Source organism: Acidovorax sp. AC410 (assembly GCF_979253235.1).
The window spans coordinates 459987-573045 of the sequence record NZ_CEEDCG010000001.1 but is presented as its reverse complement, the minus strand read 5'-3'; the positions used below and the strand labels follow the sequence as shown (position 1 = coordinate 573045).

General features: G+C 67.8%; 98 protein-coding genes, 2 pseudogenes and 1 riboswitch (2 of these 101 only partly in view). Of the genes and pseudogenes, 53 read left to right on the top strand and 47 right to left on the bottom strand.

What is annotated here, in order from left to right; all coding sequences use genetic code 11:
- The 3 genes from AC0IZS_RS02525 to AC0IZS_RS02515 form a co-directional block, all read left to right on the top strand.
- Positions 1-246, top strand: partial view of a branched-chain amino acid ABC transporter ATP-binding protein/permease gene (locus AC0IZS_RS02525; RefSeq protein ID WP_471634204.1) — the 3' portion only. The gene continues 1563 nt to the left of window position 1, outside the view; only the last 246 of its 1809 coding nucleotides appear in the window; the start codon falls outside the window, past its left edge; it ends in the stop codon at positions 244-246.
- 10 nt (positions 247-256) lie between these two features.
- Entirely contained in the window at positions 257-967 is a 711-nt protein-coding gene (locus AC0IZS_RS02520) for an ABC transporter ATP-binding protein (protein WP_471634203.1), read from the top strand.
- A gap of 129 nt (positions 968-1096) precedes the next feature.
- Positions 1097-1408 carry a hypothetical protein gene (locus AC0IZS_RS02515; RefSeq protein WP_471634202.1) on the top strand — a complete coding sequence of 104 codons (312 nt, stop codon included), beginning with the start codon at positions 1097-1099 and terminating at the stop codon, positions 1406-1408.
- 16 nt (positions 1409-1424) lie between these two features.
- On the opposite strand, the gene AC0IZS_RS02510 is transcribed toward AC0IZS_RS02515, so the two are convergent.
- The 5 genes from AC0IZS_RS02510 to AC0IZS_RS02490 all read right to left on the bottom strand — a co-directional run bounded on the left by AC0IZS_RS02510 (position 1425) and on the right by AC0IZS_RS02490 (position 7716).
- Positions 1425-3776 carry a CHASE2 domain-containing protein gene (locus tag AC0IZS_RS02510; RefSeq protein WP_471634201.1) on the bottom strand — a complete coding sequence of 784 codons (2352 nt, stop codon included), beginning with the start codon at positions 3774-3776 and terminating at the stop codon, positions 1425-1427.
- A 14-nt stretch (positions 3777-3790) separates the two neighbouring features.
- Entirely contained in the window at positions 3791-5497 is a 1707-nt protein-coding gene (locus AC0IZS_RS02505) for a FecR family protein (protein ID WP_471634200.1), read from the bottom strand.
- Positions 5498-5574: 77 nt separating this feature from the next.
- Complete coding sequence (locus AC0IZS_RS02500) at positions 5575-6273, bottom strand: response regulator transcription factor (RefSeq protein WP_471634199.1); 699 nt, start codon at positions 6271-6273, stop codon at positions 5575-5577.
- 94 nt (positions 6274-6367) lie between these two features.
- Positions 6368-7453 (bottom strand): formylglycine-generating enzyme family protein, encoded by a 1086-nt coding sequence (locus tag AC0IZS_RS02495; RefSeq protein ID WP_471634198.1) that lies wholly within the window; start codon positions 7451-7453, stop codon positions 6368-6370.
- 5 nt (positions 7454-7458) lie between these two features.
- Positions 7459-7716: a hypothetical protein gene (locus tag AC0IZS_RS02490; RefSeq protein WP_471634197.1), complete on the bottom strand. Its 258-nt coding sequence runs from the start codon at positions 7714-7716 to the stop codon at positions 7459-7461.
- Positions 7717-7855: 139 nt separating this feature from the next.
- On the opposite strand from AC0IZS_RS02490, the gene AC0IZS_RS02485 reads away from it, so the two are divergent.
- Together AC0IZS_RS02485 and AC0IZS_RS02480 are read left to right on the top strand one after the other, a co-directional pair.
- On the top strand, positions 7856-9835 hold the full coding sequence (locus tag AC0IZS_RS02485; protein ID WP_471634196.1) for a CHASE2 domain-containing protein: 1980 nt from the start codon (positions 7856-7858) through the stop codon (positions 9833-9835).
- A gap of 17 nt (positions 9836-9852) precedes the next feature.
- Positions 9853-13260, top strand: a complete 3408-nt coding sequence (locus AC0IZS_RS02480) for a tetratricopeptide repeat protein (RefSeq protein WP_471634195.1) — start codon at positions 9853-9855, stop codon at positions 13258-13260.
- 2 nt (positions 13261-13262) lie between these two features.
- Here AC0IZS_RS02480 and AC0IZS_RS02475 read toward each other — a convergent pair whose 3' ends face one another.
- Together AC0IZS_RS02475 and AC0IZS_RS02470 are read right to left on the bottom strand one after the other, a co-directional pair.
- On the bottom strand, positions 13263-14564 hold the full coding sequence (locus AC0IZS_RS02475) for a tryptophan--tRNA ligase (RefSeq protein WP_471634194.1): 1302 nt from the start codon (positions 14562-14564) through the stop codon (positions 13263-13265).
- A gap of 43 nt (positions 14565-14607) precedes the next feature.
- Positions 14608-15276, bottom strand: coding sequence for a site-2 protease family protein (locus AC0IZS_RS02470; RefSeq protein WP_035204385.1), 669 nt, complete (start codon positions 15274-15276; stop codon positions 14608-14610).
- A 183-nt stretch (positions 15277-15459) separates the two neighbouring features.
- On the opposite strand from AC0IZS_RS02470, the gene AC0IZS_RS02465 reads away from it, so the two are divergent.
- Positions 15460-16659, top strand: a complete 1200-nt coding sequence (locus AC0IZS_RS02465) for a methyl-accepting chemotaxis protein (protein WP_471634193.1) — start codon at positions 15460-15462, stop codon at positions 16657-16659.
- A 7-nt stretch (positions 16660-16666) separates the two neighbouring features.
- On the opposite strand, the gene AC0IZS_RS02460 is transcribed toward AC0IZS_RS02465, so the two are convergent.
- On the bottom strand, positions 16667-17302 hold the full coding sequence (locus tag AC0IZS_RS02460) for an L-threonylcarbamoyladenylate synthase (RefSeq protein WP_057201942.1): 636 nt from the start codon (positions 17300-17302) through the stop codon (positions 16667-16669).
- Between the two features lie 18 nt (positions 17303-17320).
- Positions 17321-18190 carry a 3',5'-nucleoside bisphosphate phosphatase gene (locus AC0IZS_RS02455; RefSeq protein ID WP_471634192.1) on the bottom strand — a complete coding sequence of 290 codons (870 nt, stop codon included), beginning with the start codon at positions 18188-18190 and terminating at the stop codon, positions 17321-17323.
- A 203-nt stretch (positions 18191-18393) separates the two neighbouring features.
- Here AC0IZS_RS02455 and AC0IZS_RS02450 point away from each other — a divergent pair, with 203 nt between their 5' ends.
- The 5 genes from AC0IZS_RS02450 (at position 18394) to AC0IZS_RS02430 (ending at position 25134) form a co-directional block, all read left to right on the top strand.
- Entirely contained in the window at positions 18394-20178 is a 1785-nt protein-coding gene (locus tag AC0IZS_RS02450) for a methyl-accepting chemotaxis protein (protein WP_471634191.1), read from the top strand.
- A 268-nt stretch (positions 20179-20446) separates the two neighbouring features.
- Positions 20447-22231, top strand: coding sequence for a methyl-accepting chemotaxis protein (locus AC0IZS_RS02445; protein WP_471634190.1), 1785 nt, complete (start codon positions 20447-20449; stop codon positions 22229-22231).
- 100 nt (positions 22232-22331) lie between these two features.
- Positions 22332-22556, top strand: coding sequence for a tautomerase family protein (locus AC0IZS_RS02440; protein WP_471634189.1), 225 nt, complete (start codon positions 22332-22334; stop codon positions 22554-22556).
- 73 nt (positions 22557-22629) lie between these two features.
- Positions 22630-22723, top strand: a riboswitch (cyclic di-GMP riboswitch).
- 183 nt (positions 22724-22906) lie between these two features.
- Positions 22907-24634: a methyl-accepting chemotaxis protein gene (locus AC0IZS_RS02435; RefSeq protein ID WP_471634188.1), complete on the top strand. Its 1728-nt coding sequence runs from the start codon at positions 22907-22909 to the stop codon at positions 24632-24634.
- Positions 24634-25134 carry a chemotaxis protein CheW gene (locus tag AC0IZS_RS02430; RefSeq protein ID WP_471634187.1) on the top strand — a complete coding sequence of 167 codons (501 nt, stop codon included), beginning with the start codon at positions 24634-24636 and terminating at the stop codon, positions 25132-25134. Before AC0IZS_RS02435 ends, AC0IZS_RS02430 begins: the two co-directional genes overlap by 1 nt.
- 30 nt (positions 25135-25164) lie before the next feature.
- On the opposite strand, the gene recJ is transcribed toward AC0IZS_RS02430, so the two are convergent.
- A complete protein-coding gene (recJ, locus tag AC0IZS_RS02425; protein ID WP_471634186.1) occupies positions 25165-26880 on the bottom strand; it encodes a single-stranded-DNA-specific exonuclease RecJ in 1716 nt (571 codons plus the stop codon).
- On the bottom strand, positions 26877-27833 hold the full coding sequence (locus tag AC0IZS_RS02420; RefSeq protein ID WP_471634185.1) for a phosphoglycerate mutase: 957 nt from the start codon (positions 27831-27833) through the stop codon (positions 26877-26879). Before AC0IZS_RS02420 ends, recJ begins: the two co-directional genes overlap by 4 nt.
- A 75-nt stretch (positions 27834-27908) precedes the next feature.
- On the opposite strand from AC0IZS_RS02420, the gene AC0IZS_RS02415 reads away from it, so the two are divergent.
- The 4 genes from AC0IZS_RS02415 to AC0IZS_RS02400 all read left to right on the top strand — a co-directional run bounded on the left by AC0IZS_RS02415 (position 27909) and on the right by AC0IZS_RS02400 (position 34204).
- On the top strand, positions 27909-29165 hold the full coding sequence (locus AC0IZS_RS02415) for a lipoprotein-releasing ABC transporter permease subunit (RefSeq protein ID WP_471634184.1): 1257 nt from the start codon (positions 27909-27911) through the stop codon (positions 29163-29165).
- 18 nt (positions 29166-29183) lie between these two features.
- Entirely contained in the window at positions 29184-30437 is a 1254-nt protein-coding gene (locus tag AC0IZS_RS02410; protein WP_471634183.1) for a lipoprotein-releasing ABC transporter permease subunit, read from the top strand.
- Complete coding sequence (gene lolD, locus AC0IZS_RS02405; protein ID WP_179681755.1) at positions 30430-31158, top strand: lipoprotein-releasing ABC transporter ATP-binding protein LolD; 729 nt, start codon at positions 30430-30432, stop codon at positions 31156-31158. Before AC0IZS_RS02410 ends, lolD begins: the two co-directional genes overlap by 8 nt.
- A gap of 142 nt (positions 31159-31300) precedes the next feature.
- Positions 31301-34204, top strand: coding sequence for a sensor domain-containing diguanylate cyclase (locus AC0IZS_RS02400; RefSeq protein WP_471634182.1), 2904 nt, complete (start codon positions 31301-31303; stop codon positions 34202-34204).
- 9 nt (positions 34205-34213) lie between these two features.
- On the opposite strand, the gene AC0IZS_RS02395 is transcribed toward AC0IZS_RS02400, so the two are convergent.
- From AC0IZS_RS02395 to AC0IZS_RS02380, 4 genes are read right to left on the bottom strand one after another with little or no spacing between them, the layout of a single operon-like run.
- Positions 34214-35257 carry a VWA domain-containing protein gene (locus AC0IZS_RS02395; protein WP_471634181.1) on the bottom strand — a complete coding sequence of 348 codons (1044 nt, stop codon included), beginning with the start codon at positions 35255-35257 and terminating at the stop codon, positions 34214-34216.
- Between the two features lie 20 nt (positions 35258-35277).
- Complete coding sequence (locus AC0IZS_RS02390) at positions 35278-36282, bottom strand: DUF58 domain-containing protein (RefSeq protein ID WP_471634180.1); 1005 nt, start codon at positions 36280-36282, stop codon at positions 35278-35280.
- Entirely contained in the window at positions 36263-37279 is a 1017-nt protein-coding gene (locus AC0IZS_RS02385; RefSeq protein ID WP_471634179.1) for an AAA family ATPase, read from the bottom strand. Before AC0IZS_RS02385 ends, AC0IZS_RS02390 begins: the two co-directional genes overlap by 20 nt.
- 34 nt (positions 37280-37313) lie before the next feature.
- Entirely contained in the window at positions 37314-38249 is a 936-nt protein-coding gene (locus AC0IZS_RS02380) for a S1C family serine protease (RefSeq protein ID WP_471634178.1), read from the bottom strand.
- Between the two features lie 105 nt (positions 38250-38354).
- Here AC0IZS_RS02380 and AC0IZS_RS02375 point away from each other — a divergent pair, with 105 nt between their 5' ends.
- The 11 genes and pseudogenes from AC0IZS_RS02375 to AC0IZS_RS02325 all read left to right on the top strand — a co-directional run bounded on the left by AC0IZS_RS02375 (position 38355) and on the right by AC0IZS_RS02325 (position 52065).
- The gene (locus AC0IZS_RS02375) at positions 38355-39215 is read left to right on the top strand and encodes a TatD family hydrolase (protein ID WP_471634177.1); all 861 of its coding nucleotides are present in this window, start codon (positions 38355-38357) and stop codon (positions 39213-39215) included.
- A gap of 69 nt (positions 39216-39284) precedes the next feature.
- Positions 39285-39824 (top strand): DNA-deoxyinosine glycosylase, encoded by a 540-nt coding sequence (locus tag AC0IZS_RS02370; protein ID WP_471634176.1) that lies wholly within the window; start codon positions 39285-39287, stop codon positions 39822-39824.
- Positions 39825-40586 (top strand): class I SAM-dependent methyltransferase, encoded by a 762-nt coding sequence (locus AC0IZS_RS02365; protein ID WP_471634175.1) that lies wholly within the window; start codon positions 39825-39827, stop codon positions 40584-40586. It abuts the gene before it with no gap.
- 56 nt (positions 40587-40642) lie between these two features.
- Positions 40643-42450: pseudogene (gene tfpB / locus AC0IZS_RS02360) on the top strand (type IV pilus assembly ATPase TfpB).
- A 130-nt stretch (positions 42451-42580) separates the two neighbouring features.
- Entirely contained in the window at positions 42581-43069 is a 489-nt protein-coding gene (locus AC0IZS_RS02355; RefSeq protein ID WP_471634174.1) for a tripartite tricarboxylate transporter TctB family protein, read from the top strand.
- Positions 43070-43087: 18 nt separating this feature from the next.
- Positions 43088-44599: a tripartite tricarboxylate transporter permease gene (locus tag AC0IZS_RS02350; RefSeq protein WP_471634173.1), complete on the top strand. Its 1512-nt coding sequence runs from the start codon at positions 43088-43090 to the stop codon at positions 44597-44599.
- A gap of 127 nt (positions 44600-44726) precedes the next feature.
- Complete coding sequence (locus AC0IZS_RS02345; protein ID WP_471634172.1) at positions 44727-46022, top strand: DUF3422 family protein; 1296 nt, start codon at positions 44727-44729, stop codon at positions 46020-46022.
- Positions 46023-46174: 152 nt separating this feature from the next.
- Entirely contained in the window at positions 46175-47107 is a 933-nt protein-coding gene (locus tag AC0IZS_RS02340; RefSeq protein WP_471634171.1) for a DMT family transporter, read from the top strand.
- A 104-nt stretch (positions 47108-47211) separates the two neighbouring features.
- Positions 47212-48015 carry an SDR family oxidoreductase gene (locus AC0IZS_RS02335; RefSeq protein ID WP_471634170.1) on the top strand — a complete coding sequence of 268 codons (804 nt, stop codon included), beginning with the start codon at positions 47212-47214 and terminating at the stop codon, positions 48013-48015.
- 283 nt (positions 48016-48298) lie between these two features.
- Positions 48299-49405: a TRAP transporter substrate-binding protein gene (locus AC0IZS_RS02330; protein WP_471634169.1), complete on the top strand. Its 1107-nt coding sequence runs from the start codon at positions 48299-48301 to the stop codon at positions 49403-49405.
- Positions 49402-52065, top strand: coding sequence for a bifunctional diguanylate cyclase/phosphodiesterase (locus AC0IZS_RS02325; RefSeq protein ID WP_471634168.1), 2664 nt, complete (start codon positions 49402-49404; stop codon positions 52063-52065). Before AC0IZS_RS02330 ends, AC0IZS_RS02325 begins: the two co-directional genes overlap by 4 nt.
- 21 nt (positions 52066-52086) lie before the next feature.
- On the opposite strand, the gene AC0IZS_RS02320 is transcribed toward AC0IZS_RS02325, so the two are convergent.
- Positions 52087-52986 carry a DMT family transporter gene (locus AC0IZS_RS02320; protein WP_471634167.1) on the bottom strand — a complete coding sequence of 300 codons (900 nt, stop codon included), beginning with the start codon at positions 52984-52986 and terminating at the stop codon, positions 52087-52089.
- A gap of 101 nt (positions 52987-53087) precedes the next feature.
- On the opposite strand from AC0IZS_RS02320, the gene AC0IZS_RS02315 reads away from it, so the two are divergent.
- Together AC0IZS_RS02315 and AC0IZS_RS02310 are read left to right on the top strand one after the other, a co-directional pair.
- Entirely contained in the window at positions 53088-54071 is a 984-nt protein-coding gene (locus AC0IZS_RS02315; protein ID WP_471634166.1) for a quinone oxidoreductase family protein, read from the top strand.
- Complete coding sequence (locus AC0IZS_RS02310) at positions 54068-54892, top strand: NUDIX hydrolase (RefSeq protein WP_471634165.1); 825 nt, start codon at positions 54068-54070, stop codon at positions 54890-54892. The genes AC0IZS_RS02315 and AC0IZS_RS02310 overlap by 4 nt, the downstream gene beginning before the upstream one ends.
- A gap of 7 nt (positions 54893-54899) precedes the next feature.
- Here the strand turns inward: AC0IZS_RS02310 and AC0IZS_RS02305 are convergent, their stop codons facing one another.
- From AC0IZS_RS02305 to AC0IZS_RS02260, 10 genes are all read right to left on the bottom strand, one after another.
- Positions 54900-56558: a Na/Pi cotransporter family protein gene (locus AC0IZS_RS02305; RefSeq protein WP_471634164.1), complete on the bottom strand. Its 1659-nt coding sequence runs from the start codon at positions 56556-56558 to the stop codon at positions 54900-54902.
- Between the two features lie 318 nt (positions 56559-56876).
- Positions 56877-57704: a phosphodiesterase gene (locus AC0IZS_RS02300; RefSeq protein ID WP_471634163.1), complete on the bottom strand. Its 828-nt coding sequence runs from the start codon at positions 57702-57704 to the stop codon at positions 56877-56879.
- Between the two features lie 18 nt (positions 57705-57722).
- The gene (locus AC0IZS_RS02295) at positions 57723-58790 is read right to left on the bottom strand and encodes an ABC transporter ATP-binding protein (RefSeq protein ID WP_471634162.1); all 1068 of its coding nucleotides are present in this window, start codon (positions 58788-58790) and stop codon (positions 57723-57725) included.
- Positions 58780-59580 carry an ABC transporter permease gene (locus AC0IZS_RS02290; RefSeq protein ID WP_471634161.1) on the bottom strand — a complete coding sequence of 267 codons (801 nt, stop codon included), beginning with the start codon at positions 59578-59580 and terminating at the stop codon, positions 58780-58782. The genes AC0IZS_RS02295 and AC0IZS_RS02290 overlap by 11 nt, the downstream gene beginning before the upstream one ends.
- 7 nt (positions 59581-59587) lie before the next feature.
- Positions 59588-60403, bottom strand: coding sequence for an ABC transporter permease (locus AC0IZS_RS02285; RefSeq protein WP_471634160.1), 816 nt, complete (start codon positions 60401-60403; stop codon positions 59588-59590).
- A gap of 5 nt (positions 60404-60408) precedes the next feature.
- Positions 60409-61425 carry an ABC transporter substrate-binding protein gene (locus AC0IZS_RS02280; RefSeq protein ID WP_471634159.1) on the bottom strand — a complete coding sequence of 339 codons (1017 nt, stop codon included), beginning with the start codon at positions 61423-61425 and terminating at the stop codon, positions 60409-60411.
- Positions 61426-61472: 47 nt separating this feature from the next.
- Positions 61473-62465 (bottom strand): LacI family DNA-binding transcriptional regulator, encoded by a 993-nt coding sequence (locus tag AC0IZS_RS02275; RefSeq protein ID WP_471634158.1) that lies wholly within the window; start codon positions 62463-62465, stop codon positions 61473-61475.
- A gap of 116 nt (positions 62466-62581) precedes the next feature.
- Positions 62582-63091, bottom strand: coding sequence for a signal peptidase II (lspA, locus tag AC0IZS_RS02270; RefSeq protein ID WP_471634157.1), 510 nt, complete (start codon positions 63089-63091; stop codon positions 62582-62584).
- Positions 63091-65949 (bottom strand): isoleucine--tRNA ligase, encoded by a 2859-nt coding sequence (gene ileS, locus AC0IZS_RS02265; RefSeq protein WP_471634156.1) that lies wholly within the window; start codon positions 65947-65949, stop codon positions 63091-63093. The genes lspA and ileS overlap by 1 nt, the downstream gene beginning before the upstream one ends.
- 115 nt (positions 65950-66064) lie before the next feature.
- Positions 66065-67117 carry a bifunctional riboflavin kinase/FAD synthetase gene (locus AC0IZS_RS02260; RefSeq protein ID WP_471634155.1) on the bottom strand — a complete coding sequence of 351 codons (1053 nt, stop codon included), beginning with the start codon at positions 67115-67117 and terminating at the stop codon, positions 66065-66067.
- Between the two features lie 169 nt (positions 67118-67286).
- Between AC0IZS_RS02260 and AC0IZS_RS02255 the strand changes: the two genes are divergently transcribed.
- Positions 67287-67844, top strand: a complete 558-nt coding sequence (locus tag AC0IZS_RS02255; protein WP_007852885.1) for an HNH endonuclease — start codon at positions 67287-67289, stop codon at positions 67842-67844.
- 154 nt (positions 67845-67998) lie between these two features.
- Here the strand turns inward: AC0IZS_RS02255 and AC0IZS_RS02250 are convergent, their stop codons facing one another.
- From AC0IZS_RS02250 to AC0IZS_RS02235, 4 genes are all read right to left on the bottom strand, one after another.
- Positions 67999-69381 (bottom strand): alpha/beta fold hydrolase, encoded by a 1383-nt coding sequence (locus tag AC0IZS_RS02250; RefSeq protein WP_471639453.1) that lies wholly within the window; start codon positions 69379-69381, stop codon positions 67999-68001.
- A 96-nt stretch (positions 69382-69477) separates the two neighbouring features.
- Positions 69478-70593, bottom strand: a complete 1116-nt coding sequence (locus AC0IZS_RS02245; RefSeq protein ID WP_471634154.1) for an acyl-CoA dehydrogenase family protein — start codon at positions 70591-70593, stop codon at positions 69478-69480.
- 12 nt (positions 70594-70605) lie between these two features.
- Positions 70606-71787: an acyl-CoA dehydrogenase family protein gene (locus AC0IZS_RS02240; protein WP_471634153.1), complete on the bottom strand. Its 1182-nt coding sequence runs from the start codon at positions 71785-71787 to the stop codon at positions 70606-70608.
- A gap of 46 nt (positions 71788-71833) precedes the next feature.
- Positions 71834-72529, bottom strand: a complete 696-nt coding sequence (locus AC0IZS_RS02235) for a YceH family protein (protein WP_436179467.1) — start codon at positions 72527-72529, stop codon at positions 71834-71836.
- A gap of 39 nt (positions 72530-72568) precedes the next feature.
- Between AC0IZS_RS02235 and purN the strand changes: the two genes are divergently transcribed.
- Positions 72569-73153 carry a phosphoribosylglycinamide formyltransferase gene (gene purN, locus AC0IZS_RS02230; protein WP_471634152.1) on the top strand — a complete coding sequence of 195 codons (585 nt, stop codon included), beginning with the start codon at positions 72569-72571 and terminating at the stop codon, positions 73151-73153.
- Between the two features lie 7 nt (positions 73154-73160).
- Here purN and AC0IZS_RS02225 read toward each other — a convergent pair whose 3' ends face one another.
- The 3 genes from AC0IZS_RS02225 to AC0IZS_RS02215 form a co-directional block, all read right to left on the bottom strand.
- Entirely contained in the window at positions 73161-73715 is a 555-nt protein-coding gene (locus tag AC0IZS_RS02225; protein WP_471634151.1) for a hypothetical protein, read from the bottom strand.
- Between the two features lie 212 nt (positions 73716-73927).
- Positions 73928-74917, bottom strand: coding sequence for a XopAW family type III secretion system calcium-binding effector (xopAW, locus tag AC0IZS_RS02220; RefSeq protein WP_471634150.1), 990 nt, complete (start codon positions 74915-74917; stop codon positions 73928-73930).
- A 216-nt stretch (positions 74918-75133) separates the two neighbouring features.
- On the bottom strand, positions 75134-75403 hold the full coding sequence (locus AC0IZS_RS02215) for a DUF1653 domain-containing protein (RefSeq protein WP_471634149.1): 270 nt from the start codon (positions 75401-75403) through the stop codon (positions 75134-75136).
- A 45-nt stretch (positions 75404-75448) separates the two neighbouring features.
- Here AC0IZS_RS02215 and AC0IZS_RS02210 point away from each other — a divergent pair, with 45 nt between their 5' ends.
- From AC0IZS_RS02210 to AC0IZS_RS02200, 3 genes are all read left to right on the top strand, one after another.
- Positions 75449-77305 carry a M48 family metallopeptidase gene (locus tag AC0IZS_RS02210; RefSeq protein ID WP_471634148.1) on the top strand — a complete coding sequence of 619 codons (1857 nt, stop codon included), beginning with the start codon at positions 75449-75451 and terminating at the stop codon, positions 77303-77305.
- 57 nt (positions 77306-77362) lie between these two features.
- Positions 77363-78634, top strand: a complete 1272-nt coding sequence (locus AC0IZS_RS02205) for an RsmB/NOP family class I SAM-dependent RNA methyltransferase (protein ID WP_471634147.1) — start codon at positions 77363-77365, stop codon at positions 78632-78634.
- A 310-nt stretch (positions 78635-78944) separates the two neighbouring features.
- Complete coding sequence (locus AC0IZS_RS02200) at positions 78945-80159, top strand: DesA family fatty acid desaturase (protein ID WP_471634146.1); 1215 nt, start codon at positions 78945-78947, stop codon at positions 80157-80159.
- Here AC0IZS_RS02200 and AC0IZS_RS02195 read toward each other — a convergent pair.
- Positions 80134-80559 (bottom strand): hypothetical protein, encoded by a 426-nt coding sequence (locus AC0IZS_RS02195; RefSeq protein WP_471634145.1) that lies wholly within the window; start codon positions 80557-80559, stop codon positions 80134-80136. The two genes, AC0IZS_RS02200 and AC0IZS_RS02195, sit on opposite strands and share 26 nt — an antisense overlap.
- Before the next feature lie 153 nt (positions 80560-80712).
- Between AC0IZS_RS02195 and AC0IZS_RS02190 the strand changes: the two genes are divergently transcribed.
- A complete protein-coding gene (locus tag AC0IZS_RS02190; protein ID WP_471634144.1) occupies positions 80713-82197 on the top strand; it encodes an aminotransferase-like domain-containing protein in 1485 nt (494 codons plus the stop codon).
- A 75-nt stretch (positions 82198-82272) separates the two neighbouring features.
- Here the strand turns inward: AC0IZS_RS02190 and rpmG are convergent, their stop codons facing one another.
- The 3 genes from rpmG to trxB form a co-directional block, all read right to left on the bottom strand.
- Positions 82273-82443, bottom strand: a complete 171-nt coding sequence (gene rpmG, locus AC0IZS_RS02185; protein WP_007859760.1) for a 50S ribosomal protein L33 — start codon at positions 82441-82443, stop codon at positions 82273-82275.
- An 11-nt stretch (positions 82444-82454) separates the two neighbouring features.
- On the bottom strand, positions 82455-82688 hold the full coding sequence (rpmB, locus tag AC0IZS_RS02180; protein ID WP_007859763.1) for a 50S ribosomal protein L28: 234 nt from the start codon (positions 82686-82688) through the stop codon (positions 82455-82457).
- Positions 82689-82936: 248 nt separating this feature from the next.
- Complete coding sequence (trxB, locus tag AC0IZS_RS02175; RefSeq protein WP_057201988.1) at positions 82937-83890, bottom strand: thioredoxin-disulfide reductase; 954 nt, start codon at positions 83888-83890, stop codon at positions 82937-82939.
- A gap of 214 nt (positions 83891-84104) precedes the next feature.
- Between trxB and AC0IZS_RS02170 the strand changes: the two genes are divergently transcribed.
- Genes AC0IZS_RS02170 through lolA form a run of 3 tightly spaced genes read left to right on the top strand, consistent with a single transcriptional unit; the run spans position 84105 to position 87843 of the window.
- The gene (locus AC0IZS_RS02170) at positions 84105-84782 is read left to right on the top strand and encodes a Crp/Fnr family transcriptional regulator (protein ID WP_057268371.1); all 678 of its coding nucleotides are present in this window, start codon (positions 84105-84107) and stop codon (positions 84780-84782) included.
- A gap of 51 nt (positions 84783-84833) precedes the next feature.
- Positions 84834-87170 (top strand): DNA translocase FtsK, encoded by a 2337-nt coding sequence (locus AC0IZS_RS02165; RefSeq protein WP_471634143.1) that lies wholly within the window; start codon positions 84834-84836, stop codon positions 87168-87170.
- A 40-nt stretch (positions 87171-87210) separates the two neighbouring features.
- Positions 87211-87843, top strand: a complete 633-nt coding sequence (lolA, locus tag AC0IZS_RS02160) for an outer membrane lipoprotein periplasmic chaperone LolA (protein WP_471634142.1) — start codon at positions 87211-87213, stop codon at positions 87841-87843.
- A gap of 20 nt (positions 87844-87863) precedes the next feature.
- On the opposite strand, the gene AC0IZS_RS02155 is transcribed toward lolA, so the two are convergent.
- Entirely contained in the window at positions 87864-88229 is a 366-nt protein-coding gene (locus AC0IZS_RS02155; protein WP_471634141.1) for a hypothetical protein, read from the bottom strand.
- A gap of 46 nt (positions 88230-88275) precedes the next feature.
- Entirely contained in the window at positions 88276-88710 is a 435-nt protein-coding gene (locus tag AC0IZS_RS02150) for a hypothetical protein (RefSeq protein WP_471634140.1), read from the bottom strand.
- A 204-nt stretch (positions 88711-88914) separates the two neighbouring features.
- Here AC0IZS_RS02150 and AC0IZS_RS02145 point away from each other — a divergent pair, with 204 nt between their 5' ends.
- The 5 genes from AC0IZS_RS02145 (at position 88915) to AC0IZS_RS02125 (ending at position 94130) form a co-directional block, all read left to right on the top strand.
- Positions 88915-90258, top strand: coding sequence for a replication-associated recombination protein A (locus AC0IZS_RS02145; protein WP_471634139.1), 1344 nt, complete (start codon positions 88915-88917; stop codon positions 90256-90258).
- 318 nt (positions 90259-90576) lie between these two features.
- Positions 90577-91506 (top strand): branched-chain amino acid ABC transporter permease, encoded by a 930-nt coding sequence (locus AC0IZS_RS02140; protein ID WP_471634138.1) that lies wholly within the window; start codon positions 90577-90579, stop codon positions 91504-91506.
- Positions 91507-91516: 10 nt separating this feature from the next.
- Positions 91517-92596 (top strand): ABC transporter permease subunit, encoded by a 1080-nt coding sequence (locus tag AC0IZS_RS02135; RefSeq protein WP_471634137.1) that lies wholly within the window; start codon positions 91517-91519, stop codon positions 92594-92596.
- A gap of 20 nt (positions 92597-92616) precedes the next feature.
- Positions 92617-93399: an ABC transporter ATP-binding protein gene (locus AC0IZS_RS02130; protein WP_057201996.1), complete on the top strand. Its 783-nt coding sequence runs from the start codon at positions 92617-92619 to the stop codon at positions 93397-93399.
- Positions 93400-93401: 2 nt separating this feature from the next.
- Positions 93402-94130: an ABC transporter ATP-binding protein gene (locus AC0IZS_RS02125; protein WP_305742143.1), complete on the top strand. Its 729-nt coding sequence runs from the start codon at positions 93402-93404 to the stop codon at positions 94128-94130.
- A 66-nt stretch (positions 94131-94196) separates the two neighbouring features.
- On the opposite strand, the gene AC0IZS_RS02120 is transcribed toward AC0IZS_RS02125, so the two are convergent.
- Positions 94197-94805, bottom strand: coding sequence for an outer membrane beta-barrel protein (locus AC0IZS_RS02120; RefSeq protein ID WP_471634136.1), 609 nt, complete (start codon positions 94803-94805; stop codon positions 94197-94199).
- A gap of 281 nt (positions 94806-95086) precedes the next feature.
- On the opposite strand from AC0IZS_RS02120, the gene AC0IZS_RS02115 reads away from it, so the two are divergent.
- Both AC0IZS_RS02115 and AC0IZS_RS02110 read left to right on the top strand, forming a co-directional pair.
- The gene (locus AC0IZS_RS02115; RefSeq protein ID WP_007859787.1) at positions 95087-95734 is read left to right on the top strand and encodes a DUF47 domain-containing protein; all 648 of its coding nucleotides are present in this window, start codon (positions 95087-95089) and stop codon (positions 95732-95734) included.
- An 18-nt stretch (positions 95735-95752) separates the two neighbouring features.
- Complete coding sequence (locus tag AC0IZS_RS02110) at positions 95753-96763, top strand: inorganic phosphate transporter (protein WP_471634135.1); 1011 nt, start codon at positions 95753-95755, stop codon at positions 96761-96763.
- Between the two features lie 73 nt (positions 96764-96836).
- Here AC0IZS_RS02110 and AC0IZS_RS02105 read toward each other — a convergent pair whose 3' ends face one another.
- A complete protein-coding gene (locus tag AC0IZS_RS02105; protein WP_471634134.1) occupies positions 96837-97283 on the bottom strand; it encodes a TM2 domain-containing protein in 447 nt (148 codons plus the stop codon).
- A gap of 7 nt (positions 97284-97290) precedes the next feature.
- Positions 97291-97812 carry a GNAT family N-acetyltransferase gene (locus AC0IZS_RS02100; RefSeq protein WP_471634133.1) on the bottom strand — a complete coding sequence of 174 codons (522 nt, stop codon included), beginning with the start codon at positions 97810-97812 and terminating at the stop codon, positions 97291-97293.
- A gap of 203 nt (positions 97813-98015) precedes the next feature.
- Here AC0IZS_RS02100 and rpsP point away from each other — a divergent pair, with 203 nt between their 5' ends.
- From rpsP to AC0IZS_RS02070, 6 genes are all read left to right on the top strand, one after another.
- The gene (gene rpsP / locus AC0IZS_RS02095; RefSeq protein ID WP_007859791.1) at positions 98016-98267 is read left to right on the top strand and encodes a 30S ribosomal protein S16; all 252 of its coding nucleotides are present in this window, start codon (positions 98016-98018) and stop codon (positions 98265-98267) included.
- Between the two features lie 75 nt (positions 98268-98342).
- Positions 98343-98912 (top strand): ribosome maturation factor RimM, encoded by a 570-nt coding sequence (gene rimM, locus AC0IZS_RS02090; RefSeq protein WP_471634132.1) that lies wholly within the window; start codon positions 98343-98345, stop codon positions 98910-98912.
- Positions 98913-98939: 27 nt separating this feature from the next.
- Positions 98940-99698: a tRNA (guanosine(37)-N1)-methyltransferase TrmD gene (trmD, locus tag AC0IZS_RS02085; protein WP_471634131.1), complete on the top strand. Its 759-nt coding sequence runs from the start codon at positions 98940-98942 to the stop codon at positions 99696-99698.
- A 152-nt stretch (positions 99699-99850) separates the two neighbouring features.
- A complete protein-coding gene (gene rplS, locus AC0IZS_RS02080; protein ID WP_057202005.1) occupies positions 99851-100258 on the top strand; it encodes a 50S ribosomal protein L19 in 408 nt (135 codons plus the stop codon).
- 122 nt (positions 100259-100380) lie between these two features.
- Entirely contained in the window at positions 100381-101076 is a 696-nt protein-coding gene (locus AC0IZS_RS02075) for a CoA pyrophosphatase (RefSeq protein WP_471634130.1), read from the top strand.
- Between the two features lie 69 nt (positions 101077-101145).
- A complete protein-coding gene (locus AC0IZS_RS02070) occupies positions 101146-102132 on the top strand; it encodes a CobD/CbiB family protein (protein ID WP_471634129.1) in 987 nt (328 codons plus the stop codon).
- A gap of 882 nt (positions 102133-103014) precedes the next feature.
- Here the strand turns inward: AC0IZS_RS02070 and rsgA are convergent.
- From rsgA to AC0IZS_RS02055, 3 genes and pseudogenes are all read right to left on the bottom strand, one after another.
- A complete protein-coding gene (rsgA, locus tag AC0IZS_RS02065; protein WP_471634128.1) occupies positions 103015-103959 on the bottom strand; it encodes a ribosome small subunit-dependent GTPase A in 945 nt (314 codons plus the stop codon).
- 12 nt (positions 103960-103971) lie between these two features.
- A complete protein-coding gene (locus AC0IZS_RS02060; protein ID WP_471634127.1) occupies positions 103972-104325 on the bottom strand; it encodes a 4a-hydroxytetrahydrobiopterin dehydratase in 354 nt (117 codons plus the stop codon).
- Positions 104322-105636: pseudogene (locus tag AC0IZS_RS02055) on the bottom strand (M48 family metallopeptidase). The gene AC0IZS_RS02060 and the pseudogene AC0IZS_RS02055 overlap by 4 nt, the downstream one beginning before the upstream one ends.
- 37 nt (positions 105637-105673) lie before the next feature.
- Here AC0IZS_RS02055 and orn point away from each other — a divergent pair.
- From orn to AC0IZS_RS02040, 3 genes are all read left to right on the top strand, one after another.
- Complete coding sequence (gene orn / locus AC0IZS_RS02050; RefSeq protein WP_471634126.1) at positions 105674-106261, top strand: oligoribonuclease; 588 nt, start codon at positions 105674-105676, stop codon at positions 106259-106261.
- Between the two features lie 324 nt (positions 106262-106585).
- A complete protein-coding gene (locus AC0IZS_RS02045) occupies positions 106586-108520 on the top strand; it encodes a DEAD/DEAH box helicase (RefSeq protein WP_471634125.1) in 1935 nt (644 codons plus the stop codon).
- A 137-nt stretch (positions 108521-108657) separates the two neighbouring features.
- Positions 108658-110127 (top strand): sensor domain-containing diguanylate cyclase, encoded by a 1470-nt coding sequence (locus tag AC0IZS_RS02040; protein WP_471634124.1) that lies wholly within the window; start codon positions 108658-108660, stop codon positions 110125-110127.
- A gap of 126 nt (positions 110128-110253) precedes the next feature.
- Here AC0IZS_RS02040 and AC0IZS_RS02035 read toward each other — a convergent pair whose 3' ends face one another.
- Positions 110254-111486 carry a multidrug effflux MFS transporter gene (locus AC0IZS_RS02035; RefSeq protein WP_471634123.1) on the bottom strand — a complete coding sequence of 411 codons (1233 nt, stop codon included), beginning with the start codon at positions 111484-111486 and terminating at the stop codon, positions 110254-110256.
- A 169-nt stretch (positions 111487-111655) separates the two neighbouring features.
- A protein-coding gene (gene bcsG / locus AC0IZS_RS02030; RefSeq protein ID WP_471634122.1) for a cellulose biosynthesis protein BcsG crosses the window boundary here: on the bottom strand, positions 111656-113059 show its 3' portion. 171 nt of this gene lie beyond the right edge of the window; 1404 of the gene's 1575 nt are visible here — the last part of the coding sequence; its start codon lies beyond the right edge, outside the window; its stop codon occupies positions 111656-111658.

Sequence of the window (113059 nt, the reverse complement as noted above, 5' to 3'; positions counted from 1 at the left end):
ACGCAGGCGCTGACCGAGCTGATCCGGCGCATCGGCGCCAAGGGCATCACCGTGCTGCTGATCGAGCACCACATGGACCTGGTGATGGCCGTGTCCGACCATGTGGTGGTGCTCGACTACGGCGCCAAGATCGCGGAGGGTGCGCCCGCCGCCATGCAGGTGGACCCCAGGGTCATCGCCGCCTACCTGGGCGTGGATGATGAGGAGGAGAGCGCCGCCGCTACACCACCCCATGCCCTTGCCTGAGACGTCGCCCATGCTCCAAATCGAACAACTCGCGGTGAACTACGGCGCCATCCATGCCTTGAAGGGCGTGAGTCTGGAGGTGGCCGCCGGGGAAGTGGTCACCCTCATCGGCGGCAACGGGGCGGGCAAGAGCACGCTCATGAAGGCCATCTCGGGCCTGGAGCCGTGCGCGGACGGGCGCATCGTGTTCGAGGGCCAGGACCTGGCGCGCACGCCGGCCCACCGGCGCGTGGCCCTGGGCATTGCCCAGTCGCCCGAGGGGCGCCAGGTGTTCCCGGACCAGAGCGTGCGCGACAACCTGCTGCTGGGCGCCTACCTGCGGCCCGCGGGCGATCCCTCGGTCGAAGCCGACCTCGAAGAGCAGTTCACGACCTTTTCGCGCCTGCGCGAGCGCCAGCATCAGATGGCCGGCACCCTGAGCGGTGGCGAGCAGCAGATGCTGGCCATCGGCCGTGCGCTGATGGCGCGCCCGCGCCTGCTGCTGCTCGACGAGCCCTCGCTGGGCCTGGCGCCGCTGATCGTCAAGGAGATCTTTGCGGTGATCCGCACGCTCAAGCAGCGCGGCATGACCATCCTGCTGGTGGAGCAGATGGCCAACCAGGCCCTCAAGGTGGCCGACCGCGCCTACGTGCTCAAGACCGGCGAGATCGCGTCGTCGGGCCCGGCCCGGGCCCTGCTGGAAGACCCCACCGTGCGCGAGGCGTATCTGGGGAAGCACTGATCGCGCTCCTTCGCGCCCGGTGGCCGCAGTCCTACAGGCCTATGCGCCTTTGAAGAGGTGGGAAAACCCGCAGTCGAAAATACCATGGAGCCAGACACAACAGACCTCGCGGTCGAAAGGAAGGCTTCCATGAAAAATTGGTACAAGCTATCGCTGGGCAACGATGCCCAGGCCTTCGAGCCCACCCAGCGCATCCAGCAGATGTTCATGTCGCAGTTCCTGATTTCGCCGGCAGGTTCCAAGCGGGCGCTGTTCTCGTGCTACGACAAGCAGGCGGACAAGCTGTGGCTGTTCTTCTCGCCCGCCGCGCAGGACATTGCCCTGCGCGTGTATGCCGAGCCTTGCGATCCGCCCACGGCGCTCGACTGCATCGGCCTGTTGGCCGGGGAAGGCGATGCCCTGGCCGATCCGGTGCATCTGGAAGCCGAAGCCACGGCCTGATCGGCCTCGCTGCGCTTCAATCGGGCGGTGCCTCGCCCTGCGGCAGCACCAGTCTGAACTCCGCGCCCTTGCCCTCGTCGCTCTCGACCTCGATGCTGCCGCCATGGCGCTGCACCACGGTGCGCACCAGGGCCAGCCCGAGGCCTACGCCGGCAATGCCGGGGTGGCTGCGGTCATGCAGGCGCTGGAACGGGGCGAACAGCTTGTCCTGCAGTGCGGGCGCAATGCCCGGGCCTTCGTCGCGCACGGCAATGGCCCAGTGCCTTGGCCGTGCCACCAGGGTGCAGCGCACGGTACTGCCCCGCGGGCTGTACTTGATGGCATTGTTGACCACGTTGGCCAGCGCGCGGCACAGCAGCGAGCGGTCGCCCATGAGCGGGGCGGCGTCCGGCGCATCGGCCACCAGCACCTGCACGTCGGCATCGCGCGCCAGCACCCAGGCCTCGTCCACGGTCTGGTGCAGCACGTCCGCCAGGTCCAGGGGTTCGCGCCGCATCGCCTGGGACTCGGCGCTGGCCAACTGGATGAAATTCTCGGCCATGCCCAACGAAGTCTTTGCGTAGCGCGCGATGAGCTGCATGAGTTCCGCATCCGACATGCGGCCCGGATAGGCCTGGTGCATCTCCAGCAGGGTGAGGATGGAGGCGTTGGGCGCGCGGATGTCATGCGAGATGAAGTGCATGGCCTCGTCGCGCTGCTGCAGGGCGCTGCGTATCTCGGTCAGGTCCACCAGGGTCACGAGCCAGCCCGATTGCGCCAGGTCGGTGAACTGGCGGCTTTGCACCAGCACGCTGCGGCCCTTGGCATCGCGCCCCTCCCGGCGGGCCGGCAGGCTGCGGCTTGCCAGCCGCTCGGGCGTCACCAGCGGCTGTTCGGTGGCGATGTCGATCAGGTCGCCCAGCACGTCGGTGATCTGGCGGCCCTGCAGGGGCCAGACCATGGGGTCGCCTTCGACCTCGGCCATGCCCAGCACATGGCGCCGTGCGGCCGTGTTGGCCAGCAGGATGCGGCCGTCGGTGTCGCAGACCATGGTGGGGGAAGGCAGTTGCTGCAGGCTCTCGCTCACAAAGTGGTGCATGTCGCGCAGCTGGCGCGAGGCGTATTCCACCGCGTTGATGCGCCGCTCCAGGAAGTCGCCGGTGCTGGCCGCCGGGCCGCGCAGCGGGATCACCAGGCCCTGGCGCTGCAGGTTTTCCATCTGCAGTCGAAGGAACTGGGCTGCGGCGCTCAGGCGCCGCCAGCTCCACAGCGGGTAGGCCAGCACCAGCCCGATGAGGGCTGCTGCGGGCGCGAACTGCAGGCCGCTCCAGACCGGCAGCACCACGGCCATGGCCAGGGTCAGCGCGCCCAGGGCAATGCTGGTGAGCAGGGCGGTGAAGGGACCGAGCAGCAGCAGCGCCACCAGCGCCAGCACCACCGGCAGCAGGTTGAAGGCCATGTTCAGCGCGGGCGGCGCGCTGTGGATGTGTACTCCCGCCAGGTCGGCGTCGAGCACCTGGGCGATCACTTCGACACCCGGCATCAGGCGCGATTCCTGGCCCACCGGGGTGGCGAACATGTCGCCCAGCCCGGCGGCGATCGAGCCCACGAGCACGTACTTGCCGCGAAAGGCATCGGCCGGTACGTCGCCGCGCAGCACGTCGATGTAGGAGTAGGTGGTGAAATGCCCCGGGCCGCCCGCATAGGGGATGAGGCGACGGCCTGCACGTTCCCAGCGGGCGCCATCGGCGGGCGGATCGCTCCAGCGTGCCGGCGGGCAGCCACCGAGCGATGGCGTGGCCACGCATCGCATGGCGATGCTGAAGTGCTGCCAGGGCGCACTGGCAGGTCCTTCGCGTGCGTACAGGCTGCGCACCACGCCGTCCTCGTCCGCGGCCACGTGCACATGCCCGAGCCGGGCGGCCGCCTGCTCCAGCGCGGCAATCGGCCGGTCCGCACCGTCACCGGGTTCGGAGGGGCCCTGGCGCTGCATCACCGGCAGCACCACCCGGCCGCTTCGGGCCACGGCATCGGCCAGCAGCAGGTCGTCCTCGGGGTAGTCGAGGTCGTCCTCGTTGAACAGCACATCCATGCCGATCACCAGCGGTGCCTGGCGTGACACGTTCTGGATCAGCTGCGCGTGCAGGGCACGCCGCCAGGGCCAGCGGCCGATCACGCCGATGCTGCGGTCGTCCACCGCGATCACGGCAATACCGGCTTGCGCCGGGCGCGACACCAGGCGCAGCCCGGTGTCCTGCACCAGGTGGTTGGTGCGCGGCAGCATGCTGGGCGTGCTCAGCCAGGCGACCAGGGCCAGCAGCGTCAGCGCGATGGCAACCCATTCGACCCGCCGCTGCTGGTTGCGCGTGCGGGAGTGCGGCGTGGGCATCGACCGCAAGGGGTTCAGGGGCGGCGCACGGGCTCACCGCCCATGGTGGACAGGGGCAGGCCGGAGCTGGTGTTCAGCCCCGTGCCCACGCGGATGCTGCGCGGCGGCGAGAACTCGCTTTGCAGTCCCGAAGGATCCAGTACCTGGATGCGCACGAAGTAGGTGCCCGCGGCCAGGCCGTCCGCAGAGGTCCAGCGGGGCTCGTCGAGCTGGATGTCCTGGGTGATGGTCTTGAACTCCAGGTCCGGTGCCAACTGAACGCGAAAGCGCTGGCCGGCCTGGGCGGGCCAGTGCAGGCGCACGATGGTGTCGCCATCCGTCGCCTGCATGGCCGATGGGTCCAGCGCAGCGGGCTGCTGGGCCACGGTAAAGGGCTGCGCGGGCGCGAACGGCCCCTGGTCCAGTGCGCCACCGGCGGGCTCTGCGATGGTGGCCGCACGCCAGAAGTAGTTGCCCAGGGGCAGTGTGGCCAGCGTCAGCTGGCAGGTGCTGAGGCGGCCCTCGTCCAGCAACGGCGTAGCGAAGTCGGCGCTGGCCGCCACCTGGATGCGGTACCAGCGGGCACCCGGGACCTCGGTGCAGCGCAGGGTGCCGGTGGTGCGGGGCAGCACGGCGCCGGGGGCTGGCTGCTGGTACAGCGGCGGCACCGGCCGGGTCTTGATGGTGATGGGGCGCGTGGCGGGCTGCCCGGCAATGCCGGCCTCGTCCACGGCGCGCACGGCCAGGTGGTAGCTGCCGTCGTCGAGTGCGGCCCAGCGCAACTGGCCATCGGCAAAGCGACCGCTGCGCAGCACCTGCGTCATGGCCGCATCGCGTGCCACCTGGGCTATGTAGGCGCTGGCCCCGGGCGTGGCCGGCAGGGTGATGGCCAGCAGGCCCAGGTCGTGCAGCTGTGCCGGCACGCTGGACAGGTCCGGCGGCGCCAGCAGGGGGCGCGGCGCACCCAGCGTGCCGTCGGGTGCCACCGACAGGCCTTGCCCGCGGGCCAGCAAGGTGGCGTCGACACCGGGCTGCGGGGCGTTCTCGGCGCGGGACTGCACGGCCACTGAGCCTTCGAGCACCGAGGCCGTCGCCTGGCCCGAGGCTGCCAGCGCCACGCCGAACTCGGTGCCGCGCACGCTGGTCACGGCACGCGGCGTGCGGATCTCGAAACGGCGCAGCGCATCGGTGCTGGGCGTGACACTCGATTCCACGCTGCCGGTGCGCATCTCCATCACCGACTGGATGCTGCCCGCGCGCCCGCGGCGGCGCAACTGGCGCAGCTGCAGGTCGGACTGGGCCTGCACGCGCACCACGGTGCCGTCGGCCAGCCGCACGGCGACAAAGCTGTCCGGCCCCACCTGCAGGCGCGTGCCTTCGTCCAGGCGCGCGCCTTGCGCGACCGGTTGGGCCACCCCCTGCTGGGCCTGTGCCGTGGCGTTGCCCTGCACGAACTCCACCTGCGCCGAGGCCTGCGGCTGCAGGCGCACGGGGATCCACACGGTGGAGCCCGGCTGCAGGCGCCTGGGATTGGCCACCTTGTTGCGCTGCTGCAGCAGCGGCCACTGGCGCGGGTTGTCCAGGTAGGCGTTGGCCAGGCCTTCGAGGGTGTCGCCAGCCCGCACCGTGTGCGCAATTTCGTCGGTCTGCGTGTCAGGGGTGGCTTGCGCATGCGCGCAACCGAGTCCTGCCGTGACCATGGCAATGGCGGACAGGGGCAATGCAAGGCGGTGGATGACCACGTCAACTCTCCTACGGCCGCGGCGTGCGGGGGGCGTCATTCTCGGGGGCGGGCTCCATCGCGGGAGCCCAGGGGGCATCAAGGCTTGCGGTCGGGTTCTACGGCTTCGAACCGGTAGCCCACACCATACACCGCAGTGATGAAGTAGCCGTTGGCGGGGCGCAGGTCCAGCTGCGTGCGCAGGCGCGAGACATGGGTGTCGAGGGATCGCGACAGCACGTCCGAGCCCTGGCCCCAGATCACCTCCTTGAGGTGGTCGCGCGAGAGCAGGCGCCCCATGTTCTGGAACAGGAACAGCGCCAGATCGTACTCGCGGTTCTTGAGTTCGGCAGGCGTGCCGTTGATCTCCAGCGAGCGCGATTCGGGGTAGAACTTGTAGCGCCCGAAATCCAGCGCGCCGCTGGTGCTCTGCGGGTAGGCGCGGCGCAGCAGCGCCCCCACGCGGGCGTTGAGCTCACCAATGCGCACGGGCTTGACCATGAAGTCGTCGGCCCCGCTGCCCAGGCCCTCGACGATGTCGCGCTCTTCCTGCCGGTTGGTCACGAACAGGATGGGCAACTGCTTGCCCACGTTCTCGCGCACCCAGCGCACCACCTCGGGGCCCGTGGTGTCGGGCAGGTGCCAGTCCACGATCAGCAGGTCGAAGGTTTCGCGGCGCATCTCGCGCATCAGCGCGGCACCGGTCAGGTGGGTATGGCACACATGCCCCATCGCTTCGGTGGCCTGTTTGATCAGATCCAGCTGAAGCGCATCGTCGTCTAACGCCGCTATGCGCATGGTTCGTTCCATTCAAGATTAACGGTGCATTATTCGCGATGTGCGGCGGTCCATTCCATGCCCCATCCTGGGGATCGCCAAGTTTGACAGTTGTTCACCGTGCCACGGGAGACGACAGGCGGCGCGGGGCCGCCGGGCGTGCGCCAGGCCGGGCGGCCGCGGAGGGGGCGATCTCACGCAGCAGCCGCATGCCCACCAGGGTGTAGCGTGTCTGCGGGCTGTTCCAGTTGCGGTAGCCGCAGCGCGCATAGAAGGACCAGGTGTGCCATGACCCGCCGCGGCGCACGCGCACGCTGCCCTCGGCCGGGCCCCCGGGGTCCACGGCGGGCGATTCGGCGTAGTAGCTGTCCCCATGCCAGTCGGCCACCCACTCCCAGGCATTGCCCAGCATATCCTGCAGGCCGAAGGCGTTGGGCGCATAGCTGCCCACGGGGGCGGTGAAGGCGTGGCCATCGCTGCCGCGCAACGCGTGCTGCTGCCAGCGCAGCCATTGGGGTGCGGCGTCCTGGTCGAAGGTGTTGGCGTTCTTCAGCAGCCCCTCCGGGTCGTCGCCGTGCGGGTAGCGGGTGCGCGTGCCGGCCCGGCAGGCGTATTCCCACTCGGCCTCGGTCGGCAGGCGGTAGCGGTGGCCTTCGGTGCGGGTGAGCCACTGCGCCAGGGCCTGGGCATCGTTCCAGGTGACGTTGACCACGGGGTGGTCGTCACCCTGCGCAAACCCCGGGTTGCGCCAGGAGTAGCGCGGGTCGCGCCCCTCGAAGGCATCGCCGCGCCGCGTGGTGGCCGGGTCGTACCGGGGGTTGTAGCCATAGCCGCCGGTGCCGTCGGCCTCCGACTCGGGCTGGTAGCCCGAGGCCTGCAGGAAGCGCCGGAACTGGCCCACCGTGACCTCGTGCTGCCCCAGGTAGAAGGCCTGGCCGATGAGCACCCGGTGGGCCGGGCCCTCATCGGTCAGTTCGGCAAAACGCTTGGGCTCCAGCTGCGGGTAGGCCTGCGCCAGCACTTCGGGCGCCTCGGGCCCACCCATCACAAAACTGCCCGCGGGCACCTTCACGAACGGCATGCCCAGGCTGTTGGTCCACACCGGCTGCTGCCGCGCGTGGCGCACCTGGGCCAGCGCCGGCAGGCCCGCGGCCAGCGCGAGGACGGCAGCAACGACGGCCGCAGTTCGGCACCCGGCCATCGGGCTCAGCGATTGGGGTTGTCGCTCACGCACTCGAAGACGAGGCGCGAGCCCTCGTTGCGCAGCAGCTTGGGGAACAGCGCCAGCTTCTGGCATTCGCGGGTGGCGGCGTTGTAGGCCGGCGAGGCGTCGTTGCCATAGACCGGCACGCTGAAGGTGCGGTCCCGGCCGGAGGCCATGGCAGCCGACGGCGGGCGTGTGGTGGCCGATTCGCAGCCCGCCAGCAAGGCGAGCAGGGTGGCAGAGGCGATCAGTGCTTTCATGGGATGCTCCTCCGTGTTGAAGGGCAGTCTAAGGGACTGTGGGGGCAAAAGCTGCGCGCCATTTGTAACCCTGGGGTCTGGAGCCTTTGCGTGGCCCTCCCCCCTGCGATACAGTGCGTTACAACTGACGGAAGAACGTATGGCCTGGATCCGGTCGGCAGTGGCAAGGGACGCGGGGCGCCAGTGGGCGCTGCGCCTGCTCGTGCCGCTGGTGTTGCTGGCCGTGTTGCAGGTGTTGCCGGTCTGGCAGCCGTTGCAGCGCCTGGAATACGATCTTTTCAGCAGCCTGACCGCGCCCGTGCGGCCCGATGCCGGCGTGGTGGTCATCGGTATCGACGAGCCCAGCCTCGCGGCCCTGCAGGCCACGCCGCCCCTGCCGCGGCGGCTGCATGCGCAATTGATCGACGCGCTTTCCGCGTCCGGTGCGGCGGGGCTCGGCATCGACCTGCTGCTGTCCACCGCCCAGTCCCCCGAGGACGACGCGGCCCTGGGCCGAGCCCTGCAGGGGCGCATGCCCGTGGTGCTGGCCAGCGCCCAGGTGTCCGTGCAAAGCGGGCAGGTGGCGCAGTACCAGCAGACGCTGCGCTCCATCTTCGACAAGGCCCCGCATGGCGATGTGGGCATGCGCCCCGATGACGATGGCGTGCAGCGCATCGCCCCGCAGCGGGCCGATGCGATGTGGCGTGTGCTCGCGCAGTCTGCAGGCCGCAGCGTGCTGCCACCGCCGCCCGGTGCGCTGCTGCGCTACTACGCCCCCGAGGTGGCGCTGCCGTATGTGCACTACACCCAGGCGCTGGACCCGGCGCGGATGCTGGCGCCCGGCGCGCTGCAGGGGCGCTTGCTGCTGCTCGGCCAGAACACGCCGGTGGGCGGCGTGGACCAGTTCACCACACCGCTGCGGGCGCTGGGCCAGGGCACGCAGTCGGGCGTGATGCTGCACGCCACGGCACTCATCAACGGCCTGACCGGAGACTGGATCGTGCCCGCGCACCCGGCGCTCCCGCTGCTGCAGGCGGCAGCGGCCATTGCCCTGGTGGCGGCGCTCACGCGGCGCTGGCGTGGCTGGCTGGCCGTGTGGCTGAGCGTGGCGCTGGCGCTGCTGGCGCTGATCGGCGGGCTGTGCGCCTACCTGCAGGGCGTGTGGTGGCCCACACTGCCCACGCTGGTGGCGCTGGTGCTGCACTTCAACGTGGGCGCGACCGACAGCTACTGGCGTGAGCGGCGCCAGCGCGAGCGCCTGCGGCTGGACTTTGGGCGCTACGTGCCGCCGGCCGTGGTCAGCGCGCTGATCGCCAGCGGTGCTGCGCCGGCCATCAGCGGCGAGCGGCGCGAGCTCACCCTGCTGTTCTCGGACCTCGCGGGCTTCACCTCGGCCAGCGAACGCCTGCCACCCGAAGCGGTGGCCCGTGCGCTCAACGCCTATTTCACGCGCATGACCTATGCCGTACACCGCCATGGCGGCACGCTCGACAAATTCATCGGCGATGCCGTGATGGCCTTCTGGAACGCCCCTGTGGCCGAGCCGCAGCATGCGGCACGCGCCCTGGCCTGCGCGCAGGACATGCAGCTGGAAATGAATGCCTTGCGCAGCCAGTGGGCGGGAACCCCCTTTGCCGATCTGCAGCTGCGCGTCGGCCTGCACACGGGCGAGGCCGCCGTGGGGCACCTGGGCTCCGAAGGCCGCTTCACCTACACCGCCGTGGGCGATGCGGTGAACACAGCGGCCCGGCTGGAAGGCGCCAACAAGGCCTTCGGCACCGGCATCCTGCTGTCCGAAGCCACGCGCAGCGCGCTGCCGCAGGAGGGGGAGCAACCACTGCCCTTGCTCTGGCTCGACGCCGTGGTGCTGGCCGGCCGCAGCAGCGGCATCGATGTCTACACCCCTTGCGGCGATGCGCCGCTGGTGGCCACCAGCCTGGCGTTGCGGGCCCACGTGCATGCGGCCCGCTGGGACGAGGCCCTGGCGTGTTGCGCCGGGTGGCGGGCCCGGGCCATGCATCTGGCACCGGTCTGGGCCGCCCAGGCCGACCGCCTGCAGGCGCAGGTGCAAGCACTCGCTGACACCCAGGCACCCGCGGTAGGCGGTGCCGACGCATTTGCGCACGCGCTGGAAAAATAACCTGGAAAGTCCCAACCATGCCGTCGACACGCTTGTGGATCACGACCCCCGTTGCCCTGGCTGCGGCCACGCTGTGCCTGCCCGGCGCCTGGGCCCAGTGCGCGGGGGTGTCTGCTGCGCCAGACACCGTGGCTGCGCAGATCGTGGCCCTGGCCGGGCAGGGCCAGGCCCGGCCCTCGGGGGAAGGGCCCTGGTCACCGGCCGCGCTGGCCCAGCAGCTGGGTGCGGGTGCCGGCGTGCGCACCCTCGCGCTGTCGTCGGCCGCGCTGCTGCTGGCCGACCGCACGCAGATCCGCATGTCGGCCAATGCGCAGCTGCGCCTGTGCGAATCGCAGCCCGAGCGCACGCTGCTGGAGCTGGCCGCCGGCCGGCTGTGGGCGCGCACCAAGAAGACACCGGCCTCGCTGCAACTGCAGACCCCGGCCGCCCTGGCCGTGGTGCGCGGCACCGACTGGGATGTGGAGGTCGATGGCGCCGGCCGCACCACGCTCACCGTGCTGTCGGGCCGGGTCGATCTGTCCAACGATTTCGGCCGGGTGGAACTGGGTCCTGCCGAGCAGGGCACTGCGGAGCCTGGCAAGGCGCCGGTCAAGCGCCTGCTGGTGCGACCGCGCGAGCGCGTGCAATGGGTCATGGCCAACCCGGTGGATGCTGCACGCTGGGCCGAGCTGCAGGGCTCCGAAGTGGCGCCCCCGCTGGCCGCCATACGCGACGACCTGCGCACGGGCCAGTGGCCGCGCGCACGCGAGCGGCTGCTGGCGCTGTCTGCCAGCGGGCAGGGCGGGGCGGTGGTGGAGTTGCTGCTGGCCGACCTCGAAGTCTTCGACGACCGCATGGACGCCGCCCAGCAGCGTCTGGCCACTGCCTGGCAGCGCACGCGAGACCCGCGCACCGCCGCGCGCCGGGCCGAGCTGCTGCTGGCGCTGGACCAGGGCACCGAGGCACGGGCCTGGCTCGATGCCGCGCGTGCCCAGGCGCCCGAGGCCACGGCGCTGCTGCTGGCCGATGCCGACGGGCACCGCCTGGAAGGCCGGGGGGAGGAGGCCATCGCCCTGTACCGGCGCGCCGTGGCCGGCGCCCAGGCGCGCCAGGAGCCCGCCAGCGACCAGGCCGCTGCCCAGTGGGGCCTGGGGCGCGCCCTGCGCGAGCGCGGCGACCTGCGCGGCGCGCGCCAGGCATTGGAGCGCGCCGTGGCACTGGCGCCCGGGAACCCCACTTACCAGGGCGAGCAGGCCACCGCGGCGGCCGAGGCGCTGCGCCTGGGCGATGCCAGAACGGGCTTTGGCGCCGCGCTGGCCCAAGCTGGCGACGACTATGTGAGCCTGGCCGGTAGCGGGTTGCTTGCGCTGCAGCAGGGTGACCCGGGCGCCGCGCGCAGCCAGTTGCTCAAGGCCTTGGTGATCGAACCGCGCTACGCCCGCGCCCAGGTGTGGCTGGCCGTGGCCGAATACCAGATGGGCGAGCACGCGGCCGCGCTCGACTCGCTGGCGCGCGCCCGCCTGGCCGACCCGAACGACCCGCTGCCCTGGCAGATCGAGTCGGTGCTGCGCAATGACCAGGGTGAGCCGGTGCAGGCCATTGCCGCCGCGCGCGAGGCGCTCACCCGCTTGCCTTACCTCAAGTCGCTCGACCCGCTCACCAGTGACAGCCAGGGCTCGGCCAACCTGGGCAAGGCGCTCGGTGACTTCGGCATGGAGCACTGGGCGCGGGCCTATGCCAGCGCCTCGTACTACCCGCTGTGGGCGGGCAGCCACTTCTTTCTGGCCAACCGCTACGAGAGCGATTTCAGCCGCAATTCCGAGCGCTACCAGGGCTACCTGAGCGACCCGACGGCCTTCGGCGCCAGCGAGAAGCAGGCCCCGCTGATGCTCACGCAGGGGGGCGAGTGGCTCTGGATCGCCAGCGCCGAGCGCGGCCCGGTGCAGGACAAACTGGCCGCCGATGTCGGCCACCACGGCTTTGCCGCCGCACCGGTGCCCCTGGCCTGGCAGGTGCGCACCAACGGCGTGCAGATGTGGCCGAACAACGGCGGCGCGCCCAGCTACCGCCTGTCCTCGCCAGGTTTCGACCTGGCACTGGGCATGCGCCCCACAGAAAGCCTGGGCCTGTTCCTGCTGCACACCGAGGACCGGCTGCGCTACAGCTTTCCCGAGGGGCGCGACTTCGGCAACGGCATCACCTTCAATGGCCTGGCGCGCCAGCGCTCGGAGCGCACGGACCTGGGTGGCTCCTGGCGCTGGTCACCCGATGCGCAGACCTGGCTCAAGCTGCACCGCGCACGCTTTGGCCAGGGCCTGGTGCTCGACGATGCCACCTACGGCCCGCAGGATTCACGCATCACCGATTCGGACGACGGCGTGCTGCTGCGCCACACCGTGCAGTGGGGGCCCCGGCGCCTGAGCCTGGGCTGGGAGGGCACGCGTGCGCTGTCGGATTCAGGCCTGTCCGACCCGGTGGTTACCTCCACCCAGCGCACGCAGGCGCGCTTTCAGATGCCCTGGCTGGCGGGTGAATGGCGCGATGGTCCCTGGACATGGCATGCCGAAGCCTACTGGCCGCGCCTGGCTGTGCGCTACGGCGAGCGCTTCTACGATTCGCTGACCGACGAGGACCTGGCGGACCCCGCGGCCGAGCGTGGCGGCCATGCGCGCCACCCCTTGCCCCGGTTGGGCATGTCCTACCGCATGGGGCCGGGCCGGGCGCTGCACCTGGCCTACATCGAGAACGTGCGCTCGCCGAGCGCGCACACGCTCTCGCCCGTCGCGCTGGGCGCCATCGCCATCGACCACCACTACCAGTTGCCCGGCAGCTTTGGGCGCAAGCGCGCGGCGCAACTGGACTGGGAGTTCGACGAACGCAGCTTCGGCTTCGCCACCCTGTCCAGCCAGGACATCGTCAACCCCACGTTCGCCAACGGCAGCCTGGTGCTGCCGCCCCGCGGGCTGGTCAACCTGGACCGTGTGGGCAGCCTGGGCGCGCAGATCCAGACCGGGCAGACGGTGGTCGATCCCTACAACGAGAACCCGGTGTTCAGCCAGGGCCGGCTGCACCAGGCGGGCGTGGCGCTCAATCGCGTGCTGGCGCCGCGCTGGAGCGTGCTGGGCAGCTACACCTGGGCGCAGTCACGCAACCTGGGGCGCCAGTTCGGCGGCAACGCGCTGCCGGGGTTTGCCAGGCACACACTGGCACTGGCCAGCGTCTGGAAGCATGGCGGGCGCGACCTGTCGGCCGGCTCGCTGGTCTACAGGGGCTCGCGTTTTGCCGACGAGGCCAACGGCATTGCGCGCAGGCCCGGCTGGGACCTGGTGCTGGTGCATTCCATGGATTCGGCGGACCGGCGTTGGTCCTTCATTGCCACGGCGCAGGCGCCGCTCAACGGCGACACCCGGCCCACCCTGTGGATGCGGGTGCGCTACCGGGACTGAGCTCAGACGGCCGCGGCGTCCGCCAGGGCCTGCAGGGCGGCGGCGACTTCTTCAGGCCGCACACCTTCCACCGCGGCCAGGCGCGGTGCCAGCGCCTGCAGGGCATCGCCACCCTTTTGCAGTTGGCCGATGGCCTGGCCGGCCTCCTTGGGGGCGTCAAAACCCGTGCTCTGCAGCAGCAGGCGGCCGTCGGCCGCCACGAGCTTGAAGTAGAACTTGCCATCCGCCTCGCGGTACTGCTTGAACGAGGGCAGGGCCACCTTGGCTGTCTTGGCCGCCTTGGTGGCCGTGCCTGCCTGCACCAGGCTGCGCAGGCCCACGGCCGAGCGCAGCTCGCGGATGAAGGGCGTGGCCAGCGCGCGGGCGCGCTCGGCACCGGCCAGCAGTGTGGTCTCGATGCGGGCCGGGTTGTGGATCAGCTCTTCGTACTGCGCGCGCATGGGAGCGATCACCTGGTCCACGCGCTCGAGCAGTACCTGCTTGGCGTCGCCCCAGGCAATGCCGTCGGCGTACTGCTGGCGCAGAGCGGCGGTCTCGGCCTCGGTGGCGAAGGCCTGGTAGATCTGGAACAGGGCCGAGCCCTCCACCTCCTTGGGCTCGCCGGGTGCGCGCGAATCGGTCAGGATGCCGCCGATGAGCTTCTTGAGCTGCTCACGCGAGCTGAACAGCGGGATGGTGTTGTCGTAGCTCTTGCTCATCTTGCGACCGTCCAGCCCGGGCAAGGTGGCCACGTGGTCGTCGATGGCGGCCTCGGGCAGCACGAAGTGCTCGCCATAGAGGTGGTTGAAGCTCGCCGCCATGTCGCGCGCCATCTCGATGTGCTGGATCTGGTCGCGGCCCACGGGCACCTTGTGCGCCTTGAACATCAGGATGTCGGCGCCCATGAGCACCGGGTACATGAACAGGCCGGCGGTCACGCCGTCGTCGGCATCGCGCTCGGCCGCCGTGTTCTTGTCCACGCTGGCCTTGTAGGCGTGGGCGCGGTTGAGCACGCCCTTGCCGGTCACACAGGTCAAAAGCCAGGTGAGTTCAGGAATCTCGGGGATGTCGGATTGGCGGTAAAAGGTGACCTTCTCGGGGTCCAGCCCCGCGGCCAGCCAACTGGCAGCGATCTCCAGCGTGGAGCGCTGGATGCGTGCCGGGTCCTCGCACTTGATGAGCGCGTGGTAGTCGGCCAGAAAGTAGAAACTCTGCACGCCGGGCGTGAGGCTGGCCGCCACCGACGGACGGATGGAGCCCACGAAGTTGCCCAGGTGGGGCGTGCCCGTGGTGGTGATGCCGGTGAGAAAGCGCGTGGTGCTCATGGGAAACGGATTCTGCGAAAAGGGAGAGAGAAGGTGAAGCCGCTCAGCGCAGCAAGGCCATCAGCGGCGTGAGCAGCAGGTTGATGGCGCCATAGCCCAGCGACATCAGCGGGCGCAGCCAGATGGTGCCCACCACGCCTGCCACCACCAGGCCCATCACGATGAAGAAGCCGAAGGGCTCGATGCGCGAGACCATGTGGGCCGCCTTCCAGGGCAGCAGGCCGACGAGGATGCGGCCGCCATCGAGCGGGGGCAGCGGGAACAGGTTGAAGGCCCACATCACCAGGTTGACCAGTATGCCGGCACGTGCCATCTCGATGAAGAAGCGCTCGGTCACGCCCATGCCGAGCAGCAGCACCAGCAAAACGGCCCAGAAGATGGCCTGGAAGAAATTCGAGGCCGGCCCCGCCAGCGCGACCCAGATCATGTGCCGCTTGGGGTTGCGCAGGTTGCCGAAATTCACAGGCACCGGCTTGGCATAGCCGAACAGGAAGGCCCCCGAGGTGGCGAAGTACAGCACCAGCGGCATCAGGATGGTGCCGATGGGGTCGATGTGCTTGAGGGGGTTCAGGGTGATCCGGCCCATCATGAACGCGGTGTTGTCGCCGAAGTGGCGGGCCGCGTAGCCATGGGCTGCCTCGTGTACGGTGATCGCGAAGAGCACCGGCAGGGCGTAGATCAGAACGGTTTGGATGAGATTGGAGATGTCCACCGTGCCAATTGTCTCAGACGCACGACAACAACCCTTTGGCACGGTCACTTTCCGGGATTGTTACGATGGCGCCGCTGTTTCAAATGGATACAGGCGTGGCAGACTCGGGTGAGGCCCTGCCAGCGCTACATTGAATGCAACGGTCGCCGTATACATACAACACTTATATCGGAGATGAATCCCATGGGCCTGGATCGTTTGAAGATTGGAACGCGCCTCATTCTGGCGTTTGGTGCCATTGCCTTGCTGGTGGCGGTACTGATGGCGGTGGCCAGTTCGGGCATCGGCCAGGCCGATGACGCCTACCGCGCTGCGGTGGGGGCCGCCACGGGGCTCACCGCCGAGCAGCGCGCGCCGCTGGAGCAAGCCATCCGGGCCGGCCATGACCACCTGGAGAGCGCGCGCCTGTGGGTGCTGCTGCTAGGGGCCGGCGTGTTCGTGGTCTCCCTGGTGTCCTTCGTGCTGCTGCGCAGCGGCATCGTGCATCCGCTGAACCAGGCCATCCTGATCGCCGAGACGGTGGCGGCGGGCGACCTGAGCCAGGAGTTCTCGTCGGAACTCGAGGGTGACTTCGGCCGCCTGCTCACGGCCCTGGGCACCATGGAAGACACGCTGACGGAACTGGTCTCGGGCATCAAGCAGTCCACGGACTCGATCACCGAGGCCGCGGCGGACATCGACTCGGGCAACTCCGACCTGGCGCGTCGCACGGAAGACCAGGTGAGCTCCCTGGCCGACACCGCCGGCAGCATGGCCGAACTGACCTCCACCGTGCGCCAGAACGCCGAGCGCGCCCGCTCGGCCAGCAGCCTGGCCGTCAACGCCTCGCAGATCGCCGAGCGCGGGGGTGCCGTGGTGGGTGACGTGGTGCAGACCATGCAGGCCATCAGCGGCAGCTCGCGCAAGATCGTGGACATCATCCAGGTCATCGAAGGCATTGCCTTCCAGACCAACATCCTGGCGCTGAACGCTGCGGTGGAAGCCGCCCGTGCCGGCGAGCAGGGCCGGGGCTTTGCCGTGGTGGCCAGCGAAGTGCGCAGCCTGGCCCAGCGCAGTGCCGTGGCGGCCCGAGAGATCAAGACCCTGATCAGCCAGTCGGTGGACCAGGTCGAAAGCGGCGCCGGCCATGTGGGCCGTGCCGGCAAGACCATGGAAGAGATCGTCGGCGCCGTCGGCCAGGTTTCCACGCTGCTGGGCGAGATCTCGGGTGCGCTGCATGCCCAGAGCTCGGGCATCGAGCACGTGAACGGCGCCGTGGCCCAGATGGACAGCGCCACGCAGCAAAACGCGGCCCTGGTTCAGCAGGCGGCCAGCGCCGCCTCGGCCCTGTCGTCGCGCGCACAAGACCTGCAGCGCGCCGTGGGCGCGTTCAAGCTGGATTGATTGAGGGTTACAGGCCCAGTGCCTGCAGGCTGCCGCGGCCTTCGCGCACCACCTCGGGGTCACCGCCGGTGCCCATGGGCGTCAGGTCCACCACCGTGGTGGGCTCGCGGGGGCAGGCCCCGGCATCCACGATGGCATCCACCAGCTTTTCGTAGCGCTCGCGGATTTCTTCCGGGTCGTTCAGGGGCTCGGTCTCGCCGGCGGGGATCAGCGTGGTGGCCAGCAGCGGGGCACCATGCTGCTCCAGCAGCAACTGCAATACCTTGCTTTCAGGCACGCGCAGGCCGATGGTCTTGCGCGAAGGGTGGCTCACGCGGCGCGGCACTTCCTTGGTGGCTTCGAGGATGAAGGTGTAGGGCCCGGGCGTGCCCAGCTTGAGCAAACGGTACTGGCGGTTGTCCACGCGCGCATAGTTGGCCAGCTCCGAAAGGTCGCGGCACAGCAGGGTCAGGTGGTGCTTGTCGTCCACCTGGCGGATGCGGCGCAGCCGGTCCACCGCGTCCTTGTCGTCCAGGTGGCAGACCAGCGCATAGCTCGAATCGGTGGGCACGGCGACGATGCCGCCCTTTTGCAGCAGCGTGGCGGCCTGCTTGAGCAGCCGGGGCTGGGGGTTGTCGGGGTGGACTTCGAAATACTGGGCCATGGAAACGAAGAATTCAGGTCAGGCGGCGGACGCCGGGCGTATGCGGTCGGCCAGCAGTTCCCACACCGGAGTCAGCGTACCGGGCAGCGGCGGCAGGGTGCCCAGGTCGGTGTGCGACTCGTCGGGGCTGTGGAAATCGCTGCCGCGCGAGGCAGCCAGGCCGAACTCCTGGGCCATGGCGGCATAGGTCAGGTACTCGGGCGGGCTGTGGCTGCCGGTCACCACCTCGACGCCACGCCCGCCATGGGCCTTGAACTCGGAGAACAGCGCAAACTCCTCGTTGGCGCTGAATTTGTAGCGTGCCGGATGGGCGATCACGGCCAACCCCCCGGCCTCGGTGATCCAGCGCACGGCATCGCCCAGGCGGGCCCAGCGGTGGGGCACGTAGCCGGGCTTGCCTTCGGTAAGAAAGCGGCGGAACACCTCGGAGGTGTCCCTGCAGACCCCTGACTCCACCAGAAAGCGCGCGAAGTGCGTGCGCGAGATCAGTGCCGGGTTGCCCACGAACTTCAGTGCGCCCTCGTAGGCGCCCGGTATGCCTGCCTGGGCCAGTTGCTGCGCCATGTCCCGGGCCCGCTCGCCGCGCCCACCGCGCGTGGCGACGAGGCCCTCGGCCAGGCGGGCGTCGTCCGGATCGAAGCCCAGGCCCACGATGTGTACGGTGGTGTCGGCAAAGGTCACCGAGATTTCGACGCCCGTGAGGTAGGCCATGCCCTGTGCATGGGCGGCGGCAGCGGCCCGGCGCTGGCCGCCGATCTCGTCATGGTCGGTCAGCGCCCACAGCTCGACCCCGTTGGCCTTGGCGCGGGCTGCCAGGTCCTCAGGGGTCATGGTTCCGTCGGATACCACGGAATGGCAGTGCAGGTCGGCGTTGAGCAGGGTGGTCACCGGGCCATTTTAGGGCTTGTACCGATAACGCGGGGTGCCGATTCCAGCAACACTGGTTACAAGGGCATGGGCTCTGCTGCTGCCCGTCCCGTGAGGCGCGGCAGCGTTTGGTGGTTTGATGACGGTTTCCTGAGGCAAAAACCCACAAAGCAGGTGCAGATGCTGACCCTGCAGAGCACAAGAACCTGTTCCAAGGATCGACCATGAAATTCGACAACCTGCGCGTGGCCCACAAGATGTGGAGCGTGATCCTGGGTCTGCTGGCGCTGATGCTGGTGACCGCCATCTGGACCCAGTGGTACGGGCGGCAGGTGACTGCCGAAACCGAGAGGACCGTCGAGAAATACGAGAGCGCCATCACCACCGCGGTGAGCTGGCGCGGGCTGGCCGAGGTGGCCGTCACCATGTCCATGGCCAGCTTCGTGACCACCGACCAGGCGCTCAAGGCCGACTTCGACACGCGCGTTGCAGCCCTCACGGCGCGCATCACGCCCGTGCAGGAAAAGATCGGCAAAACCTCGGTATCGGCCGACGACAAGGCGGCCCTGGCCAACGTTGCCGCCACGCGCGCCGATATCCGCGGGCAGACCGACAAGCTCAAGGAGCTGACCGAGGCCGGCGACGCGGCGGCCAAGCAGGACTATCTGGCCAAGGTCTACCGCCCGAAAGCGGTGGCCTACCTGGAGTCCATCGACAAGTTCGTGGCCGTGCAGGAGCGCCAGCGCGACGCGGCGGTACAGGCGGCCCGCGATTCGCGCGCCAGCCTGGTGGTGATCGGCGCTGCCGCAGCCATTGCGGTGGTGGTGCTGGGCATGCTGCTGGCGGCCCTGCTGGTGCGCTCCATCACGCGCCCGCTCGACCGCGCCGTGTCGCTGGCCGAAGCCATCTCCGCCGGCGACCTCACGCAGAACATCCATGACGACCGCAAGGACGAGCTCGGCCTGCTGACCCGGGCCCTGTCGGGCATGTCCACCCGCCTGCGCTCCGTGGTGAGCGAGGTGCGCATCGGCGTGGACTCGGTGTCCTCGGCCTCGGTGGAAATTGCCAACGGCAACCACGACCTGTCGGCACGCACCGAGCAGACGGCCTCCAACCTCGAAGAGACGGCAGCCAGCATGGAACAGCTGACGGCCACGGTGTCCCAGTCGGCGGACACGGCGCGCCAGGCCAACCAACTGGCCGGCACGGCGGCCCAGGCCGCAGCGCGCGGCGGCGAAGTGGTGGGCCAGGTGGTCAGCAGCATGCAGCAGATCACCGACAGCTCGCGCAAGATCGCCGACATCATCGGCACCATCGACGGCATCGCCTTCCAGACCAACATCCTGGCGCTGAACGCGGCGGTGGAGGCGGCACGTGCCGGCGAGCAGGGCCGGGGCTTTGCCGTGGTGGCCAGCGAAGTGCGCAGCCTGGCAGGCCGCAGCGCCGAGGCGGCCAAGGAGATCAAGGCCCTGATCAGCGCCAGCGTGGAGAACGTCGAATCGGGCTCGGCCCAGGTGGCGCAGGCCGGGCAGAGCATGGAAGAGATTGTCTCGAGCGTGCGCCGCGTGAGCGACCTGATCGGAGAGATCACGGCCTCGTCCACGGAGCAGCGCGACGGCATTGCCCAGGTCAACCAGGCGGTGACGCACCTCGATCAGATGACGCAGCAGAACGCGGCGCTGGTCGAAGAGTCCACCGCGGCAGCCGCGTCCATGCGCGACCAGGCGCAAAAGCTGGCCGAGGTGGTGTCGATGTTCAACGTGGGGGCCATGCCGGCACGGGCGCCGGTGGCGGCACCACCACGGCCTGCACCGGCTGCCAGCCGGCCGGTGGCCGCGCCCGCCCGCAAAGGCGTTGCCGGCAAATCGCCCGCGCCAGCCACGGCACGGCTCACGGCGTCGGCGCCCAGGCCGGCAGCGGCCCCCAAGCCTGCAGCAGCCGGGCCAGCTCCGGCGGCGGCCCCCCGGGCCACGGCCAAAGGCGGTGATGACGACTGGGAGAGCTTCTGAGGTCACCTCCTTGAGCCTGGGGGCCGGATCCGGGCAGCCAGGCTGAGCTTGCCATCGCCCTGACTGCACAGGGCCTGGGCGTTGCAACGCCTGCTTGAACGCCTTTGGAGTGCTCCCTCCAGATTGGGGTTTTTCCCGGTGAGCGGAGGCGCTTGCCGGCGCCCGGCTGGCGTAGGCTATGGGCTGTTGGATGTAATCGAATGTTTCCGTGGCCATGTGCTTGCGGTCCATCGCGCATCCCGGCCAGATCCACAAGGGAAAGAGATCCATGCAATTCGACAATATCCGCGTCTCCCGCAAGCTCTGGGGTGCATTTCTGGGGCTGATGATCGCGATGTTGCTGCTCTCCAGCTTCGCCCAGAACCGCGGCAACAACGCCATGTCGGCGGCGATGGACGACATCATCGAAATCGAGGGGCGCATCTCCTCCGCCGTGCGCTGGCGCGGCGCCACCGAGACGGCCGTCAACATGGTCATGGGCGGCGCAGTGACCACCGATGCCGTGCTCGCCGAGCAGTACGGCGCCAAGGTCAAGGAGATCATCGGCGCCATCAACAAGGTGCAGGAGAAGATCGTCGCGTCTGCCACCGCGCCCGAGGAAAAGGCGGCGCTCGACAAGGTGCTGGACGCACGCAAGGCGGTGCTGGCCGCCACCGCCAAGACCTGGGAGCTCAAGGGCGCGGGCGATGCGGTGGCCACCCAGCAGTTTGCGGACAGGGAGTTCGCACCCCTGGTCACGGTCTACCTCAAGGCCCAGGACGATTTTGTGGCGGTGCTGGAAAAGCGCCGTGACGCCATCCGCGCCGACGCCACGGGCCGCCGCATCCAGAACGCCATCTCGGGCATCATCCTGTCCATGGTGCTGCTGGCGGTGGGCATCTTCCTGGCCTGGCGGCTGGTCCACTCCATCAGCGACCCGCTCGACCAGGCGGTCAAGACCATCGATGCCATCGCCGCAGGCGATCTCACGCGCGAGCTGCACGCCACCCGCAAGGACGAATTCGGCCACATGCTGCGCTCGCTCTCGGCCATGTCGGCGCGCCTGCGCGGCGTGGTGACGGAAGTGCGCCATGGCGTGGACTCGGTGTCCTCGGCCTCGGTGGAAATCGCCAACGGCAACCACGACCTGTCGGCACGCACCGAGCAGACGGCCTCCAACCTCGAAGAGACGGCAGCCAGCATGGAACAGCTGACGGCCACGGTGTCCCAGTCGGCGGACACGGCGCGCCAGGCCAACCAACTGGCCGGCACGGCGGCCCAGGCCGCAGCGCGCGGCGGCGAAGTGGTGGGCCAGGTGGTCAGCAGCATGCAGCAGATCACCGACAGCTCGCGCAAGATCGCCGACATCATCGGCACCATCGACGGCATCGCCTTCCAGACCAACATCCTGGCGCTGAACGCGGCGGTGGAGGCGGCACGTGCCGGCGAGCAGGGCCGGGGCTTTGCCGTGGTGGCCAGCGAAGTGCGCAGCCTGGCAGGCCGCAGCGCCGAGGCGGCCAAGGAGATCAAGGCCCTGATCAGCGCCAGCGTGGAGAACGTCGAATCGGGCTCGGCCCAGGTGGCGCAGGCCGGGCAGAGCATGGAAGAGATTGTCTCGAGCGTGCGCCGCGTGAGCGACCTGATCGGAGAGATCACGGCCTCGTCCACGGAGCAGCGCGACGGCATTGCCCAGGTCAACCAGGCGGTGACGCACCTCGATCAGATGACGCAGCAGAACGCGGCGCTGGTCGAAGAGTCCACCGCGGCAGCCGCGTCCATGCGCGACCAGGCGCAAAAGCTGGCCGAGGTGGTGTCGATGTTCAACGTGGGGGCCATGCCGGCACGGGCGCCGGTGGCGGCACCACCACGGCCTGCACCGGCTGCCAGCCGGCCGGTGGCCGCGCCCGCCCGCAAAGGCGTTGCCGGCAAATCGCCCGCGCCAGCCACGGCACGGCTCACGGCGTCGGCGCCCAGGCCGGCAGCGGCCCCCAAGCCTGCAGCAGCCGGGCCAGCTCCGGCGGCGGCCCCCCGGGCCACGGCCAAGGGCGGCGACGACGACTGGGAAAGCTTCTGATGGCGCTCTCTGCGCAGCAGTGAAAAAAGGGCGGCCCGGGCTGCCCTTTCTTCTTCATGCAAGATCAGGGGGCTTCATCACCATCGAAGAAAGGTCTGCCATGCCTCTGGTCAACATCCGCCTTGCCAACCGTGACGTCCCCACCACCTCGGCCCAGAAGGCCGCGCTGATTGCCGGCGTCACCCGGCTCATGGTGGAGGTGCTCGACAAGAAGCCCGAGACCGTGACCGTCATCATCGACGAGGTCGATCCCGACAACTGGGGCGTGGGCGGCGAGCAGGTGACCGTGGTGCGCCAGCGCGGCAAGGGACCGATCCAGGCTTGAGGAGGAGGGGCTGTGCAGCCCCTTCGCCTATACCCGACCATATTCCTGACATATTTGCTTACAGGTAGGATCGGCCCCACAAAGGCACACCCGTACGAAAGTCGGGGTCGCAAAGCTTCCGGTCTGAGACCTCGTGCGCGAGGGGGTATGGCAGCGGGGCCGCTGATTTCCGGATGACCTGCGTTCACGGGTGACCTGCCGCCAAGGCCAGGGCGCACCCGCATGGCGCGCCGCCGATCGCGCGCCCGCTTCTTCTCTCGTTCGTCGACTGCCTTTTTGGCGCCCCTCCTGGGATGGACGGGGTCGGGCGCCCCTGTGTCAGTCCACACGATGAATCTCGGGAAAAAGCAATGAAGTTGAACGATATCCGGGTGGCCACCAAGATGTGGGGCACGATCCTGGGCCTGTTGGTACTGATGCTGGGGGTGTTTGTCTTCACCCAGTACCGCTCCAGCCTGGCCATGGACAATGCGCTGGCCGACGTGCAGCGCTACGAGGCCAACATCACCGCAGCGGTGCGCTGGCAGGGCCTGACCGAGACCAATACCGAGCGTTCGCTGGCCAGCATGGCGAGCTCCGACGAGGTGATCGAGAAGTTCTTCGCCAGCCGCCAGGACGCCGGCTCGGCCCTCATCAGCGAAGTCCAGGCGGGCGTGCGTGCCACGGCCGTGTCGGAGGCCGACAAGGCCGCGCTGGCCAAGGTGGGCGAAGCCCGCGGCACCCTGCTCGACACCCTCAAGAAGCTCCCCGCCGTCAAGGCATCGGCCGAGCCTGGGGCGCGCAAGGAGTTTGCGCTCAAGGAATTCCTGCCGACCTCGGTGGCCTACGTCGATGCGCTCAAGGGCTTCGTCAAGGTGCAGGAGGCCCAGCGCGACGCGGCCAAGATCGAGGCCCGGCATGCGCAGCGCAACGCCACGCTGCTCGGCCTGTCCAGCGCCGCCGTGGTGTTCGTGATCGGCATCGTGCTGGCCTCCCTGCTGGTGCGCTCGATCACGCGCCCGCTGGACCGCGCCGTGGCCGTGGCCGGCGCGATTGCGGGCGGGGACCTGACCCAGCAGGTCCATTCCAGGCGCAAGGACGAGTTCGGCCAGCTGCTGCAGGCCCTGTCGCTGATGGTGGGCAAGCTGCATGGCGTGGTGACGGAGGTGCGCCGCAGCGTGGATTCGGTGTCCACGGCATCGAGCGAGATCGCCAACGGCAACCACGACCTGAGCAGCCGCACCGAACAGACGGCCAGCAACCTGGAGGAGACGGCCGCCAGCATGGAACAGCTGACCGCCACGGTGTCCCAGTCCTCGGAAACGGCGCAGCAGGCCAACCAGCTGGCGCTGGGCGCCGCCCAGGCGGCCACCCACGGCGGCGAGGTGGTGGCCCAGGTGGTGGTCAGCATGCAGCAGATCAGCGATTCGTCCAGGAGGATCGCGGACATCATCGGCGTGATCGACGGCATCGCCTTCCAGACCAACATCCTGGCGCTGAACGCGGCGGTCGAGGCAGCCCGGGCGGGCGAGCAGGGCCGTGGCTTCGCGGTGGTGGCCGGCGAGGTGCGCAACCTCGCCCAGCGCAGCGCCCAGGCGGCCAAGGAGATCAAGACCCTGATCGGCGCCTCGGTGGAAACCGTGGAAAAGGGCTCGGCCCAGGTGAGCCAGGCGGGCCAGGCCATGGGCGAGATCGTGGGCGGCGTGCGCCGCATGACCGACCTGATCGCGGAGATCGCCGCCTCGGCCAGCGAGCAGCGCGATGGCATCGGGCAGGTGAATCAGGCGGTGACCAACCTGGACCAGATGACGCAGCAGAACGCCGCGCTGGTGGAGGAATCGGCAGCGGCGGCGGCGGCGCTGCGCGACCAGGCCCAGCACCTGGCCGAGGTGGTGTCGGTGTTCAACGTCGGCGCGGCGGCCGTGGGCTACGCCAGCACGCCTGCCGCAGCCCCGGTGCGCAAGTCCCCCGCAACTGCGCTGCAGCCCCCGAAGGCGGCGCAGGCCAAGGCGGCACTGCCGACCCGAATGGGCGTTGCGCCGCGGCTCGCGGAAAAGGCCGCCAGTACCCGGGACGATGACCAGTGGGCGAGCTTCTGATGAGCGCATTGAACCCGAGCGCCGGCGCGCCGCTGGCCGCTGCAGGCCAGTACCTGAGCTTTCGCCTCGGCGAGGAGAGCTACGGCATCGACATCATGAAGGTGCAGGAGATCCGCTCCTACGAGCAGCCCACGCGCATGCCCAGCGCGGCGGGCTTCCTGCTGGGCGTGGTGAACCTGCGCGGCGTGGTGGTTCCCATCCTCGATCTGCGCGTGCGCCTGCACTGCGCCAGCGCCGGGTTCACGCCCTCCACCGTGGTGATCGTGATCGACCTGGGCACGCGCGTCGTGGGCGTGGTGGTGGATGCCGTCAGCGATGTGGTCACGCTGGAACCCGGCATGGTGCATGCGGCCCCGGGCCTGTCGGGCGCGCCGGACGCGGGCTGCATCCATGGCCTGGCCCAGGTCGGCGGGCGCATGCTGGTCCTGCTCGACATCGATGCCCTGCTCGGCGATACCCCGCCGGTGCCGGCCGGCGAAGGGCTGGCGAGCGCAGTCTGAACGCGGCACCGTTGGCGGGCGCGGGGGGCATCAGAGCTCGGCGCCCTCCACCAGGAACTGCACCTTGCGCTCGCCGCGCCATTCGTTGACATCCAGGCGAAAGGCCAGCAGCACGCGGGCCGGCAGCTGCCCGGTGTGGCCGAACCAGATCGCGTCGACCGGGTTGCCCTGGTGCATGAGCTTGATGGACAGGTGGTTCTTGCCCTCGCCCACCAGGCGCTGGCTCACCACCTGCACCTCTTCGCTGAAGGTCGGCGGCGCAAAACCCTGGCCCCAGACCTCGCGGTGCAGGGTGTCCACCAGGTCGGCGTGGCAGTACTCGGGGGCCAGCGGTCCATCGGTTTCGATGCGGCGCGTGAGCGTCGAGGCGTCGAGCCATTCCTGCGCCACCTGGGACAGGGCCTGCTCGAAGGTGTCGAAGGCCTCTGCGGCCACGGTGCAGCCGGCCGCCATGGCATGGCCGCCGAACTTGAGCAGCACGCCGGGGTGGCGCTTGGCCACCAGGTCGAGCGCATCGCGCAGGTGAAACCCGGGGATGGAGCGGCCCGAGCCCTTGAGCTCGTGCTCCTTGCCCGGTGCGCTGCTGGCCGCGAAGACGAAGGTCGGGCGGTGCAGCTTGTCCTTGATGCGCGAGGCGACGATGCCGACCACGCCTTCGTGGAATTCGGGGTCGAAGACGCTGATGGCCGGCGGCGGGTCTTCGCTCTCGTCGAACAGGTTCTCGGCCATCAGCATGGCCTGTTCGCGCATGCCGCCCTCGATCTCGCGGCGCTCGCGGTTGATGGTGTCCAGCTGGCCGGCCAGGTGGCTGGCGCGGCCCGCGTCGTCGGTGAGCAGGCATTCGATGCCCAGCGTCATGTCCGCCAGGCGGCCGGCAGCGTTGATGCGTGGGCCCAGTGCAAAACCGAAGTCGAAGGTCGTGGCCACCGGGGCTTTGCGGCCCGCCGCCGTGAACAGCGCGGCCACGCCGGCCGGCATGGTGCCCGCGCGGATGCGCCGCAGGCCCTGGGCCACCAGGCGGCGGTTGTTCGCGTCCAGGCGCACCACGTCGGCCACGGTGCCCAGGGCCACCAGCGTGAGCAGCGGGTCGAGCTTGGGCTGGCTGGCAATGTCGAACACGCCCCGCTTGCGCAGCTCCGAGCGCAGTTCCATGAGCACGTAGAACATCACGCCCACGCCGGCCAGGGACTTGCTCTCGAAGCTGCAGCCGGGCTGGTTGGGGTTGACCATGGCATCGGCCGCGGGCAGCTCGGGGCCGGGCAGGTGGTGGTCGGTCACCAGCACCTGCAGGCCCAGGGCCTTGGCCTCGGCCACGCCCTCGACGCTGGCGATGCCGTTGTCCACGGTGATCAACACGTCGGCGCCGCGCTCCTTCACGCGGCGGGCGATCGGCGGCGTCAGGCCGTAGCCGTCGGTCACGCGGTCGGGCACCAGGTAGTCCACGTGCTTTGCGCCCAGCAGGCGCAGGCCGCGCACGGCCACGGCGCAGGCGGTGGCGCCATCGCAGTCGTAGTCGGCGACCACGCACAGGCGCAGGTCGCGGGCCATGGCATCGGCCAGCAGCGTGGCCGCCTGCTGGATGCCCATGAGCCCGGCAGGCGGGAGCAGCCGGTTCAGGTCTTCGTTCAGCTCTTCCTTGTCGCGCACCCCGCGCGCGGCGTACAGGCGCGCGAGCAGCGGGTGTACGCCGGCCTGCTCCAGCGCCCAGGCGGCACGCGGGGGAATGTCTCTGGCCGTGATTTTCATAATTGGGGTGCCACCTGGGCAAAACGGGTGGGCTGGAAGCAGGCCTTGATGCGCTGCACCAGGCCGCGTGGGGCGGTGTGGAAAGCCAGCGCGGCGCGTTCGCCGCACAGGGTCAGGCGCACGGCGGCGCCCTGCTCGGCCTGGCGCAGCAGATCGGCCAGCGGGCCTGCATCCAGCGCGGTCCACGCGGCCGCCCAGGCGCGCCAGTCCTCACGCAGCGCGGCATCGCGCAGGGCCAGGGGCATCTGCGGCCCGGGTGAGGGTGCGGCCACCGAGGCCGGCAGGGCGCCTGCGCCATGCATCCAGAAGGAGTTGACCATGGGCAGGCCGCGCTCGGCCCGCTCGTCGTTGAAGGCATGGGTGTACAGCAGCATCTGCATCTCGCTGTTCAGGCGGTGCAGGGTGCGGGCTTTCGCGGCATCGGGCATCCAGGCGCGCACGTCGCGCAGCAGCACGCGGTCGAGCGAGGCGGTGGCCAGGTCGGCGAACAGCGGGCCTTCGGCCAGCCAGCGGGTGGGTTGGTCGTAGTGCAGGTGGATGCCGTCCTCGGCGAACCAGGGTGAGACGATGGCCAGCAGCGCGCGCGAGGATGCTTCGGTGAGGCCCAGGGTTTCGGGGTCGCGCAGCGTGATGTGGTCGGTGGTCACCTGCCACAGGCAGGGGGCGAAGAAGGCCCAGGCCCGGCCGTCCGTGGGCTGGCCCTGTTGCAGGCGGTACCAGGCGGCCCAGGGCGTGCGCCCGTCCTCGGCCGGCAGACCCAGGGCCTGGGCCAGGGCGCGCTCATGGGGGGCGGAGAAGCTGGTCTCCTCGGCCGTGCTGGAATGCGCCGGGTCGGCCGCGAGCCGTGCCAGCAGGCGGTCCAGGTGCGGCAGGGGCAGGCTGGCCAGCGTTTGCCGGCACCCCTCGGAGGCGCTGGCGGCGTAGGGGATGAGCAAATGGGGGATGTCCGACATCCCCCTATTGTCCGGGATGCCACAATCGCTTCCGCCGGGCTCCGCTATCCCACGCGGGCAGGCACTTTTTTTACAATGCAACTTCCCTACGAACTGGCCCTGGGCCTGCGCTACACCCGCTCCGGCCGGGCCACGCGGCGCAACGGCTTCATTTCCTTCATCTCCGGTGCGTCCATGCTGGGCATCGCCCTGGGCGTGGCGGCGCTGATTGTGGTGCTCAGCGTCATGAACGGCTTCCAGAAGGAGGTGCGCGAGCGCATGCTGGGCGTGGTCGCCCACATCGAGGTCTTCGCGCCCCAGGGCGCCGCCATGCAGGATGCAGCCCGCACCATCGCCGAAGTGCGCCTGAACCCGGCCGTCACCGGTGCCGCCCCCTACGTGGCCGCCCAGGCCCTGATCGCCCATGGCGACGACATGAAGGGGGCCCTGGTGCGCGGCATCGATCCGGCGCTGGAGGGCTCGGTGACCTCGCTGGCGGCATCGAATGCCGAGGTGCTGGCCACCCTGGTGCCCGGGCAGTTCCGCGTGGTGCTGGGCAGCGAGCTGGCCAAATCGCTCGGGGTCAAGGCGGGCGATGCGGCGACCCTGGTGGTACCCGCCGGCCAGGGCGGCGGTGGCAGCCAGGGCGGCCCGCGCTACCAGCCGCTCACCGTAGCCGGCACGGTGGATTCGGGCCATTTCCAGTACGACTCCACCCTGGTCTGGATGCACCAGGCAGACGCCATGGCCACCTTCGGCCTGCGCGGGCCGACGGGCGTCGGCCTCAAGCTGCAGGACCTGGACCAGGCCAACGCCGTCGCCTACCAGCTGGCACGCAGCGTGAGCGGCGACCTGCTGCTGCGCGACTGGACCCAGCAGAACCGCACCTGGTTCGAGGCCGTGCGCCTGCAAAAGCGCATGATGTTCATCATCCTGGCGCTGATCGTCGCCGTGGCAGCCTTCAACCTCGTCTCCACGCTGGTGATGACGGTCAATGACAAGCGCGCCGACATCGCCATCCTGCGCACGCTGGGCGCCAGCCCGAAAAGCATCATGACCGTCTTCGTGGTGCAGGGCGCCATGGTAGGCGTGATCGGCACCCTGGCCGGCCTGGCCCTGGGCCTCTCCATCGCCTACAACATCGACGTGATCGTGCCGGCCATCGAGAAGGCGCTGGGTGCCGCCTTCCTGCCCAAGGACATCTACCTGATCGACCGCATGCCCAGCGAACCGCAGGGCACCGATATCGTGCCCATCGCCCTGATCTCGCTGGCGCTGGCCTTCGTGGCCACCCTGTACCCGAGCTGGCGCGCCAGCCGCGTGAACCCCGCAGAAGCACTGCGCTATGAATGAGCGCGGCCTGAACTAGCTATGCAAATCCCCTACGAACTGGCCCTGGGCTGGCGCTACACCCGCGCAGGCCGTGCCACGCGGCGCGATGGCTTCATCTCGTTCATCTCGGGTGTGTCCATGCTGGGCATCGCCCTCGGTGTGGCGGCGCTGATCATCGTGCTGTCGGTGATGAACGGCTTTCAGCGCGAGGTGCGCGACCGCATGCTCAGCGTGGTCTCGCACATCGAGATCCTGGCACCCCAGGGTGCGCCGCTGCCGGACGTGGCCACCACCCTGGCCGAGGTCAGGCGCAATCCGAACGTGACCGGGGCCGCGCCCTTTGTCTCGGCCCAGGCGCTGCTCTCGCGCGGCCAGGACATGCGTGGCGCGCTGGTGCGCGGCATCGACCCGGCGCTCGAAAGCTCGGTGACGGACCTGGCTTCGGGCAACGAGAAGACGCTCAAGCTCCTGGTGCCCGGTGAGTTCCGCGTGGTACTGGGGGGCGAACTGGCACGGTCCCTGGGCGTGCGCGCGGGTGATGTGGTGACGCTGATCGCGCCCGCTGGCCAGGTCACCCCGGCCGGTGTGGTGCCGCGCCTCAAGCAGATGACGGTGGCTGGCACCTTCGATTCAGGCCACTACGAATACGACTCGGCCCTGGTGCTGTTGCACCACGAGGACGCACAGCGCATCTTCCGCCTCGAATCCCCCACGGGCATCCGCCTGAAGCTCAAGGACGTGCACCAGGCGCGCGTCGTGGCCGCCGAGCTGGCGGGCACCGTGAGCGGTGGGCTGGTGGTCCGCGACTGGACGCAGCAGAACCGCACATGGTTCGCCGCCGTGCAGCTCGAAAAACGCATGATGTTCATCATCCTCACCCTCATCGTGGCGGTGGCGGCCTTCAACCTCGTCTCCACCCTGGTGATGACGGTGACCGACAAGCGTGCCGACATTGCCATCCTGCGCACGCTGGGCGCCAGCCCGAAAAGCATCATGGGCGTTTTCGTCGTGCAGGGGGCCATGGTAGGCGTGATCGGCACCCTGGCCGGCCTGGCGCTGGGTCTGGTCATCGCCTTCAACATCGACGTCATCGTGCCGGCCATCGAGCATGCGCTCAACGCGAGCTTCCTGCCCAAGGACATCTACCTCATCAGCAAGATGCCCAGCGAGCCGCAAAGCTCGGACATCGTGCCCATCGCCGTCATTTCCCTGGTGCTGGCCTTCGTGGCCACCCTGTACCCCAGCTGGCGCGCCAGCCGTGTGAACCCCGCCGAGGCGCTTCGCTATGAATAAGAACAACGCTCCATCCGCCGCATCCCTCCCCGCTGCGCCGCCCGCCCGTGGCGAGGTCGTGCTGCAGGCCCAGGGCCTGACCAAGCGCTTCACCGAAGGCCGGCTGGACGTGACCGTGCTGCACGGCGTGGACCTGCAGGTGCATGCGGGCGAAACCCTGGCCATCGTCGGCGCGTCGGGCTCGGGAAAGAGCACCATGCTGCACCTGCTGGGCGGCCTGGATGCGCCCACGGCCGGCAGCGTGCGCCTCAAGGGGCAGCAGCTGTCGGCGCTGTCGCCCGAGCAGCAGGGCCGCATGCGCAACCAGCACCTGGGCTTCATCTACCAGTTCCACCACCTGCTGCCCGAGTTCACCGCGCTGGACAACGTGGCCATGCCGCTGCGCATCCGCCGCATGCCGCAGGAGCAATGCCGCGAGGAGGCAGCGCGCGTGCTGGCGTCGGTGGGTCTCAAGGAGCGCCTGCACCACCGCCCCGCCGAACTGTCGGGCGGCGAGCGCCAGCGCGTGGCCATTGCGCGCGCCCTGGTCACGCGCCCAGCCTGCGTGCTGGCCGACGAGCCGACGGGCAACCTGGACCGCAATACGGCGGATGGTGTCTTCGCGCTCATGCTGCAGCTGGCGCGCGAGCAGGGCACGGCCTTCGTGATGGTCACGCACGACGAATCGCTGGCCGCGCGCTGCGACCGCGTGGTGCACCTGGTGCTGGGCAAGCTCGGCTGAGGCACTGGCCCGCCCGCCCGGTGGCCGGCAGGGTGCAGGAACTGCTGGTTACCATCGAATCACACCGCAGTGGCATGGAATGGCTCGCATGGGCGTGAACCCGCCTTAAGATGCTCGCTGTTGGCCCCAGGAGATTCGCCCGATGACGGTTCCGGCATCCATACCCTCCGATGAAGTGCGCAGGCTGGAGGCTCTGCGCGCCCTCATGGTGCTGGACTCCCCCGCCGAGCCGCTGTTCGACTCCATCGCCCGCATGGCTGCCGAGGTCTGCGGCGTGCCGATCGCGCTCATCAGCCTGGTCGATGCCGAACGCCAGTGGTTCAAGGCGAGTTTCGGTCTGCCCGGTGTCAACGAGACGCCGCGCGACGTGGCGTTCTGCGCGCATGCCATTGCCTCGGACGAGCTCATGGAAGTGCATGACGCCACGCTGGACGCGCGCTTTGCGCGCAATCCCCTGGTCACTGGTGCGCCCGACATCCGCTTTTACGCTGGCGCCCCCTTGCATGCCAGCGAGGATGGCGACCGCGTGGGCACCCTGTGCGTCATCGACCGCCAGGCGCGCGAACTCAACGAGCAGCAGCGGGCCACATTGCGCTCGCTGTCGACCATGGTGTCGCAGGCGCTGGACATGCGCCGCGACCTGATCGCGCGCGCGTTCTCGGTGCGCCAGGAGTACGAAAAAGCCCTGTCCGAAAGCGAGTTGCGCTACCGCACCATGGTCGAGGCGCAGACCGAGATGGTGTCGCTGGCCTGGCCGCACGGCGAGGTGTTCTACGTCAACCCGGCCTACGCGCGCCATTTCGGTCTGGAGCCCGGCGATATGGTGGGCAAGGACCTGTTCTCGTACGTCGATGCGGCCGACCGCGATGCGGTGCGCTCGCGCATTGCCGAGGTCTTTCGCACCGAGGGCACCACCCAGGGGGAGAACCGCATGCTCAGCGCCGATGGCGCGGAGCGCTGGATGGCCTGGACCAACAGCTTCCTGCGCGACAGCGAGCACCGGCCCTACCTGCATTCGGTGGGGCGCGACATCACGGCCCAGAAGGCGGCCGAACGCGCGCTGCTGGCCAGCCAGCAGTTGCTGGAGCGCACGGGCCACGTGGCACGCGTGGGTGGCTGGGAGCTCGATCTGCGCAGCCGCCGTGTCTCCTGGTCCGCCGAGACGCGGCGCATCCACGAGGTGCCCGCGGACTTCACGCCCACCGTGGACAATGCCCTCGACTTCTACACGCCCGACGCGCAGCGCACCATGTCGGCGGCCGTGCGCCAGGCCACCGCGACGGGGGCCTCGTGGGACCTGGAGGTGCCCCTGGTGACGGCCACCGGGCGCCGCATCTGGGTGCGCTCGGTGGGCGAGGCGGAACACGAGGGCAGCGCCGTGGTGCGCCTGTTCGGGGCCTTCCAGGACGTGACCGAGCGCCGGCGCATGGCGCAGCAACTGGCCGACAGCGAGCGTTTCGTGCGGCTGGTCACGGACGGCCTGCCGATCCGCATCGCCTACGTGGACCGGGAGCTGCGCTTTCGCTTTGTCAACCAGGCGCAATGCCAGCGCTTTGGCCTGGGCCGCGAGGAGGTCATCGGTCGCACGCGCGAAGAGTTGCTCGGGGAACCCGCATCGCCCGAGTCGGTGCAGCGGGTTCAGCGGGTGCTGGCGGGCACCGCCCAAAGCTACGAGCGCGATGAAGTGCGCGACGGTGTTGTGTACCGCATCGAGAGCCAGCTGGTGCCCGACGTCTCCGACGATGGCCGGGTGCGGGGCTTCTTTTCCACGGGCGTGGACATCACCCAGCGCGCGGCGGCCGAGCGCGGCCTGCGCGTGCTCACGGCCATCCTCGAGCACACCTCCGACTTCGTGGTGCAGACCGACCTCAAGGGCCGGGTCAGCTACATGAACCCTGCAGCGCGGCGGGCCCTCGGCTTTGCACCCGACGAAGACGTCGGCGCCCACATGTTCACGGAGTTCAACACACCCGAGACCAATGTGCTGTACGTGCAGGCCATTTTGCCGGTGGTCAGGGCCCATGGCATGTGGGTCGGTGAGACCACGGTGTACGCCGCCCAGCAGCGCGTGGTGCCGGTGAGCCACATGGTGATTGCCCACCGCGATGGGGAGGGGCGCATCCAGCATTTCTCGGCCATCATGCGCGACATCTCCGAGGCGGCGCAGGCGCGCGCGGCCCTGCTCAAGCAGACCGCCACGCTGCGCTCCATCACCGAGGCGCTGCCTTCGCTGGTGGCGGTGGTGGGGCCGGACGAGCGCTACCAGTTCGTCAACAGCGCCTTCGAGCGCTGGCACCGTGTGCCGCGCGAGCAGATACTGGGCCGCACCATGGAAGAATTCCTCGGGGCCGCAGAGTACGCGCGCAGCAAGCCCATGGTGGAGAAGGTGCTTGGCGGCGAGACGCTCACCTTCGACAAGGATTTTCCACAGCGCGTGCCGGCGGGCCACGTCACCATCCACCTCATTCCGCTGTGGTCCGAACCGGGTGCGGTCGATGGCTTTGTGTCCATGGCCCAGGACGTCACCAGCTACCGCCAGGAGGCCGGTCGGCTGCTGGCGCTGGCGCAGCACGATCCGTTGACCGGCTTGCTCAACCGCGCAGGTCTGCAGGCCTATGTAGGGCAGAAAGACCTGGCGGTGGAGGGCTCCCTGCTGGCCTTGCTGTACATCGACCTGGACCATTTCAAGCCGGTGAACGACCAGCATGGCCATCCCGTGGGCGACCAGTTGCTGCAGGCTTTCGGGCAGCGCCTGCTGGCGCTGGTGCGGCCCACCGATGCGGTGGCCCGGCTGGGCGGCGACGAATTCGCCGTGGTGCTGGCCGGCGTGCGGGAGCCGGCCCATGCCGAAGCCGTGGCCGGCAAGATCCTGGAGGCGGCGCACACGCCATTCGAAGTCGGCGATCTGCGCCTTGCGGTGGGTGCCAGCGCGGGGCTGGCCCTGGGCACGGACGCGGCCAGGGGCTGGGCCGACCTCATGGCCCGTGCGGACGACCAGCTCTACTTGGCCAAGCGCTCCGGCCGGGGCCAGTTCAAGGGGGGCTGACGTCCGCCCCTACATCACCCGCCCGTACCACCAGACCGACAGGCCCGCCGCCATGATGGCCAGGGCCGCGCCGATCAGCGCCAGCAATGCCGAGATCTCGGTTTCCTTCTTCTCCACCGTGAGGCGCGAGCTCAGCGTCTCGTAGACCTTCTTCAGGTCGGCCGCCGTGGCCGCGTGGAAGTATTCGGCCGCGGTGCGGGTGGCCACGGCCTTCAGGGTCTCTTCGTCCAGCCGCACGCGCATCGACCAGCCCTCGAAACCGATGGTCTCGCCCTGCAGCGTGCCCACGCCCACGGTGTACACGCGCACGCCCCGGTCGGCGGCCCACTTGGCGGCTTCGAGCGGGTCGACACCGGTGGTGCGCTGGCCATCGGTCAACATGATGATGGCGGCCGAGTTGTAGGAGCCCGGGGCCACGGGGGTAAAGGGCTTGGCGGGGTCCTGCTTGTTGAGTTCTTCCAGGGGGCGTGGCTTCATCGCCTGGCGCCCGCCCAGTGCCGAGATGTCGATGCCGGCATCGGGAAAGATGGTGGCCAGCGAGAGCATGATGCCGTTGCCCGTGGCCGTGCCACGCTGCAGCTGGAAGCTGTCGATGGCCTTGACCAGGTCGTCACGGCTTTGCGTGGGCAACTGCGCCAGCTGGGCGCTGCCCGCAAACGCCACAATGCCCACGCGCACGTGGCGTGGCAGCTCGGCGATGAAGGCCTTGGCTGCGTCCTGTGCCGCGGTGATGCGGTCGGGCTGCACGTCGGTGGCGCGCATGCTGCCCGAGACGTCCATGGCCAGCATGATGGTCTGGTCCTGTGAGGGCAGGGTGATCACCGCCAGCGGCCTGGCGGCTGCCAGCAGCAGGGCAACCAGTGCGAGCAGGAAGAGGAAGGGCGGAATGTGCCGGCGCAGGTGCTGCGCCGGGCCCATGGCTTCGCGCACCAGCGACAGGCTGGAGTAGCTCAGCGCCGTTTTCTTGCGCCGGTGCAGCAGCCACCAGTACAGCAGGACCAGCAGCGGCACGGCCAGCAGCAGCCAGAGCAGGGAGGGCCAGAGAAAGACCATGGTGGCGTGTCCTGTGTTTGTCAGGCGGCGGCCTGCGGGGCCGTCCATTGGAACGAGGGGTGGCCTGCAGGCCGCACGCGGCGCTGGCGCAGGTCCATGAAGCGCAGCAGCGCATCCACGAGGTCGTCGTCGGTGCGCAGCTCCAGCGTGTCCGCACCGGCCTTGGCCAGGCCCTCGCGCAGCACGGCTTCGCGCTGCGCCGCCAGGCGTGCGAAGCGGTGGCGAAAGCCGCTGTCGTGCGTGTCCACCTGCAGCTGCTCGCCGCTTTCGGCATCGCGCAGCGTGACCAGGCCCACGTCGGGCAGTTCCAGCTCCAGTGGATCGAGCAGGCGCACGCTCACCACGTCGTGCCGGCGGGCCAACTGGGCCAGCGGCTTTTCCCAGCCCGGGGCGCTGATGAAGTCGGACACCACGAACACCGTGGAACGGCGGCGCAAGGTGCCTAAAGCGCCCTGCAGCAGCAGGTGCAGTTCGGTACCACCCGATTGCAGCTGGGGTGCGGGCTTGAGCAACTGGTGTACCAGGTGCAGCACGTGGGCGCGGCCGCTGCGCGGGGGCAGCACGGTGTCCACGGCGCGCGTGTCGGCACCGCCTGCGCCATAGAGCATGGCGCCCACGCGGTTGCCGTGGCGCGTGAGCAGGCGCGAGAGCACGGCCACGAAGCCGGTCAGGATGTCGCGCTTGGCGTTGCCCTGGGGGCCGAAGTTGACCGAAGGGCTCAGGTCCAGCAGGAACCACGCGGACATTTCGCGGTCTTCGGTGAACACCCGCACGTGCGGGGTGTTCAGGCGCGCCGTCACGTTCCAGTCGATGTGGCGCACGTCGTCGTGCGGCTGGTATTCGCGCAGGTCCGCCAGATCGAGGCCGGCACCGCGCATCAGCGTGCGGTAGTCGCCCTGCAGCAGCCCGTCGAGCCGGCGGATGACGCTCCACTCCAACTGCCGCAGCAGGCGGTCGGCCTGGCCGGGCAGGGTGGGCAGCGCGCGCGCGGCGTTGGCTGCAGTGTCAGGCGGCTTTTTGCTCATGGTGCAAGGGTTTGGCAGGGGCGGGCACCTTGGCCATGATGCGCGCGATCAGTGCATCGGCGTCCAGGCCCTCGGACAGCGCTTCGTACGACAGCGACAGCCGGTGGCGCAGCACGTCGGCCGCCAGGTCGGTCATGTCCTCGGGCAGCACGTAGCTGCGCCCGCGCAGCATGGCCAGGGCCTGGGCGCCTTCGGCCAGGCAGATGGTGGCGCGTGGGCTGGCGCCGCAGGCAATGAAGGGGGCCAGGTCCTTGAGGTCATGACGGGCCGGCGCGCGCGTGGCGGCCACCAGCTTCACGGCGTACTGCAGCATCGACGGGTCCACATACACCGTGCGGCATTCTGCCTGCAGCGCCGCCAACTGGGCCGTGGTGGCCACGGGCAGCACCTGCACCGGCTTGTCGAGTGCGCGCTGGGCGATCACGAACTCTTCCTCCTCGGTGGGGTAGTCGATCAGCACCTTCATCATGAAGCGGTCCACCTGGGCCTCGGGCAGGGCGTAGGTGCCTTCGGTCTCGATCGGGTTCTGCGTGGCCATGACCAGGAAGGGCGAGGGCACCTTGTGCGTTTCGCCGGCAATCGTCACCTGGCGCTCCTGCATCACTTCGAGCAGCGCGCTCTGCACCTTGGCGGGGGCGCGGTTGATTTCGTCAGCCAGCAGCAGGTGCGTGAACACCGGGCCCAGCGAGGTGCTGAACTCGCCCGTCTTCTGGTTGTACATGCGCGTGCCCACCAGGTCGGCAGGCACCAGGTCGGGTGTGAACTGGATGCGCTTGAAGCTGCCCTGGATGGTGCTGGCCAGGGTCTTCACGGTGAGCGTCTTGGCCAGGCCCGGAACGCCTTCGACCAGCAGGTGGCCCTGGGCCAGCGTGGCCACCATCACGCGCTCCAGAAAGCGGTCCTGCCCCACCACGACGCGCTTGACTTCGTAGAGCACCTGCTCCATCAGCGTGGCGGTGGCGGCGTTCGATGCAGAAGGCAGCGGGGTCGGTTCCATGGGACTCCTTGCGAGGGTAGGGGGTGAAATGGCGTCAGAACGGTGACATGCCCACGGCCGAAGCCGCGTTCTCGATGGGCACGGCAAAGCCGATGCCGATGAAGGTGCGTGCCGGTGTCGGGTTCAGGATGGCGGTGACGATGCCCACCACCTCGCCGTCCATGGTGACCAGCGGGCCGCCCGAGTTGCCGGGGTTGGCCGCTGCGTCGAACTGGATCAGGTTGCCGAGCTCGCGCTTGCCCTCGGGCGAGGTGAACTGGCGCCCCAGGCCCGAGATCACGCCGGCCGAGGCCGACGGCCCAATGCCGAAGGGAAATCCCACGACGGCGACCTGGTCACCGGGGCGCAGGTCGTTGGTGGAGCGCAGGGAGGCGGCCTCCAGGTCGTCGGGTACCTTGTGGGCCTGGAGCACGGCCAGGTCGTTCTCGGGCTGCACGCCGGTGATGGTGGCCGTGGTCTGCAGCCCGTCGTGGAAGGTCAGCTGGATGCGGTCGGACCCCTGCACCACATGCAGGTTGGTAAGGATCACGCCCTTGTCGACGATCACCACGCCCGTGCCCACGCCGCGCTCGACCTCGTCCTTGCCGTTCTTGCTGCGCCCGAAGCCCACCACGCGCACCACCGAGGGGGCGATGGTCTCCACGGCGCGTGCCGCCGCCGAGGGCAGGGTGGTGGTTTCCAGCGTGCGCAGCACCGCCTGGTCGATGTCTTCCTGGGTGAGCTTGCGGGGCGCGGTGCGCTGGTTCAGCCACACGCTGGTGACGAGCAGGGCCGCCAGCACCAGCAGGGCGCCCCACAGTGCGTAGAGGTTGCGGCGCGAAAGGCTGATCGTCTGGGGCCTGCCGGCGGGCTGGCTGGTGGCTGGCGCCACCGGGGCTACCGGTTCCGAGGGCGCAGCGTCGCTCGGGGCCGCGGCCCCGGCAGGGCGGCGGGCGGGGCGGGAGCTGCTGTAGACAGTGGGTCTGGGCATCCTGTCACCTTCCGGTACACCATGGCGCGGTGCATGGTTTCACAGTAGCACGGATCACGCCCGTGTGCATAGCCTGGGGCTTCATCCATCGTGCATCATGTGTGAATGAGCTTCTGGATCGATACCCATTGCCACCTGGATGCGCCAGAGCTGGCGCCCGACGTGGATGCCGTGCGGGAGCAGGCCCGCCAGGCCGGCGTAGGGCATTGCGTACTGCCCGCGGTGGAGCGTGCCAACTGGAACGATGTGCGCAGGCTCGCGCACCAGCATGGGGACAGCTACGCCCTGGGCATCCATCCCCTGTACACCGGAAATGCCGCGGATGGCGACCTGGAACTGCTGGCCCAGGCGCTGGCGCAGCACCGGGACGACCCGCGCCTGGTCGCTGTGGGCGAGATCGGGCTCGACTACTTCGTCCCGGGCCTGGATCCGGCCCGCCAGGAGCACTTCTACCGCGAGCAGCTCAAGCTGGCGCGGCGCTTCGGGCTGCCGGTGATCCTGCATGTGCGCCGCTCGGCCGACCGGCTGCTCAAGGGTTTGCGCGAGGTCCAGGGCCTGTCGGGCATTGCCCACGCCTTCAACGGCAGCGCGCAGCAGGCCCAGGCCTTCGTGGACCTGGGCTTCAAGCTGGGTTTCGGCGGGGCGGTCACCTACGACAGGGCCCTGCAGCTGCGCCGCCTGGCCACCGAGCTGCCGCTCGCATGCCTGGTGATGGAGACCGATTCTCCCGACATCCCGCCGCACTGGCTCTACACCACCGCCGCCGAGCGCGAGGCGGGCCGGCCCCAGGGGCGCAACACCCCGGGAGAGCTGCCGCGCATCGGCGAGGTGGTGGCCGGGCTGCGCGGCATGCCGGTGCAGGCGCTGGCCGAGGCCTCCACGGCCAACGCGCTGGCGGCCCTGCCACGCCTGGCACCCCTGCTGCGGGCCGGGCAGGCGCCGTCACCGTCTTTTACCGATTCTTGACAGTCGCTCTCGGGTTTGAGCTATATATTTGATAGTAACCGGGCGACCCTGCCCCGAACCCCTCGCCGCATGCTCCCGACCGCCCCCACCACCCCATTGGACGACCCCGCCTCCCGCCTGGTGGGACTGCCCGCCGTGGTGTCCGCCAGCACCGTTGTGCTGGTGCTGGGCAGCTTTCCCGGTGCCGCCTCGCTGCGTGCGCAGCAGTACTATGGGCACCCGCAGAACCACTTCTGGCGCATCCTGCAGGCGCTCTGGCCGCAGCACCCCCTACCGGGGCCTGCCAGCTATGCCGAGCGTTGCGAGTGGCTGCTGGCGCGCGGCCTGGGCCTGTGGGACGTGTATGCCAGCTGCGAGCGCGAGGGCAGCCTGGACGCCGACATCCGCCACGCCGTGGTGAACGATTTTGCGGCGCTGCGCGCCGTGGCGCCGCGCCTGGCCGCCATCGCCCACAATGGGGGCGAAAGCTACAAGCACGCAGCGCGCACCGCGGCACTGGGCGTGCCGGTGTACAAACTGCCATCCACCAGCCCGGCCAATGCCTCCTGGAGCTTCGAGCGCAAACTGAACGCGTGGGCCGAACTGATGGCCCGCTACCAACTGACCTGAATGACCCGCAAGAAGACCAGCACCGCCGAACTGCCCGAAGTCAGCGTCTCCGACGATGGCGAAGTGCGCCACCTGCATCTGGGCACGCCCTGGATCCAGGGCTCCATGCGCGTGGACGAACCCTTTGCGCTGGAGCTCGAATACGTGCAGCGCATGATGGCCTGGCTGCTCTTCGTCGAGCCGGCCTCCGTGAGCAAGCGCCACGCCATGCAACTGGGCCTGGGGGCGGGCGCCATCACCAAGTTCTGCCACAAGAAGCTGCGCCTGTGCGCCACGGCCATCGAGCTCAACCCGCAGGTGGTGGCCGTGTGCCGCCAGTGGTTCAAGCTGCCGCCCGACGGCCCCAAGCTGCGCGTGGTGCTGGCCGATGCGGCCAAGGAGATCCAGAACCCCATGTGGCTGGGCACCGTCGATGCGCTCGCCGTGGACCTGTACGACCACGACGCGGCCGCGCCCGTGCTCGACAGCCCCGACTTCTACGCCGACTGCCGGGCCCTGCTGTCCGAGGATGGCAGCATGACCGTGAACCTGTTCGGCCGCTCCTCCAGCTACGACAAGAGCCTCAAGAGCATGGCCAGCGCCTTTGGCGAAGACGCGCTGTGGGCCTTCAAGCCCACGCGCGAAGGCAATACCGTGGTGCTGGCCCAGCGCACGCCCACGCGGCCCAAGCGCGCCGAACTGGCTGCCCGGGCCGAAGCCATCCAGGAGCGCTGGGGCCTGCCTACCACCAAGTGGATGCGCGTTTTCAAGCCGGTTGCCTGAGAGGTTGAGAATCTTTCGTCCATGCCCCGTCCATACCCTCTGAGAGGTCCGCAGACATGAGCACCACCCTCACCCCCCCCGTCCCCGTCGCCAAGGCGGCCATCCAACCGGTCAAGCACATCGGCCCCGTGGACTGGCGCCGCATGGTCGATTGGCTGAGCGCCGATGGTGTGATCTCCCAGGAGGAGGCGCAGCGCACGATTGCCCGCTGCTCGCAGGCCGAGAGCTCGCAGCCGGCCCTGGTCCGCCTGGCTGCGGTGGCCATGACGCGCGCCTCTGATGGCAAGCCGCTGGACATCGAGCTGCTCACCGAGTACCTGGCGCAGCGCTCCGGCCTGCCGTACATGCGCATCGACCCGCTCCGGGTGGACGTGGGCCGGGTGGCCGACACCATGAGCGCCACCTATGCCGAGCGCCACAAGGTGCTGCCCGTGCAGGTGACGGCCAAGGAGGTGGTGGTGGCCACGGCCGAGCCCTTCGTCGACGACTGGGTGGCCGAGGTCGAGCGCCAGGCGAGGCGCACGGTGCGCCGCGTGGTGGCCAACCCGCAGGACATCCACCGCTTCACGGCCGAGTTCTTCGCGCTCGCCAAGTCGGTGCGTGCGGCGCAGAAGGCGGGGGGGCATCGGGCGGCAGCAGCTTCGAGCAACTGGTGGAGCTGGGGCGCAGCAACAAGCAGCTCGACGCCAACGACCAGGGCGTGGTCAAGGTGGTGGACTGGCTCTGGCAATACGCCTTCGACCAGCGTGCCAGCGACATCCATCTGGAGCCGCGGCGCGAGCAAGGCGTGATCCGCTTTCGCATCGACGGCGTGCTGCACCCCGTCTACCAGATGCCCATGGGCGTACACAACGCGATGATCTCGCGCATCAAGTTGCTCGGCCGCATCGACGTGGTGGAAAAGCGCCGCCCGCAGGACGGCCGCATCAAGACCCGCAACCAGCGCGGCGACGAGGTGGAAATGCGTTTGTCCACGCTGCCCACGGCCTTCGGCGAGAAGATGGTGATGCGGATCTTCGACCCCGACAACACCGTCAAGGACCTCGACGCGCTGGGCTTTGCGCAGCACGACGCGGCGCGCTGGGAGGCGCTGGTCAAGCGCCCGCACGGCATCATCCTGGTGACCGGGCCCACGGGCTCGGGCAAGACCACCACGCTGTACTCCACGCTCAAGCGCGTGGCCACGGAAGAGGTCAACGTGAGCACGGTGGAGGACCCGATCGAAATGATCGAGCCGAGCTTCAACCAGACCCAGGTACAGCCGCAGCTCGACTTCAATTTCGCCGAGGGCCTGCGCGCGCTGATGCGCCAGGACCCGGACATCATCATGGTCGGTGAAATCCGCGACCTGGAGACGGCCGAGATGGCCATCCAGGCCGCGCTCACGGGCCACCTGGTGTTCTCCACGCTGCACACCAACGATGCGCCCTCGGCCATCACCCGCATGATGGAGCTCGGGGTGCCGTCCTACCTCATCAACGCCACGCTGCTGGGCGTGCTCGCGCAGCGCCTGGTGCGTACCTTCTGCAAGCAGTGCAAGCAAAAGGACGAGTCGGCCGACCGCGAGGCGCTCAGCGCCTTCATCAAGCCGTGGAAGCTCAGCGGTGCCTACCAGCCCTACAAGGCCGTGGGTTGCGTGGATTGCCGCATGACCGGCTTCCAGGGCCGCATGGGGCTGTATGAACTGCTCACCGTGAGCGAGGCGCTCAAGGACAAGATCACCACCGCGCCGTCGATGGAGGCGCTGCGCCGCCAGGCCATCGCCGATGGCATGCGGCCGCTGCGTCTGGCCGGTGCGCTGCGCGTGGCGGAGGGCGTCACCACCATCGAGGAAGTGATGTCCGCAACGCCGCCCATGGACTGATTTTCGCGCGTCGTACAGAGGGAAAACGCGCGGTCCCGAGTGTTACCGGGTGTAGGTGGAATCCACATCCGGCGAGCCTCCTGTTGCCAGCACAATCGCACGGTTGTGAAATCCGCATAGGAGACATATCTTGCAAATCAAAAGTCAGAAAGACTTTTTTTCCGGCCTCATGTTCATGGGTATCGGGGTCGCGTTTGCGTGGGGAGCCACCACGTACAACGTCGGCAACGGCGCCCGCATGGGCCCCGGCTACTTCCCCCTGCTGCTCGGTATCCTGCTGGCCATCATCGGTGCAGTGATCACCTTCAAGGCCACCACCGTCGAAACGGTGGACGGTGACAAGATCGGCAAGTGGGCCTGGAAGCCGCTGTTCTTCATCCTGGCTGCCAACTTCACCTTCGGCATCCTGCTGGGCGGCCTGCCCAGCCTGGGGATCCCGGCGATGGGCCTGATCGTCGGCATCTATGCGCTGACCTTCATCTCCAGCCTGGCCGGCAACGAATTCAAGGCGCGCGACGTGTTCGTTCTTGCCACCGTGCTGGCCGTGGGCAGCTACGTGGCATTCGTCTGGGCGCTGAAGCTTCAGTTCCCGGTGTGGCCCAGTTTCATTTCCGGTTAAGCCAGGAGCACCCACACCATGGAATTGATCAACAACCTGTCGCTGGGCTTCGGCGTAGCGTTCACCTTTCAGAACCTGATCTACTGTTTTGTCGGCTGCCTCTTGGGTACGCTGATCGGCGTGCTGCCTGGCATCGGCCCTGTGGCCACCATCGCCATGCTGCTGCCGGCCACCTACGCACTGCCTCCCGTGGCAGCGCTGATCATGCTCGCCGGTATCTACTACGGTGCGCAGTACGGTGGTTCCACCACTGCCATCCTGGTCAATCTGCCGGGTGAATCGTCCTCGGTGGTGACCGTGATCGACGGCTACCAGATGGCGCGAAAGGGCCGAGCGGGGCCGGCGCTTGCGGCGGCGGGCCTGGGCTCGTTCTTTGCCGGCTGCGTGGGTACGCTGATTCTGGCGGCCTTCGCTCCTCCTCTGACCGAAGTGGCCTTCAAGTTCGGCCCCGCCGAATACTTCTCGCTGATGGTGCTGGGCCTGATCGGTGCCGTGGTGCTGGCCTCGGGTTCGCTGCTCAAGGCCGTGGCCATGATCGTGCTGGGCCTGCTGATGGGCCTGGTGGGTACCGACGTGAACTCGGGTGTGGCCCGTTTCAGCTTCGACATCCCTGAGCTGACCGACGGCATCGGCTTCGTGACCATCGCCATGGGCGTGTTCGGTTACGGTGAAATCATCGCCAACCTCGCGCGCCCCGATGACGACCGTGAGGTGTTCACCGCCAAGGTCGAGGGCCTGTTCCCCACCAAGGAAGACTTCAAGCGCATGATTCCCGCCGTGCTGCGCGGTACGTTCCTGGGCGCTGCCCTCGGTATCCTGCCTGGCGGTGGCGCCCTTCTGGCTGCCTTCGCTGCCTACACGATCGAGAAGAAGACCAAGCTCAAGCCCGGCGAAGTGCCGTTCGGCCAAGGTAACATCCGCGGTGTGGCCGCTCCAGAGTCGGCCAACAATGCCGGTTCGCAGACCTCCTTCATCCCGCTGCTGACGCTGGGTATCCCTCCCAACGCCGTGATGGCGCTGATGGTCGGTGCCATGACCATCCACAACATCCAGCCTGGTCCCCAGGTGATGACGAGCAACCCCGAGCTGTTCTGGGGCCTGATCGCCTCGATGTGGATCGGCAATGCGATGCTGGTGATCCTGAACCTGCCGCTGATCGGCATCTGGATCAAGCTGCTCACGGTGCCCTACCGCTGGCTGTACCCTTCCATCGTGCTGTTCTGTGCGGTTGGCGTGTACTCCACGAACAACAACACCTTCGACATCTGGATGGTCGGCATCTTCGGCCTGGTGGGCTACATCTTCCACAAGCTGGGCACGGAACCCGCGCCCCTGCTGCTGGGCTTCATCCTGGGCCCGATGATGGAAGAAAACCTGCGCCGTGCGCTGCTGCTGTCGCGCGGCGACTGGAGCGTGTTCGTCACGCGTCCGCTGTCGGCCGGCCTGCTGGCGGCTGCCGCCCTGCTGCTCGTGATCGTGCTGCTGCCTGCGGTGAAGAACAAGCGTGAAGAGGCCTTCGTCGAGGAGTGACCTCCCCGGCCTGCTTTGACAGCTGATGCAACGGCGCCTTCGGGCGCCGTTGTTTTTTGGCGAGTGGGCGGTGCAGGCGCTGCAGGGGCCCGGTACACAATGGCGTGACAGGTTCAGAACTTCGCGCATGCCCACATCCACCAGCTTCCTGCAGCACCCGCACCGGGCCCTGCTGCACAACGAGATCCATGCCCGCCCGCCCGAGGCCATGGCGGCGCCGCTGGCCATTGCCCACATCGTGATGCTGGCGGACGCCGCCGGGCGCGAGGCCAGCCGGGCCCACGTGGCCGCGCTGCTGCGCAACCACCACCTGGCCTTGCCCGATGCGCACACCACCCATCTGCGCATGGACCTGGGGGCGTTTCGCATGCGCTGGGAAATGCACACGGAGTTCGTGACCTGGACCTTCATGGTGCCGGCGCAGGTCGATGCCTTCGGCGACCGCGACCCTGTGGGCGCCACCGAGGCCGTGCCCCAGGAATGGCTGGCGGCCTTGCCCGGCCAGTGCCTGTGCAGCCTGAACCTGTGGGTGCTGCCCACGCACACTTTCGGCTCGGGCTCGCTGGTCAAGCACGTGCTGCACGAAGACACGCTGGTCGCCTCCACCGTGGCCGATGGCCATGGCGAGGTGTACACCGACTTTGCGATCCACGCGGACGGCTTCTCGCGCATGGTGCTGCTGGCTGGCGGCATGACACCGCGCCGCCTGGGCCGGCTGGTGCAGCGCCTGCTGGAGATCGAGACTTACCGCATGGCCGCGCTGCTGGGCCTGCCCGCGGCGCGCGAGGCCGCCAGCGTGCTGGCCTTTGCCGAGCGCGAACTGGCCGAGCTGGCCGATGCCATTCGCACGGCCAACCGCGACGCCGAGCCCGCGCTGCTCGACCGACTGACCCGGCTGGCCGGGCAGGTGGAAAGCCAGTACGCGGCCACGCACTCGCGGTTTTCGGCCAGCAGCGCCTACTTCGAGTTGCTGGACAAGCGCATCCAGGACGTGGCCGAGTCGCGCCTGGCGGGCATGCAGACCATCCGCGAGTTCATGGACCGGCGCCTGACCCCTGCCCGCAGCACCTGCGAGTGGGCCGCCCGGCGCCAGGATGCCCTGTCGCAGCGCGTCTCGCGCATGAGCAACCTGCTGCGCACGCGCGTGGAGATCGAGCAGCAGCAAAGCAGCCAGGCCCTGCTGGCCACCATGAACCACCGCCAGGACCTGCAGCTCAAGATGCAGTCCACGGTGGAAGGCCTCTCGGTGGCGGCCATCACCTACTACATCGTGGGCCTGGTGAGCTACCTGGCCAAGGGCGCGCAGAAGCTCGGCTGGCCGCTGTCGGCCGAGACCACGGCGGCCCTGGCGATCCCGCTGGTGGCCGTGGGGGTGTGGTGGTCGCTGCGCCGGCTGCACCACTCCATCTTCCGCAAGCACTGATCCCGGAACCTGCGGGGGGCAGCCATCGCCGATGGCGCTGGCCCACGCACGCAGGACCGATGGCGCGGGTTATTGCTCCCGTGCCACACTGGCGGGCTGCTCGAAGGCCTCTGCAGACCGCAGGCGCCCGACCGTTGACGCGAGAGAAGCCTTTGTCGAATCCCCAGCCACCCTCGGCCGCCAAGGCCGGCAGCCAACACCTCGCCTCGGGCTTCCTGCTGGCCCTGTTCGGTTCGATCGCCTTTAGCGGCAAGGCCATCATCGTCAAGCTGGCCTACCGCCACGGGGTGGATGCGGTCACGCTGATCATGTACCGCATGCTGTTCGCGCTGCCCATCTTCGCCGCCATGGGCTGGTGGGCCAGCCGCGGCAAGCCGCCGCTGTCGCGCAAGGACTGGCTGGGCATCGCGGGCCTGGGCATCACCGGCTACTACCTGGCCAGCTTTCTGGATTTTGCCGGGCTGGCCTACATCAGTGCCAGCCTGGAGCGCCTGATCCTGTACCTCAACCCCACGCTGGTGATGATGCTCGGCTGGCTGCTGTACCGCCGCGGCATCCGCTGGGGCCAGGCCCTGGGCATGCTCGTGAGCTACTGCGGCGTGGTGCTGGTCTTCGGCCACGAGGCCAATCTGCAGGGCAGCAACGCCGCGCTGGGCGCGCTGCTGGTGTTCCTGAGTGCGGTGAGCTACGCCATCTACTTGGTCTACAGCGGCGAGATGGTCCAGCGCATCGGCGCGCTGCGGCTGGTGGGTCTGGCGACCACCGTGGCCTGCCTGTGCTGCCTGCTGCAGTTCGTGGTGCTCAGGCCGCTCTCCGCGGCCGTGGTCGCCCCGGAGGTGATCTGGCTGTCGGTGCTCAACGCCACGCTGTGTACGGCGGTGCCGGTGCTCATGGTGATGATGGCCATCGAGCGCATCGGTGCCGGCATGGCAGCGCAGATCGGCATGGTGGGGCCCCTTTCGACCATCCTGATGGGCATCTGGATCCTCGGTGAGCCGTTCACGGTGTGGGTGGCGTGCGGCACGGCGCTGGTGGTCGCGGGCATCTTTGTCTTCACCCGCCCGGCCCGCAAGCCCGCCGCCTGAGCGCACGGGGCAGTGCCCCGTTGTGGGCAGGGCGGTCCAAGTCCACTTATGATTTGGCGAACGGGGGTGCGGTGTGCATTTCCCGATGAATCACGGAGTTGGACATGGATCTGGGTATTGCAGGCAAGTGGGCGTTGGTGTGTGGTGCGAGCAAGGGCCTGGGCTTCGGCTGCGCCCAGGCCCTGGTGAACGAGGGCGTGCATGTCGTCATCAATGCGCGCAATGCCGATGTGCTGGCCCAGGCGGCGTCGCGCCTGCAGGCGCAGGGTGCGACCGGCAAGGTGCAGGTGCTGGCCGTGGCCGCCGACATCACCACGCCCGAGGGCCGCGCCGCCGTGTTCTCGGCGGCCGGTGGACCCGGGCAGGGTTTCGACATCGTGGTCACGAATGCCGGCGGGCCGCCCCCCGGCGACTTCCGCAACTGGGACCGCGACGCCTGGATCAAGGCCGTGGATGCCAACATGCTGACCCCCATCGAACTCATCAAGGCCACGGTGGACGGCATGGCACAGCGCGGCTTTGGCCGCATCATCAACATCACCTCCAGTGCGGTGAAGGCACCCATCGACATCCTGGGCCTGTCCAATGGCGCGCGCAGCGGGCTCACGGGCTTCGTGGCCGGGGTCGCGCGCAGCAAGCTGGCCGCAGGCGGCGTGACCATCAACAACCTCCTGCCGGGCAAGTTCGACACCGACCGGCTGGCCACCACCATTGGCACCGCGGCGGCCAAGTCCGGCACCAGCGTGGAGGAATTCCGCAAGCAGCAGCAGGCCCAGATTCCGGCCGGTCGCTATGGCACGGCCGAAGAATTCGGTGCCATCTGCGCCTTCCTGTGCAGCGTGCAGGCGGGCTACATGACGGGCCAGAACGTGCTGGCGGACGGGGGCGCTTACCAGGGTACGTTCTGAGGGCTGCTCTGCGGCACGGATGTCGCCTGTGTGGGCCGGGCCCATGCAGGCAGGGGTGCCCTGGATGGCGCCTCGCAGCGCCTTGATATCCGTCAAGGAGCGTGGAAAGAGGTACACCCTGGGTGTTGCAGGGGGTGCTTTTCCGCGTGTTTTCCCGGTATCCAGTGGGGTTTGCAAAGGCACAATGGCTTGACGGCCCTACCGTGGTCCGTTGTGTTTTGCGCACATTTTTCCCATACTTTGGGAAACTAGGACGAAAAATAAGGCCGGAGATACCAACGCCATGAACCTGTCCCGTGTCCTGACAACCCGATTCGCCGCACTGGCCTTGCTGGCGGCGGGTGCGTGGGCGTGCGGCGGCGCTGCCTGGGCCCAGGCTGCCGGGGCGGCACCGGCCGCCAAGGCCCCCGCACCGTACAAGCTGCGCATCGTGGGCGGCCTGGCCAGCATCAACCAGTACACACGGCAGGAAGAGCCTTTCTGGAGCAAGGACCTGGCGCGCCTGAGCGGCGGCAAGTTCGATGCCGAGATCGTGCCCTTCGACCGCGCTGGCGTGCCCGGTGGCGAGATGCTGCGCCTGCTGCAACTCGGGGTGGTGCCCTTTGGCACCACGCTCATGAGTTCCTTCTCGGCCCAGTACCCGGAGTACACGGCGCCCGACCTCGCGGGGCTGAACCCCGACATCGCCACCCTCAAGACCACGGTGGCGGCGTTTCGCCCCTACCTGGAAAAGGCCCTGCGCGACCAGCATGGGGTCGAGGCCCTGGCCATCTATGTCTATCCGGCCCAGGTGGTCTTTTGCAAGAAGCCCCTGCGCAACCTGACCGACCTGTCGGGCCGGCGCATCCGCGTCTCCTCGTCCAGCCAGGCCGATTTCGTCGGGGCGCTGGGCGGCATTCCCGTGCTCACGGGCTTTGCGCAGATCGTGACCAGCCTGTCTGCGGGCAACACCGAGTGTGCCATCACCGGCACCATGTCGGGCAACACCCTGGGCCTGCACACCATGACCTCGCACCTGCATGCGCTGCCGGTGAACTGGGGCCTGGCCGTGTTTGCCGCCAACCAGGCCGCCTGGGAGGCCCTGCCGCCCGACCTGCGGGCCTTGCTGCGCCGCGAGCTGCCCCGGCTGGAGGCCGCGATCTGGGAGGAGGCCGAGCGCGAGACCGCCGACGGCATGGCCTGCAACCGCGGAGCGGCCAACTGCACGGGTGGGCGCAAGGGCAGCATGGTCGTCGTGCCCGTCTCGGAGCAGGATGAGAAGAGCCGCCGCGAGATCCTGGCTTCCACCGTGCTGCCGCGCTGGGTACAGCGCTGCGGCCCGCGCTGCGCGGATATCTGGAACCGAACCATCGGGCCCGTGCGCGGCCTGGCCGCGGCGCCTGGCAAATGAACCCATCCTCGCCAGCGCGCATCAAGATCTACGTCTCGGGGGCGGTGGCCTTCTTCCTCGCGTCGGTGGCCGTGGTGGCGGCCATGCTGGTCTGGAATGCGCGCCAGGTGGCGCTGGCCGACAGCGCCACGCAGGCCACGCGCTTCGTGGCCGGTGCCGAGGCGGCGCTCAACCGTTCGCTGCTGTCCGTGGACGTGCTGCTGGCCAGCATGGACGAACTGCTGGGGCTGTCGGCCGCCATGGTGGACTGGATCGACTCCGACAGCGCCAGCCAGCGCCTGCGCAGCTCGGCGCGCCAGAACCTCATGGTGCGCTATGTGGCCCTGGTGGATGCCCAGGGCAAGGTGATCGCATCCTCCGATGCCGCAGGCAGCCGGCTGGCCCTGGACCTGCCCTCCGGCTTCCTGGACGACGTGCTGCGCCAGCCCGTCTCCACCCTCATGGTCAGCCAGCCCGTGGTGAGCTTCGCCAGCGCCGAACGGGTGCTGTATTTTGCGCGCCACCTCAAGATGGCCGACAGTTCGCGCGTGGTGGCCCTGGCCGAACTGCCCGTGGCCTCGCTGAGTTCGGTACTGGTGCAGGGCGTGGACATCAGTGGCCTGCAGGTCACGCTGGAGCGCGCGGGCGGGCAGATGCTGCTGAGCGTGCCCGGTCGGGATGACGTCGTCACCCACACCCTGTCTCCGCCGCTCGATACCCTGGACGACAGCGGCCCGCACTGGCGCGCCCCTGCGCGCCTGAGCGGCGAGGTCGCGCTGGTGGTGTACCGCCCCATCCTGTACCAGGACCTGCGCATCTCGGCCAGCATCCCGCAGAGTGATGCCCTGGCGTCCTGGCGCACCGAGCGCAATGCCGTGGCCCTTACCGCGCTGGCCTTCCTGGCCATGATCCTGGCGGCCGGCGGGTTCGCGCTGCGCTACATCGACCGCATGGTGCAGGCCCGCCTGGCCATTGCCCAGAGCAAGGCGACGCTGGACCAGGCCCTCGAATCCATGGTCAGCGGTTTTGTGCTGCTCGACGGCGCGCAGCGCGTGGTGCAATGGAACCGGCGCTTCGAAGAGATCTTTCCCTGGCTCCAGCCCATCCTGGCGCCCCAGGTGCCGTTCCGCAAGGTGCTCGAAGAAAAGGCCAGGCACCACCTGCCGCATGCCTCCGACTCGGAGCGTGCGCTGTGGATAGAGCACCGCCTGGCGTTGCAATTGCAGCCGCAGGGGCCGCACGAGCAATCCCTGCCCGATGGCCGCGTGATCCAGATCACCGAGCGGGTGACGCCGGAATCGGGCTTGGTCATCACCTACCATGACGTAACGGAGCTGCGCCAGGCCAGTGCCGAGATCGAGAGCCTGGCCTTCTTCGACCCGCTGACCAACCTGCCCAACCGGCGCCTGCTGATGGACCGCATGCAGCAGGCCACGGCTGCCAGTGTGCGCAGCGGCCAGCACGGCGCGCTGCTGTTCCTGGACCTGGACCACTTCAAGACGCTCAACGACACCCTGGGCCACGAGGTCGGCGACATGCTGCTGCGCCAGGTGGCACAGCGCCTGAAGACCTGCGTTCGGCGCGAGGACACGGTGGCCCGCCTGGGTGGCGACGAATTCGTGGTGATGCTCAGCGACCTGTCGGAGCACAGCAGCGAGGCCGCCGCCTATGCGCGCCGGGTGGGTCAGAAGATCCTGCGCAAGCTCAACCAGCCCTACACGCTCGGGACCCACACCTACCACAGCACCCCCAGCATCGGCGCCACGCTGATGGGCGGTGCCATGCAGCCGTCGGTGGACCTGCTCAAACAGGCCGACATCGCCATGTACCAGGTCAAGTCCCAGGGCCGCAATGCGCTGTGTTTCTTCGACCCGCAGATGCAGATCGCGATCAGCCAGCGCGCGCAGCTCGAAAGCGACCTGCAGGCGGCCCTGACCGGCCGCCAGTTCGTGCTGCACTACCAGCCCCAGTTTCACCTGGACGGCCGCATCGTCGGGGCCGAGGCACTGATCCGCTGGCGCCACCCGGAGCGCGGCCTGATCGGGCCGGGCCACTTCATCGGTGTGGCCGAGGAGAGCGAACTCATCGTGCCCATGGGCCACTGGGTGCTGCGCACGGCCTGCGAGCAACTGGCCGCCTGGCAGGGCGATGCGCGCTACCGGCATGTGCAGCTGTCGGTCAACGTCAGCGCGCGCCAGTTCCGCCAGCGCGATTTCGTGGCCCGGGTGGTCGAAGTGCTGCGCGAGACCGGGGCCCGGCCGCACCTGCTCAAGCTCGAACTCACCGAGTCCCTGGTGCTCGACAACGTGGACGACACCATCGCCAAGATGGGCCTGCTCAAGACCAAGGGCGTGCGCTTTTCGGTGGACGATTTTGGCACCGGCTACTCTTCGCTGGCCTACCTCACGCGCCTGCCGCTGGACCAGCTCAAGATCGACCAGTCCTTCGTGCGCAACCTGGGCGTCAAGCACACCGACGACGTGATCGTGCAGACCATCATCGGCATGGCGCGCAACCTCGAGCTCGACGTGATCGCCGAAGGCGTCGAGACCCAGGCGCAGAAGGACTTCCTGGCCCTGCACGGCTGCCAGTTCTTCCAGGGCTACCTGATGGGCCGCCCCGTGCCGGTGGCCGATCTCGAAAGCCTGCTGGGTGCCAGCAGCACCGCGCTGACGGCCTGAACTCTGGCGGTGCGCAGGTTTTCAGCGCCGCGACGATACGACAATTCCACCGACGATCAGCGCGAACGCCACGCCGTGGAACAGCTGTGGCGTGTCGCCCAGGAAGGCCGCCGACAGCAGGGCTGCGAACAGCGGCGTGAGGTTCACGAAGAAGCTGGCCAGCGCCGGCCCGGCCCGCTGTACCCCCACGCCCCAGAAGCGGTAGGCCAGCACCGCAGGCCCCACGGCGATGAAGGCCAGCGCGGCGATCAGGGGCCAGCCCCATTCGATGTGCGTGCGCCCGCTGGCCCATTCCAGGCCCGCGAACGAGCCTGACCAGGCCAGGCCGAAGACCATCTGCGCCATCAGGAAGGCGGCCCAGTCGCCGCGGATGGTGGCCGGCTCGCGCGTGCCCGAGAGCATCCAGCTGTAGAACGCCCAGGAGATGGTGGCCAGCACCATGAACAGGTCGCCCAGCACCAGGCGCAGGGCCAGCAACTGGCCCCATTCGCCACGGCTGAGCACCAGCAGCACCCCGCACATGGACAGAAACGCCCCCGCCACCTGGCGGCGCGTGACCGGCGCGCCGAAGAACAGCGCGCCCACGGCCAGCATCCAGACCGGCATGCTCGACCCTACCAGGGTGGCGTTGATGGGCGTGGACGTCTGCAGCGCCATGTACTGCAGCGCGTTGTACAGGCCCACACCGAGCAGGCCCAGCAGCGCATAGCGGCGCCAGTGCGGCCACAGCGGACTGTCCCGGCGCAGCACGGCATGCGCCAGCGGCAGCAAAATGAAAAAGGCCAGCACCCAGCGGATGAAGTTCAGGGTGAGGGGCGGGATCAGTTCGTGTACCAGGCGGCCGACCACGGCATTGCCGGCCCACAGCAGCGGCGGTACCACCAGCAGCGCCGCGGTGCCGGGCGAGAGTCTTTGCGTCATGCCGTGACTGTATCTGCCTGCGGCGGGCAAGACTTGCAGATTCATGGCAGGATGGCCGCCGTTTTGTCCCACCCGTTACAGCGTTACAGGAGACCGATCCCATGAGCCTCGCCGTCCAGATCCGCCAGCATGGCGGCCCCGAAGAACTCCACCTCGCCGATGTCACCGTGGGCGAGCCCGGCCCGGGCGAGATCCGCATCCGCCACCACGCCATCGGCCTGAACTACATCGACGTGTACCACCGCACGGGCCTGTACCCCCTGAACATGCCCGCCACCATCGGCATGGAAGCTGCCGGTGTCGTCGAGGCCGTGGGCGAGGGCGTCACGCACCTGAAGGTGGGCGACCGCGCCGCCTACGCCAGCCAGCCGCCCGGCAGCTACTGCGAGCAGCGCGTGATGCCTGCCAAGTGCGTGTGCAAGCTGCCCGATGCGATCAGCTTCGAAACCGGTGCGGCCATGATGCTCAAGGGCCTCACGGCGCAGTACCTGCTCAAGAAGACCCTGCCCGTGCAGGGCCTCGTGGCCGGCGACCATGTGCTGTTTCACGCCGCTGCCGGCGGCGTGGGCCTGATCGCCAGCCAGTGGGCCAAGGCCCTGGGCCTGCAGCTCGTCGGCACCGCCGGTACCGACGCCAAGTGCCAGCTGGCGCTGGCCAATGGCGCGGCCCACGCCATCAACTACAACACCGAGGACTTCGCGGCGCGCGTCAAGGAGATCACCGGCGGCCAGGGCGTGAAGGTGGTGTACGACTCGGTGGGCAAGGACACCTGGGACAAGTCGCTCGAATGCCTGCGCCCCTTCGGCCTGATGGCCAGCTTCGGCAATGCCTCGGGCCCCGTGCCACCGTTCGCACCGGGCTCGCTCGGCGCCAAGGGCTCGCTGTACGTCACGCGCCAGACCCTGTTCACCCACATCGCCACGCGCGAGAGCACGCAGGCCATGGCCGACGACCTGTTCGCCGTGGTGGCCAGCGGCCAGGTGAAGATCCACATCGACCAGCGCTACCCGCTGGCCGAGGTGCAGCAGGCGCACCGCGACCTCGAAGGCCGCAAGACCACCGGCTGCACCATCCTCACGCTGTGAGCACGCCCGCGCAGACCTTTGCCGGGTGGCTGGCGGCGGCACGGGTTGCTGCCCGGCAACCGCCGGCACAGGCCCGGTTGCCACTGCAGGTGGCAGGGCAGGTGGTGGGCACGGTGGCCGAAGGCGTGCTGGATACGGTGGCGCCGGAGTTAGAGGGCGGCCATCGCCTGCACAGGCAGGCGGGCGGCTGGTACCTCGACGTACCAACTGGCCAGGCCACCGCAGGCCTCAATGCCATCGCCGCCGCGCTGCGCGCCCGGAGCCTGTGCGGCCCGTGGCGCAGTGAGCAACTGGCCGTGCCCAACGCCCAGGGCGAGGTGATCGCCACCGTGGAGCGTGGTGCCGTGCGCGTGCTGGGCATCGCCACGCGGGCCGTGCACCTGGTGGGCCTGGCGCCCGACGGGCGCATGTGGGTGCAGCTGCGCTCGCGCAGCAAGCCCAACAACCCGGGCATGTGGGACACCTTGATGGGCGGCATGGTCTCGGCCGTGGACACGCTCGATCAGGCCCTCGCGCGCGAGACCTGGGAAGAAGCGGGCCTCGCCACGGCGGATCTGGCCAATGTCGCGCATGGCGGCCATGTGCTGTTCTCGCGCCCCAGCCGCGAGGGTGGCGGCATCGGCTACATGGTCGAGCGCATCGACTGGTACCGCGGCACGGTGCCTGGGGGCATGGAGCCTGCCAACCAGGATGGTGAGGTGGAACGCTTCGAGCTGCTCGGCCTGGATGAAGTGCAGCGGCGGGTGGCCCGCGGCGAGTTCACGCAGGAGGCCGGGCTGGTGATCGGCGGCTACCTCGATTCCAGCATGGCCGGCGCGTAGCGGCGCCTTATTCCGGGGTGACGGCGGCGCGCAGCCGGCTCGGTGCCAGCGCCCCCGCCGACTCCAGGATCGGGTAGGCCACCGAGCACAGCAGCGAGTTGATGCGCTTGAGCTCGCTGATCAGGTCGATGTGCAGCGAGCTGGTCTCGATGCTCTGCACCGTGTTGTCCGACAGGCGCACCAGGTGGGTGGCCGAGTAGGCGCGCTCCAGGTCGCGAAAGCGCGCTTTTTCCTCCAGCAGCTTCTGGGCGTCACGCACGTTGCCGTTGAGGAACACGCTCATCGCCAGGCGCAGGTTGTCCAGCAGGCGGGCGTGCAGCTCGTTGATCTCTTCCATGCCGGCCTCGGAGAAGTGGCGGCCTTTCTTGATCTTCTTGTCCTCGATGTCGATCAGCACGCGCTCGATGATGTCGCCGATCTGCTCCATGTTGATGGTGAAGCTGATGATGTCGGCCCAGCGCCGGCCTTCGCGCTCGTCCAGGGCCTCGCGCGAGATCTTGGTCAGGTAGTACTTGATGGCCGAGTACAGGCCGTCCACCTCGTCGTCGAGCTTGCGCAGGTCCTGCGCGAGCTTGAGGTCGTCGGTGCGGATCACGGTGTGCAGGCCGATCATCATGGACTCGACCACGTCGGCCTGGTGCAGGGCCTCGCGCGCCGCGCACGAGATGGCCAGCGACGGGGTGGCCAGGGCCGAGGGGTCCAGGTGCCGCGGGCGTGTACCGGCCGACGAGGCCTGCGCATCGGGCTGCGGCAGCAGCCGCTGCACGGCACGCGCCACGGTGCCAGTGAGGCCGATGCAGATGATGCCCACCACCACGTTGAAGGCCAGATGGAACAGCACCACCAGCGTGGCCGTGTCGGGAACATGCGGTCGCACGTGCTGCAGCCACAGGCCGGTGAGCGGCGTCATGATGGCCACGCCGATGATCTTGAAGAACAGGTTGCCCAGGGGCACCTGGCGCGTCTGCACATTGGCCTTCATGGTGGTCAGCACGGCCAGCAGGCCGCTGCCCAGGTTGGCCCCGATCACCAGGCCCAGCGCCACGTCCACCGGGATGCCGCCCGAGCCGGCCAGGGTGGCGGTCAGCAGCACGGTGGCCAGGCTGGAATAGGCCACCACGGCCAGCACGGCGCCCGTGAAGATCTCCAGCAGCAGGTCGCTGGTGAGCGCGCCCAGCAAGGTGCGCACCGTGGGCGACTGGGTCAGCACGGTGGTGGATTCGGTGATCAGGCGCAGCGCCAGCAGCATCAGGCCGAGCCCGATCAGCACCCGGCCCACGCGGCCCGCGGCGGTGTCTTTGCGGGTGATGAACAGCACCACCCCGACGAAGATGAACAGCGGCGACAACCACGACAGGTCCATGGAGAACACCACGGCCATCACGCTGGTGCCCACGTCGGCCCCGAGCATCACGGCCAGGGCGGCAGGCAGCGTCACCAGCCCCTGGCCGACGAAGGAGGAGACGATGAGCGCGGTGGCCGTACTCGACTGCACCAGCGCCGTGACCCCGATGCCCGACAGCACGGCGGTGATGCGGGTGCTGACGCTGTGCGCGATCAGCTGGCGCAGGTTGGCGCCGAACACGCGCAGGATGCCGGTGCGCACCAGGTGTGTGCCCCAGATCAGCAGCGCGACGGCGGCCAGGAGATTCAGGAGATGCTTCATGAGTAAACGCTAACTTTTCTTATTTTTGACCTGCACTGTGAAGCACGTGCCATGCCCGCTGCGGCTGCCTTGGGGGCAGGCTGGTGTTGCCCGGAAGCGGGCGCGGGAAAGGTTTGCGAGGCCGAAAAGCCGGCACTGCAGCAAAAACGGCAGACCGCAAACCAGGGAAGCGCCCGTTTTAGTCACAAAACTGTCACATTGCGGACGCTCTAGCATACTCCTGAATCCATAGCACAGGAACCATGTCCATGACACGGCAAGGTGTGTTGCTCCGGCCAGGCTGGAAAAAGGGTGCGGTGCCCCCGGTGCCGGGCGGCCTCAGTCAATCAGCTGTCCACCGTCGTGGAAGGGGTAGGGCCCTTCGTACAGCCCGCTGGCCACGGTATGGCTCACCAGGCGTCCCCCCTGGGGCAGCGCATGCAGGCCGAAGCCGGGGGGCTCCAGCGTCCAGGCCGAGGCCGCATCGGGCGCCAGGTCCAGGCAGACCTGGTGGGCCGGTGACGGCACGGTCATGGCGATGGAACCACCAAAGCGCACCTGGATGCTGCGGTGCAGGTGGCCGCAGACGATGCGCTCCACGTTCGGGTGGCGTGCCACCAGGGCTTCGAGTTCTGCCGCGCCGTTCAGCAGCCCGATGGCGTCCATGTGGCCGATCAGGGTCTGGAATGGCGGGTGGTGCATGGCGATCACCACGGGGCGGTGGCGGTGCGCATCGAGCGCTTGGGCCAGCCAGGCCAGCCGCGCATCGCACAGGCTGCCCTCGCTGGCGCCGGGCACCACGGTGTCGAGCGCGATCAGCGTCAGGTCGCCGACCGGCACGCAGTACTGCACGAACCCGTCCGTGCCCAGGTAGGCGTGCGCCGGGAAGCTCTGGCGCAATTGGGCGCGTTCGTCGTGGTTGCCGGGCAGCAAATAGGTCGGCATGGCACCCAGCGGTGCCAGCAGCGCGCGCAGGTGTTCGTATTCCGCAGCCCGGCCGAAGTCGGTCAGGTCGCCGGTGATCACCAGCGCGTCGGGCCGTTGTGGCAGGCGCAGGATGGCCTGTACCGCCTGCGCGAGGTAGGGCGCGGTGTCGATGCGGCCATAGGCCAGGCGGCCGGGCTCGCGGATATGCAGGTCGGACAGTTGCAGCAGCAGGGTGGTCATGGGAATGCGTCGAAGGGGTCAGGAAGCCCCGTGGCTGGGCATGAGGTGCTCGGGGCGGATGCGGATGGCCACCTTCTGGCCCTGGCGGGCCGGGTGGTCCCGGGACACCTCGGCCTGCAGCGGGGGCTGTCCCGCCAGGGAGAGGGTGAGCTGCACGCGCTCGCCCAGGAAGCTGCGGCGCGCCACCTCGGCGCGGCCCCAGCCGTCACCCCCGGCTTGCTCTGCCTGCACCTCGATGTCCTCAGGGCGCACCAGCAGCACGGTGTCGGCCGCGCAGGGGGCGGGGCAGGGCAGCTCGATGCCGCCCAGGGGCAGCACCTGGCGCTGGCGGGCTGCCTCGTCGCGCTGCAGCCGGTTCACCCGGCCCAGGAAGGCCGCCACGAAGGGGTGGGCCGGCGTGCGGTACAGCGTTTCGCCGTCGCCCACCTGCACGATGCGGCCGGCCTGCATCACCGCCAGGCGGTCGGCAATGGCCAGCGCCTCCTGCTGGTCGTGTGTGACGTGGATGGCGGTGATGTGCAGGCGGCGCAGCAGCTCGGCCAGCTCGTCGCGCAGCGACTCCTTGAGCTTGGCGTCGAGCGCGGTCAGCGGCTCGTCGAGCAGCAGCACGCGTGGGCGCACGGCCACCGCGCGCGCCAGGGCCACGCGCTGGCGCTGGCCACCCGAAAGTTCGGCCGGGCGCTTGTTCTCCAGTCCGGTCAGGCGCACCAGGTCCACCAGCTCGCCCACCACGCGGCGCTGTTCGGCCGCATCGGCGCCGCGGATGCGCAGGCCGTAGCCAATGTTGGCGGCCACCGTCATCTGCGGAAACAGCGCGTAGTGCTGGAACACCATGCCGATGCCGCGCCGCTCGATGGGCAGCTGCGTCACGTCCGTGCCGCCAAAGGCGATGCGGCTGCCCGCGTCGGGCGACTCCAGCCCCGCGATCAGTCGCAGCAGCGTGGTCTTGCCGCAGCCCGAGGGGCCCAGCAGGGCCAGCACTTCGCCGGGCTCCACCGTGAGGTCGGTGGGTTGCAGGCCGCGCGTGCCGTCGGCATAGGTCTTCGCGCACTGGACCACGTCCACGCGTGTGCGTTCAAGTTCCATGGTGTTTCTCGATGAAGGTGCCGACGGCCTGCAGGCCCCACAGCACGGGCAGGATGACGATCAGGAAGACCAGCGTGTAGGCCGAGCCGATCTCGATGCGCATGGAGGCATAGCTGTCGGCCAGGCCCACGGGCAAGGTGCGCGTGAGCGGGGTGTGCAGCATCCAGGTCAGGTTGAACTCGCCCACCGAGAGCGTGAACACCATCAGGCTGCCCGCCACGATGGCCGGCAGCACGGCAGGCACCAGCACCCCGAGAAAGCGCTGCGTGACGCTGGCCCCCAGCGATCGCGCCGCCTCTTCGAGCGAGCAAAGTTCGTCCTTCTGGAAGGCCGAGCCCACGGTTCGCACCATGAAGGGCAGGGTGAACACCATGTGCCCGACGAGGATGAAGGCGAAGCTCTGGCGAAAGCCCGAGAGCGTGCCGTAGGCCAGGATCAGTGCCAGCGCGCTGGCCAGCCCTGGCACAGCCACGGGCAGGGTCAGCAGTTCCTCGAACAGCCGCGCCCAGCGCGAGCGGCTGCGCGCCAGTGCATAGGCGCAGGGCACGCCGATGAGCAGGTTGCCGGCCACGCACAGCAGCGCCAGCAACAGGGATGCGCCCACCGTGCCGCCGTAGTTCTCCCAGACCTCGGAAAGCCAGCGCAGCGTAAGCCCGCTTTTCAGGCCCGTGCTGTAGTTGTTCACCAACCCGGCCAGGACCGACAGGGCGATGGGGGCGAGCATGAACACGGCCACCAGGGCCGTGAGTGCCACCAGAGACCAGGGGGCTTGTCTTGCGTTTCTCATCATGGATGCGTCAGAAAGCCGAGGTGCCGGACGCACGGCGTGCGGCCCACAGCACCAGCCAGGTGATCAGCCCCAGCGTGATCGACAGGCTGGCCGCCAGCGCGAAGTTGGCGTAGTTGGTGAACTCGTTGTAGATGGTGATGGGCAACACCTCGAACTTGCTGGCCAGCGTGAAGGCCGTGCCGAAGGCCCCCATGGCGGTGGCGAAGACGATGGCCCCGCAGGCCAGCGTGGTGGCGGCCAGCTCGGGCAGCCACACGTCGCGCGCCACGCGCCAGCGCGAGGCACCGAGCGAGCGGGCGGCCTCTTCCAGCGCGGCGTCCATGGCACCCGCCGCAGCGGTGTAGGTGGCGATGGCGCGCGGCAGCGAGAAATACAGGTAGGCCAGGAACAGGCCTGCCAGGCCATAGGCGAAGGTGATGCGGCCCAGGCCCAGGGCATCCGTCAGGTCCGCCACCAGCCCCTGGCGGCCGCCCAGCAGGATCATGAAGAAGCCCACGATCACCCCGGGGAAGGACAGCGGCAGTGTGAGCAGCGACAGCAGCAACTGGCGCCCGCGAAAGCGCTGGCGCGCCAGCGTGATGCCCACCAGGGCACCCAGCACCAGCGTGGCCAGCGTCACGGCCAGCGACAGGCCCAGCGTCTGCAGCAGGCTCTGCAGGTAGCGGGCGTTGGTGAGTACCGCAAAATAGCTGGCCCAGCCCTTGCCGGCCGGCAGGGCCAGCAGCAAGGCCACGGGCAGCAGCCAGAAGGCCGCGAAGAAGGCTACGGCAGGGGCCGCGCAGGCCAGCAACAGCGCGCGCGAGGGAGCGAAGCCGTGGCGCATGGGGCTCACTTCACTTCAGCGAGATAGCGGTCCGAGAACGCCTTCTGCACCGCGGCCATGCGGCCATAGTCCACCGTCTTGGCGCGTGCGTATTCGCTGGCGGGCAGGAAGCGCGCCTGCACCTCCTTGGGCATGGCGCTGGCGCGCACCGGGCGCAGGTAGGCATTGGCCCAAAGCGCCTGGCCTTCGTCGGAGAGCACGAAGTCCAGCACCTTCTTGCCCTCGGCGGCGTGGGGCGCGCCGGCCACCAGGCTCATCACGTAGGGCACCACCAGCGTGCCTTCGGCGGGGATCACGAACTGCACGTTGGCCTTGTCCTTGTATTTGGCGCGGTAGGCGTTGAAGTCGTAGTCCAGCAGGATCGCGATTTCACCCGAGAGCACGCGCGCGTACGAGGTCTGCTTGGGCACGATGGGGTCGTTCTTCTGCAGCGCCTTGAAGTAGTCGATGCCGGGGCCGAAATTCTCCAGCGTGCCGCCGCGCGCCTGGTTGGCCGCCACCGCACCCACGTAGCCCACGAAGGCCGATGCCGGGTCCAGGTAGCCGATGAGGCCCTTGTAGTCGGGCTTGAGCAGGTCCGCCCAGGACTGCGGCACGGGCTTGCCCTTGAGCGCATCCACGTTGACCATGAAGCCGAGCGTGCCCGAGTGGATGGTGAACCAGTGGCCGGCCGGGTCCTTGAGGCCCTCGGGAATGTCCTTCCACGCCGCAGGCGGCTGGTAGGCGCTGACCAGGCCGTCCTTCTGTGCCTGGATCGCGAAGGTCACGCCCAGGTAGGTCACGTCGGCCACCGGGCTGGCCTTCTCGGCCGCCAGCTGCGCCAGCGACTGGCCGGAGTTCTTGTTGTCCGGCGGCACGGTGATGCCCGTCTTGGCTTTGATGGCCTTGATCTGGCTGCCCCAGTCGGCCCATTCGGGCGGGCAGTTGTAGCAGATGGCCGTCTGCGCCATGGCCGCGCCGCTGGCCGCCAGGCCGAGGGCGAGCGCCGCGGCGCGCATGAATGGGGTGAGCGGGAATGTCATCGAGAACTCCTTTGATCAGAGGTGGCGGGGAAAGTGGGTGAAAGGGCTCAGGCGTGCGCGCAGGATTCGCCCGCACGAAAGTGGTGGGCCAGCGTGAGCCCGGCGTCCGGTGCCAGCGGTGTGCCGCTGGCCATGGCCTGCACCAGCAACTGCACGCTGCAGCGGCCGATGTCGGCGTTGGGCTGGGCCACGGTGCTCAGCATGGGCGTGAGGTCTTCGCCGAGGGCGATGCCGTCGAAGCCCGCCACGCTCAGCTCGCGCGGCACGGCCAGGCCCGCCAGGTGGGCGGCACGGAGGCTGCGGATCGCCAGCAGGTCGTTGGAGCAGACCAGGGCCGTGGGGCGGCCCGGTGCCTGCAGCCGGGCCGTCACGTCCTGCACGGCGGTCTCGATGAAGGGCACTTCGAGCACCGGCCCCTCGGCCAGGCCGGCGGCCGCCATGCCGCGCTGAAAGCCCCGGCAGCGCTGCTGCGCCCGGTCCGACGCCGCGAGCTGGCCGCTGACCATGGTGATGCGCCGGTGCCCGAGCGACGCCAGGTGCGCCACCAGCTCGGCCACGGCCTGTTCGCTGTCCACCGAGACGCAGGGGTGGTCCGGGTGGCGGTTGTAGGCCAGCACATAGGGCAGGCCGGCTTCGGCCAGGCGTTGCAATGCACTGGAGGTGGCGGGGTTGGAGACCACCAGGATCATGCCGTCCACGTTGCCGGCCAGCAGCAGGTGCACGGCGCGGTCTTCCTGCGCGATCTGGTAGTCGGTGGCAAACGGCAGGATGGCATAGCCGCCCGCAACGGCCGCCTGGGCGATGCCCTGCAGGCACTCGGCGAACACCGGGTTGAGCAGGGTCGGCAGCACCACACCGATCACGCGGCTGCGCTGGGTGCGCAGGGTGCGCGCGCTGGCGTTGGGCAGGTAGCCCAGGGATTGGGCGACCTGCTCCACATGCTCGCGCGTGGCCGGCGTCACCTTGCCGGGCAGGTTGAAGACCCGCGACACGGTGGCGACCGACACGCCCGCCTGGCGGGCCACGTCCTGGATGCTCATGGAACCTCGTTGCAATGTAAACGTTTACATTGGAGCGAAGCCGTGTGACGCCCTTGTGACCAAGGCCCATGAAAAACGGCCCTCGATGGGGCCGTTCAGAAATGAAGTCGAGAGGTTTATTTCGACTTCTTCATCCGCAGCAACTCGTCCAGCACCAGGCAGACCGCACCCACGGTGATGGCCGAATCGGCCAGGTTGAAGGCCGGGAAATGGTAGCCGCGTGCGTAAAAGTCCAGAAAGTCGACCACGTAGCCGTGCATCAGCCGGTCCACCACGTTGCCCACCGCGCCACCCAGAATGCTGGACAGTGCAAAGCAAAACAGCTTCTGTCCGGGGTGCGCGCGCAGCTGCCAGACGATGAACACCGTGGCCGCCACACCGATGCCGGTGAACGCCCAGCGCTGCCAGCCGCCCGCGTCCGCCAGGAACGAGAAGGCCGCGCCCGTGTTGTGCGCGCGCACGATGTTGAAGAAGCTGGTGATGGGGGTCGCATCCCCCAGCCGGTAGGCGTCCAGGATCAGCATCTTGGTGACCTGGTCGGCGATGAAGATCACCACCGCCCAGGCCAGCCACGGCCACATTTTGCCCAAGGCAGATCCGGCGGGCGCCGTTGTGCTGCCCGACATCACGCGTGCACCCGGCTCTCGCCAGCGCCGTACAGGTTGCTCGTGCAGCGGCCGCAGATCGTCGGGTGGGCCGCATCCTGGCCCACGTCGGCGCGGTAGTGCCAGCAGCGGTCGCACTTGGCGTCGGTGCTCGGCTTGACGCTGACCTGCAGGGCATCGCCCGCCACCAGCTCGACGACCGAGGTGATGAACACGAAGCGCAGGTCATCGCCCAGGCTGGCCAGCAGGGAGTGGTCCTCGGGCGCCGCCGTGAGCACCACGCTGGCCTGCAGCGACGAGCCCACCTGGCCGTCGGCGCGCAGCACCTCGATCTGCTTGTTCACCCCATCGCGGATCTCGCGCAGGCGCGCCCACTTGGCCAGCAGGCCCTCGTCGGCACCGGCGATGGAACCATAGGTCTCCACGAAGATGGAGTCGGACGCGCCGAACACCTTCCACGCCTCTTCGGCCGTGAACGACAGGAACGGCGCCATCCAGCGCAGCATGGCATGCGTGATCTGGTACAGCGCGGTCTGCGCGCTGCGGCGTACCAAGCTCTTGGGCGCCGTGGTGTACAGGCGGTCCTTGAGCACGTCGAGGTAGAAGCCACCCAGGTCTTCCGAGCAGTACAGCTGCAGCTTGGCCACCACGGGGTGGAACTCGTAGACCTTGTAGTGCGCCAGCACCGTGGCCTGGAACTCGGCCGCGCGTGTCAGGGCATAGCGGTCGATCTCCAGCATCTGGTCGAACGGCACGGTATCGGTGGCCGGGTCGAAATCGCTCACGTTGGCCAAGAGGAAGCGCAGCGTGTTGCGGATGCGGCGGTAGGCGTCGACCACGCGCGCCAGGATCTTCTCGTCGCCCGCGATGTCGCCCGAGTAGTCACTCGCGGCCACCCACAGGCGGATGATCTCGGCGCCCAGCTTTTTGTTGATCTCCTGAGGATCGATGCCGTTGCCCAGCGACTTGCTCATCTTGCGGCCCTGGCTGTCCACGGTGAAGCCGTGGGTCAGCAGGCCGCGGTAGGGCGCGCGGCCTTCGAGCGCGCTGGCCAGCAGCAGCGAGCTGTGGAACCAGCCGCGGTGCTGGTCATGGCCTTCCAGGTACAGGTCGGCCTCGGGGCCGGTGTCGTGGTGTACGCCAGGGTGCGTGCCGCGCAGCACGTGGAAGAAGGTGGAGCCCGAGTCGAACCACACCTCCAGGATGTCGGTGCTCTTGGTATAGCAGGCTGCGTCTTCGGCGCCCAGGATCTCTTCGGGCGTCACACGGCTCCAGGCCTCGATGCCGCCCTTCTCGACGATGTCGGCCGCCTGGTCCATGATCTCCATGGTGCGCGGATGCAGCTCGCCCGAGTCCTTGTGCAGGAAGAAGGGGATGGGCACGCCCCAGCTGCGCTGGCGCGAGATGCACCAGTCGGGCCGTCCGGCGATCATGTCGTGCAGGCGGGTCTTGCCGTTCTCGGGGTAGAAGCTGGTGTGCTCGATGGCGTCCAGCGCGATCTGGCGCAGCGTCTTGGCGGGCTTTTCACCGGCCTTGGTGAACACGCCTTCGCCTTCGTCCATGCGGATGAACCACTGCGCGGCCGCGCGGTAGATCACCGGCGTCTTGTGGCGCCAGCAGTGCGGGTAGCTGTGGGTGATGTCCTTGGTGGCCATCAGGCGGCCGGCATCGCGCAGCGCCTCGATGACGACCGGCACGGCCTTCCAGATGTGCTGGCCGCCGAACAGCGGGAAGTCCGGCGCGTAGGTGCCGTTGCCTTGCACGGGGTTCAGGATGTCGTCGAGCGCCAGGCCGTGGGACACGCAGGAGTTGAAATCCTCCAGCCCGTAGGCGGGCGAGGAGTGCACGATACCGGTGCCGTCATCGGCCGTGGCGTAGTCGGCCAGGTACACGGGCGAGAGGCGGCGGTAACCGGCATCGACGTCGTACAGCGGGTGCTCGAACTCCAGGCCGCCGAGCTTTTCGCCCAGGGCCGTGGCCAGCACCTGGCCGGTCAGGCCGTAGCGGGCCATGCAGTCTTCCACCAGCGACTCGGCCAGCACCAGCAGGCCGCGCTCGGTGTCCACCAATGCATAGGTCAGCGCCGGGTTCAGGTTCAGTGCCTGGTTGGCGGGGATGGTCCAGGCGGTGGTGGTCCAGATCACCACGAAGGCGTCCTTGGCCAGCGCCGGCAGGCCGAAGGCGGCCGCCAGCTTCGCCGGCTCGTGCGACTTGAAGGCCACGTCCAGCGTGGTGCTCTTCTTGTCGGCGTATTCGATCTCGAACTCGGCCAGCGAGCTGCCGCAGTCGAAGCACCAGTACACGGGCTTGAGGCCGCGGTAGACGAAGCCGCGCTCCATCACGCGCTTGAAGGCCCGGATCTCGCCCGCCTCGTTGGCGAAGTTCATGGTCTTGTAGGGGTTGTCCCATTCGCCGAGCACGCCGAGGCGCTGGAAGTCGCCCATCTGCTGCGCGATCTGTTCCGTGGCGTAGGCGCGGCTCTTGGCCTGCATGTCGTCGCGGCTCAGGTTGCGGCCGTGCTTCTTCTCGATGGCGTTCTCGATCGGCAGGCCATGGCAATCCCAGCCGGGCACGTACAGCGCGTCGAAGCCCTCGAGCTGGCGCGCCTTGGTGATCATGTCCTTCAGGATCTTGTTGACCGCATGGCCCATGTGGATCTGGCCGTTGGCATAGGGCGGGCCGTCGTGCAGGATGAACTTGGGCGCACCGCAGCGCGCGTCGCGCAGGCGCTTGTACAGGCCCTTGTCTTCCCATTCCTTGACCCAGCCCGGCTCGCGCTTGGGCAGGTCGCCGCGCATCGGGAAAGGGGTGTCGGGCAGGTTCAGGGTGCTGCGGTAATCCGGGGCGGTGGATTCGGTGGTACTGGCGTTGTCGGACATGGGGGAGCCTTAAAACGGGGCATTCCGGGGCAGGCCCGGAGCAAAAGCGGGAAAGAAGGAAGGGGGTGTGGGAAGGTATCCGGCCTGCAGGGCAGGCGCTGCGCAGGCAGCCCCCTCAAATTCGGTCGCGCGTGGTCTGGCGCCGGGTCTCGGTGTGGTTGGTGGGTGCGTGGGCCGACGCGAAATAGGCGCGCGCATCCGCACAGTCCTTGGCAATGCCCGTCGTCAGGGCATCCAGACCGTCGTATTTGAGCTCGTCGTGCAGTTTGTGCAGCAGTTCCACCCGCACGATTTTACCGTACGCCCCTTCGGCCCCCAGATCGGCGGGCCATTGCAGGCAATGTGTCTCCAGCAGCACGCGTCCGCCGTTGACGTCGTCGGGGTCCAGCGAGGGGCGCACGCCCAGGTTGGCCACGCCCGGCAGCGGGGTCTCGCCCAGGCCATGCACCCGCACGGCGAAGATGCCGCTGGCCGCGGGCTTCCAGTGGGCAAAGCGCAGGTTGAGTGTGCGAAAACCGTCGCCCGCCCCCTCGGCCGTGGCCCCCAGTTCGCGCCCGAGCTTGCGGCCATGCACCACGTGGCCCGAGATGGAATAGGGCCGGCCCAGCAGGCGGGCGGCGGCCTCCATGTCGCCCTGGCCCAGCGCCTGGCGCACGGCCGAGCTCGACACGCGCAGCCCGTGCACCTCGTAGCTGTTCATGCGCGCCACGTCGAAGCCCCGGGCCTGGCCCGTGGCATCGAGCAGCGCGTAGTCGCCCGCGCGCTGGGCGCCGAAGCGGAAGTCGTCGCCCACCAGCACGTAGCGTGCGCCCAGGCCCTGGATCAGCACCTCGTCGATGAAGGCCTGGGGCGATTGGGCCGCCAGCCGCGCGTCGAAGGGCAGCACCACCGTCTGCTGCACGCCACAGCGCGCCAGCTCGGTGAGCTTGTCGCGCAGGGTGCCCACGCGCGCCGGTGCCAGCTCGGGCTTGTGCAGGGCCCCCGCAAAGTAGTCGCGCGGGTGGGGCTCGAAGGTCAGCACGCAGCTCTCCACCCCGCGATGGGTGGCCTCACTGTTGAGCAGGGCCAGCATGGCCTGGTGGCCGCGGTGTACGCCATCGAAGTTGCCGATGGTCAGCGCGCAGGCAGGGGCGATGCCGGGGTGGTGGAATCCGCGGAAGATCTTCATTGATTTGTTATCTTTTTGATAGCAGCTTGGGCAGGTGGGTAAAGCACCAGACGCCAATCTGTCATGAAAACAGAGTATATTGTGTACTACGGACTGCACAGCGCAGTGGGGTCCGCGAGACATCTGCGTTCCGATTCCTTGTGTTCATTCTTGTTCCAGGAGGCGTGTTTTGAAGGTCTTGAAGCTGTCAGCCCAGGGGCTGCCCCAGTCGTGGATATCGCTGGAGCAGGCCGTCACCCATTACGCCGCCGGCGAAGTGCGCTGGGAGTCCGGCGGCGAGGTCGCGCTTTTTCGCGGGGGCTACAACGCCGTCACGGGCGAGCAGTCGGTGATCGCCGTCAACAGCATCATCGGCACCAAGGGTGTGCCCAGCATCAACCCCTTCGACCTCAAGCCGGGCCTGACCAACAGCAAGCTCTTCATCCGCGACCGCAACGTGTGCGCCTACTGCGGCGGGCATTTCCACGAAGACAACCTCACGCGCGAACACATCGTGCCGTTTGCGCGCAACGGGCAGGACCACTGGATGAACGTGGTGACGGCCTGCCGGCCCTGCAACCACAGGAAGGGGCCACGTACTCCGGAGCAGGCGCACATGCCGCTGCTTTACGCGCCCTATGTGCCCAGCCTGTGGGAGGATTTCATCCTGCGCAACAGAAGAATTCTTGCAGACCAGATGGAGTTCTTGATGGCACACGTCCCCAAATCTTCACGTCTTCTTGCCTAGCGGGCGGAGCGGCCAATACGACCCCGCTGGCGTCGTTGCTCCGTCTTGCCGTACTTTCAGTACTGTCTGCGACGTAGCGCCTAGCCATCGGGGCCGTCTTGACCACTCTTGCTGGGGTGCGCCGCGAAATACGGATACCGCAGCGCTCATTCCTTTAGTACGTCAGTTCCAGGAATACCAGGTGCCCGCTGGCTGCCGGCCAGGTCTGTCCCACCACGCGCTCCCCATTGAATTGCGCGGCCACGCTGCGCTGGGGTCCCTCGGGCTTGATCTTGGCCGATGCGGCGCCGGCGCCGGCGGGCACGCCCACGGGGGGGACGCCGTCGAACAGCATCTGGTCGCGCGCCGGGTCCAGGTAGCCGCGGGGGCGGGTCATGGTGACCACGCTGGCGGCGGTCTTGTCGGCGTCGGCGATGCGTTCGGCGCGCAGGTGCACGATGGAGCTGCTGCGTGGGAAGCCACTGCGGTAGATGTGCGTGGTGGCGTAGCCGGGCGTGGCGATGGCGAATTCGAGCGGTGCGCCGGTGGGCACGATCAGGGGGCCCCACAGTCCGTCGGCGCCTACCGTGGTGCGCAACAGGGCGTTGCCTGCGCGCGCGCCGGTGGCGGCATCGGTGGCATACACCTCCAACTGCGCACCGGGCAGGGGCAGGTTGTTGCTGAAATTGCCGGTCTTGGCGTCCAGCGGGTCCACGCCCAGGCCGGTGACCTTGCCCGAGATCGCCACGCGCGCTTCGCTGGCAATGGCCGTGGCCGCAGGGGCCTTGCCAGTGATGAACTGGTAGGCCGCCGCAAACGCAGCGGGCGAGAACGAGGTCTCTCGGTGGTCGATGCGCGGGATCACGACGTTGGTCGCGCCCTTGAGTTCAGGGCCAGCGGCCGTGACGTTGGTGGCCGTACCCTTCTGGCCGATCCACAGGCCGTCTGGCTGGGCGAACTTGTCGTTGTTGTCCGAGCGCACGGTCATCCACTGCACGGGGCCGGTGACTTCGTCGCCTGCGGCGTTCTTGGGTGCATTCAGGCCCTTGAGGAAGGGGCCGGTGCCGGCGAACTCGCTGCCTTCGCGAAAACCGGGAATCGCCCACACGCCATGGTTGGGCGTGCCACCCAGGATGGCGTGGCTCACGGTCTGCTCGCCGCCGCCGTTCTGGATGTAGTTGCGGATGGCATTGCCGCCGCGCGAGTTGCCTATGAGCACGACCTTGCGCGCGCCCGTGGCCTTGAGCACCTTGTCCACTTCGGCCTTGAGGTAGGCCATGTGCTCTGCCGCCGAGGTGCGGCCGGGCTGGGCCTTGGTGTCGTCGTCGCGGTTGATCGGGTAGGGCACGTCGATGGCGTGCAGGCGCTCGCGCGGCCAGCCGTTGGACTCGAATCGCCAGGCCGTGGTCTGCCACAGCGCAGCCGTGTCGCCATTGCCGTGCACGAAGACGATGGGGGGCAACGCCTGCTGTGAAGGGCCTTGCGTGGCGCAGCCGGCGAGGGCCATCACGGCAGTGGCTGCGGCGATCAGTGCGAACCTGCGTTGCAGGGGAATCATCATCATGGTGTTCTTCTCAGGAAATAAAAAATGCCCGTGGATCGGTCAAATCCACGAGCATGATCGATGGGTGTTACGCCCTTGCGTCAGTGGTTCTCAGGCAAACACGCCGGCCGTGTCCTGCATGCGGGCCGACACTTCACCCAGGTGGTGCAGGGTGTCGCCAAAGGTCATTTCGAGCTGCGTGAGCTTCTTGAAGTAGTGGCTGCCGATGTACTCGTCGGTCACACCGATGCCGCCGTGCAGCTGCACCGACTGCTGGCCCACGAAGCGCATGGACTGGCCCAGTTGCACCTTGGCGCGCGCCATGGCGGCGCGGCGCTCGGCGGCGGGCGCGCCCAGCTTGAGGCTGGCGTAGTAGCTCATCGAGCGCGCCAGTTCGAGTTGCATCTTCATGTCGGCCACGCGGTGGCGCAGCGCCTGGAAGCTCGAGATCAGCACGCCGAACTGCTTGCGCTGGTTCATGTATTCCACCGTAGCGGCCACGGTCTTGTCCATCACGCCCACCGCTTCGGCGCAGGTGGCGGCAATGCCGGTGTCCACGGCCAGTTCCAGCGCGGCCAGGCCGTCGGTGGTGACCAGGGTGGCAGGGGCATTGGCCAGCTGCACTTCGGCGGCGCGGCTGCCGTCCTGCGTCACGTAGCCCTTGGTGGCCACACCGCTGGCAGCGCGCTCCACCAGGAACAACGCGATCTTGCCGTCCAGTTGGGCGGGCACGAGGAAGGCGTCGGCCTGGTCGCCGGCGGCGACGATGCTTTTGGTGCCAGTCACGCTGTGACCACCGGCGGCTGCCGTGGCCTCGGCATCGCACACATCCAGGCGGTAGCGCGCCTTGCGCTCCTGCTGGGCCAGCACCACCAGGGCTTCGCCGCTGGCAACGCGCGGCAGCCAGGCGCCCTGCACTTCGGCCGATGCGTACTGCGACAGCACGGCACTGGCGATGAAGGCCTGTGCCAGGGGCTCGAGCACCATGCCGCGCCCCAGTTCCTCGGCCACCACCATCGCGTCGATGGCGCTCTGGCCCAGGCCGCCGTTGTCTTCAGGTACGGTCAGCGCCGTCAGGCCGAGCTCGGCCAGTTCATTCCAGGCCTCGCGCGAGAAACCGCCGGCCTCCACGGCCGCACGGCGGCGCTCGAAGGTGTAGCCCTTGTCTACCCACTTGCGCACGGCGTCGCGCAGTTGTTCCTGGTCGTCGGAAAAATCGAAATCCATGCTCTTGTCTCCTTAGCCCAGAACCGTCTGCGCCACGATGTTGCGCTGCACTTCGTTCGAGCCGCCGTAAATGGTGGTCTTGCGCAGGTTGAAGTAGGTCGATGCCAGGGGCGCATTGGCCACCTCGCCGCCGGGGAAGTCGCCTTGCCAGCCGGCCTCCATGGCCTCTTCGATGAAGGGCAGGGCGAAGGGGCCCGCGGCCAGCATCATCAGTTCGGCATAGCGCTGCTGGATCTCGCTGCCGCGGATCTTGAGCAGGCCGGCGATATCGAGCGAGTTCTTGCCCGACTTCTCGGCCGAGAGCACGCGCAGCACCAGCATTTCGAGGGCCACGATGTCCACTTCGAGCAGGGCCACCTGGTCACGGAAACGGCTGTCGTTCCACAGGCCTTCGGCCTTGGCGATGCGCTTCAAGCGTTCCAGCTCGCGCTTGCTGCGGTTCACGTCCGCGATGTTGGTGCGCTCGTGGCTCAAGAGGTGCTTGGCGTAGGTCCAGCCCTTGTTCTCTTCGCCGATCAGGTTCTCGGCCGGCACTTCGACGTTGTCGAAGAAAACCTCGTTGACCTCGCACTCGCCATCGAGCAGCTTGATCGGGCGCACGGTGACGCCGGGCGACTTCATGTCCAAGAGCAGGAAGGAGATGCCGGTCTGCGGCTTGCCCTCGGTGCTGGTGCGCACCAGGTTGAACATCCAGTCGCCGTACTGGCCCAGCGTGGTCCAGGTCTTCTGGCCGTTGACGATGTACTTGTCGCCCACGCGCTCGGCGCGCGTCTTGACCGAGGCCAGGTCGGAGCCCGAGCCCGGTTCGCTGTAGCCCTGGCTCCACCAGACTTCGCCGCTGGCGATGCCGGGCAGAAAGCGCTTTTGCTGCTCGGCATTGCCGAAGGCCATGATCACCGGGGCCACCATCACGGGGCCGAAGGGGATGATGCGGGGCGCGCCGGCCAGCGCGCACTCTTCTTCGAACAGGTGCTTTTGCACGGCGGTCCAGCCGGGGCCGCCGAACTCCTTGGGCCAGCCAAAGCCGAGCCAGCCCTTCTTGCCCAGTATCTTGGCCCAGCCCTGCAGGTCGTCACGGGTCAGGCGCAAGGCGTTGTGCACCTTGTGGGAAATTGCGGGCGGCAGATTGCTGTGGACCCATGCGCGAACTTCGTCGCGGAAGGCCTGTTCTTCGGGGGTGAATGCGAGATCCATGCGGCTTGTCTCCTGAGAAGTCGTGTTTGTAGCACGGTCGTTCGTTTTATTCCTGTCCGGGTGGCGACATCGCCGGCGCCACCGGCTCGATGCCCAGCTCGGCGCACAGCCGTTCCACCGTGGCGCGCAGACCGGCCACCTCGGTCTCCAGCGCCGCCACACGCGATTGCAGTGCCCCGGTTGCCCCGCCCGTGGCGGGCGCGGCAGCACTGCTGCTGGTGTCCACCGGCCCGCACAGCAGGTGCGTCCAGCGTGGCTCGCGTGCGCCCGGTGCGCGCGGCAGCAACACCACCAGCGGGCCGCCTTTCTCGGCACTGCGCTCCTGCAGCTCGTCCAGGAAGGCCTCGACAGAGGAGATATCGGCAAACCGGTACCAGCGCTCGGCGTTGATGCGCAACTCCCCCGCCGTCTGCGGGCCGCGCAGCATCAACAGGCCCAGCAGCACCGCCGATTGCTCGGGCACGCCCACCCCGCGCTGGAAGTTGTGCTCCCAGCGCGTGGTGCGGTTGCCGCTGGTCTCGAACGCCAGGGTCAGCTGGCGCAGGGAGTCGAGCGCCTCCTGCGCCTCGGCGTCGCTCAGGGTCATCACCGGCTCGCGGCTGGTCTTCTGGTTGCAGCCGGTGAGCAGGCCATTGAGCGACATCGGGTAGCTGTCGGGCACGGTGCGGGCCTTCTCCATCAGCGTGGCCAGCACGCGGGCCTCGTTCGCGGTCAGGGGGCGGTTTGCGGGGTCGAAGGGCATGGCAGGGATAATCCGGGGTTGAGCGTCGTCGTGCAATTTATGAAGAACATCGTGATTTTGATCTCCGGCAGCGGTTCCAACATGGCCGCCATCGTCCGGACTGCGCAACAGGAGGACTGGGCCCGCCGGTATGGCGCCCGCGTGGCCGCCGTGCTCAGCAACAAGGCCGACGCGGCGGGCCTGGCCTTCGCACGCGGCGAGGGCATTGCCACCGAGGCGCTTGACCACAAGGCTTTCGAGAGCCGTGAGGCCTTCGATACCGCCCTGGCCCAGGCTGTCGATGGGTACGAACCCTCCCTGGTGGTGCTGGCTGGCTTCATGCGCATTCTCACACCGGGATTCGTCGCGCGCTATGCGGGTCGGCTGATCAACATCCATCCGTCTCTGCTGCCTGCCTTCACGGGGCTGAACACCCACCAGCGCGCGATCGACGCGGGCTGCAAGGTCGCGGGGGTGACCGTGCACCAGGTGACGGACGAACTGGACGTGGGTCCCATCCTGGACCAGGCGGTGGTCCCGGTGCTGCCTGGGGACACGGCCGAGGCGCTGGCGACCCGGGTGCAGGCGCAGGAGCATGTGATCTACCCGCGTGCCGTGCGGGCCTTCATGGCGGCCCTGGCGTAGTCCCGGGCTACAGGCTGCGCACCACCTGCGCTTCACTGCTGTCCAGCAGATCCTGGGCCAATGCCGCCTGGTGCGAGTCGCTCGGGTGGGCCACCACCACCCATTGGCGCTTGCGCAGTGCGGACCGCACCCGGTTGACGACCCAGACGCGGTCGGGCCGCAGCGCGTTCAGTGCCCCCAGCATGAGGCCGAAGCTGGTCGCGAAGCCCACGATGGCGATGAAGGCCAGCAAGGGGTTGTTCAAGACGGCGGGTTCATGGGTGGCGATCAGGTAGCCAAACGCCGTGAGGCCCAGCACGGTGCCCACCATGCCGGCAATGGCATGGGTACGCACCAGGGTGGTGAACACGCCGTGGGCTTCTGGCTCCAGCGCCCGGCTGAGCAGATCGCAGTTGCGCAGATCGGCGTGCTGCGGCCCCAGCAGCCGGACCTGGCCTGGCTCCATGCCGGGCAGCCGCAGCAACCGGCGCACGGCGATGTCCGCATCGGCTTGCCTGGCGAAAAATCCGACGACCTTGCTCAGCGATTTTTCGCTGAACATTCCTTGCAATAGATAGTCCATGGTGTGCTCCGTGCCATGCGCACAGGGTGCGAGGCGTGCAGTGCTCCCGGCCTGGACTGGCGGGCCATTCCCGCAGTCAACCCGTGGCAGCGTGGGACGTTCTGGGTGATGCCTCCCAAGATAACCCGGGCATTGCGCCCGGGCTGTAGGACGGTGCGGCATGGAAACGCAAGCCCATTCCCTGCCCGCCGTCCCTCCATGCCTTCCTCTCGTCAGGCCAAGGCGCTCAGCGTACTGCCGGTGCTCGACCAGGAGCCCGCAGCCGCTTCGTACTGGCTGCGTGCGAATTGGGCCAGTTGCATCAGGTCCGTCTTCCGCCCCCCGTCCGACGTCTGGCTGCCGGTATGGGTGCTGCTGGTGGCGCTGCTCAATTGGCTGCTCAACTGCTCGATGAAGGACTGCGCCTCCTCACTGCTGATGCTGCTGTCGCCGTCGGTATCGATGGTCTTGAACAGCGCCGTGATCGCATCCGCCTGGGCGGCACCTGCCGCCTGCTCGGCGGCAGAGACCACCCCGTCCTCGTTGGTATCGAGAGGGTCGTAGGTGGTGCTGCTGGTGTTGCTGGCCGAGGCCCCACCGGGACCGCGAGGCCCACCGGGCGGCGGCGGGGGCATGCCGCCCACGGCACCACCACCGGCCTCGCCCGAGGGCCGGCCGGCGTCGAATTCGGCCTCCGAAAGGCTGCCGTCGCCGTCCGCGTCGAGCTGACTGAACAGTTCGTCGCTGCTGACACCCGTCTTGCTGGCGGTACCGCCGGACATCTTTTCCAGCAAGGCCTGCAGCTCGGTCTTGCTGACTGCGCTGTCGCCGTCGGTATCCACCTTGCTGAACAGGTCGTCGCCCGCCTGGCCCGTGGCACCCGTGCTGCTGCTGCTGCTGTCGCTGCGCGACTGCGCAAAGGCCATGGTCGAGGGCGGCGGAGGCAGGGCGCTCTGCAGCGTCTTGCCCAGCTCATCGGCATTGAGGCTGCCGTCCCCGTCGCTGTCGTACTGCTGGACCAGGTCGCCAGCGCTGGTCTGGCTGCCGGCGCCGGTCTTCTTGGCCACATCGTCCAGCAGGCCCTGCAGTTCGGTTCCGCTCACGCCGCCGCTGCTGTCGGTGTCTATTTGGGACAGCAGCCGCTCCGGCGAGGGGCCCGGGCGTGGCGCCCGCTGCACACTTGCACTGGACCAGGCACTGCTGACGCTACTGATGCTCGGCATCGTCGTTCCTTCCAAGGGTTGCGGGCTGCGGCCCGTGCTCTCCGAGGCGGTGAACAACGCCGGCAGCGGCCCGAGTCCATTTTTCTGGAACGAGGTCAAGGCGGTTTGTACGGTTTGTGTCCAGGGGGACACAATGGCGGCATCAATCCTCCGAACTGGCGGATGATTGCCAGGCAGTTCGGCGTTTTGGCCGCGTGCGGTTGTGCAGGTCGGCGATCAGGCCGGTGCTGACGGTGGGGGTAAAACCTCGTCGGCGCATTTCTCGAAGCGTGGGCGCATGCGGCCATCGATCAGCACATCCTCGGCGAACATGGCCGCCGGGCGCACCCACAGGCCGCGCTGGCCGTACAGCGCGCGGTACAGCGTCATGGGCTCCAGGGTCTCGCTGTGGCGCACGGTGTCGATCACCTCGTACAGCATGCCCTTGTAGTGCCGGTACAGACCGGGCGGGGTGGGGGTGAATGGGGGCAGGTCGTCGTCGGTCATTTAGGATGGCAGATGGTCAAAAAACAAGGTTGAGGGGGAAATCCAGTGGATCAGGCAGATTTTGTGCACATGGTGCGCATGAGCGAGCATGCCAGTGCCGACAACAGCCGCCGTTACCGGCTCGGCGTGGCTGCGTTCGCCGCGCTGGGCTATGCCTGGGTGCTCGGTTGCCTGGCCGTGGGGGCCGGTCTGATCGCCTGGGTCCTGCCGCAGCTGCTCAATGGCCGGTTCCGGCTGGTGCTGGTGTTCGTGCTGCTGGGTGCGGCCAGCCTGCTGTGGGTGAGTATCCGCGCCCTCTGGGTGCGCGTCGATGAGCCCAAGGGCATGGAGATCACGGCCCTGGAGGCGCCCGAGCTGTTCGATGCCCTGGAACGCATGCGCCGCAAGATCAAGGGCCCGCCCATCCACCATGTCTACCTGAACGACGAATTCAACGCCAGCATCCAGCAGTTGCCGCGCTACGGGCTGCTCGGTGGCGCGGTGAACTACCTGACCATCGGCCTGCCGCTGCTGCTGGCGCTGGACCGGCCGCGCTTTCTGGCCGTGCTGGCGCACGAGTACGGGCACCTGCGTGGCGACCACGGCCGCTTTGCGGCGTGGATCTACCGCACCCGGCTGTCCTGGATGCGCCTGAACAGCAGCCTGGAGGATGACGAGGGCGCCGTGGCCGTGGCCACCCAGGCCTTCATGCGCTGGTATTTCCCCCGTTTCGTGGCCAAGACCTTCGCGCTGGCCCGCCAGGACGAGTACGAGGCCGACCGCATCGCCGGCAAGCTGCTGGGGCGCGACGTCGCCGCGGCGGCGCTGATCGAGATCGAGGTGCGCGGCGAGTGGCTGAACGACAACTTCTGGGGCGGCCACTGGAGCGAGGCCGCTGGCAATCCCTTGCCCGTGGGCCCCTACCGTGCCATGCGCAAGCGCCTGGCCGAGGTGCCGGACGCCGCTTTCGCCAACGACGCGCTGCGCCAGGCGCTCAAGCGCATCAGCAATGTGGACGACACGCACCCGGGCCTGCGCGATCGCCTCGAATCCCTGGACGCCGTGCCCACCCTGCCGGCCGAGTGGTCGCGCGGTGGGGCGCTGGCCCTGCTGGGCTCCGAGGCCAAGCGCTGGGTGGCCCATTTCGACAAGCAATGGTGCCGCGACAACGCGGGCGAGTGGAAGCGCCACCACGGCTGGCTCGGCCGGGTGCGCGACCGTGCGCAGACCCTGCAGGCGGGCATGCCCCAGGCCAGCGCCGCAGAACTGGTGGAGCTGGCTCGCCTGCAGCGCCACCTGGACCCACGGGCCGATGTGCGCGGCCTCTACGAGACCGCGCTCGCGCGCAGCGCCGACTATCCGGGTGCGCTGCGCGGATTGGTTCCGTGCCTGGCTTCCGAGGACCGCGAGGGCAAGATGGCGCTGCTGCACCGCCTGTGGGAGGCTGGCAGCGGCGACCGCTACTGGACTGCGCGCACCGCGCTGGCCGAGCTCGAAACCCCGCGCCTGGGCCACGACCACGATGCCGCCGCCTTCAAGCAGTGGCGCAAGCGGCTCGAGCGCGCCCAGGAGTCCGAGGAGCGCGCCTGGGAGGAGCTTTCGGGCACCTCGTTCTTCAGCCAGACCACGCGCCATGACCTGAGCCCCTTCGAGCTCGAAGAACTGCAGGCCGAGCTGGTGCGCTATGCCGACGTGGAGCGCTGCTGGCTGGTGCGCAAGAACCTGCGCGAACACCCCCAGCGCCGTGCCTACCTGGTCTTCGTGGACCTGCCCGACTTGGACGACGGCAGCCGCTACCAGCTGTGCCGCGCCATGGAGCGCCAGCTCAGCCTGCCCGGGCCCGCCCTGGTACTGTGGGCCGGCGAGTCGCCCACGCTCAAGGAAATCCAGCGCTCCGCGTTCGACCCGGTCTTCACGCGCTGATCGGGCCGGCGAAGGCCCTGAAAGAGGGGTTTGGGGCCACAGTGGGACAATCGGGGCATGCATCCCAAAGTTCTTCTCGACGCCTGTGCCGAACTCGTCAGGCTCACCCTTACCTTCGAACACCCCGCCGATGCGGTGGTGTCGCGCTTTTTCCGTGACAACCGGGGCCTGGGGCCCCGCGAGCGTGCCACGCTGGCCGAAACGGTCTACACCGTGCTGCGCAAGAAGCTGCTGTTCGACCACATGGCGCCCTCGGGCTCCGGCCCCAAAGAGCGGCGCCTGGCCATCCTGGGCTTCTACGGCCCGCGCGATTTTCTGGAGGGCGCACTGACCGACCAGGAAAAGAACTGGCTCAAACAGTGCGACGGCGTGACCGCCGACGACCTGATGGAGCGCCACCGCCACAATTTGCCCGAATGGCTGGTGCAGCCCCTCAAGGACCAACTGGGCACCGGTTTCTGGCCGCTGGTGGAGAGCCTGTCGAACGCCGCGCCGCTGGACCTGCGCGTCAATGCCCTGCAGGACAAGCGCGCCGACGTGCAAAAGGAACTCGCCAAGGCCGGCATCAAGGCCGTGGCCACGCCTTACTCGCCCTGGGGCCTGCGCATCGACGGCAAGCCGGCGCTCGCCAAGTTCGACGTCTTCACCCGCGGTGCCGTGGAGGTGCAGGACGAAGGCTCGCAGCTGCTGGCCCTGCTGCTCGACGCCAAGCGCGGCGAGATGGTGGTGGATTTCTGTGCCGGAGCGGGCGGCAAGACGCTGGCCATCGGCGCCACCATGCGCAACACCGGTCGCCTGTACGCCTTCGACGTGTCGGGCCACCGGCTCGACGCCCTGAAGCCGCGCCTGGCGCGCAGCGGGCTGTCCAACGTACACCCGGCCGCCATCGCGCACGAGCGCGACGACCGCATCAAGCGCCTGGCCGGCAAGATCGACCGCGTGCTGGTCGATGCGCCGTGTTCGGGCCTCGGTACCCTGCGCCGCAATCCCGACCTCAAGTGGCGCCAGTCGCCCCAATCGGTCGAGGAACTGGTCGCCAAGCAGACCGCCATCCTGGCCAGCGCAGCGCGCCTGCTCAAGTCCGGTGGCCGGCTGGTGTATGCCACCTGCAGCATCCTGCCGCAGGAGAACGAGGCGATTGCGGAGGCCTTCAGCGCCGCCCACCCCGATTTCGTGCCGCTGGATGCAGGCGAAACCCTTGCGCAACTCAAGGTGGAAAGTGCTGAAAAATTGTGCAGTGGCGGTGCCTCGGGCACTGGTTATCTGCGCCTGTGGCCCCATATCCACCAGACAGACGGGTTTTTTGCGGCGGTCTGGATAAGGAAGTAAGCACCCCCTGAGGCGCTTCGCGCCTTCACCCCTCTCTCGACTCGCTGCGCGAGTCGGGAGGGGGACGCCCCCGGCGCGGCGGGGCGGCCCTTGCGCGGGGGCACTGGCTTGGGCCGCGCCAGTTTCGACGGTCTTGGGCGAGTGCTCGTTCTGGCAGAGGGGTTGCCTGGCCTTGTCGTCCAGGCGACGCAGGGGCCAATTCACTCTGGATACTGTGGATAACCTCTAATCAAAAAGAGGGGCCGCGCTTTAAAATCGCTGTACCCGCCATCGCTGGTGGCCGGGTACTTTGTACAAGGTTCTGTTGAATATGCTGTTACCCGACTGGGTTGTACTGAACGCGGCCATCGACTGGCTCGGCCATGGCCTGTGGAATCTCGCCTGGTGGGAGATCGTTCTGTACACGCTGGCCACCACGCACATCACGATTGCGGCGGTCACCATCTTTTTGCACCGTGCCCAGGCCCACCGCTCGGTGGACCTGCACGCGATCCCTTCGCATTTCTTCCGCTTCTGGCTGTGGCTCGGCACCGGCATGGTGACCAAGGAGTGGGTCGCCATCCACCGCAAGCACCACGCCAAGTGCGAGACCGTGGACGACCCGCACAGCCCGCAGACGCGCGGCCTCGATACCGTGATGTGGCGCGGCGCCGAGCTGTACCGCGCGGAGTCGAAGAACCTCGAGACCATGAAGAAGTTCGGCCACGGCACGCCCGATGACTGGATCGAGCGCAACGTCTACACCCGTTTCAGCTGGCAGGGCGTGGGCCTGATGCTGGTGCTCAACCTGGCGCTGTTCGGTGCCGTGGGCGCCGCCGTCTGGGCCGTGCAGATGCTCTGGATCCCGTTCTGGGCTGCCGGTGTGGTCAATGGCGTGGGCCACTACTGGGGCTACCGGAACTTCGAGGCGACGGACGCCAGCACCAACCTCTCGCCCTGGGGCGTGGTCATCGGCGGCGAAGAGCTGCACAACAACCACCACACCTACCCCACCTCGGCCAAGTTCTCGGTCAAGCCTTACGAGTTCGACATCGGCTGGGCCTACATCAGCCTGATGAAGTCCATCGGCTGGGCCACCGTGAAGAAGGTGCCACCCAAGCTGCAACGCGGCGACGTGAAGCCCGTGGCCGACGAGAAGACGCTGGAGGCGCTGATCGCCAATCGCTACGAGGTCATGGCCGGCTATGCCCGCGGCGTGCGCCAGGCGTGCAGGGAAGAGATCGCCGCGCTGCAGGCCCGCCAGGCCGACGCCTCGGTGCTCAAGGCCGCCAAGCGCTGGCTGCACCGCGACGCCGAGAAGGTGCCGGCCGGTGCCTTGCCCCAGTTGGCCCAGGTGCGTGCCGCCCATCCGGCCCTGGACAAGATGGTGACCATGCGCGAAGAGTTGCGCCAGCTGTGGCTCAACACCACGCAGTCGCGCGAGCAGCTCACTGCCGACCTGCAGGCCTGGTGCCGCCGCGCGGAAGAGAGCGGCATTGCCGCGCTGCGTGATTTTTCGATCAGCCTGCGGGCTGCGCGCGCCTGACGAGCAGTTTCCTCAGGCTGCGCCAAAGCCGCTGCAGGGCCCCGTGCCCTGGGCGGCTTTTTTCATGGGCCCCCGGTGATTCGGCAGGCTGCGTGAGGTCGGCGCCCGCTGGCATGGTCAGTGTGAGCGCGGCGGGTGACGATCCCTGGGCCTGAACGCCCACCCACATGCCCTGCGGGCTGCGCCAGGCCGCATGGGGTGGCAGGCATGCGGGAGGTGCGGCACCCAGGTGGCCCGGCGCCGTGCTTTGCAGCAGGGCCGTGCCCGAGAGGCTGCGCAGTTCGCAGCCCGCGTCCAGCCAGACGAGGCGGCCCTGGCCAGCGGCCAGTGGCAGGTGCAGGACCTGTGGCGGGCCGCCGCTGGCCGCGAAGGAGGAGGGGGAGTGGTGGTGCTGTTTCATGCCTCCAGCGTAGGGTGGCAGCCTGCATCGCAACAGGCACAGAAACCGGCTGGGCGATGCAGAGCAGCGGATTGATTTTTGCTCTGTTCTGGTCGGTTTTCGGTAGTCCTGTATCTGTTCTGGTCGGCGGTTCGGGCGCATCATGGGCAGGCCATGCCCGTCACATCCGCAGCGAACCTTCCCCTGTACCGCCAACTGGCCGACCACTACCAGCAGGCGGTGGCCCAGGGCGTGCTGCTGCCCGGAGCGCGCATGCCGTCGGTGCGCGAGCTGATGCAGCGCCATGGGGTGAGCCTGTCGACCGCGCTGCAGGCGCTGCGCACCCTGGAGGAGCAGGGCAGCGTGCAGGCGCGTCCCCGGGTCGGCTACTTCGTGCAGGACCCGCAGGTGCACCTGCTGGACCACAGCAGCGAGCCCGACCCCCGTTGCCCGGTGCAGCAGATCGATGGCACCCAGTTCGCGGGCATCAACGAGCGCATCTCGCTGTGGCTGGAGCAGGGGCGGCGCGCGCAGGTGCGCGTGGACCTGGGGGCCGCCATGCCCGCGCCCGAACTGTTCGATCACCTCACCCTCAACCGCATCGGCGCCGCACTGCTGCGTGAGTTTCCCGACGTGCTGGTGCAGGGCCATTCGCGGCCCGGCACCCACCCGCTGTTCCAGGCGGCCATGGCCCGGCAGGCGCTGGAAGTCGGTGTGAACGTGGCGCCGCAGGAGGTGATGGCCACCCTGGGCAACTCGGACGCGGTGAACCTGGCGCTTGCGGCGGTGACCGAGCGCGGCGATGTGGTGGCGGTGGAATCCCCCACCTTCTATGGCGTGCTGCAGGCGGTGGAAACGCAGAACCTGCGCGCACTGGAGATCCCCAGCAGCTCGCGCACCGGCATCTCGCTCGACGCCCTGGAGCTGGCCGTGCAGAGCGAGCCGCGCCTCAAGGCCGTGGTCGTCGTGCCACACCTGCAGATGCCCAATGGCGCGCTCATGCCCGACAGCCACAAGGAGCGGCTGGTGGCGTTCTGCCGGCGCCATGGCCTGGCGCTGATCGAGGACGACATCTACCGCGAGCTGGTCGACGCACCCGTGCTCCAGCGCCCGCTCAAGGCTTGGGACGAGACGGGGCAGGTGATCTACTGTGTGTCCTTCAACAAGACGCTGGCGCCGGGCCTCCGCCAGGGCTGGATGAACGGGGGGCGCTGGCACGAGCGCATCCAGATCCTGAAATTCGCGCGCACCCGCAACATGCAGGTCTGGTCCCAGTTGCTGGCGGCCCGCACGGTGGGGACTGCCGCGCACGAGCGCCACCTGCGCCGCTTTCGCGGTGCGCTCAGGTTGCAGCGCGAGCGCAGCGTGCAGATGGTGGCGCGGCATTTTCCGCAGGGCACGCGCCTGTCGGTCCCGCCCGGCGGGCTCAGCCTGTGGATCGAGCTGCCTGCGGGGGTGTCGTCCTCGCTGTTGTTCGAGCAGGCGCTGGCCCTGGGCATCCGCGTGGCGCCGGGGCCGATCTTTTCCAATTCGGGGCGCTACGAGGGCTTTCTGCGCCTGAGCTGCGGCCTGCCGTTCTCGCCCGAGGTGGAGTGGGCCTACGGCGAACTCGGGCGCCTGCTGCACGGGCAGGTCCGGGCCCAGCGGCAGGCCGCCTGAGGGCCTGTGTGCGGCCAAAGAAAAAGCCGCCTGGCAGAGTGCCGGGCGGCTTTTTCGGGGAGAACCAGCGCTGAATTACTTCAGCTTGATTTCCTTGTATTCGACGTGCTTGCGTGCCTTGGGATCAAATTTCATGATCAGCATCTTTTCAGGCATCGTCTTCTTGTTCTTCGTCGTCGTGTAGAAGTGACCGGTACCCGCAGTGGATTCCAGCTTGATCTTGTCGCGTCCGCCTTTGCTTGCCATGGTGTTTCTCCTTAAGCCTGGCCACGTGCGCGCAGGTCTGCGAGCACCGAGTCAATACCGTTCTTGTCGATCAAACGCAGGGCAGCGCTCGAAACGCGCAGGCGAACCCAGCGGTTTTCGGTCTCGACCCAGAAACGGCGGTATTGCAGGTTCGGCAGGAACCGGCGCTTGGTTTTGTTGTTGGCGTGGGAAACATTGTTCCCGACCATGGGCTTCTTGCCCGTTACGTCGCAGACGCGTGCCATGAGGACACTCCGATACTTTTTAACGGCCGTTCGCTGCGTGCTGCAGGGATGTTTCCCAACAGCACAGCTTGCGGCCTCACCTCGCCAGAAAGGGTGGCGGTAACCCCGGGACGACCGATATGGCCGGCCCGATTTGATTTTTGCCTGCAGGAAAAGCGGGTACGAAAATACCCGCCTGAATTCAGGAAAGCCTCGGATTATAGCGGCCCGCGCACCGGGGCGTCAAATTGCGTCCCGGGCGGCGGTTTTCAGTCCTGCTGTTCGAGGAAGCGCTGGGCGTCGAGCGCAGCCATGCAGCCGGTGCCGGCGCTGGTGATGGCCTGGCGGTACACATGGTCCGCCACGTCGCCGGCCGCGAAGACGCCGGGCACGCTGGTCTGCGTGGCAAAGCCCTTGAGCCCGCCCTGCGTGATGATGTAGCCGCCTTCCATCTCCAGCTGGCCCTGGAAGATGTCGGTGTTGGGCGAGTGGCCGATGGCGATGAAGCAGCCGTGCAGGGTGATGTCCTCGGTGCTGCCGTCCTTGGTGCTCTTGATGCGGATGCCGGTCACGCCGGTGGCGTCGCCCAGCACCTCGTCCAGCGTGTTGAACAGCTTGAGTTCGATCTTGCCAGCGGCAACCTTCTCGTTGAGCTTGTCCACCAGGATGGGCTCGGCCTTGAACTTGTCGCGGCGGTGCACCACGGTGACCTTGCTGGCGATGTTGGAAAGATACAACGCTTCTTCGACGGCCGTGTTGCCGCCGCCGACCACGGCCACGGGCTTGTCGCGGTAGAAGAAACCATCGCAGGTGGCGCAGCCCGACACACCCCGGCCCATGAAGGCTTCTTCGGAGGGCAGGCCCAGGTACTTGGCCGAGGCGCCGGTGGCCAGGATCAGCGCGTCGCAGGTGTAGGTGCCGCTGTCACCGGTGAGGGTGAACGGGCGCTTGCTGAAGTCGACCTTGTTGATGTGGTCGAAGATGATCTGCGTCTTGAAGCGCTCGGCATGCTCCAGAAAGCGCTGCATCAGCTCCGGACCCTGCACGCCATGCACGTCGGCCGGCCAGTTGTCGACCTCCGTCGTGGTCATCAGCTGGCCACCCTGGGACATGCCGGTGATCAACACCGGATTGAGGTTGGCACGGGCGGCGTAGACCGCTGCGCTGTAGCCGGCCGGGCCGGAGCCGAGGATCAGAACTTTCGCGTGTTGGGTGGTAGACATGGTAAAAGCCTGTGTTTTGCGCCCGCTGCACGGGGCGCTGTTGGGAAAGCTGGGGGGCAGGGCGCCAAGTATCAACCGCGCACGGTCTTCACACGCGGGCCCATTTTCAATCACGGCGATTGTAAGAACCCATCAGGGAGTGCGATGGCGCGCCCCTGTGATAACCCCGCTGCGGCACCGGTGGAGCCGCGCCTTTTTGAGAGGAGAAGTTTCCATGTCAACGATGTTGTCCAACCTGGACCTGCTGCGCCGGGTACCGCTGTTCTCGCTGCTCACCGTGGCACAGGCCGAGGTGATCAGTGGCGCCGTGGTCAAGAAGCGCTTCAAGCGCGGGGAGGCGCTGGTCGAGCAGGGGCAAAAATCCAACGCACTGTTCATCCTGCTCACCGGGCGGGCGCGCGTGCTGACGACCGACAGCCGGGGCCGCGAGGTGATCCTGGCCAACCTGGCGCAGGGCGACTACCTGGGCGAGATGAGCATCATCGACAACGAACCGCATTCCGCCACGGTACGCGCCGAGGTGCAGACCGACGTGCTGATGCTCGGGCGCACCGAGTTCGCGCGCTGCCTGACCGAGAACGCCTCCATGTCGCTGGTGGTCATGCGCGGCCTGGTCAAGCGCCTGCGCCATGCCGACCGCAAGATCGAATCCCTGGCCCTGTTGGATGTGTATGGCCGCGTGGCCCATGCGCTGCTGGATTTCGCGGTTACCGATGCGCAGGGCCAGCGCATCATCCGCGACAAGATATCGCGCCAGGATCTGGCCAAGATGGTCGGCGCCTCGCGCGAGATGGTCAGCCGGGTCATGAAGGACCTGGAGGAGCGCGGCTTCATCGAGGTGCTGGCCACCGGCGCTACTGTGCTCAAGGACCGCCTGGACGCGCTGGGCTGATCCTGCGCGCCGGTTCCGGGCGGTGCTTGGGGTAAGCTTGCCCGGCTCCTTATGACCTATTCACTCAATACCCTGAACGCATCGTCCGCAGCGAAGTCGCCGCCCCGCTCGGGAGCGGCCCGCTTCGGGCATGAAATCGGCCTGGTGCTGGGCCTGCTGGCCCTGGTCTTCTGGCTGCTGGCGTTGGTCAGCTACTCGGCGCAGGATGCCGCATGGTCCTCCTCGGGCCCCTCGGATGCGCGTGCCGTGCTCAACTGGGCGGGGCGCCTGGGCGCGTGGCTGGCCGATGGCAGCTACTTTGCCCTGGGCTTTTCGGTCTGGTGGTGCGTGGCGGCGGGCGTGCGCTCCTGGCTGTCGTCGCTGGCGCGCTGGATGCGCGGCGGCGAGGTGCTGCCCGGCGCCGTGAGCCCCATGGCGCGCCGTGGCCTGTTCTGGGGCGGGCTGGTGGTGCTGATGTGTGCCAGCACCGCGCTCGAATGGTCGCGCCTGTACCGCTTCGAATCGCTGCTGCCCGGCCATGCCGGCGGCGTGCTCGGCTACCTCACGGGGCCGGCCAGCGTCAAATGGCTGGGTTTCACCGGCTCGGCCCTGCTGTGCATTGTGCTCGCCGTGCTGGGTGCGGCGTTGGTGTTCCGTTTCTCCTGGGGCCATGTGGCCGAGGTGCTGGGCGGGCGCATCGATGCGCTGGTGCAGTCGCGCCGCACGCAGCGCGAGGTGGCCAAGGATGTGGCCGTGGGCCGCAAGGCCGCGCGTGAGCGCGCCGTGGTGGTGCTGGAAGAGAAGACCGAGAGCGAAGAGCACCACCCGCAACCGGTGCAGATCATCGAGCCGATCCTGGTCGACCCGCCGCTGAGCGCCCGCGTGGTCAAGGAGCGGCAAAAGCCCTTGTTCACCGAGATGCCCGACAGCAAGTTGCCGATGGTGGACCTGCTCGACGGTCCGCTGCAGCGCCAGGAGACGGTAGCGCCCGAGACGCTGGAAATGACCAGCCGCCTCATCGAGAAGAAGCTCAAGGATTTCGGCGTGGAGGTGCGCGTGGTGGCGGCCATGCCCGGCCCGGTGATCACGCGCTACGAGATCGAGCCCGCCACGGGCGTCAAGGGCTCGCAGATCGTGGGCCTGGCCAAGGACCTGGCGCGCTCGCTGAGCCTGGTCTCCATCCGCGTGGTGGAGACCATCCCGGGCAAGAACTTCATGGCGCTGGAATTGCCCAACGCCAAGCGCCAGTCCATCCGCCTGTCCGAGATTCTGGGCTCGCAGGTGTACCACGAGGCCAAGAGCATGCTCACCATGGGCCTGGGCAAGGACATCGTGGGCAACCCGGTGGTGGCCGACCTGGCCAAGATGCCGCACGTGCTCGTGGCCGGTACCACGGGCTCGGGCAAGTCGGTGGGGATCAACGCCATGATCCTCTCGCTGCTGTACAAGGCCGAAGCGCGCGACGTGCGCCTCCTGATGATCGACCCGAAGATGCTGGAAATGTCGGTCTACGAAGGCATTCCGCACCTGCTGGCGCCCGTGGTCACCGACATGAAGCAGGCCGCCAACGGCCTGAACTGGTGTGTGGCCGAGATGGAGCGCCGCTACAAGCTCATGAGCAAGCTCGGCGTGCGCAACCTGGCCGGCTACAACGTCAAGATCGACGAGGCCAAGGCGCGCGAGGAGTTCATCTACAACCCTTTCAGCCTCACGCCCGAGGAGCCCGAGCCGCTGCAGCGCCTGCCGCACATCGTGGTGGTCATCGACGAGCTGGCCGACCTGATGATGGTGGTGGGCAAGAAGATCGAAGAATTGATCGCGCGCCTGGCGCAGAAGGCGCGTGCCGCCGGCATCCACCTGATCCTGGCCACGCAGCGCCCCAGCGTGGACGTGATCACCGGCCTGATCAAGGCCAACATTCCGACCCGCATCGCCTTCCAGGTGAGCAGCAAGATCGACAGTCGCACCATCCTCGACCAGATGGGTGCCGAGGCCCTGCTGGGCATGGGCGACATGCTCTACATGGCCAGCGGCACCGGGCTGCCGATCCGCGTGCATGGCGCCTTCGTTTCGGACGAGGAAGTCCACCGTGTCGTCCATTACCTCAAGGAACAAGGGGAGCCGGACTACATAGAGGGGGTGCTCGAAGGCGGAACTGTGGACGGCGACGGGGATCTGTCAGGGGAGGGCGGTGGCAGCGAGGGGGGTGAAAAAGACCCGATGTACGACCAGGCCGTGGAAGTGGTCCTCAAGGACCGCAAGGCCAGCATCTCCTACGTTCAGCGCAAGCTGCGCATCGGCTACAACCGGTCGGCCCGCCTGCTGGAGGACATGGAGAAGGCAGGCCTGGTCAGCGGCCTCACCGCCAGCGGCCAGCGCGAAGTGCTGGTGCCTGCACGCCCCGAATAAGGGCTGCGGGTGCCCGAGCCCCAACCCAAGGAGTCTATTTTTGAAAAAGTTTGTGACAGCCATCGTGATCGCGGCCAGTGCCCAGTGGGCCAGCGCGGACGGGCTCAAGAGCCTCGAATCCTTCATGAAGAGCACCCAGACGGGCCGTGCCGAGTTCACCCAGGTGGTGACCTCGCCGCCCAAGGAGGGGCAGACCGCGCGCACCAAGAACTCCAGCGGCTCGTTCGAGTTCCAGCGCCCGGGACGCTTCAAGTTCGTCTACAAGAAGCCTTTCGAGCAGACCATCGTGGCCGATGGTCAGACCCTGTGGCTGCACGACGTGGACCTGAACCAGGTGACGCAGCGCGCCCAGGCCCAGGCCCTGGGCACCACGCCGGCGGCCTTGCTGGCATCGGCACCCGACCTGTCGGCGCTCAAGGCCGATTTCACGCTGGAGGCCGCGCCCGAGGTCGACGGCCTGCAGTGGGTGCTGGCACGCCCCAAGGCCAAGGACGGGCAGCTGCAGAGCGTGCGCGTGGGCTTTGCCGGCGAGCAGCTCGCGGCCCTGGACATCCTGGACAGTTTTGGCCAGCGCTCGGCCATCCGCTTTAGCGGCATGCAGGCCAACCCGCCCCTGCCGGCCGGCACCTTCCAGTTCAAGCCGCCTGCCGGGGCCGATGTGGTCAAGCAATAGGCCCGGCGGCGGTAGCGTCTCTATTTCTTCTGGATGACACCGCGCGCATAGCCGCCGTGCGCCGAGGGCAGCACCATGCAGATCATGGCGCGGCCCTGCTGCTTTTCCAGTTGCTGGACCACGGTGCGCTGCTCGTCGTAGTCTTCGCCGGCACGCAGGTCTGCCGCGGTCTTCTTGATGCGCTTGAGCAGGTCCTGCACCTTGTCGTCGTTGATGCCGAGGTTCGGGCAGTTCTTGGCCGCGAAATCGGCCGACGCAAGGGCCGAGCCCAGCTGGGCCTCGATGGCCTCGGCTTCGGTCACGTCGGCCTGGGCGGCGCCGCACAGCAAGGCGAGAGTCAGGCCCAGCAGCAGGGTGGGTTTGGCAAGGCTTGGTGGGTGCGTCATGGTTCAGTTCTTGGGGGGACAGGTGGGATCAGGCAACGGCGTGTTGTCACCAGCGGTAGACGGCAGGCAACTGGCCTGAATGCCTGCGGTGCCGGGTTTTTTTCGCCCCGCTGTCGGTGAGGACCATTTCGGCCCCTTCGAAGGATATCTGCGCCTGGCGGTTCAGGGTGCGGCCGAGAACCGTGAACACCATCTCGATGCTGGTCTGGTCGTTCGCAAGCTTCCAGGTGCCGTCCAGGGTGCGCAGCGCGCCGATCTCGTCCTTCTTCAGGTAGAGCCTGACCGTGCCATCGGGCAGAAACTGCACGATGTTGGACGAGGGGGTGTACTCCTCCCACCAGCCTGCCAGGGTGGCGGCCGCATCCTGTGCGCTGGCCTTGGCGGGGGCCTCCTGGGCATGGGCCGGGAACATGGGCTGCAGCAGGGCCAGCAGGGTCAGCACGAGAAGCCGCAGGGCCCTGTGCCAGTGTGTCATGGTCATGGAAGAATGAGGCAGTCGTTGTTCTGCCAGGCTTTATAAGCGATGCAGACACCACCTCCCGCCAGTGTTCGCGGGCTTCTGTGACATTTTCGGCATCTGGGGCATGCGGCTGTGTTGGAATCGGGGCCTGCCACCGGCTTGCAGTCTGCCGGCGGGCCTTCATCTGGATGCCATGGCATTCGCTGTTCCCTTTCGGCTCTTTCCATGAGTACCTCCCGCAGTCCTTCGCCCTCTCCCTCCTCTGGCGCAGCCCACCAGCCGCTGGCCGAGCGCCTGCGCCCGCGCACGCTGGGCGAGGTGATCGGGCAGCAGCAGGTGCTGGGGCCGGGCATGCCGCTGCGCCTGGCCTTCGAGTCGGGCCGCCCGCACAGCTGCATCCTGTGGGGGCCGCCGGGCGTGGGCAAGACCACCATCGCGCGCCTGATGGCCGATGCCTTCGACGCGCAGTTCATCAGCATCAGCGCGGTGCTGGGCGGGGTCAAGGACATCCGCGAGGCCGTGGAGCGCGCCGAACTCGCCCGCGATGGCCTCATGCAGCAGCGCACCATCGTCTTCGTCGATGAGGTGCACCGCTTCAACAAGAGCCAGCAGGACGCGTTTTTGCCGCACGTGGAAAGCGGGCTGTTCACCTTCATCGGCGCCACCACCGAGAACCCCTCGTTCGAGGTCAACTCCGCGCTGCTCTCGCGCGCGGCGGTGTACGTGCTGCAACCGCTGTCGGCCGAGGACCTGCAGCAGCTGGTGGCCCTGGCCCAGGCACAGGGGGCGCTGCCCGCGATCGAGCAGGCCGCCATCGACCGGCTCGTGGCCTATGCCGACGGCGATGCCCGGCGCCTGCTCAACACGCTGGAAACGCTGGCCATGGCGGCCACGCAGGAGCAACTGGCCGAGATCAGGGACGACTGGCTGCTCAAGGTGCTGGGCGAGCGCATGCGCCGCTACGACAAGGGCGGGGAGCAGTTCTACGACACCATCAGCGCGCTGCACAAATCCGTGCGCGGCTCCGACCCCGATGCGGCGCTGTACTGGCTGGTGCGCATGCTCGACGGCGGGGCGGACCCGCGCTACATGGCGCGGCGCCTGGTGCGCATGGCCAGCGAGGACATCGGCCTGGCCGACCCGCGCGCGCTGCGCCTGGCGCTCGATGCCGCCGAGGTCTACGAGCGCCTGGGCACTCCCGAGGGCGAGCTGGCGCTGGCCGAGTGCGTGGTCTACCTGGCCGTGGCACCCAAGTCGAATGCCGTCTACAAGGCCTACAACGCCGCACGCGCCTGGGTCAAGCAGGACGGGACGCGCCCCGTGCCCATGCACCTGCGCAATGCACCGACCAAGCTCATGAAGCAGCTCGACTACGGCAAGGGCTACCGCTATGCGCACGACGAGGAGGGCGGCTTTGCGGCAGGAGAAAACTACCTGCCCGAGGGCATGCCGGAGCCCGGTTTCTACCAGCCGGTGGAGAGGGGGCTCGAAATCAAGATCGCACAGAAATTGCGTGAACTGCGCCATCGCAATACCGCCGCTGATGGCACTGCCCTGCCAGAGGATTGACGGTTTGCAGGAGGAGCCGCGTGAAAATCGCGGTTATGCTGATTTTGCATGATCCTGGTAATAAGTTTGCTCAGCAATATTCTTGCGTGCATCAAAATTACTTATGTACCCGGGCGGTCACTGATGGACTGTCGAACCCGAGGGAAAACCCCGCCAATCATGAAGAGGGGCTCCTGACACTACTGGCTACAATCCCGTCCACAAACCCGCACAGCTGCATTTCTGGCGGGTTTTTTGCTAGATGGCAGTCGGGCCCACAAGGCTGTACCGATTCCGGTGCCTGCGCTTGGGGTGCGTTACAAACGAAGGACTTCTCTTATGGACATTTTGCTGCAACAGATCATCAACGGTCTGGTTCTCGGCAGCATGTATGCCTTGATAGCCTTGGGCTATACGATGGTGTACGGCATTATTCAACTGATCAACTTCGCCCACGGCGAGGTGCTCATGATCGGTGCACTTACCAGTTGGAGCTGTATCGGCCTGATGCAAGGGGCCATGCCCGGCGCACCCGGCTGGCTGATCCTGCTGCTGGCGACCATCATTGCTTGCGTGGTCGCCGCCACCCTGAACTTCGTGATCGAAAAAGTCGCCTACCGGCCGCTGCGCAGCAGCCCGCGCCTGGCCCCCCTGATCACCGCGATCGGCATGTCCATCCTGCTGCAGACGCTGGCCATGATCATCTGGAAGCCCAACTACAAGCCCTATCCGACGATGCTGCCCAGCTCGCCGTTCCAGATCGGCGGCGCCTTCATCACCCCCACCCAGATCCTGATCCTGGGCGTGACCGCGATTGCCCTGGCCTCGCTGGTCTACCTGGTGAACCACACGAACCTGGGTCGTGCGATGCGTGCCACGGCCGAGAACCCCCGCGTGGCCTCGCTGATGGGCGTCAAGCCCGACATGGTGATCTCGGCCACCTTCATCATCGGTGCCATCCTGGCGGCCATCGCCGGCATCATGTACGCCTCCAACTACGGCACGGCGCAGCACACCATGGGCTTCCTGCCGGGCCTCAAGGCCTTTACCGCAGCCGTGTTCGGCGGCATCGGCAACCTGGCCGGCGCGGTGGTCGGCGGCATCCTGCTGGGCCTGATCGAGGCCATCGGCTCGGGCTACATCGGCACCCTCACGGGCGGCCTGCTGGGCAGCCACTACACCGACATCTTTGCTTTCATCGTGCTGATCATCATCCTCACGCTGCGCCCCTCGGGCCTGCTGGGCGAGCGTGTGGCGGATCGAGCCTGAGGACCTTGCCATGAAGAACAACAACCTTGCCAAATGGATCGCTGGCGGCATCGCGCTGCTGATCCTCCCGCTGATCCTCCAATACTTCGGCAACGCCTGGGTGCGCATCGCCGACCTGGCCCTGCTATACGTGATGCTGGCCCTGGGCCTGAACATCGTGGTCGGTTACGCCGGCCTGCTGGACCTGGGCTACGTGGCGTTCTACGCCGTGGGTGCCTACCTGTTCGCGCTGATGGCTTCGCCCCATCTGGCCGATACCTTTGCAGCGTTTGCCGCCATGTTCCCCAACGGGCTGCATACCTCGCTGTGGGTGGTGATACCGGTGGCGGCCTTGGTCGCGGCATTGTTCGGGGCGGTGCTCGGGGCGCCCACGCTCAAGCTGCGCGGCGACTACCTGGCCATCGTGACGCTGGGCTTCGGTGAAATCATCCGCATCTTCCTGAACAACCTGGACCATCCCGTCAACCTGACCAACGGCCCCAAGGGCCTCGGGCAGATCGATTCGGTCAAGATCTTCGGTCTGGACCTGGGCAAGCGGCTGGAGCTGTTCGGCTTCGAGATCAACTCCGTCACGCTGTACTACTACCTGTTCCTGGTGCTGGTGATCATCAGCGTCATCATCTGCTACCGCCTGCAGGACTCGCGCATCGGCCGCGCCTGGATGGCCATCCGCGAGGACGAAATCGCCGCCAAGGCCATGGGCATCAACACCCGCAACCTCAAGTTGCTGGCCTTCGGCATGGGCGCTTCGTTCGGCGGTGTCTCGGGTGCCATGTTCGGTGCCTTCCAGGGCTTCGTTTCGCCCGAGTCCTTCAGCCTGATGGAGTCGGTCATGATCGTCGCCATGGTGGTGCTCGGCGGCATTGGCCACATCCCCGGCGTGATCCTGGGCGCCGTGCTGCTGTCGGCCCTGCCCGAAGTGCTGCGCTACGTGGCCGGCCCACTGCAGGCCATGACCGACGGCCGCCTCGATTCCGCCATCCTGCGCCAGTTCCTGATTGCCGTGGCCATGATCGTCATCATGCTGATGCGCCCCCGTGGTCTGTGGCCTGCGCCCGACCATGGCAAGAGCCTCACGCAGAAGTCCTGAACACCACCGAAAGTTAGAACATGGCAGAGAAATCCAACGAAGTGGTGCTGAAGGTTGCCGGCATTTCCAAGCGCTTTGGCGGCTTGCAAGCCCTCTCCGACGTGGGCATCACGATTGAACGCGGCCAGGTCTATGGCCTGATCGGTCCCAACGGCGCCGGCAAGACCACGTTCTTCAACGTGATCACCGGCCTGTACACCCCCGACGCCGGCACGTTCGAACTCGCAGGCAAGCCCTACGAGCCGACGGCCGTGCACGAGGTGGCGAAGGCCGGCATTGCCCGTACCTTCCAGAACATCCGCCTGTTTGCGGAAATGACGGCGCTCGAGAACGTGATGGTGGGCCGCCACATCCGTACCAAGTCCGGCCTGTTGGGCGCGATACTGCGCACCAAGAGCTTCAAGGCAGAGGAGCTGGCCATCGCCAAGCGCGCGCAGGAGCTGCTCGACTATGTGGGCATCGGCAAGTTCGCCGACTACAAGGCGCGCACCCTGAGCTACGGCGACCAGCGCCGCCTGGAGATCGCCCGCGCCCTGGCCACCGATCCCCAGCTGATCGCGCTGGACGAGCCCGCAGCCGGCATGAATGCGACCGAGAAGGTGCAATTGCGTGAGCTGATCGACCGCATCCGCAACGACAACCGCACCATCCTGCTCATCGAGCACGATGTGAAGCTGGTGATGGGCCTGTGCGACCGCGTGACGGTGCTCGACTACGGCAAACAGATCGCCGAAGGTACGCCTGCCACCGTGCAGAAGAACGAAAAAGTGATTGAGGCCTATCTGGGCACCGGAGGACACTGAGAATGGCCGAAAAATCCAACAAGGTACTGCTGCAGGTCAAGGGCCTGAAGGTGGGCTACGGCGGTATCCAGGCCGTCAAGGGCGTGGACTTCGAGGTGCGAGAAGGCGAGCTGGTCTCGCTCATCGGCTCCAACGGTGCCGGCAAGACCACCACCATGAAGGCCATCACGGGCACGCTGCCCATGGGCGATGGCGACATCGAGTACCTGGGCAAGAGCATCAAGGGCAAGGGCGCATGGGACCTGGTCAAGGACGGCCTGGTGATGGTGCCGGAAGGCCGCGGCGTGTTCGCGCGCATGACCATCACCGAGAACCTGCAGATGGGTGCCTACATCCGCAAGGACAAGGCGGGCATCCTGGCTGACATCGAGAAGATGTTCACCATCTTCCCGCGCCTGCGCGAGCGCAAGGACCAACTGGCCGGCACCATGTCGGGCGGCGAGCAGCAGATGCTGGCCATGGGCCGCGCGCTGATGAGCCAGCCCAAGGTGCTGCTGTTGGACGAGCCCTCGATGGGCCTGTCGCCCATCATGGTGGACAAGATCTTCGAGGTGGTGCGCGATGTGTACGCCCTGGGCGTGACCATCCTGCTGGTGGAGCAGAACGCCAGCCGCGCGCTGGCCATTGCCGACCGCGGTTACGTGATGGAGTCGGGCCTGATCACCATGACCGGCCCAGGCCAGGAACTGCTGAGCGACCCCAAGGTGCGTGCCGCCTATCTGGGCGAGTAAGCCCCGGATGCATGCAAAGAAAAATGCCGCCCCTCGGGGCGGCATTTTTCATGGCGCAGGCCGGATTCAGTACTTGTACTGCACGCCCAGCGTCGTCATCTTCACGCCCGCGTTGTCGTCGGCGAAGTGGAACTTGTGGCGTTCCCACTCCACCACGGCGGCCCATTGCTGGTTGAAGTTCCAGCGTGCGCCGAGGCCGTAGGACAGGCCAAAGCCGCTGTCCTTGCCCGTGTTGACGCCCAGGCCCGAGAAGCCCGTGGTGCGCGTGCGGCCATAGGTGGTACCGACCTTGCCGAAGAGGTCGAACTGCTCGTTCAGCGGGGCCCGCCCGACCAGGCTCAGGTTGACGCCCTGGGCTTTGGTGGTTCCGCCCAGGCGGTGGGCCTTGCCAGCGTTCAAATAGCTCAGCTCCACCCCCGCATTGGGGTGGAAATAACCCCCGGTGGAAAGCTTCCAGGCCGAGTCGGAATCATCGAAGCCCAGGCCGGTGCCTGGCGGGCCGGCGTTGAGGTCGAAATTGGAGCGGCCACCACTCAGGCCGAAGTAGCCTTGCTGGGTGTACGGAATGAAAGAGTCGCGCTGCTTTGGCGAAGCGCTGCTGGTCTGTGCCTGTACGCCCGTGGCGGCGCAGGCGGCTGCAACCAGCCAGGGGATCAGGCGGAACGAGGATGGCATGAAAGATGTCCTTGGAACGTGGGGAAATTCGGCGGGCAAAGGATGCTCGCGGGGCGAATGCCCAATCTAAGGCGCGGGTCCTGGCGTTCCTGTAGGACTGGGGGGCCCTGGCGGGTAGGCCCCGCCCGGGGATGTCGCCCCGGGCGACGCCCTGCCATCGACCCTGGGCCGGCCTGCAGCGGCCCGGCGGTTAAACTCCCGACAGTCACGTTGGCGTCATGGTTTTGTCATGGCGTCGTCATTTTCAAGAAATCCCACCCCCCGTTCCAGGAGCTTCTCCCATGCTGTTTGCCAAGCTGTTGCCACGCGAAGGCAACTTTTTCGAAATGTTCAACCAGCATGCGGACCGCATCGTGGAAGCGGCTCGCGCCTTTTCGCAACTGGTGGCGAACTACAACGATCCTCACCTGCGCGACAAGTACAACCAGGACGTGGACAACGCCGAGCGGGCTGCCGACCGCGTGACGCATGAGGTCAACAAGGCCATCCACAAGACCTTCATCACCCCCATCGACCGCGAGCAGATCCACACGCTGATCAACACCATGGACGATGTGGCCGACCTGATCCAGGACTCGGCGGAAACCATGGCGCTGTACGACGTGCGCCACATGACCGACGAGATCACGCGCCTGACGGACCTGAGCCTCAAGTGCTGCGAGCGCGTGCGCGACGCCGTCAAGCTGCTCGACAAGATCGCCGACCCGGCCGTGGCCGAGGCGGCCCTCAAGACCTGCGAGGAGATCGACAAGCTCGAATCCGACGCCGACCGCGTGATGCGCAGCGCCATGAGCAAGCTGTTCCGCGAGGAGCCCGATGTGCGCGAGGTGATCAAGCTCAAGGCCATCTACGAGTTGCTGGAAACCATCACCGACAAGTGCGAGGACGTGGCCAACTGCATCGAGGGCATCGTCCTCGAGAACTCCTGATCGGCAGGGCTTCGCAGCATGGAAACCGTACAAGCAGCCCTGTGGGTTGTCATCTTGCTCGTGGCGCTCGCCCTCCTGTTCGACTTCATGAACGGGTTCCACGATGCCGCCAACTCGATCGCCACGGTGGTCTCCACCGGCGTGCTCAAGCCCGCGCAGGCGGTGCTGTTCGCGGCGTTCTTCAATTTCGTGGCCATCTTCGTGTTCCACCTGAGCGTGGCCGCCACGGTGGGCAAGGGCATCGTGCAGCCCGGCATCGTGGACACGCACGTGGTGTTCGGCGCCCTGGTGGGCGCCATCACCTGGAACGTGATCACCTGGTACTACGGCATCCCCAGTAGCTCCTCGCATGCGCTGATCGGCGGCATCGTGGGCGCGGTGATCGCCAAGGCTGGCGCGGGTGCGCTGATCTCGGCGGGGATCCTGAAAACCGTGGCCTTCATCTTCGTCTCGCCCCTGCTGGGTTTTGCGCTGGGCTCGCTGATGATGGTGGCCGTGGCCTGGATCTTCCGGCGTTCGCGGCCGAGCAAGGTGGACAAGTGGTTCCGGCGCCTGCAGCTCGTCTCGGCGGGGGCCTACAGCCTGGGCCACGGCGGCAATGATGCGCAGAAGACCATCGGCATCATCTGGCTGCTGTTGATCGCCACGGGCTATGCCTCGACGACCGATGCCTCGCCGCCCACCTGGGCCATCGTGAGCTGCTACGTGGCCATCGGCCTCGGAACCATGTTCGGTGGCTGGCGCATCGTCAAGACCATGGGCCAGAAGATCACCAAGCTCAAGCCCGTGGGCGGCTTCTGTGCCGAGACGGGCGGGGCGATCACGCTGTTCCTGGCCACCACGCTGGGCATCCCGGTCTCCACCACCCACACCATCACCGGTGCCATCGTGGGCGTGGGCTCCACCCAGCGCGCCAGCGCCGTGCGCTGGGGCGTGGCGGGCAACATCGTCTGGGCCTGGGTGCTCACCATCCCGGCCAGTGCCTTCGTGGCAGCCATTGCCTATTGGGTCAGCCTGCAGTTGTTCTGACAGCTGCTGCACGCCCAAAGAAAAGCCCCTGCCGGCCGCGCGCCGCAGGGGCTTTTTCGTTGGGTCAGGGGGCCTACTGCGAGATCTTGCGCGCTTCCTCGATCTGGTACTCGAAGTAGCGCTGGAAGCTGAAGGCCAGGCTGGCCATCAGCACCGTGGTGCCCATCAGCAGGGCCAGGATGATGGCGCCGATGGTGATCCACTGCGTCTGGCCGGCGGGCGCTTCCACCGGGGCGCTGGGGTTGTAGCGGGCATTCCAGCGTTCTGGTGTCATCAGGCCGTACAGGATGGCGCGCAGGGCGCAACCCGCGATCGTGAACCCCAGCAGGGGGATCAGCACCCAGCTGTAGTGGTCGTCCTGGCCCAGTTGCTGCACACGCTGGATGCCGTAGATCCCCAGCGCCGTGGGGATGGGCAGCAGCCAGCCCAGCATGTCCCCCATGCCGTGCAGGTAGAAGCGGTGCAGGCCCAGCGGGCCGCCGAGGAAGGCCAGCCAGGCGGCCAGGGTTTTGTTTTTCATGGGGGGATTATTCAGGCGAAGTGGTGTCGCCCGCGCCCAGGGTCTTTTCCATCAGCACGATGTCGCGCCAGGCGCCGAATTTCCAGCCCATGGAGCGCATCACGCCCACGTCCGTGAAGCCCAGGGCGCGGTGAACGCCGATGGAGCCGGCATTGGCCGAATCGCCGATCACCGCCAGCAGCTTGCGCACGCCCACTGCCTCGGCCTGTGCGATCAGTTCGGCCAGCAACTGCCGGCCCAGGCCCATGCCGCGGGCGTTGTCGGCCACATAGATCGAGTCTTCGGCCGAAAAGCGGTAGGCCGGGCGCGGCTTGAACCAGTTGGCATAGGCAAAGCCCAGCACCTGGCCGTCCTGCTCGGCCACCAGCCAGGGCAGGCCCCGGCCCAGCACGTCGGCGCGGCGGCCTGCCATGTCGGTTTCGGTGGGGGGATCGATCTCGAAAGTGCCTGTGCCGTGCAGCACGTGGTGGGCGTAGATGGCGGTGATCGCCGGGAGGTCGACGTCGGTACTGGGACGGATGGTGGGCATGGCTGGGGGCGTGGAATGCAGGTTTGCGCGCGTTCGCCGAAGTGTATGGCACGCTTTTCCGGGAATTGGATATAATCGCGGGCTTTGCAGCGTGTCGCTGGCCGGGTGGCCATGTCGCGTGTCTCAAGCGTTGCGAGAATATGGTTGCGAACACTATGGCTTTCGGCAGGCACTGCCGGAACCCAACACCCGAAGGATAAATCATGGTCGTCATTCGACTCTCTCGCGGCGGCTCCAAGGGCCGTCCTTTCTTCAACATCGTCGTCGCCGACAAGCGCGTGCGCCGTGACGGCCGCTTCATCGAGCGCCTGGGCTTCTACAACCCCACCGCCAAGGAAACCGAAGAAGGCCTGCGCATCGCCCAGGACCGCCTGACGTACTGGCAGAGCGTGGGCGCCCAGTCCTCGCCTACCGTGGACCGCCTGATCAAGCAAGCCGCCAAGAAGGCTGCTTAAAGCTCCCTGAAAAGGGCGGGTTCCGTCGGCTTGCCTGGCGGAACCCGCCCTTTTCCTATTTCCGAGATCCTTTCCATGGCCACCAACCTGACCCTCGCACCCGCAGAACTGCCTGCCGACGCCGTCGAAGTGGGCCGCATTGCCGACGCCTGGGGTATCAAAGGCTGGTTCAAGGTGGTGCCCCACAGCAGCAACCCCGAAGCCCTGTTCTCTGCCAAAAGCTGGTACCTGCAGCCCTCCGAGCGGGGTGCCAAGACCTTCTCGGGCACGGTGCTGCTGCCCATCCGCCAGGCCAAGGACCACTCGGACACCGTGGTGGCCTGGGCGCAGGGCATCGACGACCGCAATGGCGCCGAGGCGCTACGCGGTGCGCGCATCTTCGTGCCGCGCTCGGGCTTTCCGACCACTGCCACCGACGAGTACTACTGGGTTGATCTGATCGGCCTGGCCGTCGTCAACCGCGAAGGCGTGGCGCTGGGCACCGTGCGCGAACTGCTGTCCACCGGCCCGCAGACCGTGCTGGTGCTCGAGTACGAGGAGGCAGGCAAGGTGCAGGAGCGCATGATTCCCTTCGTGGCCCATTTCGTCGACAAGGTGGAACTGCCCGAAAAGCGCATCACCGTCGACTGGCAGCCCGACTACTGAGCGACCGGTTACGGTCCGCTGCGCAGCATGCGCTTTGACATCATCACCCTGTTCCCCGAGCTGTTTGCGCCCTTTCTGGCGAGCGGAGTGACGCGGCGCGCCTACGCCGGTGGTCAGGTCGACGTGCGGCTGTGGAATCCGCGCGACCAGGCCGAGGGCAATTACCGCCGCGTGGACGACCGGCCCTTTGGCGGTGGCCCGGGCATGGTGATGCTGGCCGAGCCGCTGACGCGCTGCCTGGCCGCCATCCGCGCCGAGCGCGCCGAGCCTGTCGAGGGCCAGGCTCCGCTGGTGCTGTTTTCCCCCATCGGTGCGGTGCTCAACCACGCGGCGGTGGAGCGCTGGTCCGCCAGCGCCGGGGCGGTGCTGCTGTGCGGGCGTTACGAAGGCATCGACCAGCGCTTCATCGATGCCCATGTGGATGTGCAGATCAGCCTCGGTGATTTCGTGCTCTCGGGCGGCGAGATCGCCTCCATGGCGCTGCTCGATGCCGTGGCGCGCCTGCAGCCCGGTGTGCTCAACGACGAGGGCAGCCACCAGCTCGACAGCTTCAACCCCGCGCTCGATGGCCTGCTCGACTGCCCGCACTACACCCGCCCCGAGGAGTGGGCGGGCCAGGCCGTGCCGGCCGCGCTGATGTCGGGGCACCATGCGCAGATCGAGCGCTGGCGGCGCGACCAGCGCCTGGCCGTCACCGTGCGCCACCGCCCCGATCTGATCGCTGCAGCCCGCCTGGCGGGACGTATCACACCTGCCGACGAGGCCGTATTGGCCAAGTTGCGCTGACTTGCTATAATCAAAGGCTTTTCGATCCTCTGGCCGGCCGTTTTGCTGAGCAAACATGTGGAGCATGCAGGCTCCTGCCGTTTGTGCGAAACACTGAGACGTCAATCCCGACGCTGCCATTTTTGGCGCGGACATGATCGTTGGATGTAAAAATGAACCTGATTCAAACCCTGGAAGCGGAAGAAATCGCCCGCTTGAACAAGACCATTCCCGCATTCGCGCCTGGTGACACCGTCATCGTGAGCGTGAACGTGGTGGAAGGTACCCGCAAGCGCGTGCAGGCTTACGAAGGCGTGGTGATTGCCAAGCGCAATCGCGGCCTGAACAGCGGCTTCACCGTGCGCAAGATCTCCAGCGGCGAAGGCGTGGAGCGTACGTTCCAGACCTACAGCCCGCTGATCGCCGGTATTGAAGTCAAGCGCCGCGGCGACGTGCGCCGTGCCAAGCTGTACTACCTGCGTGACCGCAGCGGCAAGTCGGCACGTATCAAGGAAAAGCTGCCACAGCGCGTCAACAAGGCGGCTGTTGCCGCCGCAGCAGCAGCCGCTACTGCCGCCTGAGGACTGGACCCGTCCAGGCAAGCCGCTACAGCCAGCCTGTAGCGGCTTTTTGCATTGTGCCGCCCCACCAACGCCCCCTTGGCCCCCTCATCTCGACTGCAGTGAAACCACCGATCAGCCCCGTGTCCTCCATCATCCCGCCCCTGTCCACGCTGCCCGATTTCGATCCGCGCAAGGTGCCCGTGGTGGGGGTGGATACGCACCTGGCGGTGGTGCCGCTGGCGGCCCAGACCCCCGAGGCGCTGCGCCTGCGCTTTGCGCACCCGCCGCAGTGGGAGCCCGAGGTGGTGCTGGAGCGCAAGTTCGCCAACCGCGAGCCGGCCCACGCCTCGGTGCTGCTGGCCATCGTGCTGCGCGAGCAGCCCATGGTGCTGTTGACCGAACGCACAGCGCACCTGTCCACGCATTCGGGGCAGATCGCCTTTCCCGGTGGCCGCGCCGATCCCGAGGATGCCGACCCGGCCGACACCGCGCTGCGCGAGGCCTTCGAGGAAGTGGGGCTGGAGCGCCAGTACGTGGAGGTGCTCGGTTCGCTGCCCGTCTACGTGACGGGCACCTCCTTCATCATCACGCCCGTGGTCGCACTGGTGCGGCCCGACTGCGTGCTCACGCCCAACCCCTACGAGGTGGCGGACCTGTTCGAGGTGCCGCTGGCCTTTCTGCTCGATCCGGCCCACCACCAGCGCCACCGGCTGGAGTGGGAGGGCGTGGCCCGCGAATGGTTCTCCATGCCCTACCAGGATGGTGACAAGAACCACCACATCTGGGGCGCCACGGCCGGCATGCTGCGCAATTTCTACCGTTTCATGATGGCGTGAGCCTGTGGGGCGGTTCCCGCCTGCACAAACACCTCCCCGCCGGCCGCCACGCCAGTATCATTGGCGCCCATGAGTTTCTTCGCCATCCTGTTCGCTCTGCTGATCGAGCAGGCCCGCCCGCTGGCCCGCAGCAACCCCATCCACGCGGGCCTGCGTGCCTGGGCGCTGTCGGTGAGCCGCAATTTCGACGCCGGCAAGTCGCACCACGGCTGGGTGGCCTGGGGCCTGGCGGTGCTCGTCCCCTCGCTGGTGGTGCTGGCCATCCACTGGCTGCTGCTGTGGGGGCTGGGCTGGCCGTTCGCCGTGCTCTGGAGCGTGGCCGTGCTCTACATCACCCTGGGTTTTCGCCAGTTCAGCCACCATTTCACCGGCATCCGCGATGCGCTGGAAGAGGGCAACGAAGACGCGGCCCGCGAGCGCCTGGCCCACTGGCAGCAGGTGGACGTGGGCCTGCTGCCGCGCAGCGAGATCGTGCGCCACGTGATCGAGTACTCGGTGCTGGCCGCGCACCGCCATGTGTTCGGCGTGCTGGCCTGGTTCTCGGTGCTCGCGGCGCTGGGGCTCGGCCCCACGGGGGCGGTGTTGTACCGGCTGGCCGAATTCGCCTCGCGCTATTGGCATTACCGCCAGCGCATGGGCGCCCAGCCCGCGAGCGAATCGCTGCAGCGCGCCTCGGCCCAGGCCTGGACGGTGATCGACTGGGTGCCTGCGCGCCTGACCGCGCTGAGCTTTGCGGTGGTGGGCAGTTTCGAGGAAGCCATCGAGGGCTGGCGCTTCCATGCGCAGCGCTTTCCCAATGACAACGATGGGGTGGTGCTGGCGGCGACGGCCGGGGCCATCAACGTCCGACTGGGGGGCGAGGCGCTCAAGGCGCGGTCGGTGCTGCATACGCCGCAGGGGCTGGAGATCGATGCGGACATGGGGGACAGTGACTCTACCCCCGGGCGGGAGCCTGAAATCGGGCATCTGCGCAGTGTTGTAGGGCTGGTGTGGAGGTCGGTGGTGGTGTGGATGCTGCTGCTGGCTTTGTTGACTCTGGCTCGCTTGCTGGGCTGACGATCTATCGGGGTTTTTTGCCGATGCCTTGCTTGTTTTGAGGGCGGGAGCCGGGATGTGCGCCCGGCGGCGCAGGCGTGGTTCTGCGGCTTGGTCTCTAGCGTTGCCGCATGCTTGATTCAAGGGCGGAGGCCGGGTCTCGGCCCGGCGGCCGAGGTACCTTTCTTTGCGTCGCCAAAGAAACGTACCCCAAAGAAAGGCGACCCCGCTGCCCGTGTCCCCCATCGCCCTGTCGGGCGCTGGGGGCAGCCTGCGATGCTCGGTCCTGGGGTGACGCCGAAGAACTCCCTGCGCTGCCTCTGCGAGGCAGCTCCGGTCAAACAGCTTCGGCGAGCCAGACCATGATGCGCGTGTCCTTCGGCACGCGCTCACCCCAGGCGCTGCGCTTCTCGGCACGGTCAGAAGGGGGTGGAGGCGGGCTCCACACGGGCCATTGCTTCGCTCGGCCTGTGGTCCTTCGCTGCGCTCGGCTCGCCAGAGTGATCGCGCCCCAACCGTCGGCAGCGCGCAGCGCGACCCGACACCCGGCGCAGCTGCGAAGCAGCAGCCGTCCGTGACCCCGCTCCCACCCCTTCTGGCTGCGCCGAGAAGCGCAGGGCCTGGGGTGGGTGCGTGTGCCGCAGGACACACGCACTTCGTGATCTGGCTTGCCGCAGCTGTTTGAGCGGAGTTCGCCCGCAGGGAGAACGCAGTGAGTTCTGCGGCACCACCCCAGGACCGAGCATCGCAGGTTGCCCGCAGCGAAGCGAAGGGACGCAGACTGCGGGGCGCTCTTTCTTTGCCTACTTTCTTTTTGCGCAAAAAGAAAGTAGGTGCGCCGCCGGGCGCACATCCCGGCCTCCGCACTCGGCACACAGCAGAAGCAACCAAGAAGCCGAAACTTCAATACCGCGTATGGCTCAACTCCGCAAATAAATCCCCATAGATCCGGTACCGGTTCTCGCTGATGCCATCGTCCTCGGGGCCACGCTTGACCGCATCGATCACTCCGCAGCCTGGCTCGTGCAGATGCGTGCAGTTGTAGAACTTGCAGTCCGTGGCATGCGCCGCGATGTCGGGCATACAGGCCGCCAGCTGCATGGGCGCAATGTGGTGCAGGCCGAATTCCTGGAAGCCCGGCGAGTCGATCAGCGCCGTGGTGCGCTCCTTGTCCATCCAGTACCAGTGCGTGCTGGTGGTGGTGTGCTTGCCGGAGTTCAGGGCCTGCGAGATCTCGTTCGTGAGTACCGAGGCGCCGGGCACCAAGAGGTTGATCAGCGTGCTCTTGCCCGAGCCCGAGGGGCCCAGCACCAGCGTGATCTTGCCCTTGAGGTGCTCCATCAGCAGCGCCCGGTCCACGTCGCTCGACAGGCGCAGCGACAGCGGCAGCACGCCGTAGTGTTTGCCTGCGCCCATGTGGCGGTAGGGCAAGAGCCGTTCCCAGGCCCGCGCGAACGGTTCGACCAGGTCGCTCTTGTTGAGCGCGATGATGGGTTGGATGCGCGCCGCCTCGGCCGCGATCAGGGCGCGCGAGAGCTGGCTTTCGGAAAAGACGGGCTCGGCCGCAATCAGGATCAGCACCTGGTCCAGGTTGGCGGCAAACGACTTGGTGCGGATCTCGTCCTGGCGGTAGAACAGGTTGCGCCGCTCCTTGACCTTCTCGATCGTGCCTTCCTCGCCCTGGCCGGGTGGGGGCGCCTGCCAGAGCACATGGTCGCCCACCACGGCGTGGCTCTTCTTGCCCCGGGGGTGGCAGATGCGGCGTTCGCCGTCGGGCGTCTCGACCATGCAGTGGCGCCCGTGGCTGGCGACCACCGTACCTTCCATGAGGGCGCTGCGCTCAGCCATGGTGTTGTTGCTTCATGGGGCGACCAGTGCGTCGAAGCGGGCGGCGCACTCGAAGTCAGTGCTGGAGATGCCCTTGACGTCGTGCGTGTTCAGCCGCACCACGCAGCGGTTGTAATGCACCGACAGGTCGGGGTGGTGGTCCTGCGCATGCGCCACGAAGGCCACAGCGTTCACGAACGACATGGTCTCGTGGTAGTTGGCGAAGCGGTAGGTCTTCTCGATGGCCACGTCGGCGCCATCGCCGGCCAGGCTCCAGCCCTCGACCTTGGCCAGTTGGGTGACCACCTCGGTGGCCGTCAGCGCGCGGCGCGTGATGGCCGACCAGTCTTTTTTGGGGAGCATGGAGGAAGAAGAAGGCGAAGTCATGGGGCAGGTGCCGGGGTGTGCTGCATGCGCGCCAGCCGTTCGGTGGCCGGCGGGTGCGAATAATAGAACTTCACGTAGACCGGGTCGGGCGTGAGGGTGGAGGCGTTGTCTTCGTAGAGCTTGAGCAGTGCGGACGACAGGTCCGCACCGCTGGCCTGGGCGACCGCATAGGCATCGGCCTGGAACTCGTGGCGGCGCGACTGCCGGGCGAACAGCGGCGAGATGAAGAAGGTGAACACCGGCACTGCCAGCATGAACAGCAGCAGCGCCAGGGCATCGTTGGGGGCGGAGGCCACGCCCGCGTCGAGCGAGAGGTTGGGCCGCACGCCCAGGCCGGTGTAGAACCACACCTGGTTGGACAGCCAGCCCAGCAGTGCGAAGCCCGCCAGGCTCATGGCGAACATGGCCACGACGCGCTGGACGATGTGGCGGTGCTTGAAATGCCCCAGCTCATGGGCCAGTACGGCCTCCATCTCACCGGGTGCGAGCTGGCGCAGCAGGGTGTCGTAGAACACCACGCGCTTGGCGGTGCCAAAGCCCGTGAAGTAGGCGTTGGAGTGGGCGCTGCGGCGGCTGCCGTCCATCACGAACAGGCCCTTGGCAGAGAAGCCGCAGCGCTGCATCAATGCGGTGATGCGCGCCTTGAGTGACTCGTCTTCGAGCGGTTCGAACTTGTTGAATATCTGCGCTATGAAGGCCGGGTAGATCACCATCAGCAGCAGGTTGAAGCCCATCCAGAAGCCCCAGGCCCACCAGCCACCACCCAGCACCGGCGGCGCCCATGAGCCAGAGGATCACGGCAACCGCCGGCAGGCCGATGGCGGCGCCCACCCCGAGGCCCTTGGCGGCGTCCGTCAGCCACAGCTGCCATGTCATCTTGTTGAAGCCGAAGCGCTCTTCCACCACGAAGGTCTGGTACAGCGACAGCGGCAGGTCGATGAGCCCGCTGATGGCAACGAAGGCCACCACCAGCGCGAGTTGCTGCCACATGCCGCCGCCCAGTGCAGTGAGCAGCGCCTGGTTCAGTGCATCCAGGCCGCCCAGCAGGGTCCAGCCCATGAGTACCACGGCGCCGAGCGCCATCTCCAGCAGCCCCAGGCGCACCTTGGTGATGGTGTAGTCGGCGGCCTTCTGGTGCGCGTCCAGGGAGATGCGTTCGGCGTACGACACCGGCACGCTGGCGCGGTGGCGTGCCACATGGCGGATCTGCCGGCTGGCCAGCCAGAACCGGAGCGCCAGGCCGATGACCAGGGCCGCAGCAAAGGCCAGTGTGAGCAGCATCGAGGGGGAAAAGTCGTCTGAGGTGGGCATGTGCGGGGAGTTTAGGTCATAGGAGACAATGCCGGCCATGTCAGAAGCCAACAACCCCACCCCCGTAAAGCTCGCCAAATCGGACCAGAACCTGGTCTGGCTCGATTGCGAAATGACCGGCCTCGAGCCCGATACCGACCGCCTGCTGGAGATTGCCGTTGTCGTCACCGGCCCGAGCCTGGAGCCCCGTGTCGAAGGCCCGGTCTTTGCCATCCACCAGTCGGACGCACTGCTCAATGGCATGGATGCCTGGAACAAGGGCACCCATGGCCGCAGCGGACTGATCGACAAGGTCAAGGCCTCCACCGTGACCGAAGAGGAGGCCGAGCAGCAGATCATCGCCTTCCTGGCCCAGTACGTGCCCAAGGGCACGGCGCCCATGTGCGGCAACAGTATCGGGCAGGACCGGCGCTTCCTGGTGCGCTACATGCCCAAGCTGGAACGGTTCTTCCACTACCGCAACGTCGACGTCAGCACCTTGAAGGAGCTGGCCAAACGCTGGAAGCCCGAGGCCTACACCAGCTTCAAGAAGGCGCAAAAGCACACCGCCCTGGCCGATGTGCATGAATCCATCGACGAGCTCGCGCACTACCGCCAGCACCTGTTGTCGGTGGAGGTGAAGTAATCCCCTGGGCCGCTCGGACTTCCTGAGCATGCGATGGGTCGTGCGGCCTCCAAGCTTTTCGGAGTTGAGGGGTATTGCGGGGAAACCCTTAATCGTGCAATAATCGCTGGCTGCGCAGGAATCCCTCGCAGATTGTGCATCTCCCCTCACACACCGGGCTTGCCAGCCGACTGTCCTTCGACAGTGCAGGACTGGCGAATAACGCCCACCCGCACCGGCCTATACGAGCCAGCGCAGGTTTCGTTTGATGGTTGATGTTTTTTAACCATTTGACGAAGCCAATCGTGGGCTGCGCCCGCGACCGTCTTCGTGAGAGAAAAATTCATGACCGACACCTCTTTGGTGCAGGGCGAATTCGCGCCTGCCGATACTTCCTTTGCTGCCGACCTTTCCGTGCAGTCCTCCACCCTGGATGCCGCAGTGGCCGTTGCCGCTGAAGCCGACGCCGCCGTGACCGCTGAGCCCAATGGCTTCGTGGAACTGGGCCTGGCCCCTGAACTCGTGCAGGCCGTGGCCGACCTGGGCTACACCCAGCCCACCAGCGTGCAACTCAAGGCCATTCCCCTGGCCATGGGCAGCGATGCCTCGAAGTTCATCGACCTGATGGTCTCCAGCCAGACCGGCTCCGGCAAGACCGCGGCCTTCCTGCTGCCCGTGCTGCACACGCTGATCAACCAGCAAGCCGCTGCCGAAGCCGAAGAACGTGCCGCCTTCGAGCGCGCCGTGGCCGAAGCCGCCGAGCGTGGCGAACCCGCTCCCAAGCGCGCCAAGCGCAAGGACCCCACCAGCGCGCGCAACTTCAAGGCCGCCACCCCCGGCGCCCTGATCCTGTGCCCCACGCGTGAACTGGCCCAGCAGGTGGCGCACGATGCCATCGACCTGGTCAAGCACTGCCGTGGCCTGCGCGTGGCCAACGTGGTGGGCGGCATGCCTTACCAGCTGCAGATCGCCAAGCTGCAGAACGCCGACCTCGTGGTCGCCACCCCGGGCCGCCTGCTGGACCTGCAGCGCTCGATGCAGATCAAGCTCGACAAGGTGCAGTTCCTGGTCGTCGACGAAGCCGACCGCATGCTCGACCTGGGCTTCTCGGACGACCTGGCCGAACTGAACCAGCTGACCGCCCAGCGCAAGCAGACCATGATGTTCAGCGCCACCTTCGCGCCCCGCATCCAGCAACTGGCCATGCGCGTGATGCACGACGGCGGTTCGTCCGTGCAGAAGGTGACCATCGATTCTCCGCAAGAGAAGCACGCCAACATCAAGCAGGTGCTGTACTGGGCCGACAACGCCCAGCACAAGCGCAAGCTGCTGGACCACTGGCTGCGCGACACCACGATCAACCAGGCCATCGTTTTCGCCAGCACCCAGGTGGAGTGCGACGGCCTGGCCAATGACCTGCAGCAGGAAGGCTTCTCGGCCGTGGCACTGCACGGTGCCCTGAGCCAGGGCCTGCGCAACCGCCGCCTGATGGCGCTGCGCGCCGGCCAGGTGCAAATCCTGGTGGCGACCGATGTGGCCGCCCGCGGCATTGACGTGCCCACGATCACCCACGTGTTCAACTTCGGCCTGCCCATGAAGGCCGAGGACTACACCCACCGCATCGGCCGCACCGGTCGTGCCGGCCGCGATGGCCTGGCTGTGACGTTCGCCGAATTCCGCGACCGCCGCAAGATCTACGACATCGAAGCCTACAGCCGCCAGCAGTTCAAGTCGGAAGTGGTTGCCGGCATGGAGCCCACCCAGCGTGCGCCCCAGGCACCCCGCGGTGGCGACTTCGGTGGTGGCCGTGGCGGCCCAGGCCGCTCGTACGACAACCGTGAAAACCCATCGCGCGGCCGCTTCAATGGCCCTGCGCGTGGCAATGACCGCGGCGGCAACGACCGGGGTGGTTTCGGTGGCGGCTTTGGTGGCGGTTTCGCCGGCCGTGGCAGCAATGAGAGCAACAACCGTGGCGGCTTCCCAAGTGGCGGCCGTGAAGGTGGCTACCAGGGTGGCAACGGCGGTGGCGGCTATGGCGCCCCCCGTGAAGACCGTGGTTTCGGTGGTGGCGCTCCGCGCCGCGATGCCGAAGGCTATGGCCGCAAGCCAGGCTTCGGCGATGCCGGCCAGGGGCGCTTTGCCCCCCGTGCCGACGCCGGCGCACCGCGTGGCGACTTTGCTCCCCGCAAGCCCGCGTTTTCCAAGCCAGCCGGTGCTGGCGGTGCCAAGCCGTTCGTCGCCCACGACGCACGCAAGCGCCCTGCACGTCCTGCACGCTGAGCGGCCGGGCTGAGGCCCGATCAATCTCCCAGAAGGGCTGGCACCGCGAGGTGCCAGCCCTTTTTTGCGTGGGGATGGCATGCCGGGCCGGTTTTCACGGGCCATGTCGTCAATAATTGCCCACGGAGGAATTTGTCGTGGTGTCATCTCTATCCTCGGGGGCCGATTACGAGCACATGTTCGAGCTGACTCCCGTGTCGCTGTGGCTGGAGGATTTCAGCGAGCTCAAGCAGCTGTTCGACGGCTGGCGCGCGCAAGGAGTGACCGATCTGCGCGCCCATCTGGCCCAGGACCGGGCCCGCCTGCGCCAGTGCAGCGCCGCGTTGCGCGTGCTGCAAGTCAACCGCCGCACGCTGGAGTTGTTCTCCGCCGACAGCCTGGAGCACCTGGTCGCGAACCTCGACAAGGTTTTTCGCGATGACCGGCACGACACCGCGTCGCACGAACTGGCGCAGCTGTGGGATGGACAGCTCGAATTCGCCAACCAGACCGTGAACTACGCACTCGATGGCCGGCGCCTGGACGTGCAGGTGCGCGCGCGCATCCTGCCAGGCCACGAGAACGACTGGAGCCGTGTGCTGGTCTCGCTCGAAGACAACACCGTGCAGTTCAACGATGCGCGGCGCATCCAGCGCAGCGAGCAGTACGCGCGCGATCTGTTCGAGCACTCGCCCGTGTCGCTGTGGGTCGAGGATTTCAGCGCCGTCAAGAACCTGCTCGATGGCGTGCGCGCCCAGGGCATCGGCGATTTCAAGACCTTCCTCAAGGTACACCCTGATTTCGTGGGCCGCTGCATGCAGGAGATCCGCGTCATCGACGTGAACCAGCAGACCCTGCGCATGTTCGGTGCCTCCAGCAAGGACATGCTGCTCAACAGCATCGGCCGCGTGTTCCGCGGCGAGATGCACGAATCCTTTGGCGAGCAATTGCAGGACCTGTGGGAGGGCAAGACCTTCCAGCAGCGCGAGGTGGTGAACTATTCGCTCTCGGGCGACGCAGTGAACATCCACATGCAGTTCTCGGTGCTCGACAGCCACCGGCACGACTGGGGCCTGGTGCTGCTGTCGCTGGTGGACATAACCGCGCGCAAGAAGGCCGAGGCCTACCTTGAATACCTGGGCAAGCACGACGTGCTGACCCAGCTGCGCAACCGCGCCTTCTATGCCGAAGAGCTCAACCGGCTCACGCGCAAGGGGCCCTGGCCGCTGTCGGTCATCGCCATCGACCTCAACGGCCTCAAGGTCGTCAACGACGAGCAGGGCCATGCGGCGGGTGACTCCATGCTGCGCCGGGTCGGCGAGGTGCTGGCCAAGGCCGTGGATGCCCCGGCCTGCGCGGCGCGCATCGGCGGCGACGAGTTCACCGTGCTGCTGCCGGGCACCGACGAGCGTGGAGCGCTGGCACTGCAGGAGCGCATCATCTCCATGCTGGACCTGAACAACCAGTTCTACCCCGGCCAGCACCTGAGCCTGGCCATGGGCATCGCCAGCTGCCAGTCCGGCGATGCGGTGGAGGCCACCATCAACCGCGCCGACCAGGCCATGTACGCGGAAAAGAACCGCTACTACCAGCAAAAGGACCGCGACCGCCGGCACGCGGGCGCCTGACACGGCCGCCGCTTGCCCGGGTCATACTGATTTGCATTCGATCGTAGAACTAGGCGGGAGCCGCAGACAGTGCTGTAGCACGGCAAGGCGAACCAACTATCGTTTACGGTTGAAGGCAAATCAGGATCAGAGGTTGACCGGGGTGCGGCCGATGTCGGGCCAGCGGTGGTGCAGGTAGATCCAGGCCAGCATGCCGATGCCCATCATCAGCAGCGACGACAGGGCCAGCAACACCGTCGAATGCATCACCAGCGGCGCGATGACCCCGGCCACCAGGCCGTTGGCGGTGGAGCCCACGAAGGCCTGCATCGACGAGGCCATGCCGCGGCGCTCGGGGTACAGGTCCAGCACCAGCAGGGTCACCACCGGCACCATGAGGGCCCAGCCGAAGGCAAAGACCGCGATCGGCAGCAGCGCCCACCCGGCGTGGGGCGGGAACAGCAGGTTGGCCACCAGGTTGAGCACCGCCACCGTGAACATGATCAGAAAGCCATGGCGGATCTGCCGCTTGGGTGGGATGCGCCCGGCCAGGCGCCCGCTGAGCCAGGCCCCGCCCATGATGCCCGAGATGGTCAGGATGAAGAACCAGTAGAACTGCGTGGGCGCCAGCGACAGGTGGTCGCCCAGAAAGGCCGGCGCCGACAGCACGTACAGGAACATGCCGTTGAAGGGCACGCCGCTGGCCAGCGCCAGCAGCACGAAGCGCGCGCTCGAACCCAGCTGCACATAGCCCTGCATCAGGTGGCGCACGTTGAAGGGCTGGCGCTGCTCGATGTGGAGCGTCTCGGGCAGCAAGCGGTAGTTGGCCGTCCACAGCACCACGCCCACCAGGGTCAGGAACCAGAAGATGCTGTGCCAGCCCGTGTGAACGAAGAGCCAGCCTCCCACGATGGGTGCGATGGCCGGGGCCACGCCGAAGTAGATCGTGACCTGGCTCATCACCTTCTGCGCCTGGGCGGGCGGGAACATGTCGCGGATCACCGCGCGCGAGACCACGATGCCCGCGCCGGTGGACAGGCCTTGCAGCGCGCGAAAGAACACCAGTTGCCCAATGGTCTGCGACAGCGCGCAGCCGGCTGAGGCCAGCGTGAACACCGCGATGCCCCACAGGATCACCGGCCGGCGGCCAAAGCTGTCGGCCAGCGCGCCGTGGAACAGGCTCATGAAGGCAAAGCCGAACAGGTAGGCCGAGAGCGTCTGCTGCATCTCCACCGGTGTCGCACCCAGTGCCGCTGCGATGCCCGAGAAGGCCGGGATGTAGGTGTCGATCGAGAACGGCCCCAGCATGCCCAGCACCGCCAGCAACACCGCGAGGGCCCAACGGGGTGCTTTCCAGAGCAGGTGGGCTTGTGGGTTCATGCAGGAGAGGCCGGGAGTTCGTGGGGGTGCGCCGCGGGTGGGCGAGAAACCAGAGGCCCGACGCGTGGCGGGCTCTTCGACCCATTATGCGGGAAGCGGCTGGCTCCGGCACTGCACCAGCGCAATCTTTGCACCATATTGGGGCTTTTGGGCCGGCGCGCCAGGGACGTCAGTAGGCGTAGGGGATCCACTCTCCGTTGCCCGACTTCATCATGAACTTGCCGGCCGCGTTGCGCATCACGATCACATCCGCGTTCTCCGAAACGAAGGGCGTCGTCTCGGGCGCCTGCAGGCGCTCTGCCAGCGGGCGGGCCGTTGCCGCGTAGGGGTTGTCGGCCAGCATGTCGCCCAGCAGCGTGAACAGGCCCAGATAGCTCATGGGCTGGTTCACCACCAGCGGCGCGGCGGGCGCTGCTGCCTCGGGGGCCTTCTTCATGCCCACCAGCTTCACGCCGGCCGGCACCAGCGTGATGCGCGGGCCGGGGATCTCGCGCATGCCCGAGATCTGGATCTTGTCGCCGCGCAGCGAGGCGCCATGTTCAGGCACCAGCACCACCACCACCGGGCGGCCGGCGCTCTCCAGCTCCGAGATGAACTTGTCGAAGTCGGCCATCAGCTGCACCAGGCGCGGCTTGTAGGTATCGAGGCTGCTGCGCGAGCTCATGCCCGGCACGCGGTTGCCGTCGTGCAGCGAGATGGTGTTGTAGTACAGCGCCACGGGTGCGCCGCCGCTCTGGGCGCTGCGCTTCTTCCACCACTGCGAGAGCAGGGCATGGTCGTTGTAGATCGGCGAACCATCGAAGTTCTGCATGTGCACCGGCGCATCCTGGTTGCGCTGCAGCTTGCCGGCCAGGCCTCCGCGCTGCTCCAGCGTGTGGGCGAACTCCTCGTACACGCCATCGTGGTTCAGCAGGCCCGCCGTCTGGTAGCCCAGCTTTTCCAGGTTGGGGAACACATAGCACTGCGGATCGATGCCTTCGTAGAGCTTCTTGTGCGGCGTCTGGCCGCACGAGCCGTGCAGCACCCGCAGCGACGCCGGGCCGCTGTAGCTGGCCGCGCTGTTGAAATTGGTGAACAGCACGTCAAAGCGCTGGAGCAGCGGGTGGTTGCGCTGGCCCACGAACTCCATGTCGTCCCAGGACAGCGAGCACACGTGCAGCAGGATGAGGTCGAAGGGCGGCGTGCCGCCTGCGGCCGGGGTGAATTGCAGCCGTTTCTGGCCCTCGCTGGTGTAGAACTTCTGCAGCAGGGCATCGGGGTCCGAGGCATCGGCCGCCTGGGTACCGTCACCCTGGCTGGCCAGCGTGCCGGCGGCGTTCTCTTCGGCTTTGCGTTCCTGGATCGCAGCCACCAACGGCACGCTCAGGATGCCGACCAGGGCGAAGGTGGCAAAGCGCACGCGGCGCGCCAGCGCGCCGTACAGGAACAGGCCGGCGATGGCCAGCACCAGGGCCGCCGGGCTCACCAGGCGCCCGGCCAGCTCCAGCCAGTAGTCGGCGCTGAAGCCGGCGAGGGCCTTGAGCTGGGAGAGCACCCGCTCCAGCGTGGGCAGGTAGGAGTCGTAGTACAGCAG

Bases quoted from the DNA above. Each gene is read 5' to 3' on its own strand.
- AC0IZS_RS02335 (WP_471634170.1), top strand. From the start codon at position 47,212: ATGGATCTGGGTATTGCAGGCAAGTGGGCGTTGGTGTGTGGTGCGAGC.
- AC0IZS_RS02260 (WP_471634155.1), bottom strand. From the start codon at position 67,117: ATGAAGATCTTCCGCGGATTCCACCACCCCGGCATCGCCCCTGCCTGC.
- AC0IZS_RS02500 (WP_471634199.1), bottom strand. From the start codon at position 6,273: ATGCGCATAGCGGCGTTAGACGACGATGCGCTTCAGCTGGATCTGATC.
- AC0IZS_RS02480 (WP_471634195.1), top strand. From the start codon at position 9,853: ATGCCGTCGACACGCTTGTGGATCACGACCCCCGTTGCCCTGGCTGCG.
- AC0IZS_RS02400 (WP_471634182.1), top strand. From the start codon at position 31,301: ATGACGGTTCCGGCATCCATACCCTCCGATGAAGTGCGCAGGCTGGAG.
- AC0IZS_RS02350 (WP_471634173.1), top strand. From the start codon at position 43,088: ATGGAATTGATCAACAACCTGTCGCTGGGCTTCGGCGTAGCGTTCACC.
- AC0IZS_RS02290 (WP_471634161.1), bottom strand. From the start codon at position 59,580: ATGATGAGAAACGCAAGACAAGCCCCCTGGTCTCTGGTGGCACTCACG.
- AC0IZS_RS02170 (WP_057268371.1), top strand. From the start codon at position 84,105: ATGTCAACGATGTTGTCCAACCTGGACCTGCTGCGCCGGGTACCGCTG.
- AC0IZS_RS02285 (WP_471634160.1), bottom strand. From the start codon at position 60,403: ATGCGCCACGGCTTCGCTCCCTCGCGCGCGCTGTTGCTGGCCTGCGCG.
- AC0IZS_RS02280 (WP_471634159.1), bottom strand. From the start codon at position 61,425: ATGACATTCCCGCTCACCCCATTCATGCGCGCCGCGGCGCTCGCCCTC.
- AC0IZS_RS02165 (WP_471634143.1), top strand. From the start codon at position 84,834: ATGACCTATTCACTCAATACCCTGAACGCATCGTCCGCAGCGAAGTCG.
- AC0IZS_RS02045 (WP_471634125.1), top strand. From the start codon at position 106,586: ATGACCGACACCTCTTTGGTGCAGGGCGAATTCGCGCCTGCCGATACT.
- AC0IZS_RS02520 (WP_471634203.1), top strand. From the start codon at position 257: ATGCTCCAAATCGAACAACTCGCGGTGAACTACGGCGCCATCCATGCC.
- AC0IZS_RS02225 (WP_471634151.1), bottom strand. From the start codon at position 73,715: ATGGACTATCTATTGCAAGGAATGTTCAGCGAAAAATCGCTGAGCAAG.
- rplS (WP_057202005.1), top strand. From the start codon at position 99,851: ATGAACCTGATTCAAACCCTGGAAGCGGAAGAAATCGCCCGCTTGAAC.
- AC0IZS_RS02190 (WP_471634144.1), top strand. From the start codon at position 80,713: ATGCCCGTCACATCCGCAGCGAACCTTCCCCTGTACCGCCAACTGGCC.
- AC0IZS_RS02415 (WP_471634184.1), top strand. From the start codon at position 27,909: ATGCAACTTCCCTACGAACTGGCCCTGGGCCTGCGCTACACCCGCTCC.
- AC0IZS_RS02430 (WP_471634187.1), top strand. From the start codon at position 24,634: ATGAGCGCATTGAACCCGAGCGCCGGCGCGCCGCTGGCCGCTGCAGGC.
- AC0IZS_RS02370 (WP_471634176.1), top strand. From the start codon at position 39,285: ATGCTCCCGACCGCCCCCACCACCCCATTGGACGACCCCGCCTCCCGC.
- rpmG (WP_007859760.1), bottom strand. From the start codon at position 82,443: ATGGCAAGCAAAGGCGGACGCGACAAGATCAAGCTGGAATCCACTGCG.
- AC0IZS_RS02450 (WP_471634191.1), top strand. From the start codon at position 18,394: ATGAAATTCGACAACCTGCGCGTGGCCCACAAGATGTGGAGCGTGATC.
- AC0IZS_RS02305 (WP_471634164.1), bottom strand. From the start codon at position 56,558: ATGAAGCATCTCCTGAATCTCCTGGCCGCCGTCGCGCTGCTGATCTGG.
- ileS (WP_471634156.1), bottom strand. From the start codon at position 65,949: ATGTCCGACAACGCCAGTACCACCGAATCCACCGCCCCGGATTACCGC.
- AC0IZS_RS02410 (WP_471634183.1), top strand. From the start codon at position 29,184: ATGCAAATCCCCTACGAACTGGCCCTGGGCTGGCGCTACACCCGCGCA.
- AC0IZS_RS02115 (WP_007859787.1), top strand. From the start codon at position 95,087: ATGCTGTTTGCCAAGCTGTTGCCACGCGAAGGCAACTTTTTCGAAATG.
- AC0IZS_RS02135 (WP_471634137.1), top strand. From the start codon at position 91,517: ATGAAGAACAACAACCTTGCCAAATGGATCGCTGGCGGCATCGCGCTG.
- AC0IZS_RS02390 (WP_471634180.1), bottom strand. From the start codon at position 36,282: ATGAGCAAAAAGCCGCCTGACACTGCAGCCAACGCCGCGCGCGCGCTG.
- trxB (WP_057201988.1), bottom strand. From the start codon at position 83,890: ATGTCTACCACCCAACACGCGAAAGTTCTGATCCTCGGCTCCGGCCCG.
- AC0IZS_RS02490 (WP_471634197.1), bottom strand. From the start codon at position 7,716: ATGAAAGCACTGATCGCCTCTGCCACCCTGCTCGCCTTGCTGGCGGGC.
- AC0IZS_RS02485 (WP_471634196.1), top strand. From the start codon at position 7,856: ATGGCCTGGATCCGGTCGGCAGTGGCAAGGGACGCGGGGCGCCAGTGG.
- AC0IZS_RS02205 (WP_471634147.1), top strand. From the start codon at position 77,363: ATGCATCCCAAAGTTCTTCTCGACGCCTGTGCCGAACTCGTCAGGCTC.
- AC0IZS_RS02440 (WP_471634189.1), top strand. From the start codon at position 22,332: ATGCCTCTGGTCAACATCCGCCTTGCCAACCGTGACGTCCCCACCACC.
- AC0IZS_RS02475 (WP_471634194.1), bottom strand. From the start codon at position 14,564: ATGAGCACCACGCGCTTTCTCACCGGCATCACCACCACGGGCACGCCC.
- lspA (WP_471634157.1), bottom strand. From the start codon at position 63,091: ATGTCGGGCAGCACAACGGCGCCCGCCGGATCTGCCTTGGGCAAAATG.
- AC0IZS_RS02070 (WP_471634129.1), top strand. From the start codon at position 101,146: ATGAGTTTCTTCGCCATCCTGTTCGCTCTGCTGATCGAGCAGGCCCGC.
- AC0IZS_RS02215 (WP_471634149.1), bottom strand. From the start codon at position 75,403: ATGACCGACGACGACCTGCCCCCATTCACCCCCACCCCGCCCGGTCTG.
- lolD (WP_179681755.1), top strand. From the start codon at position 30,430: ATGAATAAGAACAACGCTCCATCCGCCGCATCCCTCCCCGCTGCGCCG.
- AC0IZS_RS02460 (WP_057201942.1), bottom strand. From the start codon at position 17,302: ATGGCCCAGTATTTCGAAGTCCACCCCGACAACCCCCAGCCCCGGCTG.
- AC0IZS_RS02245 (WP_471634154.1), bottom strand. From the start codon at position 70,593: ATGGATTTCGATTTTTCCGACGACCAGGAACAACTGCGCGACGCCGTG.
- AC0IZS_RS02435 (WP_471634188.1), top strand. From the start codon at position 22,907: ATGAAGTTGAACGATATCCGGGTGGCCACCAAGATGTGGGGCACGATC.
- AC0IZS_RS02130 (WP_057201996.1), top strand. From the start codon at position 92,617: ATGGCAGAGAAATCCAACGAAGTGGTGCTGAAGGTTGCCGGCATTTCC.
- recJ (WP_471634186.1), bottom strand. From the start codon at position 26,880: ATGAAAATCACGGCCAGAGACATTCCCCCGCGTGCCGCCTGGGCGCTG.
- AC0IZS_RS02375 (WP_471634177.1), top strand. From the start codon at position 38,355: ATGAGCTTCTGGATCGATACCCATTGCCACCTGGATGCGCCAGAGCTG.
- AC0IZS_RS02365 (WP_471634175.1), top strand. From the start codon at position 39,825: ATGACCCGCAAGAAGACCAGCACCGCCGAACTGCCCGAAGTCAGCGTC.
- rpsP (WP_007859791.1), top strand. From the start codon at position 98,016: ATGGTCGTCATTCGACTCTCTCGCGGCGGCTCCAAGGGCCGTCCTTTC.
- rsgA (WP_471634128.1), bottom strand. From the start codon at position 103,959: ATGGCTGAGCGCAGCGCCCTCATGGAAGGTACGGTGGTCGCCAGCCAC.
- AC0IZS_RS02275 (WP_471634158.1), bottom strand. From the start codon at position 62,465: ATGAGCATCCAGGACGTGGCCCGCCAGGCGGGCGTGTCGGTCGCCACC.
- AC0IZS_RS02100 (WP_471634133.1), bottom strand. From the start codon at position 97,812: ATGCCCACCATCCGTCCCAGTACCGACGTCGACCTCCCGGCGATCACC.
- xopAW (WP_471634150.1), bottom strand. From the start codon at position 74,917: ATGCCGAGCATCAGTAGCGTCAGCAGTGCCTGGTCCAGTGCAAGTGTG.
- AC0IZS_RS02385 (WP_471634179.1), bottom strand. From the start codon at position 37,279: ATGGAACCGACCCCGCTGCCTTCTGCATCGAACGCCGCCACCGCCACG.
- AC0IZS_RS02445 (WP_471634190.1), top strand. From the start codon at position 20,447: ATGCAATTCGACAATATCCGCGTCTCCCGCAAGCTCTGGGGTGCATTT.
- AC0IZS_RS02420 (WP_471634185.1), bottom strand. From the start codon at position 27,833: ATGTCGGACATCCCCCATTTGCTCATCCCCTACGCCGCCAGCGCCTCC.
- AC0IZS_RS02395 (WP_471634181.1), bottom strand. From the start codon at position 35,257: ATGGTCTTTCTCTGGCCCTCCCTGCTCTGGCTGCTGCTGGCCGTGCCG.
- AC0IZS_RS02235 (WP_436179467.1), bottom strand. From the start codon at position 72,529: ATGCCCTTCGACCCCGCAAACCGCCCCCTGACCGCGAACGAGGCCCGC.
- AC0IZS_RS02510 (WP_471634201.1), bottom strand. From the start codon at position 3,776: ATGCCCACGCCGCACTCCCGCACGCGCAACCAGCAGCGGCGGGTCGAA.
- AC0IZS_RS02325 (WP_471634168.1), top strand. From the start codon at position 49,402: ATGAACCCATCCTCGCCAGCGCGCATCAAGATCTACGTCTCGGGGGCG.
- AC0IZS_RS02315 (WP_471634166.1), top strand. From the start codon at position 53,088: ATGAGCCTCGCCGTCCAGATCCGCCAGCATGGCGGCCCCGAAGAACTC.
- AC0IZS_RS02125 (WP_305742143.1), top strand. From the start codon at position 93,402: ATGGCCGAAAAATCCAACAAGGTACTGCTGCAGGTCAAGGGCCTGAAG.
- AC0IZS_RS02105 (WP_471634134.1), bottom strand. From the start codon at position 97,283: ATGAAAAACAAAACCCTGGCCGCCTGGCTGGCCTTCCTCGGCGGCCCG.
- AC0IZS_RS02110 (WP_471634135.1), top strand. From the start codon at position 95,753: ATGGAAACCGTACAAGCAGCCCTGTGGGTTGTCATCTTGCTCGTGGCG.
- AC0IZS_RS02240 (WP_471634153.1), bottom strand. From the start codon at position 71,787: ATGGATCTCGCATTCACCCCCGAAGAACAGGCCTTCCGCGACGAAGTT.
- AC0IZS_RS02060 (WP_471634127.1), bottom strand. From the start codon at position 104,325: ATGACTTCGCCTTCTTCTTCCTCCATGCTCCCCAAAAAAGACTGGTCG.
- AC0IZS_RS02120 (WP_471634136.1), bottom strand. From the start codon at position 94,805: ATGCCATCCTCGTTCCGCCTGATCCCCTGGCTGGTTGCAGCCGCCTGC.
- AC0IZS_RS02200 (WP_471634146.1), top strand. From the start codon at position 78,945: ATGCTGTTACCCGACTGGGTTGTACTGAACGCGGCCATCGACTGGCTC.
- AC0IZS_RS02155 (WP_471634141.1), bottom strand. From the start codon at position 88,229: ATGACGCACCCACCAAGCCTTGCCAAACCCACCCTGCTGCTGGGCCTG.
- purN (WP_471634152.1), top strand. From the start codon at position 72,569: ATGAAGAACATCGTGATTTTGATCTCCGGCAGCGGTTCCAACATGGCC.
- AC0IZS_RS02150 (WP_471634140.1), bottom strand. From the start codon at position 88,710: ATGACCATGACACACTGGCACAGGGCCCTGCGGCTTCTCGTGCTGACC.
- AC0IZS_RS02145 (WP_471634139.1), top strand. From the start codon at position 88,915: ATGAGTACCTCCCGCAGTCCTTCGCCCTCTCCCTCCTCTGGCGCAGCC.
- AC0IZS_RS02330 (WP_471634169.1), top strand. From the start codon at position 48,299: ATGAACCTGTCCCGTGTCCTGACAACCCGATTCGCCGCACTGGCCTTG.
- AC0IZS_RS02140 (WP_471634138.1), top strand. From the start codon at position 90,577: ATGGACATTTTGCTGCAACAGATCATCAACGGTCTGGTTCTCGGCAGC.
- AC0IZS_RS02195 (WP_471634145.1), bottom strand. From the start codon at position 80,559: ATGAAACAGCACCACCACTCCCCCTCCTCCTTCGCGGCCAGCGGCGGC.
- AC0IZS_RS02035 (WP_471634123.1), bottom strand. From the start codon at position 111,486: ATGAACCCACAAGCCCACCTGCTCTGGAAAGCACCCCGTTGGGCCCTC.
- AC0IZS_RS02250 (WP_471639453.1), bottom strand. From the start codon at position 69,381: ATGATTCCCCTGCAACGCAGGTTCGCACTGATCGCCGCAGCCACTGCC.
- trmD (WP_471634131.1), top strand. From the start codon at position 98,940: ATGCGCTTTGACATCATCACCCTGTTCCCCGAGCTGTTTGCGCCCTTT.
- AC0IZS_RS02380 (WP_471634178.1), bottom strand. From the start codon at position 38,249: ATGCCCAGACCCACTGTCTACAGCAGCTCCCGCCCCGCCCGCCGCCCT.
- AC0IZS_RS02295 (WP_471634162.1), bottom strand. From the start codon at position 58,790: ATGGAACTTGAACGCACACGCGTGGACGTGGTCCAGTGCGCGAAGACC.
- AC0IZS_RS02515 (WP_471634202.1), top strand. From the start codon at position 1,097: ATGAAAAATTGGTACAAGCTATCGCTGGGCAACGATGCCCAGGCCTTC.
- AC0IZS_RS02345 (WP_471634172.1), top strand. From the start codon at position 44,727: ATGCCCACATCCACCAGCTTCCTGCAGCACCCGCACCGGGCCCTGCTG.
- AC0IZS_RS02495 (WP_471634198.1), bottom strand. From the start codon at position 7,453: ATGGCCGGGTGCCGAACTGCGGCCGTCGTTGCTGCCGTCCTCGCGCTG.
- orn (WP_471634126.1), top strand. From the start codon at position 105,674: ATGTCAGAAGCCAACAACCCCACCCCCGTAAAGCTCGCCAAATCGGAC.
- AC0IZS_RS02320 (WP_471634167.1), bottom strand. From the start codon at position 52,986: ATGACGCAAAGACTCTCGCCCGGCACCGCGGCGCTGCTGGTGGTACCG.
- rimM (WP_471634132.1), top strand. From the start codon at position 98,343: ATGGCCACCAACCTGACCCTCGCACCCGCAGAACTGCCTGCCGACGCC.
- rpmB (WP_007859763.1), bottom strand. From the start codon at position 82,688: ATGGCACGCGTCTGCGACGTAACGGGCAAGAAGCCCATGGTCGGGAAC.
- AC0IZS_RS02465 (WP_471634193.1), top strand. From the start codon at position 15,460: ATGGGCCTGGATCGTTTGAAGATTGGAACGCGCCTCATTCTGGCGTTT.
- AC0IZS_RS02300 (WP_471634163.1), bottom strand. From the start codon at position 57,704: ATGACCACCCTGCTGCTGCAACTGTCCGACCTGCATATCCGCGAGCCC.